Source organism: Limnobacter sp. UBA7229, from assembly GCF_002473065.1.
In the GTDB taxonomy this organism is placed as follows: Bacteria; Pseudomonadota; Gammaproteobacteria; order Burkholderiales; family Burkholderiaceae_B; genus Limnobacter; species Limnobacter profundi.
The window spans coordinates 344394-459736 of record NZ_DKTN01000022.1 but is presented as its reverse complement, the minus strand read 5'-3'; the positions used below and the strand labels follow the sequence as shown (position 1 = coordinate 459736).

92 protein-coding genes (2 of these 92 cut by a window edge) are annotated in these 115343 nt (G+C 52.1%); 54 read left to right on the top strand and 38 right to left on the bottom strand.

The features are described from left to right. Together B4C79_RS13895 and B4C79_RS13890 are read left to right on the top strand one after the other, a co-directional pair. A protein-coding gene (locus B4C79_RS13895; protein WP_291751557.1) for an RNA-directed DNA polymerase crosses the window boundary here: on the top strand, positions 1-877 show its final stretch. Its footprint begins 3095 nt before the window's first position; only the last 877 of its 3972 coding nucleotides appear in the window; the start codon falls outside the window, past its left edge; it ends in the stop codon at positions 875-877. Between the two features lie 2 nt (positions 878-879). Next, the gene (locus B4C79_RS13890; RefSeq protein WP_291751558.1) at positions 880-1242 is read left to right on the top strand and encodes a hypothetical protein; all 363 of its coding nucleotides are present in this window, start codon (positions 880-882) and stop codon (positions 1240-1242) included. A gap of 64 nt (positions 1243-1306) precedes the next feature. Here B4C79_RS13890 and B4C79_RS13885 read toward each other — a convergent pair whose 3' ends face one another. The 7 genes from B4C79_RS13885 to B4C79_RS13855 form a co-directional block, all read right to left on the bottom strand. Continuing rightward, positions 1307-1906: a hypothetical protein gene (locus B4C79_RS13885; RefSeq protein ID WP_291751560.1), complete on the bottom strand. Its 600-nt coding sequence runs from the start codon at positions 1904-1906 to the stop codon at positions 1307-1309. A 228-nt stretch (positions 1907-2134) separates the two neighbouring features. Continuing rightward, positions 2135-2377, bottom strand: a complete 243-nt coding sequence (locus B4C79_RS13880) for a helix-turn-helix transcriptional regulator (protein WP_291751561.1) — start codon at positions 2375-2377, stop codon at positions 2135-2137. Positions 2378-2573: 196 nt separating this feature from the next. Then, positions 2574-8048, bottom strand: coding sequence for a hypothetical protein (locus B4C79_RS13875; RefSeq protein WP_291751562.1), 5475 nt, complete (start codon positions 8046-8048; stop codon positions 2574-2576). A gap of 655 nt (positions 8049-8703) precedes the next feature. After that, entirely contained in the window at positions 8704-9144 is a 441-nt protein-coding gene (locus B4C79_RS13870) for a GFA family protein (protein ID WP_291740845.1), read from the bottom strand. Between the two features lie 18 nt (positions 9145-9162). Further along, positions 9163-11007: an adenylate/guanylate cyclase domain-containing protein gene (locus B4C79_RS13865; protein ID WP_291740843.1), complete on the bottom strand. Its 1845-nt coding sequence runs from the start codon at positions 11005-11007 to the stop codon at positions 9163-9165. Further along, complete coding sequence (locus B4C79_RS13860; protein ID WP_291751563.1) at positions 11004-13913, bottom strand: TIR domain-containing protein; 2910 nt, start codon at positions 13911-13913, stop codon at positions 11004-11006. Before B4C79_RS13860 ends, B4C79_RS13865 begins: the two co-directional genes overlap by 4 nt. A 126-nt stretch (positions 13914-14039) precedes the next feature. Then, the gene (locus B4C79_RS13855; RefSeq protein WP_291740839.1) at positions 14040-14945 is read right to left on the bottom strand and encodes a LysR family transcriptional regulator; all 906 of its coding nucleotides are present in this window, start codon (positions 14943-14945) and stop codon (positions 14040-14042) included. Between the two features lie 104 nt (positions 14946-15049). Between B4C79_RS13855 and B4C79_RS13850 the strand changes: the two genes are divergently transcribed. Next, entirely contained in the window at positions 15050-15928 is an 879-nt protein-coding gene (locus tag B4C79_RS13850) for a sterol desaturase family protein (protein WP_291740838.1), read from the top strand. On the opposite strand, the gene B4C79_RS13845 is transcribed toward B4C79_RS13850, so the two are convergent. The 5 genes from B4C79_RS13845 to B4C79_RS13825 form a co-directional block, all read right to left on the bottom strand. Then, positions 15909-16499, bottom strand: a complete 591-nt coding sequence (locus tag B4C79_RS13845; RefSeq protein WP_291740836.1) for a TetR/AcrR family transcriptional regulator — start codon at positions 16497-16499, stop codon at positions 15909-15911. The two genes, B4C79_RS13850 and B4C79_RS13845, sit on opposite strands and share 20 nt — an antisense overlap. Positions 16500-16505: 6 nt before the next feature. Next, complete coding sequence (locus B4C79_RS13840) at positions 16506-17336, bottom strand: SDR family oxidoreductase (protein ID WP_291713306.1); 831 nt, start codon at positions 17334-17336, stop codon at positions 16506-16508. 61 nt (positions 17337-17397) lie between these two features. Continuing rightward, positions 17398-18501 (bottom strand): oxygenase MpaB family protein, encoded by a 1104-nt coding sequence (locus B4C79_RS13835; RefSeq protein ID WP_291740834.1) that lies wholly within the window; start codon positions 18499-18501, stop codon positions 17398-17400. Between the two features lie 181 nt (positions 18502-18682). After that, a complete protein-coding gene (locus tag B4C79_RS13830; protein WP_291740831.1) occupies positions 18683-20764 on the bottom strand; it encodes an FkbM family methyltransferase in 2082 nt (693 codons plus the stop codon). Positions 20765-20868: 104 nt separating this feature from the next. Continuing rightward, positions 20869-21108 (bottom strand): DUF2798 domain-containing protein, encoded by a 240-nt coding sequence (locus B4C79_RS13825; protein ID WP_171098435.1) that lies wholly within the window; start codon positions 21106-21108, stop codon positions 20869-20871. A 120-nt stretch (positions 21109-21228) separates the two neighbouring features. Here B4C79_RS13825 and B4C79_RS13820 point away from each other — a divergent pair, with 120 nt between their 5' ends. Next, positions 21229-21699: a hypothetical protein gene (locus B4C79_RS13820; protein ID WP_291740828.1), complete on the top strand. Its 471-nt coding sequence runs from the start codon at positions 21229-21231 to the stop codon at positions 21697-21699. Here B4C79_RS13820 and B4C79_RS13815 read toward each other — a convergent pair. Then, on the bottom strand, positions 21624-23327 hold the full coding sequence (locus B4C79_RS13815; RefSeq protein WP_348676731.1) for an acyl-CoA dehydrogenase family protein: 1704 nt from the start codon (positions 23325-23327) through the stop codon (positions 21624-21626). The genes B4C79_RS13820 and B4C79_RS13815 overlap by 76 nt on opposite strands. Before the next feature lie 162 nt (positions 23328-23489). Here B4C79_RS13815 and B4C79_RS13810 point away from each other — a divergent pair, with 162 nt between their 5' ends. Both B4C79_RS13810 and B4C79_RS13805 read left to right on the top strand, forming a co-directional pair. Then, positions 23490-23813 (top strand): hypothetical protein, encoded by a 324-nt coding sequence (locus tag B4C79_RS13810; RefSeq protein ID WP_105028705.1) that lies wholly within the window; start codon positions 23490-23492, stop codon positions 23811-23813. Positions 23814-23887: 74 nt separating this feature from the next. Further along, the gene (locus B4C79_RS13805) at positions 23888-24091 is read left to right on the top strand and encodes a YjfB family protein (RefSeq protein ID WP_171098443.1); all 204 of its coding nucleotides are present in this window, start codon (positions 23888-23890) and stop codon (positions 24089-24091) included. 24 nt (positions 24092-24115) lie between these two features. Here the strand turns inward: B4C79_RS13805 and B4C79_RS13800 are convergent, their stop codons facing one another. Next, a complete protein-coding gene (locus B4C79_RS13800; RefSeq protein ID WP_171098445.1) occupies positions 24116-24721 on the bottom strand; it encodes a TetR/AcrR family transcriptional regulator in 606 nt (201 codons plus the stop codon). Between the two features lie 127 nt (positions 24722-24848). Here B4C79_RS13800 and B4C79_RS13795 point away from each other — a divergent pair, with 127 nt between their 5' ends. The 8 genes from B4C79_RS13795 to B4C79_RS13760 all read left to right on the top strand — a co-directional run bounded on the left by B4C79_RS13795 (position 24849) and on the right by B4C79_RS13760 (position 32950). Beyond that, positions 24849-25991 carry an acyl-CoA dehydrogenase family protein gene (locus tag B4C79_RS13795; RefSeq protein ID WP_291740825.1) on the top strand — a complete coding sequence of 381 codons (1143 nt, stop codon included), beginning with the start codon at positions 24849-24851 and terminating at the stop codon, positions 25989-25991. A gap of 314 nt (positions 25992-26305) precedes the next feature. Beyond that, entirely contained in the window at positions 26306-27937 is a 1632-nt protein-coding gene (locus tag B4C79_RS13790; protein WP_291740823.1) for a methyl-accepting chemotaxis protein, read from the top strand. A gap of 26 nt (positions 27938-27963) precedes the next feature. Further along, on the top strand, positions 27964-29031 hold the full coding sequence (locus B4C79_RS13785; protein ID WP_291740821.1) for a methyl-accepting chemotaxis protein: 1068 nt from the start codon (positions 27964-27966) through the stop codon (positions 29029-29031). 16 nt (positions 29032-29047) lie between these two features. After that, on the top strand, positions 29048-29413 hold the full coding sequence (locus tag B4C79_RS13780; RefSeq protein ID WP_291740819.1) for a response regulator: 366 nt from the start codon (positions 29048-29050) through the stop codon (positions 29411-29413). A 25-nt stretch (positions 29414-29438) separates the two neighbouring features. Further along, positions 29439-29747 (top strand): STAS domain-containing protein, encoded by a 309-nt coding sequence (locus B4C79_RS13775; protein WP_291740817.1) that lies wholly within the window; start codon positions 29439-29441, stop codon positions 29745-29747. Next, positions 29737-31716, top strand: a complete 1980-nt coding sequence (locus B4C79_RS13770; RefSeq protein ID WP_291751566.1) for a chemotaxis protein CheA — start codon at positions 29737-29739, stop codon at positions 31714-31716. Before B4C79_RS13775 ends, B4C79_RS13770 begins: the two co-directional genes overlap by 11 nt. A 16-nt stretch (positions 31717-31732) precedes the next feature. Then, entirely contained in the window at positions 31733-32236 is a 504-nt protein-coding gene (locus tag B4C79_RS13765) for a chemotaxis protein CheW (RefSeq protein WP_291739754.1), read from the top strand. A 21-nt stretch (positions 32237-32257) separates the two neighbouring features. Further along, positions 32258-32950, top strand: coding sequence for a TonB-dependent receptor (locus B4C79_RS13760; protein WP_291739752.1), 693 nt, complete (start codon positions 32258-32260; stop codon positions 32948-32950). A 5-nt stretch (positions 32951-32955) separates the two neighbouring features. Here B4C79_RS13760 and B4C79_RS13755 read toward each other — a convergent pair whose 3' ends face one another. Next, entirely contained in the window at positions 32956-33765 is an 810-nt protein-coding gene (locus B4C79_RS13755; RefSeq protein WP_291739750.1) for a sulfite exporter TauE/SafE family protein, read from the bottom strand. Positions 33766-34154: 389 nt separating this feature from the next. Between B4C79_RS13755 and B4C79_RS13750 the strand changes: the two genes are divergently transcribed. Then, positions 34155-34748, top strand: a complete 594-nt coding sequence (locus B4C79_RS13750) for an isochorismatase family protein (RefSeq protein WP_291739748.1) — start codon at positions 34155-34157, stop codon at positions 34746-34748. 79 nt (positions 34749-34827) lie between these two features. Next, positions 34828-35157, top strand: a complete 330-nt coding sequence (locus tag B4C79_RS13745) for an H-NS histone family protein (RefSeq protein WP_291739747.1) — start codon at positions 34828-34830, stop codon at positions 35155-35157. A 58-nt stretch (positions 35158-35215) separates the two neighbouring features. On the opposite strand, the gene B4C79_RS13740 is transcribed toward B4C79_RS13745, so the two are convergent. Further along, complete coding sequence (locus tag B4C79_RS13740; RefSeq protein WP_291751571.1) at positions 35216-36430, bottom strand: O-succinylhomoserine sulfhydrylase; 1215 nt, start codon at positions 36428-36430, stop codon at positions 35216-35218. Beyond that, positions 36427-37848, bottom strand: coding sequence for a glutamate--tRNA ligase (gltX, locus tag B4C79_RS13735; protein ID WP_291740299.1), 1422 nt, complete (start codon positions 37846-37848; stop codon positions 36427-36429). Before gltX ends, B4C79_RS13740 begins: the two co-directional genes overlap by 4 nt. A 77-nt stretch (positions 37849-37925) precedes the next feature. Between gltX and B4C79_RS13730 the strand changes: the two genes are divergently transcribed. The 5 genes from B4C79_RS13730 to B4C79_RS13710 are packed head-to-tail and all read left to right on the top strand — an operon-like array spanning position 37926 to position 45121. After that, positions 37926-38561: a YcbK family protein gene (locus B4C79_RS13730; protein WP_291751573.1), complete on the top strand. Its 636-nt coding sequence runs from the start codon at positions 37926-37928 to the stop codon at positions 38559-38561. A 40-nt stretch (positions 38562-38601) separates the two neighbouring features. Next, positions 38602-40884 (top strand): ABC transporter substrate-binding protein, encoded by a 2283-nt coding sequence (locus B4C79_RS13725; protein ID WP_291740295.1) that lies wholly within the window; start codon positions 38602-38604, stop codon positions 40882-40884. After that, the gene (locus B4C79_RS13720; protein ID WP_171098464.1) at positions 40884-41861 is read left to right on the top strand and encodes an ABC transporter permease; all 978 of its coding nucleotides are present in this window, start codon (positions 40884-40886) and stop codon (positions 41859-41861) included. Before B4C79_RS13725 ends, B4C79_RS13720 begins: the two co-directional genes overlap by 1 nt. A gap of 13 nt (positions 41862-41874) precedes the next feature. Continuing rightward, entirely contained in the window at positions 41875-43272 is a 1398-nt protein-coding gene (locus tag B4C79_RS13715; protein WP_171098465.1) for an ABC transporter permease, read from the top strand. Between the two features lie 4 nt (positions 43273-43276). Further along, the gene (locus B4C79_RS13710) at positions 43277-45121 is read left to right on the top strand and encodes a dipeptide ABC transporter ATP-binding protein (protein WP_171098468.1); all 1845 of its coding nucleotides are present in this window, start codon (positions 43277-43279) and stop codon (positions 45119-45121) included. Between the two features lie 5 nt (positions 45122-45126). Here the strand turns inward: B4C79_RS13710 and B4C79_RS13705 are convergent, their stop codons facing one another. Both B4C79_RS13705 and gloB read right to left on the bottom strand, forming a co-directional pair. Continuing rightward, positions 45127-46344 carry a transglycosylase SLT domain-containing protein gene (locus tag B4C79_RS13705; protein ID WP_291740291.1) on the bottom strand — a complete coding sequence of 406 codons (1218 nt, stop codon included), beginning with the start codon at positions 46342-46344 and terminating at the stop codon, positions 45127-45129. Between the two features lie 164 nt (positions 46345-46508). Then, positions 46509-47282 (bottom strand): hydroxyacylglutathione hydrolase, encoded by a 774-nt coding sequence (gene gloB, locus B4C79_RS13700; protein WP_291740289.1) that lies wholly within the window; start codon positions 47280-47282, stop codon positions 46509-46511. Here gloB and B4C79_RS13695 point away from each other — a divergent pair. The 10 genes from B4C79_RS13695 (at position 47273) to B4C79_RS13650 (ending at position 65061) form a co-directional block, all read left to right on the top strand. Then, positions 47273-48091: a class I SAM-dependent methyltransferase gene (locus B4C79_RS13695; protein WP_291740287.1), complete on the top strand. Its 819-nt coding sequence runs from the start codon at positions 47273-47275 to the stop codon at positions 48089-48091. The two genes, gloB and B4C79_RS13695, sit on opposite strands and share 10 nt — an antisense overlap. 33 nt (positions 48092-48124) lie before the next feature. Continuing rightward, positions 48125-48565 (top strand): ribonuclease HI, encoded by a 441-nt coding sequence (gene rnhA, locus B4C79_RS13690; protein ID WP_205882538.1) that lies wholly within the window; start codon positions 48125-48127, stop codon positions 48563-48565. Continuing rightward, on the top strand, positions 48562-49284 hold the full coding sequence (gene dnaQ, locus B4C79_RS13685; RefSeq protein WP_291740285.1) for a DNA polymerase III subunit epsilon: 723 nt from the start codon (positions 48562-48564) through the stop codon (positions 49282-49284). Before rnhA ends, dnaQ begins: the two co-directional genes overlap by 4 nt. 11 nt (positions 49285-49295) lie before the next feature. Then, positions 49296-51593, top strand: a complete 2298-nt coding sequence (locus tag B4C79_RS13680) for an AsmA family protein (RefSeq protein WP_291740283.1) — start codon at positions 49296-49298, stop codon at positions 51591-51593. Between the two features lie 104 nt (positions 51594-51697). Next, entirely contained in the window at positions 51698-53437 is a 1740-nt protein-coding gene (locus tag B4C79_RS13675) for a patatin-like phospholipase family protein (RefSeq protein WP_291740282.1), read from the top strand. A gap of 30 nt (positions 53438-53467) precedes the next feature. Then, entirely contained in the window at positions 53468-54247 is a 780-nt protein-coding gene (locus B4C79_RS13670; RefSeq protein ID WP_171098481.1) for a 3',5'-cyclic-nucleotide phosphodiesterase, read from the top strand. Positions 54248-54265: 18 nt separating this feature from the next. Beyond that, positions 54266-55906, top strand: coding sequence for a ShlB/FhaC/HecB family hemolysin secretion/activation protein (locus tag B4C79_RS13665; RefSeq protein WP_291740279.1), 1641 nt, complete (start codon positions 54266-54268; stop codon positions 55904-55906). A gap of 11 nt (positions 55907-55917) precedes the next feature. Further along, positions 55918-61314, top strand: a complete 5397-nt coding sequence (locus B4C79_RS13660; protein ID WP_291740277.1) for a filamentous hemagglutinin N-terminal domain-containing protein — start codon at positions 55918-55920, stop codon at positions 61312-61314. Between the two features lie 11 nt (positions 61315-61325). Next, a complete protein-coding gene (locus tag B4C79_RS13655) occupies positions 61326-62783 on the top strand; it encodes a FecR family protein (protein ID WP_291740275.1) in 1458 nt (485 codons plus the stop codon). A 13-nt stretch (positions 62784-62796) separates the two neighbouring features. Next, positions 62797-65061, top strand: coding sequence for a CHASE2 domain-containing protein (locus B4C79_RS13650; RefSeq protein WP_291740273.1), 2265 nt, complete (start codon positions 62797-62799; stop codon positions 65059-65061). Positions 65062-65091: 30 nt separating this feature from the next. Here the strand turns inward: B4C79_RS13650 and B4C79_RS13645 are convergent, their stop codons facing one another. The 7 genes from B4C79_RS13645 to B4C79_RS13615 all read right to left on the bottom strand — a co-directional run bounded on the left by B4C79_RS13645 (position 65092) and on the right by B4C79_RS13615 (position 79432). Beyond that, positions 65092-67554, bottom strand: coding sequence for a cyclic nucleotide-binding domain-containing protein (locus B4C79_RS13645; protein WP_291740271.1), 2463 nt, complete (start codon positions 67552-67554; stop codon positions 65092-65094). 3 nt (positions 67555-67557) lie between these two features. Then, positions 67558-68907, bottom strand: a complete 1350-nt coding sequence (locus B4C79_RS13640) for a multiheme c-type cytochrome (protein WP_291740269.1) — start codon at positions 68905-68907, stop codon at positions 67558-67560. A gap of 3 nt (positions 68908-68910) precedes the next feature. Beyond that, positions 68911-72810, bottom strand: a complete 3900-nt coding sequence (locus B4C79_RS13635; RefSeq protein ID WP_291751575.1) for a hypothetical protein — start codon at positions 72808-72810, stop codon at positions 68911-68913. A gap of 16 nt (positions 72811-72826) precedes the next feature. Continuing rightward, positions 72827-75088 (bottom strand): SH3 domain-containing protein, encoded by a 2262-nt coding sequence (locus B4C79_RS13630; RefSeq protein ID WP_291762658.1) that lies wholly within the window; start codon positions 75086-75088, stop codon positions 72827-72829. Further along, the gene (locus B4C79_RS13625) at positions 75073-77040 is read right to left on the bottom strand and encodes a GlcG/HbpS family heme-binding protein (RefSeq protein ID WP_291739317.1); all 1968 of its coding nucleotides are present in this window, start codon (positions 77038-77040) and stop codon (positions 75073-75075) included. Before B4C79_RS13625 ends, B4C79_RS13630 begins: the two co-directional genes overlap by 16 nt. Positions 77041-77143: 103 nt before the next feature. After that, on the bottom strand, positions 77144-78610 hold the full coding sequence (locus B4C79_RS13620; RefSeq protein ID WP_291739316.1) for a hypothetical protein: 1467 nt from the start codon (positions 78608-78610) through the stop codon (positions 77144-77146). Positions 78611-78616: 6 nt separating this feature from the next. Next, the gene (locus B4C79_RS13615; protein WP_291739315.1) at positions 78617-79432 is read right to left on the bottom strand and encodes a hypothetical protein; all 816 of its coding nucleotides are present in this window, start codon (positions 79430-79432) and stop codon (positions 78617-78619) included. Positions 79433-79714: 282 nt separating this feature from the next. On the opposite strand from B4C79_RS13615, the gene B4C79_RS13610 reads away from it, so the two are divergent. From B4C79_RS13610 to B4C79_RS13575, 8 genes are read left to right on the top strand one after another with little or no spacing between them, the layout of a single operon-like run. Beyond that, a complete protein-coding gene (locus tag B4C79_RS13610) occupies positions 79715-80806 on the top strand; it encodes a tetratricopeptide repeat protein (RefSeq protein WP_291739314.1) in 1092 nt (363 codons plus the stop codon). A gap of 2 nt (positions 80807-80808) precedes the next feature. Next, on the top strand, positions 80809-82143 hold the full coding sequence (locus tag B4C79_RS13605; RefSeq protein WP_291739313.1) for a heme exporter protein CcmB: 1335 nt from the start codon (positions 80809-80811) through the stop codon (positions 82141-82143). Between the two features lie 2 nt (positions 82144-82145). After that, on the top strand, positions 82146-82838 hold the full coding sequence (gene ccmC, locus B4C79_RS13600; protein ID WP_291739312.1) for a heme ABC transporter permease CcmC: 693 nt from the start codon (positions 82146-82148) through the stop codon (positions 82836-82838). A gap of 18 nt (positions 82839-82856) precedes the next feature. Then, positions 82857-83030 (top strand): hypothetical protein, encoded by a 174-nt coding sequence (locus B4C79_RS13595; protein WP_168426938.1) that lies wholly within the window; start codon positions 82857-82859, stop codon positions 83028-83030. Beyond that, on the top strand, positions 83023-83430 hold the full coding sequence (ccmE, locus tag B4C79_RS13590) for a cytochrome c maturation protein CcmE (protein WP_008251122.1): 408 nt from the start codon (positions 83023-83025) through the stop codon (positions 83428-83430). Before B4C79_RS13595 ends, ccmE begins: the two co-directional genes overlap by 8 nt. After that, the gene (locus B4C79_RS13585; protein ID WP_291751581.1) at positions 83427-85418 is read left to right on the top strand and encodes a heme lyase CcmF/NrfE family subunit; all 1992 of its coding nucleotides are present in this window, start codon (positions 83427-83429) and stop codon (positions 85416-85418) included. Before ccmE ends, B4C79_RS13585 begins: the two co-directional genes overlap by 4 nt. Beyond that, positions 85415-85984, top strand: coding sequence for a DsbE family thiol:disulfide interchange protein (locus tag B4C79_RS13580; RefSeq protein ID WP_291742348.1), 570 nt, complete (start codon positions 85415-85417; stop codon positions 85982-85984). Before B4C79_RS13585 ends, B4C79_RS13580 begins: the two co-directional genes overlap by 4 nt. Further along, positions 85981-86379, top strand: a complete 399-nt coding sequence (locus B4C79_RS13575; protein ID WP_105028738.1) for a cytochrome c-type biogenesis protein — start codon at positions 85981-85983, stop codon at positions 86377-86379. The genes B4C79_RS13580 and B4C79_RS13575 overlap by 4 nt, the downstream gene beginning before the upstream one ends. Before the next feature lie 12 nt (positions 86380-86391). Here B4C79_RS13575 and B4C79_RS13570 read toward each other — a convergent pair whose 3' ends face one another. Both B4C79_RS13570 and B4C79_RS13565 read right to left on the bottom strand, forming a co-directional pair. Next, on the bottom strand, positions 86392-87720 hold the full coding sequence (locus B4C79_RS13570; RefSeq protein WP_291742350.1) for a type II toxin-antitoxin system HipA family toxin: 1329 nt from the start codon (positions 87718-87720) through the stop codon (positions 86392-86394). Then, a complete protein-coding gene (locus B4C79_RS13565; RefSeq protein WP_291742352.1) occupies positions 87717-88019 on the bottom strand; it encodes a helix-turn-helix domain-containing protein in 303 nt (100 codons plus the stop codon). Before B4C79_RS13565 ends, B4C79_RS13570 begins: the two co-directional genes overlap by 4 nt. A 705-nt stretch (positions 88020-88724) precedes the next feature. Between B4C79_RS13565 and B4C79_RS13560 the strand changes: the two genes are divergently transcribed. The 5 genes from B4C79_RS13560 (at position 88725) to B4C79_RS13540 (ending at position 91338) form a co-directional block, all read left to right on the top strand. Further along, the gene (locus B4C79_RS13560; protein WP_291742355.1) at positions 88725-89654 is read left to right on the top strand and encodes a hypothetical protein; all 930 of its coding nucleotides are present in this window, start codon (positions 88725-88727) and stop codon (positions 89652-89654) included. 22 nt (positions 89655-89676) lie between these two features. Next, complete coding sequence (locus tag B4C79_RS13555) at positions 89677-90198, top strand: hypothetical protein (RefSeq protein WP_291742358.1); 522 nt, start codon at positions 89677-89679, stop codon at positions 90196-90198. A 161-nt stretch (positions 90199-90359) separates the two neighbouring features. Further along, positions 90360-90641, top strand: coding sequence for a type II toxin-antitoxin system RelE/ParE family toxin (locus B4C79_RS13550; RefSeq protein WP_291742361.1), 282 nt, complete (start codon positions 90360-90362; stop codon positions 90639-90641). Between the two features lie 10 nt (positions 90642-90651). Further along, the gene (locus tag B4C79_RS13545; RefSeq protein WP_291751583.1) at positions 90652-90948 is read left to right on the top strand and encodes a HigA family addiction module antitoxin; all 297 of its coding nucleotides are present in this window, start codon (positions 90652-90654) and stop codon (positions 90946-90948) included. A 75-nt stretch (positions 90949-91023) separates the two neighbouring features. Beyond that, the gene (locus B4C79_RS13540) at positions 91024-91338 is read left to right on the top strand and encodes a DUF6966 domain-containing protein (RefSeq protein WP_291751584.1); all 315 of its coding nucleotides are present in this window, start codon (positions 91024-91026) and stop codon (positions 91336-91338) included. A 164-nt stretch (positions 91339-91502) separates the two neighbouring features. Here B4C79_RS13540 and ettA read toward each other — a convergent pair whose 3' ends face one another. Together ettA and B4C79_RS13530 are read right to left on the bottom strand one after the other, a co-directional pair. Beyond that, positions 91503-93164 (bottom strand): energy-dependent translational throttle protein EttA, encoded by a 1662-nt coding sequence (ettA, locus tag B4C79_RS13535; protein WP_105028752.1) that lies wholly within the window; start codon positions 93162-93164, stop codon positions 91503-91505. Between the two features lie 38 nt (positions 93165-93202). After that, positions 93203-94345: an NAD(P)/FAD-dependent oxidoreductase gene (locus tag B4C79_RS13530; protein WP_291739337.1), complete on the bottom strand. Its 1143-nt coding sequence runs from the start codon at positions 94343-94345 to the stop codon at positions 93203-93205. Positions 94346-94606: 261 nt separating this feature from the next. Between B4C79_RS13530 and B4C79_RS13525 the strand changes: the two genes are divergently transcribed. Then, positions 94607-95446: an outer membrane protein assembly factor BamE gene (locus B4C79_RS13525; RefSeq protein ID WP_291739338.1), complete on the top strand. Its 840-nt coding sequence runs from the start codon at positions 94607-94609 to the stop codon at positions 95444-95446. Positions 95447-95518: 72 nt separating this feature from the next. Here the strand turns inward: B4C79_RS13525 and B4C79_RS13520 are convergent, their stop codons facing one another. Further along, positions 95519-96574, bottom strand: coding sequence for a saccharopine dehydrogenase family protein (locus B4C79_RS13520; RefSeq protein WP_168426939.1), 1056 nt, complete (start codon positions 96572-96574; stop codon positions 95519-95521). Between the two features lie 53 nt (positions 96575-96627). Then, complete coding sequence (locus B4C79_RS13515; RefSeq protein ID WP_291739339.1) at positions 96628-97092, bottom strand: SRPBCC family protein; 465 nt, start codon at positions 97090-97092, stop codon at positions 96628-96630. Between the two features lie 387 nt (positions 97093-97479). Here B4C79_RS13515 and B4C79_RS13510 point away from each other — a divergent pair, with 387 nt between their 5' ends. The 6 genes from B4C79_RS13510 to B4C79_RS13485 all read left to right on the top strand — a co-directional run bounded on the left by B4C79_RS13510 (position 97480) and on the right by B4C79_RS13485 (position 107783). After that, the gene (locus tag B4C79_RS13510; protein ID WP_291751585.1) at positions 97480-99975 is read left to right on the top strand and encodes an acyl-CoA dehydrogenase; all 2496 of its coding nucleotides are present in this window, start codon (positions 97480-97482) and stop codon (positions 99973-99975) included. A gap of 115 nt (positions 99976-100090) precedes the next feature. After that, on the top strand, positions 100091-101890 hold the full coding sequence (locus tag B4C79_RS13505; protein ID WP_171098536.1) for an MFS transporter: 1800 nt from the start codon (positions 100091-100093) through the stop codon (positions 101888-101890). Between the two features lie 199 nt (positions 101891-102089). Continuing rightward, positions 102090-104054 carry a PrkA family serine protein kinase gene (locus tag B4C79_RS13500; RefSeq protein ID WP_105029842.1) on the top strand — a complete coding sequence of 655 codons (1965 nt, stop codon included), beginning with the start codon at positions 102090-102092 and terminating at the stop codon, positions 104052-104054. Between the two features lie 27 nt (positions 104055-104081). Beyond that, entirely contained in the window at positions 104082-105338 is a 1257-nt protein-coding gene (locus tag B4C79_RS13495) for a YeaH/YhbH family protein (protein ID WP_105028760.1), read from the top strand. A gap of 11 nt (positions 105339-105349) precedes the next feature. Next, on the top strand, positions 105350-106816 hold the full coding sequence (locus B4C79_RS13490; RefSeq protein WP_171098538.1) for a SpoVR family protein: 1467 nt from the start codon (positions 105350-105352) through the stop codon (positions 106814-106816). Continuing rightward, positions 106806-107783 (top strand): aminotransferase class I/II-fold pyridoxal phosphate-dependent enzyme, encoded by a 978-nt coding sequence (locus B4C79_RS13485; RefSeq protein ID WP_291741093.1) that lies wholly within the window; start codon positions 106806-106808, stop codon positions 107781-107783. The genes B4C79_RS13490 and B4C79_RS13485 overlap by 11 nt, the downstream gene beginning before the upstream one ends. Here the strand turns inward: B4C79_RS13485 and B4C79_RS13480 are convergent. The 5 genes from B4C79_RS13480 to B4C79_RS13460 form a co-directional block, all read right to left on the bottom strand. Next, complete coding sequence (locus B4C79_RS13480; RefSeq protein WP_105028763.1) at positions 107780-108247, bottom strand: RDD family protein; 468 nt, start codon at positions 108245-108247, stop codon at positions 107780-107782. The two genes, B4C79_RS13485 and B4C79_RS13480, sit on opposite strands and share 4 nt — an antisense overlap. A gap of 44 nt (positions 108248-108291) precedes the next feature. After that, a complete protein-coding gene (locus B4C79_RS13475; RefSeq protein ID WP_291741089.1) occupies positions 108292-108714 on the bottom strand; it encodes a DUF3106 domain-containing protein in 423 nt (140 codons plus the stop codon). 19 nt (positions 108715-108733) lie between these two features. Continuing rightward, the gene (locus B4C79_RS13470; protein WP_291741087.1) at positions 108734-109222 is read right to left on the bottom strand and encodes a DUF3619 family protein; all 489 of its coding nucleotides are present in this window, start codon (positions 109220-109222) and stop codon (positions 108734-108736) included. Beyond that, the gene (locus B4C79_RS13465; RefSeq protein ID WP_171098545.1) at positions 109219-109779 is read right to left on the bottom strand and encodes an RNA polymerase sigma factor; all 561 of its coding nucleotides are present in this window, start codon (positions 109777-109779) and stop codon (positions 109219-109221) included. Before B4C79_RS13465 ends, B4C79_RS13470 begins: the two co-directional genes overlap by 4 nt. Positions 109780-109997: 218 nt before the next feature. Next, positions 109998-110129, bottom strand: coding sequence for a hypothetical protein (locus B4C79_RS13460; protein ID WP_008251157.1), 132 nt, complete (start codon positions 110127-110129; stop codon positions 109998-110000). 39 nt (positions 110130-110168) lie between these two features. Between B4C79_RS13460 and B4C79_RS13455 the strand changes: the two genes are divergently transcribed. The 3 genes from B4C79_RS13455 (at position 110169) to ilvC (ending at position 113489) form a co-directional block, all read left to right on the top strand. Then, positions 110169-111881, top strand: a complete 1713-nt coding sequence (locus B4C79_RS13455) for an acetolactate synthase 3 catalytic subunit (RefSeq protein ID WP_105028766.1) — start codon at positions 110169-110171, stop codon at positions 111879-111881. Positions 111882-111897: 16 nt separating this feature from the next. Then, positions 111898-112389, top strand: a complete 492-nt coding sequence (ilvN, locus tag B4C79_RS13450; RefSeq protein WP_105029844.1) for an acetolactate synthase small subunit — start codon at positions 111898-111900, stop codon at positions 112387-112389. Positions 112390-112472: 83 nt separating this feature from the next. Next, positions 112473-113489 carry a ketol-acid reductoisomerase gene (ilvC, locus tag B4C79_RS13445; protein WP_105028767.1) on the top strand — a complete coding sequence of 339 codons (1017 nt, stop codon included), beginning with the start codon at positions 112473-112475 and terminating at the stop codon, positions 113487-113489. Positions 113490-113555: 66 nt separating this feature from the next. Here the strand turns inward: ilvC and B4C79_RS13440 are convergent, their stop codons facing one another. Further along, positions 113556-115343, bottom strand: the 3' portion of a protein-coding gene (locus B4C79_RS13440; protein WP_291741084.1) for an inositol phosphate phosphatase SopB. The gene runs 99 nt beyond the window's last position; only the last 1788 of its 1887 coding nucleotides appear in the window; its start codon lies beyond the right edge, outside the window — the gene reads right to left on this strand; its stop codon occupies positions 113556-113558.

The window sequence follows — 115343 nt, the reverse complement described above, 5'->3', positions numbered from 1 at the left end:
TCCACTGAGGGTTGCTATAGTCCAGCCCATGAGGCCTACACGAGATGAATTTAATCCTAAGGACTTGACTCATTGGACCGCGGGCACCTTAGCTGAGCATCGTCGTCATCTTGCTGAAGTATGTCGGTTAACTCATCAGAAATTAAAAACTTGGGCTTCAGCAAAAAGTAGCGGTATGGCTGCCGAAAAGAATGAGCCTGTTGTTGACGTAATACTATTTCCCGAGTTAGCAGTACATTCTGAACATGTTTTTTTGTTGAGACGTTTATCAGATAAGTTACGAGCCAATATATTTGCCGGATTGACTTTTTTTCATTCGGAGAAGGCTGGTGGTGTCGTTAACCAAGGCCTTTGGCTTATTAGGACTGAATCTCCAGGTCACGGTCGCTCCTTCCAGTATGTCTGGCAAGGAAAGAAAAATCCGATGAAAGAGGAGTCCAAGCTCGGGGTTAAAGGCCACCGACCGAGCGTTACACTTGTGGAATTACCGATTGGTTCAAAGTCTAGAACTAGAATCGCAGCCGCGATTTGTTATGACGCCACAGATTTAGACTTGGTCTCTGACCTTCGCGACCGTTCAGATATGTTCCTTGTGGCCGCTTTAAATCAAGACGTTCAGACCTTTGACAATATGGTTGCCGCCTTGCATTTTCATATGTACCAACCTGTCATCCTTGCGAACTCGGGCGAGTTTGGTGGTTCAACAGCACAAATTCCGCTGCCAAAACACGAACGTCTGATTGCTCACGTTCATGGTAGTCAACAGGTGGCCGTCAGTGTTTTTGAAGTTGACCCATCACCCTTTAAGTCGTTAGCCACCCCAAAAGCTTCTAAAACTCTTAAGGCACATCCAGCTGGGTACAAGGGGAGGGATTAAAAATGGATTCATTCGTTGGTTTGGACATTCCTGTTAACGAAGGTCTTCTAGTCTCAGAGGCCGATATTTGTACTGCTTTGTCAATCTCACCGCAAACTTTGCGCGAGGAGGTTGAGGAGAATCGGATGTTTTCGGTTGCGTATCAGAATCGCGAACTTTACCCACTCTTTTTTTCAGACAAACAATTTCCTAGGGATGAGTTGGCTGAAGTGTGTAAAGCTTTGGAAAGGTTACCGAGCGTAGGAAAGTGGCTTTTTTTAACCAATCCCTCTTATTCGCTCGGTGGAATTTCTCCGCTGGAAGCTTTAAAGCAAAGAAAATTTAAGCAAGTTCTTGTTCTGGCATACGCTTTCGCAGATTTATAGGAGAGTAGCCCGAAGTTGAATCCGGAAGCTTTTCCAGTGTAGAAAGCTACCCTTAAAGTGCAGTCTAATGAAGCGTTCGACGGCTTTGGGTACAAATCAAATATGAATCCTCTGTATCAGTGCCTTTAAAGAATGGATTAACTGCGTGGGCAAGATACAACTCAACCTGTTTGTTTTCAGGAGAACCTGGTTCAATCTCGCTTATTTTGGTTGGCCAGTCTGGAAACAAATACAAAAGCGCAGAATCAAGTGTTGCATTGATTAAATAATCAAACACAATTGCATTTTGGAAAAACCCCTTTTTATTGTTTGGAAAGTATTCATCAGCCGCATCGATACGCATGAACTTCGCATTCCAGCTGTTTTCCGCATTGTCTCGATACCAGTCTGCATATTCATCGTTAGCAGCAAGCCCAAAAATAAATGCTTTGAGCTCTGGGTTCATGATGTGGACAAGCCCGAAATCATTCGTGGCTTGTTGATTCTCGAGCAGAGTCTCCTTAGCAGCTAATTTGAGCAGAAATGTAATCGATTCCTCTATGTCGTCAGCCTGGTAAATTTGAGGTTTCGACTTAAGTGCCTTAGCCAATGGTTCGAGGTCAATGGCGACTTTACGTAATGTTTTACTCAAGAGTTGCGTTGTTAAAGATTTGTGTTCAATCATGATTGTCCTCTTCATAGGTTACTGTTGAAACCTGTGTAGTGACTTCGTTCTCAAGTCTCCCTGATGAAGTACGGAAAGGAAATCTTGAATGTTATTTTCGTACCGGTGATAAGTGGCGTATTTAAAAACATGGCGCCACCCGATTGGTCTTACGTGCGAGCTAGCAATAAGACATCGCGCACCGAAAACCGAAGTGCGCGATGGGATTGATGAGGATGTGGTGGGGCCTTAGTGTCGATTAAGCCGACTCATAGAGCGTTTCGAGGACGTTTTAAAATCTAACTGTTTGACAAATTGCGCCTCAAGCCACATTTCAATCACCTCTCGAGACCAATAAAGTTTTTTCCCGATTTTTACGCCTGGGGGAAATTTTTGTTCCCGGACAATGTTTTCTAAGTTGCGCTCTGAAATCGCCAGCGTTTCAAGAACTGCTGCCTTGGTAATATATTTTGAACTGATTAAATTTTCCATTTCAATTTACTTGGTTGTTTGTGACGAGACCGTCTAGTCACCAATGAGTAAACTCCGGGTTATTCTTTCTTGTAATTTGTTTACCTGTGATAACTCAAATAATCCAAGATTTTTTTCGTGCCCATTTGTAGGCGCCAGTTGCACTCAGGCTCTTATGCTCAGTTGAGTTCATTTGCTCCGTTTAGATGTACGGTCCCTAGCCAACAATGCGAACGGAGCGGAAGACCTCACTAAGCTGCACAGCGGCCGCGCGCCTATCGCCCATGTCCACTAGCCGGTCGAGTGCTCTCAAGAGCTTCTGTGCCATATCGAGCGGCAAGGGTTGTTGGCGTTCGCTGTAGCGCTGAATTAACCCTGAAAGCTGCGCTGGTAAATATGTTCCGCGCCATCCAGGAGGTATTCCTTCTCCTACCAGGAGGTACCCAAGGTTGTCGACGAAGTGCTGAACTGGGTAGTACTCGAGGCTACTTTCGCAAAGGTCCATCCAGGCGCGAGCGACGAAGGTGACTGACCCGTGGGTACGCAATATTGGTTCGAAGACTGGAATTACAACTCCAACTTCGGACCAGTTGCGGTTCGCAAAGCGAACTGCCCCACCTGCGTACATAAAGTCTGAAAAGAACAGGTGCTTGACGATGTCGACGAAGTCTTGTTCTGAGTGACCGCCGTGACCAGCGTAGCGCCACTCCCTGTAAGCCAGAACGCGTTGTGTGATGACGGATAGCAGTTGCAACGCTGTTTGAGGTATTTCTTTGTTATCCGCAATTTGAGTAATCAGATGACTGGTAAATCTTTCACATAGACTGAAACAGGCTTCGTCATGCGTGGCCATGGCCGGTCGCAGGAAACGTCTCGTGCCGTCCTCTGCAGGCAGCATTAATGATAGGCGAGCCAAAAAGTGGTAGAGATGACGGCGCCACTCGAAGTAGTCTGGGCCGTAGTTGTCATCAAGGTCTCTTCGGCTTCTCGACCATGCAGGCGCTATTCGCTCTGCAGTCCATTTGGCCAAGCCTTCGCACCAGTCCAAGAAAAGTGCCTTGTGTGCTTCGTCCGCCAATGCGGCCTCCAAGGGAATAACATGCAGAACCTTCTCCAGAAGCGAGGTGTCGACGTGCATTGGATTGGTCCGCCACTGGGCATCTGCAGTGCGACCACGCCGCCTATGTGCTTGAACAACCTCGCCTTCAGTAATGGGCAGCCACGGTTCAGGCCAGGCTGGGAAATCGTTAGCTACAGGAGCGCCATCTTGAATACGTTGGAGTTCTTCATTGACTACGCTCTGTATTCGCGCGTAGCGCAACACACCAGTGTCTCCTTCTGGACCAAATTCAACCTCGTAGACTGAAATCGCCGTTGCCAGGCGCAACGCAGCCCATGCGGTATGTGGATATTTTGGCCAGGTACTCAGTAAGGAATCGAATGCAGCGGCTGCGATTTCCTCATAAGGATGGGCACACAGCTTTGTGAGTAAAGACTGCAGCGGCTTGATATCCTCGTCGTTTCCCGCAATAGCGAATAATGCGCGTAGCCCCTTGGTGGCATAGAGCACAGGATGGTGCATGAGACTCGCGTTACGACCGAAAAACTGTTGTGGTACCTCTGGAGTCCTGGCCGCACGAGCGCACACATCAGCAGCCCATTCGATGTGCGCTTCAGCGTTCTCCAGCAAAAGGATTGCAGCGACAGCAGCAACAGCCGATTGCCGTTGATGCGTCAATTCAACGTGGTCGTGTCCAGAGGCGAAAAGGTTTCCGGAGTCTAGGGCTTTAGCCGCAGTTGAAGCTGCTTCCAGTGTTAGTGACTCCTTGAGCTTACCGTCATCAAAGTAGGAGTGGGCCCAGTTCAAAAGAGTGAGATTGCGCCCCATCTCGCTGTGGTGTGCCTGTATCGCCTGTATGTCCTCTCCTGTCGCCTTGGGATTCTCGTGAGAGATTACTATCTGGGATTCATCCAAGCTGACCTCTGCCCGATAATTCTCTGGCTTGCCGATTTCAGCCCAAATCTCCGCAGTTCTTGCTAGGTCGGAACGCGCTCCAGTATTCGTTCGTTGCTCAGCGTAGTCAAAGGGAAGGTCTCCTGGGAAGTCTTGGATGGCTGCTGCTGCTTGCGCGCCAAGCGCTCCTCCCCGTAGCACCATGAGAGTACCGAGCGAGCGGATATCCGAGCGACGCACCGGCCGTTCGTTACCTTCTTTCACGGCCAGGCTGTGAGGTCTATCCTGCGGTTTGAAGAACCCGATGAGATTTGCCATCTGCGACATGTCCTCGACGTGGCGTCGAATGTCCCAGTGCCAAAGGCGCTGATTGGTTGCGATGGGCTGACTTACTGCAGAAGTGTGTTGGGCCTGTAACGCTACAGCAGCAGCAACGGCCAGTGCACCTACAGACTGCTGCCCTTCCAGAACCGCCTTGAGGATGTCGTCTACCGGAGTACCCTTATCAATTTCTCGAAAAGCCCATTCCTCAAGAGCCATCCAGCCCGAATTAACGGTTGAAGACCCGAAAAGACCACGCGCGCCCAGATAGAGACGGCTGTCTCCCCAGAACACTTGTCTCCCCCAAGGAAATTGCATAACGAGTGGGATGGGTGTTCCTTCCTTGTGGTGAGCTAGTCGATGCAACTGCCGCCACGACCGAATCGCGTGATTAGCAATTTCCCGAATCAATCTCCTACCTTGGTCTGGTGCTTGCATCAGTAGCGAGTGGAATGGCTCCCTGGTGGGAGCCGAAGGAGAGAAGGAAAAGTAGTCGTCGATAGAGAGATGGTCCCATTCGAAGTTGCTAAAGCTGTGTGAAATTAGATAGTCGCGACCTCGCATCTCCTTCTGCACAACAACAGGAAGTTTTTTACGTAATACAGAGAGGGAAAAGTCGACCAACTCCGCCGGACAAACACGCGATAGTAATTGGGCATGCGTGAAAACGGACTGAACGGCCTGCTGCGGCATCCGTTCCAGGTGGCGTAAATCGCGGAGGTATTGAGTGACCAATGAGCCCTGGGTGAGCGAAGAGTTCAATACCAACGTTCGCAGTGCGGACTCAAGTTCGTCCAAGCCATCTCGCCGGTCTTCGATTTCATCCCAAACTCCGCGGTTCACTGAAAACTCTCTTTTATGGAGCAGGTGCTCAATGTGATACAGCCACGCCAAGCAGGTCTGAACGATGCGGACCGAGACCCGGTTGCGGTAGTGGGAGAATGCGTTCTGCCAAACTTCGAACGCCGCAACCACCTCCGGAATTACACTGGTTGGAATATCTGATGCGTGGTCCAGAAGCCAGTCGCAAAAGTGAACCCAGGCAGTGACATCGGAAGGATGCCCCCACATATCTGCGTACAGCATGCGCTTAGCAAGGTCGAAGTCAGGAGCTTCCGAGCGCTCGAGAATGAGTGGATTCGGCTTGGTCTTTTCAGCTTGATACCAGACAACTACTTTGCGGACCCGTGCGCGGGTAGTGTCGAACATCGCTCGGTCAAACGCGGACGAGTGCTGCGGGAATGTCTCCAGAGAAAATGGTCCGGTCATCCACGCGCGCAGCCACTGGGAGCGAAGTCCCTGGTTCGCCTCCAAGGTGGCTAAGTGTTCGGCCCAGCTCTCGCTGTGGACAAGCTCCGTCTGAGAGAGTAGTTCGACAACCCGCCCAAGCGCTGGCGGTTCCCCAGCCTCACGAATAACGTTCGGCCAAGCGTCATCCGCCCGGACCAAATGCTGCAGGAAAGCCCACTCAAAGAAGATGTCGTGTGAGAACTGCACGGTGTGTCCGGGCCTAACGGGTCGCACAATTCCATCTGATTCGAGTTCGGTGAGCACTTGCGCATCGACATCTGCTACTGGAATTCGTCTCCCCAGTTGATGTGCGCCGGCTTTCGCCAATTGCACTAAAGCGTTTTGCCGGTAGCCCACGCGCGCGGGGTCGGCGCTATAGCCGCCGCGCTTCCACCATAGAGAGGCAAGGTCAACCTCGGAGGTGGCGGGGGCAATGGAGGCGTCAACCTCCTTTGCAAGGATTGCTGCAAAGAATGGTCTGCGAACGACCGCGCGAACAGAATCACTGCCGAAAAGTAGGGGCCGCAAAGCTGGTTTTGCTAGCGAGAGCGTCTCAGCTTCCTCATCGTTGAAAGAGTCGATGGTTAGCGTGCGCACTCCGCCGGAGAATAAGTGCGCAGGTAGCCAAGTGCGTAACGGCTCCATTCCCGTTTCCCGCACAGTGGCCAAAACACACCAGCCTGTCAGTAGCTGCGATGAATGGATGGTATTCAGTAGGTCAAGTAGGACGCCTCGATGTTCGACCTCTACACGGTCAATGCCATCGACAAACAGAACACTGGAGCTGGATGCTGACAGCTCCACCAGAAGCTCTTCCAAGTTGCTGTGCGTTATGCCAGAGGCGGCGGCGTACTGTGCCCACGTGCTCCCGCGCAGACGGTCGGACTTTAGGAAGAGGACAGTGCCAGAGGCGGCAAGTTGTTCAACCGCCGAGCGAAGAACAACAGACTTACCCGCACCGGGCATGCCACTAATCTGCACAAACCCAGGCGAGTTCGCAGCCTCGACCACCGCTTGAATGCAGGTGTCGCGCGGTACTCTCAAGCCAGAGATACTGTTCGTGATTTCAGCAGCGGCAAGTAGGCTTTCCTGCCGTATGGCTTGCAGCGCTCCTTGTGCGCTGGGAGCACCACCAAGCCGAAACGAACCGTTAAGGCGAGCAACCAAAGTTTTGCGGTCGTAGCCAGCGGCATGCCCTTGGGAAACGCGTACTAAGGCCAGCAACCGACGCCACAGGTCGTCAGCGCGAGGACGGTCCACTAGTGCCAAAGTATTGGCAAGGCTAGCAACTACCTGCGCCTCGGTGGGTGAGCCTTCGGTAAGCAAATCCAGGCGTATGAGGACAAAGTGGCTCAGTAGTTTGTAGGTGGCCGCATCAAGTTCGCCGGAAGCCACCTTGGGTGAGAGGATGTCGCGAACCGCCTCGAACTGCGAGAGCTTGTCTCCGGCGGCGCCGTCGGTTTGCAACTTACGGACAAACTGCTCCGAGGAGCTTTCTGCCCGCGCCCACTCACAAAGTGTCTCGAAGTTTCTCTTCGCTGCGTCCGAGATTTCGCCGACGATAATGCCCACCCTGTCCAACGAAACCTGAAAACCCGGGTCCAAGAGCGTTTCGTAAGCGTGCTCAATCGTCTCCCGAAAGTCGGTGTTCGTACTGGCTGAGCTAATTACTAGTTTGCGCTTGACCTGGGCGCTGAAGGTTATCGAGACTTGGTCAGCACCGGATGCACGGACGATAAGGTCGTCCAGGGGGTGGCCGTATGACCCTTGCTGCACCGATACGTGTCGGACGACTCGGCCCGGCAAGCCTGGCGCGGTGGTTTCGCAGAGCAGTGCGGCTGCGTACACAGAGGAAACAGCATCCTCGAAGCTAAAGCCTTGGCCGCCGGTTAGCTCGGGGGATACTCCTCGCGGAATGTCATGTGATTGGTTTGACTTCGTTTCAGTTTTGCTGGATTTCATTCGCAAGTTACAGGAGGAACCACGTTGGAACAAAGGCCTAATCTTTAGGAGGTGAACCGTCACGCCGATTATCACTCTGAGTAAACATTGCATCAAGGTCGGGTAAAAGCTGGACCGTTGCAGATAATCACTATTACTCTGGCTGACTGAGGCTAAAAGTTTCAAGGCTCAAAGTGCTTGATAGCACCCAGCGCCCGGTCACGCCACTGCGCCTAAGTTGAATTTGTGTCAGGTCGTGCAAGGGAAGTTGAAGTCCGCGTGCAAAACCCTCAGCTTATCTAATTGCTGTGATAAGGGTTAATTGCGAGAGTAGGTGCTCGAGTAACTCTGTTACTGGTTTTGTCGCATCAATCGAAGTGCTGATTGATAGACAAATATCTAGAAATTGGATGGAACCCAATTATCTCGCATCCAATTGGGTATGTCGCCATTCTTTTATTTGAATGGAGCTAATAAAAATGAATAAAAACAAATAGTTGCATTTGTCGCACATGTCGCCAAGGGATGGTTTTTTGATTGATAGCGCATAGTCCGCAGCATCTGCCTCAAAACTGTTACCCAGAGCCATTTGATAGCGCAAATGATAGCGATGGAGGTGCGTACCCCTGCGGTTCAGTGCGGTTGCTTGCTTTTCAGTGCGGTCTAAGTGTATGATTTTGTTGGAAATGCAGATTTTTGATTGGTTGGCTCAGCGCCTAAAAACGCGCTGTTAATCCGCAGGTCCCTGGTTCGAGTCCAGGTCGGGGAGCCAAATACAAAAAGGGCTTAGCAAACGCTAAGCCCTTTTTATTTTTTCAGCAAAATTCCGCATTCAAAATCTTTACTGTTTCCCCGGCCTGAATGGTGGTGCTTTGGGAAACTGAAATACGCCTGCAGGAATTTCCACCTCGGGCGCTTTCTCGCAGGTCCACACATGGGCCATGGGTTTGAATTCAAAGGGTGGCAACAGTTTGTCCGCAGCCACACCCAACAGGCCAGTCAGCGCATCTACCGTGGCATAAACAAAATCGTTGCACTGGCGGCATCGCCGGTATTGCTTGGGTTTGCCTGAGCCGCCTGTCAACTCAACCGCCAGGAATTCGCCTTGTGCGCATTGTTCTTCGGCTCTAAAAAAGGCGGCTTTTGCATAAGGCAAGCCGCTTACGATTTGGCAATCCCGACAATGGCACACCAGCTGTGCGACTGGCGCTTGGGTAAAGCTGACAACCAATTGGCCGCAGTTGCACTGTGCGCGGAAGGTATTGTTCACTAATTCATCCATAGGTTGGAAGCCTTGTGTTTATCTCTCAAAATTCAGCACCACAGTGGTCGCACTGCTGTTCCCGGTTCTTCTCAATAAAAACATGCGCATCAGGCCATAGTTTTTGGCTGCTTCGGTTTGCCCCACATAGTCGCAAGCAAATTCATTGTGGCTGCCAATGGCCAACACCGCGGCAAAGGTTTCGGTAACGTACACGCAGCCCTCCGGCGTAACCGGTTCAATTCGCGCAGCACGGCTAACATGTGCACCAATGGCGGTTTCGCGCAGGGTGATGGGGTCCAGGGTCAAATACACCGGGCCCAGGTGCAAACCAATTCGCAAGGCCAATTCTTCGGGTAATCCAAGAGCGGTTCGGTCAATTCCTGCCATGATTTCCTGCATGGCCAGGGCACATTCGGCTGCGGCAGCCACGTCGTTGAACACAGCGAATACGCCATCACCCCAAGTGTTGATGCTGTGCAGTTGATGATTGTGCTGGGCGGTTACTTTGGCCAAACGCCCCATGATGTGTTCTACAAATGCAGGCAGTGCGGCATCGCCCAGCTTGCTGAAACCTTTCACGTCGGCAAACAGCATGGCTTTGCTTTCGCGGCCGTGTTGTTTGGTGTTGCTGCGTATGGTGGACGCTTCGGCCGGGCTGGCTGGAAAGCTTTGGCTGAAAGAGGCATTTTGACTGTTCACAAGATACTGCGGCAGACCTGTGTGTTTCCATTGTTGCAGGTCGGCTTCGGTGCCCACATCGGTGTCGTGGGTGTGCCCGTCCCACACGCCAATTTGGGCCACTGTGGTGTTCAAATGCCGGGCGTTCAGTATGGCCAAGCCCATGGCAATTTGGCTGCAGTAGGTAAACAGTTGTTCGTCTTGCAAGTAGGCGTCGTCGGTGGCCATTCGAATGCTGCGAGCAGCACTCAAACAGCGCTCGAACCGCTCGGCCCAGTGTGGGCCACAACGCATTACTGACACGTTCAAGAAATCTTCTTGCTCAAAAGGCAGCACCACATGAAGATCGGCGCCGCGCTGGAGCAAACTTTCTGCAAACAGAATGTCTGCGCCACCGGCCAGTGAACCGTAGCCAACGCCCACATTGTGCAATTCGAGCAGTGCCTGGATTTGTGTGGCCACCCGTGCTTCTTGATGTGCTGGAAAGCGCCCGGTGGGGCTGAGCAAGTGCCCGGTGTAGTGAATGACAGTGGGAGGTGCAGCAAAACCAAGGCTTTTGAAATCATGCCCCAGGCAAGTGCACAGGCGTTGCAATTGGCGAAGTGTGGATGCCAGCGCGGTTCGGTCTGAACCGATGAGTGACAGTGTGTGTGGTACCAATGCACGCGCAGATGTCAATTGCCCCTGAATCAGCAAAGCTTCGATGTGTGTGGCGTTAACCCAATATTGTTCCACCCGGTCAGATGGCGTGGTGTGCTGGCTTTGAAGTTGATTCAATACAATGCCTGCCCAGTGTATGGCCTGGTCAGGGGCACCTGAAAACACTGCGCAGGCGGCTGCGTTGATGGCAGGGTAGTAGGCTAGCGGCGAAAGCCGGTGTGTGTGCCAGGCCTGCTCATACAGTTGAAATGCGGTTGAAAAACTGGCCTGAGCCGCCCTGCCTGTTTGCGCAAATCCCATGTCCTTGTGCAGGCGAGCCAACAGGCATTGCACATCGAGCTCGCGGCTACCATGCAGGCCCATGCTTTCGAATTGGGAAAGTGCCAGCTGATATGCTCCTGCATTGGCCAGCGCCAGCAATGCGCGGTGCTTCAGGACGGTGTTGTCGGGGTCGCTGTTCAGCGCTTGCAACGCGATGTCATAAGCCTTGAAGAACTCGCCTTTGCCGATCAGGCTTTTTACTTCTTGTGCCAAAGGGTTCATGATTGCGAGCCCATGGCCCACCATATGGCTTGCCCGCTGGCACAGCGTGCCAACAGGTGGCTGCCGGTGTTGTTCAGCGCAAGGTCGATGGCCTGGCATTGTGGTACATCCAGCGTTTTGATTCGGCGCAGCGTGCTGCTTTCCCACAGATTGATGGAACCTAGCTCGTCGCTGCTGATAAGCAAGTCTGCTTGTGGATGAGATCGAAGAGCCAGAACTCGCCCGCTGTGATTCGACAAAGCGCCCAATGTGTTGCCGGTTTGAAGGTCTCGAATTCTGTACTTGGCCCCGAAGCGGCGATCGGCGATCCATGGCGCACCGCCCAGTTCGGTTTGAATGCCAAAGCCAAAACCGGTTTCAAAACCATCGTTGTCCTGAAGTTCGGCTTGCATGGCAAAATGTTCGACGGGTGAACATTTCTCCACATCAAAGGCTTGAATTCGCCGATTCTCCCAACCCGTTCCATTGGTGAACAGCATGTCGATACTGATCAAGGTTTGCTCATTCAAAAAATAGGCCATGCCGTCATAAAACTGCTCAATGTGTTCCAGCTTGCAGCGGGTTTTACCTGTGTTGGCATCCAGAAGCAACAAGCCTTGTGTGCCGACCAAAACCAGGTTTTTACCACTCTGTGACACACTGATTGGGCGAAAGCGGTTTAGTTCTGCAAGCTCGTCCAAGTCAATGGTCTGTATGAAATTGAGCGTGGCCTTGTTCGCTTGAATGGTCCAAGCCAGCAATTCACCTTGTGTGTTGATTGCCCAAACGCGATCACCTGCAGTTGAAAGGGTGCCTGCGACCAGTGTTGTCTTGCTGGTTTCAACCCCCGGAAGCTCAAGGGCGGTGGGTGAGCCTATCCAGGCCTGTTGCACCAGTTGCCCACCGGGTTGCAATGCAAGAAAACCGGAATCGTCTGCTCGAAGGGCGGTGGCAATGGCACTGGTGCGACCTTGTTGCAAACGTGGTGGAATTGAAAAGCGGTGCAGGGTGACTGTGCCGTTGCCGCCATGATTCAGCGACAGGCCCAGAAGGTGTTGAGCACCATCACCCAGAAGAAGAATGTTGTCAGACAGGCCGCCTTCGGTGCCCAGTTCGGAGTCCATGCTGGCGATGAGTTGGGCGTTGATGGGTGACAGCGATCGATTGAACTCGCCGGGAGCAAACAGGCGGCTATCGTCCCGGTCAAAGACCGGGTGCAGTTCACCAATTTGTATTGCACCGTTGCGTAAGTCTTGCAGGTTTTCCTGAAGATCGTCCCTGAGTGCCGCCGGGTTTTGCCGAAGCGACTTGCCTTCACTCACCAACACATCTTCGAGCGAGAAATACAACACGCGTGCTTCATTATTGGGGTCGACCACAGCCAGGCTGTGCCCATGGTTGGACAAGGCCACACCCGATTCATCGGCTACCCACACTTTACCCAAGGGATCGAATTGCCCTTTGTCGGAAGTTAACTGAAAGCCATGAACTTCTCGCTTTACCCTCATGGCCAACACCTCATCCTGATTTTTCATCACCTGTCGCAGTTGCCCTTTAAACCGACCCAGCAACATGTCATCGCCCTGTCGGCTGATCCAAACCTCGTACTGTCCGTCGGTTTGTGGCGGTTTTCGATAAAGTAGATCGCCATTCGAGAAGGCGCGCAGAAGCTGTACATCCCTCATTGTCAACATGGCTTGCGGCAGGGCTGTCTGGCCTGGTGTCCAGGGATACACAGCAAAACCGTTGGCTTGCTGAAGCACCATTTTTCCGGCACGTTCAAGCAATGTGATGTGTTCAATGTTCCCATTGACTCCGATCGCCGGCGTTCCTTGATCAGGTTTTAAAGAGGACCGGATTGTGTATTGTGTCGATGTCCAGATTGCATGGTGATTTCCTGTATCCGATAGGCTGACCCTGTGAGTGTCGCCTTCAGAAAGATTGCCGGTGCTTTGCGGTTCATCCCACTTGTCAAGATTGAATAACTGTCCGCCTGATGAAAAACTGTGCAGCATTACCCAATCGCCTTTCACCTCCAGTGAATCCACCTCATAGGCTTTCATTTCGAGATTGGTTGACAGGGATTCCGCCTGAAACAGGCGAACTTGCAAGCTGGCAATAGGGTCTTCTGCGAGCCGCGCGGCATTGGCCTTGGCAGTGTCCAGCATGCCGGACAAATCGCCGGCCATGGCCAGTTGGTTCAATCGATTGCGTAGTGCCGATTTGGCCTCCCCTTCGGCCTGAACATGCTGCACATAAGCAAATGAGGCCGCTGTTATCACAGCCAACAGGCTGCCACCGAGCAAGCCTGTCAGAGTCATTCGACGTCGGGATTGCGTTTGATCTGACACAGCGATCATCTCGATCAAATCGCTGCCTAACAGTTTGTCTTTCTGATTGGATTGCGCAAGCATGGCTTGGGCCGATGCCAAATCTTTTCCTCGAAGCAACAGGCTGGGATCCTTGCTGTTGTTAACCCATTGTTGTGCACGGCTCGTCAGGTCGGTATGACGTTTAAGCCAGTCAGGATCCAGCTTCATGCTGCGTTCTATCCAACTCGCCACAGTGCTTGTACGGTCAGTGTCGCGGTCCAGCTTGAACCATTGATAGGCGTTTAAAGCCGCAGGAATCTGATGCTCTTCAACCCGGCTGTCTATAACGGGTAACAGACGTTTACGCAAACGCTCGGCACGTTCTACCTCAAACCGGCAAGCCACCGATTCCAGAAAATGAGGGGTGACCAACACAACCACAAGTTGAGCCCTGAGAATGGCATCTTCGATTTCCTCCTGCCACAAGCTGGCGTAGTCAAGTGCATTGGTGTCGACCCAGGCATGGATACTTTTTTCGGTCAGACTTGCGCTGATGGTTTGCACCCACTCGGAATCCTCTCGAGCATAGGAAATAAAAATGGGAGTGGATGTCATGTTGAGTTTGATCAATGAGATTTATCCACGCATCATCACCTAAAAATTGGCCTGCGTCACCCATGTACTGTGGTTGTCACTTCGCCTTACAGCAATTCAGCGCGAAAACGGATTCGACAATGCGTACTAATCAAATGACTGTTTGGCGGTTTGCCTGAACTGCTCAATCGCAAAATCGGCCACGGGCGACAAAGCCCGGTTACTCAAGTTCACAATTGAAATGTTCGAGAACAGTCTCGGAAAATCAGTGGTGTTGAGTTGTACCAACTGCTTTTGGCGTAGCCAGGGTTTTGCAGCGATGTCTGTGGATGCAACCACAGTGTCGGTATTCAGGGCCAGTTGGTGCAGCAGATGGACATCGTCGCACTCCAGCGCCAGTTGGGGCAGGTTACGCTTGCTTTGTTGCAACAATTGCCCCAAGCCTGCTTTGAGTGGATCGGGCAGTTTCACGGAGGCAATGCCATAGGTCCAGGCGTCTTCGAAGGTGTGGGCTTTGTGGGCCAAAGGGTGATCGTATCGCGCATAGAGGTGACCGTACTGGCGCATCAATGGCTCAATGTGCAGAAAGGGCAAGGTCACCATGTCGCCGGTGTCGGCGACAAAAAACTCAATTTCCTCTCGTGTCAGCATCGTCAGCAATTCGGCGGGGCTTGCTATTTCAGTTTGTAACGCCACCTTCGGATACTGAACACGAATTTTCTCGATGACACTTCGAGCCAGTGTGGCGCTGGGAAAAGGCCCTACACCGAATGACAATTCACCCACCTCGCCGCGTTGGTACAAGAGAATGTCACGCTGAACTGCGCGAGCCTCCAAGATCAACTGGCGGGCGCGATCAATCAGAAATTGCCCAGCCGGGGTGGGGCGTATGTCGCCGCCTTTGCGTTCAAACAGGACCAGGCCTGTTTGTTTCTCCAGCGCTTGAATACTTCGGCTGAATGCCGGTTGGCTTAGATGGACTTTGTCGGCGGCCTTTGCAAAATGCCTTGCCTCGTCCAGCGCCAGCAGGTGTTCCAGTTGATTCAGATTCATGGCAATTGATGCACCCAGTGCATTGAAAGTAAACTAATTATGCATTGGACGAATAGGTGTCACAAGGGTAAATTACAGGCGTACCGTTCATCACAGGGGCCCCAATGGATGCCGCACAATTTCAAAATGTTCTGATTGGCGTGGCCATTGCTGGTTTCGCATTGATGGAATTTGCGAGTCGTCGTTATCAGGCCACTGTGCATGCCACTGCAAATGACACCAAGCTTGACCTGTTGGTGTTTGTCAGTGTGGTGGCCATTTCCCAGCCACTTGCCATTTTGGCGACACAGAATGCAGGCCAAACCTGGTTTTCAGAATTTCAAGGTGCGTTGGCAGACTGGCCTTGGTGGGCCATGTTTGCCCTGCTGTTGTTGGGTGATGATTTGACCCAATACCTGTGGCATCGGGCTTCGCATTCGCCCTTCTTGTGGCCGTTGCACCGCGCGCACCATTCTGCGCAATACATGAGCGTGCGCATGACCTTTCGCAACAATTTCTTTTACTACCTGATGATGCCTGGCTTGTGGATATCAGGTGCCCTGCTGTTTTTGGGCATAGGGGTTTGGGTGTATGGGTTTTACCTGACCGCGAAGCTGACGATAATTCTGGGGGCGCACTGTGCCTGGCGCTGGGACGAGCCGCTTTACAAAATCAAGGCTTTGCACCCTGTGATGTGGGTTGTGGAGCGCACCATTTCGACGCCCGCAACCCACTGGGCACACCATGCCTTGACCAACAAAGACGGCATCGGCAACTACACAGGCAACTTTGGCAACATGCTGTTTTTGTGGGATGTAATTTTCGGCACAGCGCACATTACGCGCAAATACCCCGAGCACATTGGCCTGATGGACGATCGCATTCACGGCCAGGAACATTGGGTGCATCAAATGTTCTATCCGGTGGTTCATTCAAAACGCGCGGACTCTGCTTTGCGAATTGGCGGCACCATTTACGATGAAACTATGCATTCAGGAAGCTGACCACCATTTCCACCAACTCCAGTTCCAGTTCCTCGTCGGTGATGAAAGGGCTGGGTTCGCTGATGGCGCGGATCATGGTGAACACAATGGCATTCGCGATAATGAAACTTCGAATCTGAAGCCGTTCCGGGTTGCTGGCCAGTGGGTTTTTCAGCAGGTACATGCGCATGAAATCCAACAGCGTGTCTTGCAGCAGACGCACCACGTTTTGGGTCGGCAGGCGGTACCAGTTGCGAACCAGTTCAACAGCCAAACCGTCGTCAGCGCGCAAAAAACCCATGCCGAAGTGAACTGACTTCTCAACCATGTCCCGCAGGTCGGTGGTTTTCTCCAGCACCAGTTTGTTCAAGCCCTCGCGAAGATTCAGTGTGACCATATCGAGCATAGCCTCGATAAGGTCTTCTCGCGAATCAAAATATTGATATAGCGAGCCCACGCTGACACCGGCCAGCTCGGCCACGTGGTGCGTGGTGAACTTGTCCATGCCATTGATTCGGATCGATTGTGCAGTGGCATCCACCAAACGCGCCACCAGTTCCTTGGAGCGTTGCTGCTGGGGAATTTTTCGCATGGTCTGTCAGAACTTGCCGATGTAGAAGTCCCTTTGAATTTCATTCACGCGTGCGGGGTTGTTGGCGTAGTTCGTGAAGTCGGAAATGCCGGTTTCACGCAGCACTTCCTCGTCCAGCCAGCTTGTTTTGGCAGCGAATCGATCACGCTGTGTAATTAACTCAAAGGCTGCGTCGGCCATCACTTCAGGTTTGCGCGACACGTTCAAGCCTTCTTCGCCGCTGAACATGCCCACCGCAGCAGTGGCAATCAAGGTGGCAGGCCACAGGGTTTTGACTGCGATCCCTTTGGCTTTCACTTCTTGCTGAAACCCCATGCTAAGCAGTGTCATGGCGTACTTGGTGGTGGTGTAGGGAATGAACGCACCCAGCCAGCCCTCGTCCAGGTTGAGTGGTGGGCACAAATTCAGCACGCTGCCCTGGCTTGCCTGCAGGTAGGGCAGGCATTCTCGCATGGTGATCAAAGGGGCTCGGGTGTTGAGTGCGTGCATCAGGTCGAACTTTTTGGTTTCAGTAACACCCAGGGGCGTGATGCCCAAAAAGCCGGCGTTGTTCACCAACAAATCAATGCCGCCGAAGTGTTGTGCTGTGGCCTGTATGGCGCGTTTGATTTGCTCTTCGTCGCGCACATCGGTTGCGATGGGCAGGGCTTTGCCACCGGCTTCAATGACCTCTTGGGCCACCGAATGAATGGTGCCCGGCAATTTGGGATTGGGCGTGTCAGATTTTGCGGCAATGGTGATGTTGGCGCCTTCGCGGGCCAGTCGCAAAATGATTTCCCGACCAATGCCACGGCTGCCGCCGGTGATGAACACAGTTTTATTCGACCAGCTTCCCATAGTGCCCCGCAAATTGAATATTCAAACGAGCGTTCAGTTTAATACGACTTTTTGTTCGTGTTCAACTCGCATTGACAGAAACTGGGGGCACGGCCTGTTCGGTTTGTCGCTGTTGAAGTTCGGCGACTGCAATTTCTTGTGCCCTGCGACCATGCTGTGTGAATCGTTTTGAATACCCTGGCATACAACGTCCCAGTGTGTGAACCGCAGCACGTATCGGCACTTCCAGCAGGGCGATCAAGGGGCCGAAGGGTGCTCGAAGCCCGAGTTTGTGAAACATGCGTGGTCCCAACAGGTACCACGATGAGCTGAGGTGTTTTTGGTAGGCGAGCCGCCTTCGCAGTATTTGTAGATGCGTATAGTTGCGGCTGAGCGGTTCGCTGGCCAGTGCACTGGCCAGTCGATGGGAGGACTCGTCGGGTGGGGAGTGCGTGAATAAAAACTGACGCAGGCGAACCAGTGCTTGTGCCTCGGTGTCCACAAGCCATTGTTCTTTCACACCCATTTGCCAGCCAATCAGTTTCCACAGTTGCATCACGGCCCTGGAATTGCGCGGTGTAACCACAATACCCATTTTACGAAGACCCAGCAGCATGACTGCACTAAAGCCCAGATAGGTGGCTGCCATGTCCACCTGATTGATGGGCAGGCCCCATTGCCTGGAATCCCACTGGGGGCTGTTGCTCAACTGGTATCGAACCAGGGCGTGCATCCATCGCACACGCAGTGTGGCCAAGGCGCCATCGCCACCCGCGATATTGGCTTGTGGATTGACCACTTTCAGCCACCATTGCGCTGTGCTGGCCAGCCGGGGTGCAGCACCTTTTTCAAGTTCGCCTGTCAGTATCAAGGTCTTGTTAAAGGCCACCATCAGGTATCCGCCCATCAGGGCCATGTCGCGCAACACATCGGTGGCAGCCCGCCCGGTGCCGTGAATGAAACGCACACCTTCTTCTATTAATTTCCAATCAGCCCAGTCGGGATTGATGCATGTGGATTGAATCAATTGGTGAAGTGCGCCACTGCCCCGAAAAGCCAGTGGATTGTCTGAACTCAGGGCTTGATGAAATTCTCGCCAATCCGATTTGTGGCTGGATCCATCCAGGTGCGCCTTGATGTATTCATCCATGACCGGGTCGCCTTCAAAAAGGTCGTGATGCAACATTGCATATTCCTCTGGCGTTGGGGCGAATGGTCGACCCAGCAGCTTCCGGATGAGCCAGGGCGTCTTTGTTTGCGTGAACTGGAAAGTTCGAAGGCGTGCGGGTTGCGGATAGTGAATGGTGGTCATGGGGCATCAACATGCAGTGTGAATGCCCCAGACTAAAGCGAGTCTTTATTCGCATTCAAGTCGCATTTTGAAACCAGCGTTTGTCCATGGCGATCATGTCGAACTCGTAGCGATAAAACAAGTAGTCCTGAGCCATGAGATCGTGTTCCAAAGCCTGCAGTTCTTCTGCGTTCAGGTTCACGATTTCAAGGTTGATGATGGTGGGTCTGAATTTCGAGAAATCGAGTTGTTTGAATACCGTGTAGTCGTAGCCTTCGGTGTCGATCTGAAACACGTCGATGTGAGCCAAAGGGTTGCGCTCGATCAGTGCCATCAAGGGCATGCACTGCACCTCTTCCACAGTGACATATTGTTGATAGTCCTTCAGTTTGGTGTCACTGAAGGTGGACATGCCCTTGAGCCAGTCAGGCAGCTTGTGCTTCACTATCACGTCGGGTGCAATTCGATACAGATTCTTGGTTTCCACCTGTTCTGTAATTGCAACGTTTTCAAACACTAGGCCGGTACAGCCTTGGTAATTGTTGCGTGTGCGTTCCAGCATGTCGGGCAGGGGTTCAACCAACACACCGTGCCAGGCAAAGTTGCGAATGAAAGGGTGAATGGGGTCGTAGCTGACACCGTCCATGGCTCCCACTTGAAGAAACTGAACCGGTTTTTTTTGCTGGCTGATGGCCAGAAATGCATCGTTGGGCGTGGAATAGGGAAGTTGACCGTGGCGTTGTTGCAGTTCACGTTTGTAATCCGCGTAGGCCCCAGCAGCATGCTTCTGGTTGGTGACCACCCAGGTTAATGCGTGCTCGCCGTGATTCACATCCATTAACTGGTCGGGTGCTGTGCTTGCAAAGCGGATTCCCCATTGGTGTTTGTGCGCTTCGTGGTGGCAGGCTGACAGGGCAATCTGATCGAGAAACCAAAGTGATTTTCCCTTTCGCAAATTGTCTTCAATAAATGCCACCACTTGGGCAATGTAACGCTGCGCAGCCGGTGTGTTGTTCAAGTACACCATGCCAGCGGCCACATGCTCCCAGAACGGTGCAGCTTTGGGTTGGCAAACAATCACATCGCTGTTGCTGGCCAATTCACCCATGGTTTCTTTCCAGGGTTTGCGCCACAGTGCATCGGCATCCAGCAAAATGACAGGTGCGTTGAAGTGCGAAAGCAAAGCCTGGCTGGCTGCAAACCGCCGGGTGGCGAATTCCACCACCTTGGTCGGTGATTTCAAATCGATTGTTTCCTGCGCTGCAGTAATTTCAAGTTGAGGATACTTTGCAGCCAGGTCGCGTACGTATTTCACAACGCTGGCATTGGGGGTGTACAGATGAAAGTGAACAAGCACATTGTCGTGGTTGTGTTCAAGCACCGAGTACACCAAAGCCAGGGCATGTTCATAAAAATATTTGTCGTCACAGGCGATCAGCAGCGTGGGTTTGCTGCGGTGGTTTTCTGTGGGTTTGACCAACCAGTGGTAGGGAAATTCGGGTTTGTTTGAATTGGCGGCTTGCGCCAGGCTTGCGAAATCGACAGGCTCGTCGGGTAGCGCACCCAGCTTGTACATGCAGGCCATGCTCATCAGCTTGATCAGCGAATTGTTTTGATGTGCGCCAGAATCGACCAGCTTCAGCAGGTAGGGCAATGCCTCTTCATAGCGTTCCTCCATGGTGTACACCATGGCCACAATTTGCTGAAGATGTGGCGAAGTGTCGACCACTTTTTCATTTTTACGAACCAAGGCCATGGCTTCGTCAATTTCACCAATGCGATAAAGCACCTGAATGGCGTTGATCAGGTATTTCACACTGGGCACTTTTTGCAGCATGCGCATAAGCCCGTCGCGAATCCCTTTTTTGTAAGCCGCGGGCATTGGGGTTTGAATGCCGTTGCGGTGCTTGTCCATCGACAAGTGCGATTGCGCAATCAGCATGATCATTTGTTTGAGTGCCAGGTCTTTGGCAGGCGAAAGACCAGACTGGAGAACATGCAAGGTTTCGGCACACTGCACTGGGTCGCAGGAGTTGGTGTCGATCAGTGAGATCAGTGTGTCTTTTGGAATTTTCCCGAACTCATCAAAGAAATAGGTTTTTACCAGACTGTCGCGGTAGTACTGGTGCATTTCCTGGGTGCGCTTGAATTCCGTCACGTGCTGGGCTCCTGGCCTGTAACTTGGGTTTTGTTAACCGCAAGAATAAACTCAGCTTAAGCTCAGTCAAAACCGGAGGAAAGGGGGAATGCTGGTTCAGTGCATTAGTTCAGCAGTTGGGCCGTGATACGCCGTGCAATGGGGGCCAGCAAATAGATGGCGGGCACCGCAGCCAGGTAACCAATCAGGTATGTTTTTCCCCACGTGGCCAGAAAGTTACCGCCGAAGCCAAAATTGCTGGCGGTGGTGACGAAAGTAACGATACCCACCATGAGAAAGCCCATGATGAGTGCAAAGACTAGTTGGAACAATTTTCCGGGTTGGGCTTGGGGTAAGGCGTTCATGTTGTATTGTGGTGGTGCTCGAATTTGGGCATTTTAGCGACAATTGCTGGTGGTCACCCTCAGGGTAAACACCCTCACTTTTGTGGACAGATTGGTCTTTTTGAGAAGGGTGTGGTCTTCATGGTATTTCGGGTGGCCCCGGAAAATCGAACTGCGGCGGTGTTTTACGTCGGGCGGCATGTGTTGGTGGATGCCTCAGGTGCGGGGCAGGGGCGCTACTGCATGGCAGCGGTGTGCATGGAGAATGGCGAAGTGTTGCATTTGTACAGTGCACCCTGTGAAGCCTCCAGCTCGGTGTTGGCCGAGCAAGAGAGCATTGAATGGGCTGCTATGCTTTGGCCTAATGCCATGGTGTGGAACGATTGTATACCCGCGATTGAAGCATTGTTAAGCCAGCAACCCGCCTTGGCGGGTAGATTGTTTTGGCCCACACCCCGCATGCGAAAGCCCTTTCACGACATGGTGCATAGTCTGTCGGTCAGGGCTCGGAGTGTGGCCGCTCCAGTCCAATGGAATTACGCTTTCACAACGCCTGGGTCGGCTCGTTCAATGATCGATTTCACATTCACGCCTTTGGGCAAGGCGCCATAGTTGTGGTGGCCTTGCGCCGCCAGGCGACTGGCGCAAAATGCTTCGCTCACGGCTGCGGGTGCATGGCGAACCAACAGCGATGCTTCAAAGGCCAAAGCCATTTGGTCTACCATGGTTCTGGCGCTGTATTGCAGGCCATGCATATCGGTCGGGTTTAACTGCGTAAATTGTTGATTCAAGCCATCCAGGTATTGGTCAAGAATGGAATTGCCACCCCGTGCTTCGTTCAATTCTGCATTGAAGGCCATAAGCACCGCCGGGGTTTTGCCGATGGCGCGAAGTACATCCAGGCATTGCACGTTACCGCTGCCTTCCCAAATCGGGTTGATCACACTTTCGCGGAACAGGCGCGGGTAAATCGAATTCTCCATCACGCCACTGCCGCCAATGCATTCCATGATTTCATAGCTGTGTTGCGGAGCGCGTTTACAAATCCAGTATTTGCCCACAGCGGTGGCCAGGCGGGCAAGGTGTGCTTCATGTTCGTCGCTGTCTTTCTTGTCCAGCGCTCGGGCCATGCGCATGGAAAAGGCCATGGCACCTTCGTATTCAAGCTGCAAATCGGCCAGTACGTTCTGCATCAACGGTTGATCGATCAGCTTGGCGCCAAACGCCGCGCGTTGTTTGCAATGGTGAATGGCATTGGCCAGGCCCGCACGCATGAGGCCCGCCGATGCACCCATGCAATCAAAACGGGTCAGGCTCACCATTTCGATAATCGTGGGCACACCGCGACCTTCATCGCCAATTAGCCAACCCTGCGCACCGCGAAATTCCACTTCGCTGGAGGCATTGGATTTGTTGCCCATTTTATCTTTCAAGCGAATCACATTCAGTGCGTTTTTCGTGCCATCGGGCAACCAGCGCGGCACGGCAAAACACGATACGCCTGCGGTGGTTTGCGCCAGTATCAAAAATACGTCGCACATGGGGGCAGATAAAAACCATTTGTGCCCCACCAGTGAATACATTTGCCCGGCACCTGGCTGGTTCACAGGAGTGGCCATTGTGCTGTTGGCCCGCACATCCGAGCCGCCCTGTTTCTCGGTCATGCCCATGCCCACAGTAATGGACTGCTTTTCATCGATGGGCACATTGCGCGGGTCGTAGCCGCGAGTCAATATTTTCGATTCGAAAATTGCAGCCACTTCAGGCTGTAAGCGAAAGCTTGGAATGGAGGCAAAAGTCATGGTGACGGGGCAGCCGTGTCCGGCCTCCACCTGGCTTTGCATGAATGCCTTGGCACCGCGCACCACATGTGCGCCCTCGCGTGGGTGGGTCCAGGGCTGGCTGTGCAGTCCTTCCTCAAGGGCTGATTTCATGAGCTCATGGTAAGCACCGTGATAGCGCACGGAATCGACCCGGTTGCCAAAGCGGTCATGGGTGTCCAGCTCAGGGGTGTATTTGTTGGCCAGAAAACCCAGCTCCAGGTATTCTGGTTTGCCACACTTTTCGCCAAAAGCGGCAATTTCAGACACGCCCCAAGCGCCACCCTCGCGCTTCACACCTTCGAGCAGGGCGGCATCGGTGGTAAACAGGTTGTAGCTGTGCAATTCGTTGGCAACATTCTGTACCTGGTGGGTCTCGCCCACGATTGGGCTGGCTTGCAATTCTTTGGCGGTTTTCATGGCATTCATCCCTGTCATTCTTGGAGCATTTCTTAATAATTACTCAATTTAATCATAAATGCAAATACTTGTAATTAATGGAGTGAAATTACATCCATTCAGTGCTGGTTTTCTGTACAGCGCTATGGTAGAACGAAGGTGTGCTCACCACGGAGAAACACCATGGCAACAACGCATCAAGTTGAAATTGATCTGAACACCCTTGTGATGCTGGTCAATGAAGTTGCCAAAGAGGACCCGCTTGATTATGGGGACTTGGCCGTGGATGAAATGGCGCTGCGCCATTCCTGTTGCCTGGGTGCGCTGAATATTCTTCAAAATGCAGCCATGTTTAAGGCTGAAGACCTGATCTATGTGCTGCTCAGCTCCATGGCGAAACTCATTGAAGAAAACGTGTTGTTGCATGCGCAGAACGTAGAGCGTGGCGAGCAAATTCGAAGCGAATTGGTGGTTCAAATACTGGACCGTGCCAAGAAAGGGCACTGAAACCCAGGCCTGATAAAGCACTCAAGTTTCAGCCCAGGCTGCCGTTATCAAAGTGACAGATACGGAGAAAAACAATGGATGTTTCCCCAGCCGCCATGGTGAATGCCACGGTACAGATGCAGCAAGCGCAATCGATTCAACAGGGTCAAATTGCGGTGTTCAAGAAAACCATGGACATTGCCGAGTCGTCCGTGGCGCAGCTGATCCAGTCTATTCCTCAGCCACCCGCGCTGGCCACCAGTGGTAATTTGGGTACGAAATTGAACGTGTACGCCTGAACATCAGGCGCCACGTGACTTTGGTCACGCTTTGGTGGCCAGCATCAAGAAGCTTTGTTTTGCGGCCTGCTCAAGTTGTCTGCGACTAAGGCTTGGGTCGTTGTCCTGAGCCAATTGTGAAACCAGCCCATGTATTTGAACGACGATCATGGCAGCTCTCAACTTGTATTCTGCTTTGCTGATTTTTGGCTCCAGGCCGTAAATCAGTTTGAAAATCTCTTTTCTTTCCCGGGCGTACACAGCCTCGACCAAACGCGCTGCAAAAGGCAAGCGGTTTGACAAGGCATAGATTTCTGCCAGCACACCAAAGGTTTCAGGCCGACGAATTTCAATCAGAATCAAATCAATGATCGTTTTAAACCGCTCAAGCTGGCTTTTGTCGCTCATCGCATTCATCACTTGCGCAACCGCAGCCTGGTAGTTGTCCATCACATAGATCAGCAAGGCCTCAACCAGCGCTTCCTTGTTGGTGTAGTAGTGCTGCACGGTGCTTAGCGAAATACCCAATTGGGTAGCCACGCCGCGCATACTTAACCCTGCATAGCCCTCGCTGGCCAGTATGGCCTGTGCGGTGCGCAGTATTTCCTGCGAGCGAATGTGACCTTTGTCGGTGGTGGCGTGTGTATTCATGTGCGTACTTTAACTCAAAAATTACCCCCAATATTGACCTCATTGTTGACAAACAGGTCACGTGACCTATAATCGATTCACTGCAACCGGTCGGTTGACCTATAACTTTGAGAGTGTGAAGAGACAAATGAGATACCCCAAGCCCAGCTGGATGAATTCCGACCTCGAACTGTATCGTTCCAACGTTCGTCGTTTTGTGGAAACCGAGATCAAGCCCAATCAGCACAAATGGGCGAAACAACAACACGTTGACCGTGAACTTTGGACCAAGGCCGGAGAAATGGGCTTGTTGTCGGCAGATATTCCCGAGGAGTACGGCGGTGCCGGCGGCGATTTCACGCACATGGCCGTGTTGTTTGAAGAATTGGCCTACAGCGGCGACCGTTCGTTCGGTGTGCATGTGCATGCAATTGCAGCCCAGTACATTTTGAATCATGGCACTGAGGAACAGAAACAATACTTCCTGCCCAAGATGGCAAGCGGCGAAATGATTGGCGCGATTGCGATGAGCGAACCAGGTGCCGGTTCAGATTTGCAGGGCATTCGCACTAGCGCGGTGAAAGAGGGCAATCACTATGTAGTGAATGGTTCCAAAATTTTCATTTCCAATGGTTATCTGGCCGACGTGATTATTCTGGTTACCAAAACCGACCCAAGCGCAGGCGCCAAAGGCACCACGTTGATGTTGCTGGAGACCAAGAAAGCTGAAGGTTTCAAAGTAGGTCGAATTCTTGAAAAACTCGGCCAGAAAGGGCAAGACACCTGCGAGTTGTTCTTTGACAATGTGCGCATTCCAGCCCAAAACGTATTGGGTGCTGAGGGAATGGGCTTCATGCAGCTAATGGTTGAGTTGCCCTACGAGCGTTTGATGCTGGGTGTGGGCGCCATGGCTGCGATTGAAATGGCCATTGAAATTACCCTGGAATACACCAAAGAGCGTAAGGCCTTTGGTAAATCCATTTTCGAGTTCCAGAATACCCGCTTCAAAATGGCTGAACTGAAATCTCAGGCGGTTGTAGCTCGGGCTTTTATTGACAACTCGATTGAAAAGCTGGTGGCGGGCAAGCTGGACGCGGCAACTGCATCGATTGCCAAATTGCATTTGAGCGAGCTGGAATGCAAGGTTATTGATGAATGTCTTCAGTTCTTCGGTGGCTATGGTTACATGATGGAGTACCCGATTGCGCAAATGTACGCGGATGCCCGCGTTCAGCGCATCTATGGTGGTTCTAGTGAAATCATGAAAGAGATTATTGCCCGATCGCTGTAAGCTTGGGACGTGCATACCAAACCCGCCAGCCGGCGGGTTTTTTTTATGGCCTTCACTCCCCCACAAGTAAGGGGGGATCCCCCTTTTTCAGACACTAATTTTCGCGATTTCCTGCCGACAATCCTTCCATGGCATTGAGCCAACCCGATTGGGTGGTTCGATTCTCTCTTGGCCAGATCACACGGTATCTATTCGGTTCCCGGATCACGCAGTTGACCAACGGTTGCCTTCCTGACGCGCAAACGACCCTTTGTTTCGGGCGATTTGCAGCGCAAACGCCATTGCAAAGAACACTTCTATTTGTGGGAACTCAAATGAAATTGACGCTCAAAAAATTACTCCTGACCGCCTTCGTGGTCACTTCCATTCTTACGGCCGCAGTTGGCGGACTTGGTTTGTACAACATGAACCAGATCAATGACGCGTCACGCGCAATTTACGATCGCGAGTTGATGGGACTTTCTTATATCAAGGACGCAGGTATTCATCGCGCGGCGGCAGCGCGTGACTGGCGAACCATTCTGATCGCCAAGGACGAAGAAGCGCGCAAAAAGGCCCGTGCAGGTCTGGAAGGACGCTTTACCAAGCTGGAGGAAGTGATTGAAAAAGCGGATCCGCTTTTTGTTTCGCCTGAGGGACGTGAACTGATTAAACAGGTTCGCGAAAAGCACAAAAACTGGTTGAGCGCTACACGCGCATTGGCCGATGCCGCCGAGAAAGAGCCCTACTTGGTTTTGCCAGCTGAGTTTATGGCCACCTGGAAAGTTCAAGGTCAACATGCCAAGGAAACAGATGAGCTCTTTGACCAATTGACCGCCAACAAGGAAGAAAACGCCTTGAAGACCGTTGGATTCATTGAAAGCCTGTATGAATCATCCAAATGGACATTGACTGTGTTCGTGCTGTTTGCATTTGCAGCAGGAATTTCGCTGGGCTTCCTGATCACTCGCAATGTGATGCGACAGATTGGCGGAGAACCCTCCTATGCAGGTGATTTGGTCAAGCGAATTGCCGAGGGCGACATGACTGTCGATATTCAACTGGCCAAAGGTGACACCACCAGTTTGTTGTACGACATGAAAAAAATGACTGAGCGTTTGGCTGGTGTGGTTACCGAAGTCCGTGCAAGCTGCGACAGCCTGGCCACGGCCAGCGAGCAGGTCAGTGCAACCTCTGGAAACCTGTCCAATGCAACAAGTGAGCAGGCGGCCAGTGTGGAAGAAACTACAGCATCAATTGAACAGATCAGTTCATCGATTACCCAGAACTCCGACAACTCACGTGTCACATCCGACATTTCTACCAAGGCTGCTCGCGATGCAGAAGAGGGTGGCAAAGCCGTAGCAAGCACCGTGGAAGCCATGCGCAGCATCGCCGACAAGGTCATGATTATCGATGACATCGCTTATCAAACTAACTTGTTGGCCTTGAACGCCGCCATTGAAGCCGCCCGTGCAGGTGAGCACGGCAAGGGCTTTGCCGTAGTCGCCACTGAGGTACGCAAACTGGCTGAACGCAGTCAGGAAGCAGCGCAGGAAATTGGCAAGTTGGCCGAGTCGAGTGTGAATGTGGCCGAGAAGGCCGGCACCTTGTTGAATAAAATTGTACCGGACATCAAGCGTACCAGCGATTTGGTTCAGGAAATTACCGCGGCCAGCGACGAGCAAAAATCAGCGGGCCAGCAGATTAGCCTGTCAATGACCCAGCTGAGCCAGATTACTCAGCAGAACGCCAGTGCGAGCGAAGAATTGGCGGCCACGGCAGAGGAAATGAATGACCATGCAGCCCAATTGCAAAACCTGGTTGCATTTTTCAAAACCAGCAGTCAGCAAATGAACCGAATGAGCAAACCGGGCCATGGCAAAACGAGGCACGGTGGATCTTCGGTGCGGCCGAACACCAGCAACGCCGTAGCAAAAACCGATGACGAATTTGGTGAATTCTAATCCACGTTCACACATTGGAGTCGGTTATGAAATTCATGAAAAATTGGTTTGCAAACCTGGGTCAATCGAGTGATGCACAGCGCACAGAGGAAAAGCTCGCCGCCGTTGTTGAGGCGCATTCCAAAGCAGAGGTCTTGATTGAATCGAGTCACCTGAACCTGAAGGATCTGGCCGAGCGTTGGGCACCCACTTTGTGTTCGCAGTTGAATACAGCGAATGGGCAAATGGAACAGGGTGTGGTGAAACTGACTTCCGCTTTTTCATCCATTCACGAGCACCTGAACGAAACCATGAGCCTGGCTACAGAGGCCGCTGGCATTATTGGTCAGGCGGGTGGGGTAGATCAAAGCTTGATTAATCAGTCCCAGTCGAGCCTGGAGGTCATGCAGCAAAAGATTCGCCAGGCCTTCTTCGAAAAATCGCAGTTGATGGAAGAGGTAAAAGGGTTTATCGCCTCGACCGAGGAGCTTAGCAAAATGGCTTCTGCGGTGGAGGACTTGGCCGCAAAAACCAATTTGCTGGCCCTGAATGCCGCCATTGAAGCTGCGCGCGCCGGTGAAGAGGGGCGAGGCTTTTCAGTGGTGGCCGATGAGGTGAGAAAGCTTTCAAATCAGTCGGCGCAAACCGGGCAACAAATTCGCACCCGCATTCAGCAAATCGCAATTGCCGCGAGAAAAGCCAGTGAAGGTGCCATTCGCATGGAGACCTCGGATCAGGCCTTGCTTTCTGATTCAGACCACACCTTCAAACAGGTGATTCAGCAATTCGAGGCGGTAACTCGCCCCTTGCAAAGTGCAAGCGAAGGCATTGTCAAAAACACTGGCTATGTCAGCAACGAACTTAGTGCAGCCATTGTTCATTTTCAGTTTCAAGACCGCGTCAGTCAGATTATTGGCCATGTGGATCACAGCCTGAAACAGTTTGGCGAGCAATGCACAACCGGGCTTGAGGCAATCTCGGTTGGCGATTTGATGCACACGCTTGAAAGTGGCTACACCATGGCCGAAGAGCGCCAGAACCACGGCAGCGGCGCTGCGAGCAACAAACCCACACAGTCCGGAAAAACAGGCAGCGATGAGCTGACCTTTTTCTGAATCAGGAGAATTGAACATGAGTAAAACAGTATTGGTAGTTGATGATTCCACCTCCTTGCGACAAGTGGTGGGCATGACCTTGAAGTCTCAGGGATTTGAAGTAATTGAAGGTTGTGATGGCAAAGATGCCTTGACCAAGCTGGACGGGCGCAAAGTGCATTTGATTGTGAGCGACTTGAACATGCCAAACATGGATGGTTTGAGTTTTGTGCGGGAAGTGAAAAAGCTGCCCGACTACAAGTTCGTGCCCATCATCATGCTGACCACTGAAACCGACGATACGCTGAAAGCGCAAGGGCAGGCCGCAGGTTTGAAAGCATGGATGGTGAAACCATTCAAACCCGAGCAAATGCTGGCCGCTGTCAACAAGCTGGTGGCTTAACAGCCGCGCCACAGGAGGGCGAACCATGGAACAAACTATCACCGGGCAAGCACAGGTGTTGCACTTCAACACTTTGACGATTGCACAGGCCAGCAACAACCTGAACCAAATTTCTGTTGCACTTGAAGTGACTGACACTTTGTTGCTGGATCTTTCTGCCTGCGAAGACGTGGACACAGCGGGTCTTCAACTGCTTGCAGCAATTCGACTCGATCCGATGTTTCAAAACAGGGTGAACTGGACAGGTTGTACGGCTGAGTTTCTGGCCAAGGCCGAGCGTCTCGGTTTGAGTGATTTGTTGGCACCTGGCAAGCGAGGTTCTGATGAGCACTGAGATTGATCTGGATTCCATCAAGAGTGTATTTTTCACGGAGGCTTACCAGTTGTTGGCCGATGTTGAAAACCTGATTCTTCAGTTGGAAAAAAGCCCTGAAGACCTGGAGTTGCTCAATGCTGCATTTCGTGCAATACACACTATCAAAGGCAGTGCAGGTGTATTCGGTTTCGCAAACATCACTCACTTTGTTCACGATCTTGAAACCGTGCTGGACCGCGTACGCAATCAGGAGCTTCAATTTGATTCCGCACTGGGTAATTTGGTGCTGGCCTGTTGTGATCAGGTTCATACCTTGGTTGAAAGTTTGGAAAGTGGTGTGAATGCAATCGATCTGGATGAGGCAAGCGTCGCTGAGCAAACAAAGCTGACTGCGCAATTGAAGGCATATTTGCTGCATGAGCAGGAAAGCCTGGAGTCAGAAAGTTCAGGCGAGTGGCTAATTCAGGTTGAGCTTGGCCTGGATACATTCCGCGATGGTTTTGATCCCTATTCGATTTTTAGCTACCTTTCAAAATCAGGGCAGTTCAAGTCCATGGAACCTCAGTTCCAGCGTATTCCTAAACTCGGTGAGTTTGATCCGGAATCATGTTTTCTGGGTTTCAAGGCACTCTATGAAACTGCGCAATCGCAAGCCGAGATTCTAGACGCTTTTGAGTTTTTGCCAGAAGAGTGCAAGGTGGCGGTGACTTCTGCTGCCTTGGCTCATCCCGTGACTGAAGTGAAAGGTAGCGCATCATCGAGCTCACCGGGCAGTGTTGTTAAAGAGCCAGCACGCAAGGCGAAAACTGCAACCTCGACCATTCGGGTGCAGTCAGACAAACTGGATGCACTCATTAATCTGGTGGGTGAATTGGTGATCGCCAACGCCGGAACAGTTGAGCAAGCCAGAAAATCACAAAACTTTGCCTTGCTGGAAGCCACCTGCGCTGTTGGCGCCCTGATCGAAGAAATTCGCGATGGTGCCTTGGGTTTGCGCATGGTTGAAATTGGCGAGTGTTTTCAACGATTCCAGCGTGTGGTGCGTGATACCGCGCAAGCCTTGGGTAAAGAGGTTGACCTGATTATTCAGGGTGAGGAAACCGAGCTGGATAAATCAGTGGTTGAAAAAATTAGCGACCCATTGATGCACCTGGTTCGAAACGCCATGGACCATGGGCTTGAAACGCCTGATGAACGTTTGAAAGCGGGCAAAAAAGACAAAGCCAGGCTGACCCTGAATGCCTACCATGATGGTGGTCATATCGTGATTGAAGTTGGTGACAATGGCCGGGGTCTGGTACACGAAAAAATTCGCGCCAAGGCAATCGAGAAAGGCATTGTGTCGGCCACGCAGACGCTGAGTGAATCGGACATCAATATGTTGATTTTCGCCCCGGGCTTTTCAACTGCTGCAGCGGTCACCGACATTTCTGGCCGTGGTGTTGGCATGGATGTGGTCAAGCGGAATATTGAGGCTCTTCGCGGCACGGTGAATGTACGCTCCAAAGAGGGGGCAGGTACTACTTTTGAAATTCGTCTTCCGTTGACACTCGCAATTATTGATGGTTTTCAAATTGCGGTTGGCAATAGTGTTTACGTTATTCCTTTGGCCTATGTACGCGAATGCGTGGAACTGACTGGCTCAGGCAGCAACAGCGATGCTGTGGATTTGAGTTACGACCTTCGTGGGGAATACTTGCCCTGCATTCGCTTGCGAAAGGTATTTGGCGAAACAAGCGACAAGCCCAAGCGCGAAAACATCATTGTAGTAAGCCATGGCGGCATGAAAGTGGGCATTGTGGCTGACCGTTTGTTGGGTGAATCACAAACTGTAATCAAGCCCTTGGGCGGTTTGTTCGAAGGCAACCCCGCTGTGAGCGGTGGCACCATCATGGGCAACGGCGAGGTGGCATTGATTGTGGACATTCCAAAGCTGGTGGGTGAGGTGGGGCAGTCCATCACGCGCGGCTTTATGGCCAAACACTGAATTTAAAGGATGAGCAATGAACGCAGAAATCAATCAGTACCTAACTTTTCAGGTGAACCAACAGAAACTGGGCGTGGAAATTTTGCGCGTCAAGGAAATTATTGAACACGGCACTATCACCTTGGTACCCATGATGCAGGCATGCATCAGCGGTGTGATCAATTTGCGTGGTGCTGTGGTCCCGGTGATCGATTTGTCCTCGAGATTCGGGCAAGGGAAAACCTCGGTCAATCGCCGCACCTGTATAGTGATTCTCGAATCAAACGTGCAAGACGAATCACAAGTGATCGGTTTTATGGTGGATGCAGTCAACGCCGTGGTTGATGTGTCGAGCGACTCCGTGAATCCTCCACCGCAGTTCGGTGCAGGTGTGAATACCGATTTTCTGAAAGGTGTTGGTCGAGTGGGTGAAGAGTTTGTGCTACTTTTGAATGTGGAACGCCTGATGGACTTTAATATTGATCAGGATGCGTTAACGCAGGCCTCTGCTGGCATGGAAGAAGTGACCGCCGGTGCCTGAACCTAATTCGGAAACCTGTGGATGAAACGAGTTGCAACTTGTGCTTTGTTGATGCTTGCCAATATTCAATTGGCGCAAGCTGGTCGCCCCATTGAAACTGACGATGCGTCGGTAACCGCCCTTCGAACCTGCCAGCTTGATTTTTGGACAGAAACATCGTTGGAGGTTCGACAGGACAATTTCAATGGGGGCTGTAATTTTTTGGGCAATGGTGAGTTCAGCCTCGGGCTAGGCGCTGTGCACGGCAACAAGGAAGATCAAACCCTGAGTTCCCTCGGTTACAAACACATTTTTAAACACTTCACTCACAGCACTGCGGGTTATGGTCTGGCGGCCAGCAGAGAGTGGGGACGCCTGAAGTCCACCGATGAGTCTTCTCAAGAAACATTGCTGACCACAATTGCCTCTGTGCCTTTGAAGGGCGAGGATTTGCTGCTTCACTTGAATCTTGGCTACTTGCAATACAGTGACCAAATTCAAAGCGACAACAGCGTGTTCAAGGCAGCAGCACTGGATTACTCGTTTACTGAGCGAATCGGGTTTTCTGTCGAAACATTCTCAGGTGTTGAGGACAGCTTGAGCTGGCGCGTCGGCGCTCGCTACACCTTGATACCCGACTTTTTGCAAATCGACGCCAGTTATGGCAGTGACTACGGCACTTTCCAGGGTGCAAGAGCATTTACCGTGGGTTTTGGTATCACGCCCGGTTTTTGATATGTTCAAGTATTTTTGATCACCATCAAAATTGCGACCACAACGCACATTGCACCAAATGCTTTTTTCAGCTGGGCACTTGGCATTTTGTTTGAAATCAACCGGCCGCCCAACATGCCGCATAGCGCGGCGGCGGCAAAGGTAATGCCTATTTGGTAGTTGAATGCGCCGGCGCTTGCGCTGTTCAGTACACCGAATGTCGACACAATTGCGATTACTGCCAATGAAGTCACTGTGACCGATTGAACACTTAAATTGGTGAAGCGCTGCAGCGCAGGCACCAAGACAAAGCCGCCGCCTACGCCCAGTAGGCCTGACAAAAAGCCGGCCACTGCACCCGAGAAAACCAGTGCGCGCGCGCAGGGCCAAGTCCAGATGAAGCGCCCGGTTTCCGGGCTGCGAATACAGGGGCATTTGCTTCTTTCGGAATCAGGCGGTGCGTCAATTACATTCATTTCAGAATTGGCGGCACCCCGAAACGCATTAAATGCAACCCACAGCAGCACTACCGCGAAGGCCAGCCCCAATGCCTGTGTGTCGACTTGTTGGGCCACCCAAAAACCCGCAGGCGAGAGAAGCAGGCCCACAAAACCCATCAGGGCCGCTGCTTTGTAGCGAACCTCACCCGCACGTAAACCCAGCGCTGCACCCAGCGTGGCGGCAAGGCCCACGGCCAGCAGGCCAATCGGTGATACTTCTTGCACAGGCAGGCCCGTGGTAAAAACCAGCAAAGGCACGGCCAGTACACCACCGCCCGCGCCAGTCAGCGCCATAACCAATCCCACCAACAGCCCCAAGGCCAGGGTGCCGATCATAAAAATGCCTTTTTCAAGAATTCTCCCGAATTGTTCTGAAAGTAAATCATATTGCCTTATTGGGCTTATTCGCCGCATTGTGAGCCGCAAAAGCATAAAGGAAAAGTGATTCTGCTCGCTTGAAGATACCTTGATCGACCAGGGGCTTGATTATCAAAATCATGGGCAATTTGAATTTGCCTTATCCCAAATTTATTGATTATGCGGTGCCAGGCAATCGTCCATGTGGGGTTTGTCCCAGCCATTTGCCTGAAGAGCTTGAAAAATATTGTCAACAGATTACAGAAAGTAAACAGGGTTGATTCAATGATTGAGTTGTTCCGTGCCTGGTGTATTTGATGTGAATTACCTTGTATGCTCTTGCTTTGTACTCTGATTTTTCACATCGAATGTTATTGAACCACGAATCCAGTCAACTTGTTCTAATCGATTATCAAGAAAAACTGATGCCGGCCATTCACCAGGCCGATGATGTTTATAAAAATGCCTTGATATTGGCTACCTTGGCCAAAAAGCTGCGTGTACCAGTTTTTGGTACCGAGCACATGCCCGACAAAATTGGCCCTTTTGTACCCGCTCTGGGTGCCCTTTGCAAAGCCACCATGCGTAAAACCCACTTCAGCGCTTGCCCTGAGGGTTTGATTGATTTGTTGACCAGCAAAGCACCAGCTGGCAACGCACGCAGCTTGCCCAAACATTTGCAAAAGAACAACCAGGAATCAGAGCGACCCAGTATTGTGATTGCGGGGGTTGAGGCACATGTGTGTTTGCTTCAAACAGCGCTCGATTTACTGAACGAAGAAATGGAAGTGTGGGTAGTCACCGATGCTTGCGGCTCGAGAACCGATCGAAATCGTGATGCAGCCTTTGATCGTTTGGCTGGTAATGGCGCAGAATTGGTGACCACCGAAATGGTGGTATTTGAATGGTTGGAAAGTGCAGAAAACGAGCACTTTAAGTTTGCACTTGACCTTATTAAGTAATCAATTTAATTTCGCATTTGTGATTAATAATAATCTTAATTACAATTGGGCTTGTTAATAATTTTTTTAAAAAGTAAAAATGAAAAAACTAAACCTATCTGCTTTAAGTGCTTCTGAACTTCAACAATTGAAATCAGACATTGAAAAAGAATTGAATGACCGCAGTTCAAAATTGCAAGCCATTGAAGAAGTCAAGAAGCTGGCTGCTTCAAAAGGTTTGAAACTTGAGGAGTTGTTTGCCGAACTGGGTGGCGTAAAGCCCAAAGGCAAGCGTGAATTGGGCCCGGCGCCTGTGCGCTTCCGTCACCCCCAAGATTCTTCACTCACTTGGTCTGGCCGCGGCAAGCGCCCGAACTGGATGAAGGAAGCCATGGCGAAGGGTATGACTGAAGACCAAATGCGTGTCTGAAATAGTTTTGAATGATAAAAAAGCCGCTGGCGCTTACCAGCGGTTTTTTTTGATCACCTCACTGGCCCAAGCCGCGTACCAGGTCTTTTTTCAAGTCAGCCACATCCTCCAGGCCAATCGCCAGGCGAATCAACCCTTGCTTGATGCCGGCAGCCTCCCGTGCTTCAGCACTGAGGCGCCCATGTGTTGTCGTGCCGGGGTGGGTAATCGTGGTTCGGGTGTCGCCCAGGTTTGCGGTAATTGACATCAGCTGGCTGCTGTCAATCACATGCCAGGCTTTGGTGCGAGCGTCGTCTTCGTTGGCGGCTTTCACCTCAAACGACACAATTGCACCGCCAGTTTTCTGCTGCTTCATGGCCAGCGCATGCTGTGGGTGGCTTTCCAGGCCGGGGTAGTACACCTTGTTCACGGCAGGGTGTGCTTCCAGCCAGGCGGCAATGTCGAGAGCCGCCGCCGACTGCGCCAGCATGCGAATATTCAGTGTTTCAAGGCCTTTGAACAGCACCCAGGCGTTGAATGCAGACAGCGTGGGGCCTGCTGTGCGTAGCACGGGCAGAATTTTTTCCTTCAGCAACTCTTTCGGGCCGCAAATGGCACCCCCCAACACACGGCCCTGGCCATCCAGGTATTTGGTGGCGGAGTGAATGATGATTTCCGTGCCAAAGTCGACCGGCTTTTGCAGGGCGGGTGTGCAAAAGCAATTGTCCACCACGTTGTAAATGCCGTGTTTTTTGGCCAGGTCGCTTAACGCCCTCATGTCCAGAATTTCAGTCAGCGGGTTCGATGGCGTTTCGCTGTAAAACAGCTTGGTGTTCGGCTTGATGGCCTTTTCCCAGGCTTCCATGCTGGTGCCGTCTACGAATGTGGTTTCAATCCCGAAGCGGGAAAGGATATTCACAAACAACTGCACGGTTGCACCAAACAAAGCCTTGGAAGCAACAATATGATCACCCGCATTCAACAAGCCCATGCAGGCTGTGGTAATGGCGGCCATGCCGCTGGACGTGGCCAGGCAGTATTCCGTGTCTTCAAGCACCGCCAAGCGCTGTTCAAACATTTGCACGCTGGGGTTGGTGAAACGCGCGTACACATTGCCTTCTTCAGTACCCGCAAAGCGGGCTGCGGCTTGTGCTGCATTGTCGAATACAAAGCTGGACGTTAAAAACATCGCCTCGGAATGTTCGCCAAACTCAGTGCGGTGGGTGCCTGCCCGAATGGCCTGCGTGGCGGTGGCCCAGTCGGCCGGGTTTGCCTTGGGTTTGTTGTTGCTCATGATTGCAGTCCTTGCGCAATTCGAGTTTGTACAGTGTGCTTGCCCAACAAATTCATGACTTTGTCAATTGAAGGCGTTTGCGTAATACCAGTCAACATCAAGCGCAGCGGCATTGCAAGCTTAGGCATTTTCAGGCCATGGTTTTTAATCGTGGTTTTCACCAAACCGTTCAGTGCTTCCACATTCCAGTCCACGGTGTTTAAGCCTTCGTTGAATTCGACCAGTGCCGCGCGCACCCCTGCTTCTTCCAGCATGGGTTTCAATTCCTCGATATTTACATTGGGCACGTTGTAGAACAGTGCTGCTTCATCGCGCAATTGCACCAAGGTGGAAGCGCGCTCCAGCACCACATCCAGCACATCGACCAGTTTAGGGCCTTCAGCTGTATTCACACTGTCTTTCTCAAGGCGGGTTTGCAAATCCGACAGCAGCAGTTCTTTCGGGGCCTGTTTCATGTAGTGAGCATTCACCCACTTTAGCTTTTCCGGGTCAAATTGGGCGGCTGATTTTGACAGGTTGGTCGAATCAAACCACTCGACCAATTGCTCACGGCTGAACAGTTCATCGTCACCATGGCTCCAACCCAAACGGGCCAGATAATTGATCATGGCATCGGGCAAAAATCCTTCCTCGTGATACTGCACCACACTCACCGCACCGTGGCGTTTGGACAGTTTTTCACCATCTGGCCCCAAAATCATCGGAATGTGGCCGTACACCGGCTGCTCGCCGCCCAGCGCCTTCAAAATATTGATTTGGCGCGGGGTGTTGTTGATGTGGTCATCGCCGCGAATCACGTGGGTAATTTTCATTTCCCAGTCGTCAACTACCACGCAAAAGTTGTATGTGGGCGTGCCATCCTGACGGGCGATAATCAGGTCGTCCATTTCTTCGTTGTTGATTGAAATGGGGCCTTTCACCAAGTCGTCCCAGCTTACCGCGCCGGTCAAGGGGTTCTTGAAACGCACAACCGGTTTCACATCGGCTGGCGGGGCAGGCAACTCCTTGCCGGGCTCCGGGCGCCATGTGCCGTCATAACGAATGCGTTGTCCATTTTCCCGTTGCTTTTCACGCATTTGATTCAGTTCTTCTTGCGTACAGTAACAAAGGTAGGCATCGCCTTTTTCAAGCAGTTTGTCGATCATGGCCCGATATCGGTCCATGCGTTGCATTTGAAAAAACGGGCCTTTGTCGTAATCCAGATTCAACCAGGCCATGCCATCCATAATGGCCTGAACGGCTTCGGGCGTGGATCGTTCAACATCGGTGTCTTCCACACGAAGAATGAACTGCCCCTTGTGATGGCGGGCAAAAGCCCAGCTGTACAAGGCGGTTCTGGCGCCACCCAAATGCAAATAGCCTGTTGGGCTAGGGGCAAAACGGGTGCGAACTGTTTGATTTTGGCGATCTGTTGACATGGATTAGTGACTTTTTTTCAAAGAACTCATATTATAAGTTCAAGTAAATTCTTAGGTTGCGGCAATAGGTTATGGCAATGCACAATTTCGACCGGCGTTCATTCATCAAAGCAGTAAGTACTTTGGCTGTTATTGGCTCGGTAGAACCCTTCTTGAACCGGGGTGTATTGGCTGCAGGATCCGATCTGGTCCCACCCCCTGATCTGTTCGATCCGGGCTTGGTTGACCTGACATTCTGGCTGCAACCGCGCACCCTTGAAATGGTACGCCCACAATCGGGCGAACGCTTGAACATTACCTACTGGAAAGACGGACATCTTAACCCAATCGCCTATGAGCAGATTTGTGGTTTGCTTCGAGATGTGCAAGCAAATCAAGTTTTCCGCATGGACACGCAAATTATCGACACGCTGTGGGCCGCGCAGGCTTTTGTGCGTCGCTACGGCTTTGTGGCGCCAGTTGAAATTACCTCCGGTTATCGCAGCCCCAAAACAAACGCCCGTCTAATCGAGAAAGGTCTGCCTGCAGCCCGCAATTCCCTGCACCTGAAAGGCCAAGCTGTTGATTTCCGTTTGCCCGGCCTGCATCCCAGGGTGCTGGGCGAATTGGTAGAGGGTTTCCGCGCCGGTGGCGTGGGCTTCTACTTCCGTGTGGGCGCAAAAGGTGGCTGGATTCACGCTGACACTGGTCCGGAGCGTGTTTGGCGTGGTTAAATAAAGCCATCTAAAAAAACAACAGTGCGAGGGTGGTTTTTTGGCAGTTTTCGGTCGCATTACAGGCAGTTTCGCAGTGGGGGTAGCCTTGTGCCTGTCGCTTGCTGCATGTGGCAAAGCGCCCAACAATCCGTATGTTGAAACTGCGCAAGACAAAAAGCTAAACACCCTTTACACCGCCTTCACGGCTCGTCCCAAGCACCTGGACCCCGCACAGTCTTACACGTCTGATGAAGCGGAATTCACTTACCAAATTTACGAGCCACTGTTTCAGTACCACTACCTGAAACGGCCGTATCAGCTTGAGCCATTGGCTGCAGCCGAAATGCCCATGCCAGTGTACCTGGACGAGACGGGCAATGTTTTGCCTGACGATGCGCCGCTGAATGCAGTTAAAACCAGTGTGTACACGATTAAGCTAAAACGCGGTATTCAATATCAACCGCATCCCGCCTTTGCGAAAGATGCCCAGGGCAATTTTCTGTATCACCAGTTGGGCGATGAAGCCCGCAAGTACAGCAGCCCCTTGCAGTTTGAGCAGCAGGGCACGCGCGAGTTAACTGCGCACGATTATGTGTACGAGATCAAGCGCCTTGCCAGTTCCCGAATCGTGTCTCCAATTCTGGGGCACATGGGCGATTACGTGGAAGGCTTGGGGGAGTTGTCAAAAACCCTGCAAGAACACGACAAAGCGCTGAAAGAGAAAATCCAGAAAGAAACCGGCAGTGCCTTTCCACCCGCCACCGCTGATTTGCCCTGGCTTGATTTGCGCCAATTCGATTTGCCTGGTGCCAAGGCGCTGGATGACCACACGCTTGAAATACGCGTGAACGGCAAATACCCCCAGTTTATTTACTGGCTGGCCATGCCGTTTTTCGCACCCATTGCGTGGGAAGCAGATGCTTTTTACTGTCAAAAAGGATTCATAGAAAACAACCTGGTGCTGGATTGGTGGCCCGTGGGCACTGGCGCTTACATGTTGACTGAAAATGACCCGAATTCCCGCATGGTATTGTCGCGTAACCCGAACCACCGCGGTGAGCCGTATCCCTCAGAAGGTGAGCCTGGCGACGAGGCCAAAGGCTTGTTGGCCGATGCCGGTAAAACGATGCCTTTTATTGATCGTGTGGTGTTCACGCGCGAGAAAGAGGGCATACCGTATTGGAACAAGTTTTTGCAAGGCTACTACGACACCTCGGGTGTCAGTGCCGATACATTCGATCAGGCAATTCGCGCCAGTGCCGACGGCGATGCCGCCTTGACGCCGGAAATGGCCGAGAAAGGCATTCGGCTGGAAACTTCATTGGCCACCAGCATGTTCTATTTGGGTTTCAATTGGCTAGACCCGGTGGTGGGGCCAGGCAATTCTGCCGAAGAAGCGCGCCGTGCCAAGTTGCTGCGCCAAGCGATTGCAATTGCCATGGACTGGGAGGAATTCTCGCAAATTTTCACCAATGGTCGAGCAGTGCCAGCCCACGGCCCGGTGCCGCCTGGCTTGTTTGGTTACGAGGAAGGTGAGGCCGGCTACAACACGCAGGTGTACAACTTGGTGGATGGCAAGCCGGTACGCAAGCCAGTTGAAGACGCCTTGGCCTTGTTGAAACAAGCAGGTTATGACAATGGAATTGACCCAAAAACAGGGCAACCCTTAACCCTGGCGCTCGATACAACAGGCGGAGGCCCCGGTGACAAAGCCCGCTTCGATTGGTACCGCAAGCAGTTCGCCAAGCTGAACATTCAACTGGATATTCGTGCCACCGACTGGAACCGTTTTCAGGAAAAAATCCGAAAGGGCAATGCGCAAATTTTCTTCCTGGGCTGGAATGCAGATTACCCCGATCCGGAAAACTTTTTGTTCCTGCTCTACGGCCCCAACAGCCGCGCCAAAACTGCGGGGGAAAATGCCTCGAACTATTCCAATGCGCAATATGACGCCATGTTCGAGCGCATGAAAACCATGCCCAACAATGAAGAGCGTGCCGCGATTATTTCGCAGATGACGGACCTTGTTCAAGACGATGTGCCCTGGTTGTTTGCCTTTGTGCCCCAGCAGTTTGGGCTGATCCACGAGTGGTATGGCAACGTAAAGCCCAACGACCTGGCCCGCAACAGCATCAAATACAAAACCATCGATACCGCCAAACGTGATCAGGCCAGAAAGGAATGGAACCAGCCCGAATGGTGGCCTATTCCGGTGTTGTTGCTTGCACTGGCCCTGTTCATTTGGCCCGCCTGGGCCGCCTGGAAGCGCCGTGAACAAGCCATGGGTATTCGCGAAGACTTGGCTTCGACTGTGGCAAACCGCACAGGGGGCAAGCGCTGATGGGTAACTATTTGCTGCGCCGTGTGCTGTATGGCCTGCTGGTATTGTTGGGCGTGAACCTGATCACCTTTGTGCTGTTTTTTCAAGTGAACAGTCCCGATGACATGGCCCGTTTGGCCCTCGGTGGCAAACGGGTTGCGCAAGAATCGGTTGATCAATGGAAGCGTGAAAAAGGATACGACTTGCCCTTGCTGATCAACAGTGAAGCGCAAGGCACAGGCACGCTGACCGAGACCATTTTCTTCCAGAAGTCGGTGCCCATGTTTGTGGGTGAGTTTGGCAGTTCCGACGATGGCCGTAATATTGCCAATGAAATTGTGAAACGTGCGGGGCCCAGCCTCGCTTTGGCAGTTCCCGTGTTTGTATTGGGTTTGTTCCTGAATATTGTGCTGTCACTGTTGCTGACCTTTTTCCGGGGCACTTATCTGGATTTGACCGGTGTGGTGCTGTGCGTGTTGGCCATGTCGATTTCCGGTTTGTTTTACATCATTGGCGGGCAGTACCTGTTTTCCAAAACATTGGCGCTTGTTCCAATCTCAGGCTATGACTCGGGCGGGGATGCATGGCGCTTTTTGATATTGCCGGTCATCATTGGCGTGGTCAGTGGTTTGGGTGGCGGTACGCGCTGGTACCGCACCATTTTCCTTGAAGAGATCAACAAAGACTATGTTCGCACAGCGCGTGCCAAGGGTTTGTCTGAATTACAGGTGCTTGGGCGCCATGTGCTGCGCAATGGTCTTATTCCAATTCTGACCGGTTCAGTCACAGTCATTCCCCTGTTGTTCATGGGTTCGCTGATTTCTGAATCCTTCTTTGGTATCCCAGGCTTGGGCAGCTACACCATCGAGGCCATTCAGTCGCAAGATTTTGCAATTGTGCGGGCGATGGTGTTTATTGGTTCAGTGCTTTATTTGGTGGGTTTGATTTTGACTGACATTGCTTACACCATCGCGGACCCTCGGGTTCGATTGGCATAAGGGGAGCAGGTCGATGATGCCCACTCTACTACTCACTGATGCGCTCATCTGGCTGCTGGTATTTGGCGTGCTGGCTTATGCTCGCAGCGTTGTCAAAAACCCGCTTTCTCGCGCGTCATGGGGTTTGGTGTTTCAATCGAAAATTGCCAGTGCCAGTTTGGTGGTGCTGTTGTTGGCGGTGGTCATCACCCTGCTGGACAGTGTTCATCTTCGCCTGAATGCCGAGCAGCAAAGCCGTTACGCCAGCCCCATTATTTCTGTGCTCGACGTGGCCTTGGGTCCCCTGGCCTATCAGCGCGAGAAATCGTATTCAGCACCACTGGCCACCCGTTCCTTGAGCAAAGAAACCATGGAGGTAGACGGCAAACCCGTGCGTGATTACGCCCGTTTGCAGTTTGGCGGTGCGCATTTAATTGATGAAAGCATGAAGGGGCAGGACCTGCTCAAGCGTGCTTATCAAGGCGCCTTGGGTGGTGCAGTGCTGTGGGCGTTTTTCCTGGCAGCCTTGTGGATCATTCGCAGGGCCATGGCACAGGCGGATCATCAAAACAGCATTACCGTGTTCACGGGCAGTGGTGCTTACCAGGCAGTGGTGTGGACCTTGTTTGCACTTTGCGTTGTGGGCGGCGTAGTGTGGAAGTGGGCTGAGGCCTACCATGTGCTGGGTACCGACAAAGTGGGCGTGGACGTGTTTTACATTGCCTTGAAAGGGCTGCGCACTGCCATGCTGATTGGTTTGCTGACCACCTTGCTGACTCTGCCTGTGGGCATTGCCATGGGCTTGGCTGCGGGTTATTTCCGTGGTTGGGTCGATGATGTTATCCAATACATCTACACCACGCTGAATTCAATTCCATCGGTGTTGTTGATTGCTGCCACGGTGTTGATGTTGCAGGTGGCACTGGATGCCAACCCGGATGCCTTCGCGTCATCGATTGAGAAAGCCGACCTGCGCCTGTTTTTCCTGTGTGCCATTTTGGGTTTGACCAGCTGGACCGGCCTTGCCAGATTGATTCGTGGCGAAGTGTTGAAAATGCGCGAGCAAGATTACATTCTGGCCGCACGTGCCAGTGGCGTGTCCAGCGCAAAAATTCTGTTCTCGCATTTGCTGCCCAATTTAATGCACCTTATTTTGATTGCCATGGTGATGGATTTTTCAGGCCTGGTGTTGGCCGAGGCAGTGCTCAGTTATGTCGGCGTGGGTGTAGACCCCAGCACATTCAGTTACGGCACCATGATCAATGCAGCACGACTTGAGCTAAGCCGGGAACCGATTGTGTGGTGGAGCCTGGTGGCTGCATTTGTATTCATGTTGCTGCTGGTGCTGTCAGCCAACCTGTTTGCCGACGCAGTGCGCGATGCGTTTGATCCGCGCGCGCGCCAGTTGAAACAATCTTTAGTGAGGGTGTAAGCGTATGAGTTTGCTCAACATCCATGGACTTACCACCCGCTTGGCCAGTGAGGCTGGTTGGGTGCATGCGCTCGATGATATTTCATTGGCCATTGAAAAGGGCCAAACTTTTGCCTTGGTGGGTGAATCGGGTTGTGGCAAGTCCATGACCGCGCTCAGCATTGCCCGCCTGCTGCCAGACAGTGGCGCAATTGTTGCCGGGCAGGTGAGGTTAAACGAGAGTAGTGCAGGTGCAAATTCAAACAGCACCGATGTGTTGCGCATCAGCGAAACGGCCATGCGCACCCTGCGTGGCAAACGCATTGCCATGATTTTTCAGGAACCGGGCACAAGCTTGAACCCGGTGATGACCGTGGGCGACCAGTTGACCGAAATCATTTGTTTGCACACTGGGGTCAACAAGGCACAAGCATTGAAAGAGGCCGAAGCGTGGCTGGGCCGCGTGGGCATTCCCGAGCCCAAAAAGCGATTGCAGCAGTATCCCTTTGAAATGTCGGGCGGCCAAAAACAGCGTGTCATGATCGCCATGGCCTTGAGTGTCAAGCCTGACCTGCTGATTGCCGATGAACCGACCACGGCACTGGATGTGTCCATTCAGGCGCAAGTACTTGATTTATTGAAAACCCTGCAGCGCGAGCAGGGCATGGCCATGCTGCTGATTACGCATGACCTGGCAATTGTGAAGCAAATGGCAGATACAGTGGGGCTGATGTACGCTGGCCAACTGGTTGAGAAAGCCAGCACCGCAGAGTTTTTTGCTGCACCACGCCACCCTTATGCGCATGCACTGGTGAAGTCCTTGCCCAGCCAAGCCCAGCGTGGGCAAGCTTTGTATGCGCTTGAAGGGCGTGTTCCATCGTTGGTGAATCCCAAACCTGGTTGCCGGTTTGCGGCCCGTTGCCTGCACGCGCAAGAAAATTGCAGCCAAAGCACACCACAATTGCTTGCAGCCACACAAACCCATACCGTGCGTTGTTTTTACCATGCCGATTTGTCGTTCACAAAGCCTGGCGCAGGTGGTGTGAACTCGGTGGGCGGCAGTTTTTCAGGCGCAACTTCAAAGGTGGTGTTGCAAACGGTGTCTTTGTCGGTGGCTTATCCCGAAAAAGGTGGTTTGCTGCGTAAGCATTTCAAGCCAGTGCTGAACAAGCTCGACATCACTTTGTTGCAAGGCCGCACTGTGGCTTTGGTGGGCGAATCGGGTTCTGGTAAAACCACAGCGGCCCGCGCCTTGCTGGGTTTGTTGGGCAGCAATGCGAAAGTGGATGGCGATGTGCTGATGGACAGCAGGCCCCTTCGCCAATGGGCAGAGCGCGGCCCTGAGGGCTGGCGTTCAAAAATTCAGTTTGTATTCCAAGACCCTTTTGCTTCGCTGAATCCTCGCCATCGAATTGCTGAAATTCTGGAAGAGCCATTGCTTAGTTTGCGCCCCGATCTGGATGCGACTGCTCGCAAGGCTCGTGTGCTGAAAGTGATTGACCAAGTCAGCATGCCCGAAGAAGCCCTTGCTCGTTTTCCGCATGAATTTTCGGGTGGTCAGCGCCAGCGCATTGCGATTGCCCGTGCATTGGTTTCAGAGCCCAGAATTTTGATTTGCGATGAACCCACTTCAGCGCTGGATGTGTCAGTTCAGGCTCAAATATTGAATTTGCTGAAACGCCTGCAAACTGAAACCGGTGTGGCCATGCTGTTTATTACCCACAACCTGGCGGTGGTTCAGTACCTGGCCGATGAAGTGGTGGTGCTAAGGCATGGCGATGTGGTGGAGCGCGGTTCGGCTGAACAGTTGTTTGCCAACCCCCAGCATGCTTATACCCGTCAGTTGATTGATGCGGCGCCGGTGCTTTAACCGCTTCAGGATTCCCAACTGCCCAGCTTTGGTGTGTTTGGAATACTCAAGTTCATGCCAGGTTTGATCAGCTTCTTCTTGCCCAGTCCGTTGAGCCTTTGTATGGCTTTCACGCTCACATCAAAGCGTTGGGCTATTTCTCCCAAGGTGTCGCCTTTTTTTACCGTGTAGTTGCGCTGGGGGTTTGATGGTTTGTACTGTTTCAGGCTGGCCTGAATTTTTGCGCTGTATTCAACAGGCACCAGCAGGGTATTGCTGTGGGCAGCATACAAAACTGGTTGATTCAAACCAGGGTTCAGTTTGCGAATCAACTCCAGTTCAACGCCCGCCAGGCGGGCAATCTCCCGAAGGTCAACATCGGCGCTGCGTTTGATTTCGGCGAAGTAAGGTTTGTTTGGAAACTTGGGCAAAGTCAGGCCAAAACGTTCCGGGCTTTGAATCAGGTTTTTTAGCGCTTGTAGTTTTGGTATGTAATGTTTCGTTTCAAGGGGCAACTCAAGGTTGTCCAGTGTGGGTTCAAGCCCTGCTTCCTGTGCTTTTTTAACGGCCCTGAGTACCGAACCTTCGCCCCAGTTGTAAGAAAGCAAAGCCAGGTGCCAATCGCCATGCATGTCATAGAGATACGTAAGGTAGTCCAGTGCAGCGCGGGTAGAGGCGACCAGGTCCCGTCGTTCATCAACCCATTTGTTTTGTTTCAGGTCAAATTGACGTCCCGTGCTGGGAATAAACTGCCACAAACCCTCAGCGGCTGAAGGTGAGCGTGCATGCGGGTTGAACTGGCTTTCGATAAATGGCAGCAAGGCCAGCTCAGACGGCATGCCACGTTTTGCACATTCCTGGGCGATGAAGTAAATGTAGGGTTCGGAACGCTGCAACATGTTGTTCACCATGCGCTTGTTTTTCAGCAAGGCGCGTTCGCGAACTTGCACTGCCTGCGTTTCCAGGTCAGGCACCGAAAAACCCTTTCGTATATCAGCCCACACATCACCAGCTTCTTCGGCAAAGTCCAGCGTAATCAAGTCGTAGGGCCCGGACATTTTCAGCTCGAGGCCCGGGTTGGGTGCCACCAGGCCGAACAGCTGTACTTCTTCGTTTTCCGCGTTTAGTGCAATGTCGGCCTGTTGCGCATTCGCCCAAGTGGGGCCGGGTCCAACGGCGATGCCCGCCAAAATGGCCACTTTGGCAAATTGCTTGATTCCATTTTTGAACGAGTCGGGTTTCAAAGGGCTTGGTTGCCGGGCAGGGCAAAGAGCGAAACGAAAATGCATCCTATGTTGAAGTTTTGTGTAGGTCAATCGAGAGTTGACCCATGCCCCAGCCCGAGTGATACCACTTGAATTATTTTAAACAGGTGTATTTGTAAAAAAATGTTAACTGGTTATTGCAATTAGAAATTGTCTTTTGCTGTGCGTATTTGTTTGAATTCAATGGGATTTGTAGCATTGATGAACAAATTGCTGAGCCGCTCAACACCGAGCGTTGTCGGAATAGTGCTTAAGCCTTGCTCCCGAATTCTTCGGACTTCAATTTCTCGTGCTTCAATATTTTTGGAGTCGGGTGAATAGGCCCTGGCGAATCGCAGATTCGATTCGGTGTACTCATGCGCGCAGAAAACACGGGTGTTTGCCGGAAATTGATTGAGTTTTTGAAGGGATTCAAACATTTGTTCAGCGCTGCCTTCAAACAGGCGCCCACAACCGCCCGAGAACAAGGTGTCACCTGGAAACATCCACACCTCTTCACTGTTCATGGTGTCTTTCAACTCAATCACATACGCCAGGTGGTCTACCGTGTGGCCCGGAACTTCAAAAACCCGGGCAGTCAGGCAGTGTACATCCACGGCGTTACCTTCGCGCACAGGCCGATTTACCTGTGCAACCCTTCCACTGGCCGGACCGTACACTGGCAAGTCTTTTGCGGCTTTGCTCAGGAGCGCATCAATTCCCCCTATGTGGTCGATGTGGTGATGGGTGACCAAAATACCGCTAAGATGGTAACCACGAGAATCCAGAAAATCTTGAACTGACCTGCTGCAACCCGGGTCTACCACCATGCAGGCCTTGCTGGGTTCATGAACAATCGCCCACAGGTAGTTGTCCTGAAAGGCCGGGATGCCATAGACCGACCAATTCGACACTTGAGAAGACTTGAATGATTCCATCTGAACCCCTGAACGACTTGAGTACACAACAAGCCCAAATGTTAGCACTCGATGCCTGGTTGAACACGCCAGCGGGCCGGTACTTCACAAGTCGTGAACAGGCGTGGATTGATTCTGTGGTACCCGACCTGTTTGGTTTCCGGGCCGTGCAATTGGGTACTCGGCTAGTGGATGGTCTGAAAGAAAGCCGCATTCCCCACAAGGCCTATGTGCAGCAGGGCTTGGTGGCCAGCAAACCCGATGGGGTGGAAATGATCACGCCCGATTGCTTTGCCGAGTTTGAAGAGCTGCCTTTCGAGAGCCAGTCGTTGGACATGATTGTGCTGCCCCATGTGCTTGAATTCTCTGAGGATCCGCACCAGCTGTTGCGGGAAGTAGAGCGCGTGTTGATGCCGGAAGGGCGGGTGGTCATTACCGGTTTCAACCCGATGTCGCTGTGGGGCCTTCGCCATGCGGCCCTGAAGCGCTGGGCACCCGTGTGGCCGGAAGGTTGTGAGCCGATCCATTTAAGCCGCCTGAAGGACTGGTTGAAACTGTTGTCCTGTGAACCCGAGTTTGGCCGGTTTGGTTGCTACCGTTTTCCGGCATTCACTGAAAGTGGTTTAAGCCGGATGGGTTTCATGGAGCATGCGGGTGATCGCTGGTGGCCAGTGTGTGGCGCAGTCTATTTTGTATGTGCAGTCAAAAGAGTGCGCGGTATGCGCTTGATTGGCCCGGCTTTTAAAGACAAAAAAGTATCAGCACGCCAACTAAAACCTGTTGCCAATAAGGCGCTGAATAAAACACCTACAATAGGCGACCGTGGATAAGGCCAACAGGATTGAATTGTGACTGAACAAAGAATTGCCAGCGTCGTGATGTATGCCGACGGGGCTTGCAAGGGCAACCCGGGGCCAGGCGGTTGGGGTGTGTACTTGCAATCGGGTGAGCATGCCAAGGAATTGTGCGGCGGAGAGTTGAACACCACCAACAACCGCATGGAATTGACCGCTGTTATTGAAGGGTTGAATGCTTTAAAGAAGCGTTGCAGCATCGACGTGTACACCGATTCGCAGTACGTGCGTAAAGGTGTACTGGAGTGGATGCCAAAGTGGAAAATGAACGGGTGGAAAACCTCGGACAAAAAGCCGGTGAAAAACGCCGACTTGTGGCAAATACTCGATGAGGCCAGTGTTCGTCATTTGGTACGCTGGCACTGGGTGAAGGGCCATTCTGGCAACCCTGGCAACGAGAAGGCCGATGCCTTGGCAAACCTTGGTGTAGAAAAGGCGATGAAACAATGAGATATGTAGTACTGGATACAGAAACAACCGGCCTGGAAGTTAGGCAGGGTCACCGCATTATCGAAATTGGGTGTATTGAAGTGAATGGTCGGCAGGTGACTGACCACCATTTTCACCAATACATCAACCCCGAGCGTGAGGTCGATGAGGGTGCATTCCAGGTGCACGGTATTTCCGATGAAATGCTGGCAGACAAGCCGAAATTCAAGCAAATCGCCAAAGACTTTCTTGATTTTGTGCAGGGCAGCACGCTGATCATTCACAACGCATCATTCGATATCGGTTTTCTGGATGGTGAACTTGAACGCCTGGGCTTGGGCAAGATGGCCGACTATGTGGACGGCGTAATCGATTCCCTGGGCATGGCGCGTGAAATGTTTCCCGGCAAACGCAATAACCTGGATGCGCTGTGTGACCGCCTTGGGGTGAATAACGCACACCGTCAGCTGCACGGGGCGCTGCTGGACTCGCAAATTCTGGCGGAAGTTTATTTGGCGATGACCCGCGGGCAAGACAGCCTGGTGATTGATCTGAATGCGCATCATGAGGACGATGGTGTAGAGCGAATCAAACTCAGCGCGCTGAGTTTGCCAGAACCTGAGCCCACCGATGAGGAGTTGGTGCTGCACCAGGCCTATTTGGCGGATATTGAAAAAGCGGCCAAAGGGCCAAGCGTGTGGAGCAAAATTAGCCAGGCGACTGAAGAACCCGCAGTTTAAGGAGGTTTGCCATGAAAAAGGCAATTGCATGGGGCGTGGGCATTGTGATTGGTGTGCCGGTAGTATTGGCAGCCGCCGCAGCCATTTTGGTGAACACAATTGACCAGCAGGCTTTGCTGAACAAAGCCAGCGCAGTGGTCAAGGAAAAGCAGCAACGCGATTTGGCGTTCACTGGTCCCGTGCAGCTCAAGTGGTTCCCTTCCATTGGCGCCGATTTGAACGGCGTCACTCTTTCTGAATTCCAAAGCACCGATCAATTTTTGAAGGCTGACAAAGTCAGTATTTCACTGGCTTTGTTGCCGCTGCTAAGTTCAGAGGTGGTGGTAGACGCGGTACAAGCCAGTGGTGTCACCGTGAATGTGGTGAAAAATGCCGATGGCAAGTTCAACTTCGATGATTTGAGCAATCCTGAAACAACCGATCAGGTTGAGCAAGAAATGGAAGATGCCCCGGCAGAGGGTGGACAGGCCGTGAATTTTTCAGTGGACTCGATTGCGCTTGAAAATCTGAATGTGACATATGCTGACAAGCAGACCGGGTTAGAGGCCTCGTTGAACAACTTCGCCATGCAAAGCGGTCGCATTGAGCAGGGGGTGCCCACAGACATTGCATTGAAGGGCAATGTGAAGGCCAACAAGCCGCAGGCGGATTTGAACATCGACCTGAACACCCGTCTTGAGTTTGGACTGGGTGAAAATCTGTATGCGAATTTTGAGAACCTGAAGTTTGCCGTGTTGGGCCAACTGGATCAGCAGCAAGCCGATGTGAATGTGCAGGCCAGTACCCTGAATGTGAACCCGAATACCTTGGAGGTTAAAGCGCAGTCGCTGGATGCCAAGGCCAAAGGCCAACTTCCCAACGTGGGGGCATTCGACGTTAGTCTAAGCTCGCCTTCACTGGAACTCAGCGACACTGTGGCGCGTGGTGAGGCATTTAACTTCAAGGCTGACTTGAAGCAGCCCACGCGCAGTATCAATGCCACTCTCGATTTAACCGGTTTGCAGGGCAACTTGAAGCAGGCGGTGTCTGCAGCCTTGAACACCACCGTGAACATGGTGGAAGGCGAACGCACTTTGAATTTGAAGCTGGCCAGCCCCATGAGCCTGAACATGAAAAGCCAGTTGATTGAGTTGGCAGCCTTGACGGGTCAACTGGATGTGAAAGACCCGGCATTACCAAAAAAACAGGCCAGCATGCCTTTGGCAGGCCGTTTGGCGGTGAACAACACAGAAAAAACTGCCGAGCTGGATTTGAACTCGAAATTTGAGTCCACCAGTTTTGATTTGAAAGCAGCCGTGAAGAATTTCGCCAAACCGGCGATTACGGCTGTATTGAATGCGGACAAGCTGGACATTGATGCGTTGTTGCCACCCAAGAAAAACGCTAATACCGAGACCGCAGCAAGCTCGGGTGAAAAATCCAAAGACACACCTGTTGATTTGAGCCCGCTGCGTAATCTGAATCTGGACATTACCGCCAACATAGGTGAATTGAAAGTGTCGAATATTCAGGCCCAGCAATTGAAAACAAAGGCTGTGGCGCGAGGGGGCAAACTGACCATTTCGCCGCTGGATGCAAAGCTTTACGGTGGTTCAACCACGGGTGTAATTACCGCGGATGCGAATACTCAAACGGTGACCGTGAACCAGAACATGACTGGTGTTCAAGTTCAACCTGTAATCAAGGCGCTGCTTGACAAAGACATGGTCGAGGGCAAGGGCAATGTGGGCATCAACATTCGCACCACGGGCAACACGGTAAACCAGATGAAAGCTGCCCTGGATGGAAAGGTTTCGGTGAGTCTTCAGGATGGTGCGATCAAAGGCATTAATCTGGCCGAGAAATTCAGAAATGCAAAATCCTTGCTGACGACCGGCAGCAACGCCACCCAAAAAACCGACACCACTCAGAAAACGGATTTCAGTTCATTGGCAGTCAGTTTTGACATTGCCAATGGCGTGGCTACCTCGAATGACTTGAATGTGATGGCCCCCTTGTTTCGAATTGGTGGCGCAGGGCAGGTGAATTTGATCAGCAATTCCCTTGACTACCTGGCCAAGGCCTCGGTGGTGGCCACCAGCACAGGGCAGGGCGGTAAAACGCTTGATTCTGGTTTGAACGGGGTAACGGTGCCCGTTCGCCTGTATGGCCCATTCACTGGCGTTCAGTGGGAACTTCAGTTCAAAGAACTGGCAAAAGAAGCGGCCAAAGCCAAATTGCAGCCAAAAATTGATGAGAAAAAAGAAGAGTTGAAAGGCAAGGCCGAGGAAAAGGTGAGGGACGCCCTGAAAGGTTTCCTGAATCGCTGAGTTTCAACAAGTGGCAACAATCCCAGGGGCCCCATGGGGGTAGGTGCTTTGTGAGGCAATAGTTTGCTACCATCAAGGCAAATTATTCTTACAACGGTGTCCCTGTGTCCGAACCCGCTGGCTTGCCGGTTATTGAGCTGAGTTATGCCATTGAGCTTTTGTCCAAAAAGCTCGAAATTCAGTCCACTGAAGCTGAGCAGTTAATTCGACTTGCAAAACTGGTTCGTTTACCCCGTGGCGACACTTTGTTTGAGCAAGGTCAGCCCAGTCATCATTTTTATCTCTTGTTGCAAGGTCAGTTGAAAGGGCAGCGTTTTCGCCCAGACGGCTTTCAAGACCTGGCCCTTTCTTTTTTCCCCGGCGAAATGATAGGCGAGCTTGGTTTTTTCGACCAAGCGCCACGTACAGTCAGCATTTCTGCCCGCCGAGACAGTGTTCTGCTTGAAATTGATCAAACCGCCCTGGAGCAGTTCGGTGAGTTCAGTCGCTCGGTGTATCACCACCTGATCCGAATGCTTGTTTCCCGTTTCAAGCGTGAACTCGGCTACAGCGGCCCCTTGAAGCAACACCAGTTCATTTTGTTTCAGTCTTTTGTACGCCCCGAGGGTTTTGGCATGCAGGCCGTTGAAGGATTTCAGTCTGCCATGGCACGGCATTGTGAGTTGCGACGCTGGAAACAGCTTGGTGACGTAACCCCGCCGAGTTCTGTCAGTGCCAAAGACTGGGTGGTTGAAATGATTGAGACAGAACCCCTGGAGGTTTTGGACGATCGCCTGATTGAAGAGCTTGATTGCATGGTGGTGATGCTGTGTGCAAGCACCTTGAATGATTCGCGCAGTTGCGACTTGTTGAAAGCCCAGTTGAAAAGCGCCGACGACGACTTGCCGGTGTGGTTTGTACTGGTGCACGAAGCGGCCTGGGTTGAGCAGTCGGTTGTACAGCGCATACGCGCCAATTTTGGCAGCGGGTTCAAGCTGTTGCATGTTCGGCGTGGCCACCATTCCGACAACGCACGCGCTGCGCGGCACATTCTGGGGCTCACCTTGGGCCTGGTGCTGGGCGGTGGCGGTGCCCGCGGATTCGCCCATGCCGGTTTCTTTCAGGCACTTGAGGAGGCTGGTGTGGTCGTGGACTCGGTTGGGGGAACCTCAATGGGCGCGTTGGTGGGTGCGCTTATCTCCTCGGGGCGCTCGGCCGCCGATGTGAACAAGGCCCTTGCCATCAGTTTCAAGAAAGGTTTGCCATTCAAACTGACCGACTACTGGATACCCAAACATGGCTTTGTGAAAAGCAAGGCAGTTGACGAGGTGTATCAAAAAGCATTTGGTGATTCGTTAATTGAAGACCAGCCGATTCCGTTTTTCGCCATCAGTTGCAATTTGACCACGGGCAACCAGTTTTTGTTTGAACAAGGCCCGTTGTGGAAGGCAGTGCGCGCCAGTACTTCCATCCCGGTATTTTTTGAGCCATTCATGGCGGGCAGGCACGTGATGGTGGATGGCGCACTGGTCAACAATGTGCCTGTCGATTGCATGCGCACTCGCGGCGCACGAAAAATTCTCACCGTGGATGTGGGCCTTGAGGAAGACATCACCGCGCACATGGTAGACGACAGCAGTGTGCAAATGCCCACCATGATGAAGTCGCTGATGCGTGTCATTGAATTGGGCGGTATTGAGAAATCACGACAGGCCAAAGTCATCAGTGACCTGTATGTTCAGCCTTCCATTGAAAAAATCGGATTGATGGAGTTTGAGCGCAGAGAAGAGATCGTTGCCTTGGGTTACGAGGCTGGGCGTAAAGCAATTCCGGATATACTGGCTTTGCTTCACAAAACTACATAACAACGCAGTCGTCATTCTTACGAGGCTTTGATGCAAAAACACTCTACGGTAGAGGTGTTGGGTTGCAGCGGCAGTATCGGTATTCCCGGACAAGGAACAACAAGCTTCCTGATCGACAGTGATATTTTGATCGATGCGGGCACAGGCCTGTGCGAGCTCGATTTTGCCCGTCTCGAGCAAATTGAGCATGTATTCATTACCCATTCCCACCTGGACCACATTTGTGGTTTGCCTTTTTTAATCGACACGGTGGGCGTGGGCCGCAGAAGTCCCCTGCGTGTGTATGCCACCCTCCCCACAATCAGGGCCTTGCAGCAACATATTTTCAATGAGGAAATATGGCCTGATTTCTCGAAAATTCCCACAGCAGAGAACCCGGTTCTGGAGTATGTTGAGATACAGCCTGAAGAAGAACTGGTGTTTGGTGAGCGCAGAATTTCCACCGTAGAGGTGGATCATACGGTCCCGGCCGTGGGTGTTTTTTTGACTACTCCCACCGGGGGGTGGTGCTTCTCCGGAGATACGCACCAAACAGACCGGTTATTCACCCTTATCAACTACGCAAAAAAGGTAGATTATTTCTTTATTGAGGCTGCTTTTCCTGACAAGGAGAAATGGCTTGCAGATTTGGCCAAGCATTTGTGCCCAAGTTTGTTGTTTGGTGAGCTTCAAAAATTAAACGCAGCATGTGAAATCTGGATTAGCCATCTGAAACCCAGAGAGCACGACGAGATTCAAAAAGAGTTACAGCAGTATCCGGGAAGCCAGCCGCTGCGCATTCTATCGGCCGGAATGATTTTTAACATTTAACGGTTACACCACAATTCTATGAAATTCAAACTTTCCGCAGTCGCCTGTGCAGTGGTGCTGTTGGTTAATTCGCATTTGCAGTTTGCACATGCGCAAACCCCGCCTGAGAGCACACCGGGTTCCCAGTCCAGCAACGACGAATACCAGGAGCCCAGTTTCACAGTGTCGGGTTTTGAGGTGTTGGGCCCCGAACTGGTGCCTCGTGATCAGGTTATGGCTGTGCTTGGTGGCTTTTCAGGCCGTGAAATCACCTTTTCCGATTTGCGAACGGCCACAGCCGCTGTTGAGCAATTGCACGCCGAGGCGGGTTATGAAGTGGTTCGTGTGCTGATTCCTGAACAGGAAATCAAGCCTGGCGAACGGCTTAAGTTACAAATTGTTGATGCACGGCTGGATGTGATTACTGTGGCGGGTAACGACTATTTCACCGCGGAGTCGATTCAGGAAAGCCTTGTGGTGTTGCAACCCGGTGCCTTGATCAACACCGTTGACATGGACAAAAACCTGCGCCTGATCAATGACAACCCCGCGAAAATTGTACGCGTACGCCTGGAGCCCAGCGACAAGCCGGGTTTGGTGGACGCGAAAGTGCAAGTGTCCGATCAAAAGCCCTTGGCTGCATATTTGACCCTGGACAACTCGGGTACCAATGCCACGGGTGACTTCCGCATGGGTCTTGCCCTGCAACACAACAATGCTTTTAACAGAGGCCACATGGCCTCGTTTCAATACGTGACCTCGCCGGGGAGGTGGTCGGATGTTGAAGTATTCGGCCTGAACTACAAAGTGCCGTTTTACAGCCTCAGTTCCATGCTTGAACTGGCTTACAGCGATTCGAATGTGAATGCAGGCAACTTGAGCGTGGGGGCCAGTTCTGTATCGGTGGCTGGTGCCGGTACCACTGCCGCAATTCGTTGGGTGAAGTTGCTGGACCGCTTGGCCGGGTTCGACGCACGGCTTACCTTTTCTCACGAAATCAAAGAATTTGTGAGTCAGGTTCAACTGAATGGTTTTGGTCCCAGCCTGGTGCCAGAACTGGAAAGCAGGCCGGTGGGGGTGTCTTATTCACTCTCCGAGGCACTTGATTCGCGGCAGCGTGCTTTTCAAATTGGGTACTTCAAAAATTACGTCACGGGTGGCAACAATTCAACCGCCCAGTACCGCATGACCAACCCGGCCGCCGAAGCCAATTTCGACGTGATTCGGGCCAATGCCAGTTGGTCGGAACAAGTGATGCCCGGCTGGCGCTTGACTGCACAGCTGGATGCGCAACACACCGATTACTCACTGATTCCCGGCGAGCAATTTGGCGCAGGGGGTGTTTATTCGGTGCGTGGCTTTGAGGAACGGGTGATTTCTGCAGACCGTGGGACCCGACAATCACTCGAGCTGATGGGTCCGAATGTCAGCAAAAGTTTCGGCAACTTGTTTGAGCGTTTGCAGTTTGTTGGTTTTGTGGATGCTGCGCAGTTGAAGTTCAACAACCCCGTGTTCGGTTCGCCAGTTGAGCCGCATTTGATGTCTTACGGTGTGGGTGCGCGTTTTGCTTTTTCTCCCAAACACCAGTTTCGGGTTGACCTGGCCAAGGTTGTGTCAGGTGTGCCTATTCAACCGCATGGTGACGTGATGTTGCACGTCACATTTGCCACTTCCCTGTAAGGAAAGACACCATGAAATCCAATCGTCTTTCAACCCGTAGCTCAGTTCGCAGTTCAGGCACCCAGTTTCAGCGAAAAGCGGTGGCTTTGGGTGTGGCCATGGCCATTGCCAGTTCAGCTTACGCCAACCCCACCGGAATGTCGGTGGTCGCAGGACAGGCCACCGCGCAAACCATTGGTAACTTGATGCAAATTACCAATACGCCAGGTGCCATTTTGAATTGGCAACAGTTCAATATTGATGTTGGGCAAACCACGCAGTTTATTCAACAAAATGCGGCCAGCCAGGTGTTTAACCGCGTTACTGGTGGCGATGTGTCCCAAATTCTTGGCACCCTGCAAAGCAACGGGCAAGTGTTTTTGATCAACCCGGCGGGTGTGTTTTTTGGTCAGGGCGCTGTGGTGGATACTGCGGGCTTTTTGGCCAGTACCCTGGCTGCGTCGGATACGGATTTGCTGAACGGGCACTTGCGTTTCAACGATTCAACTGGCACAGCAGGCAACATCGTCAACCAGGGCTCACTGACCACGCACTCGGGTGGCTCTATTGTTCTGTTGGCACCCAGTATTGAAAACAGCGGCATTATTCATGCAGACGGAGAGGTGCTTTTGGCTGCTGGCCACAGTGTGACGATTGTGGACATGAGGCACCCTACTATTGGCCTGACCGTTGCCGCCAAAGAGGGCGACGAGGCTGTGAACCTGGGTCAAATTATCAGCAAAAATGCATCCCTGTTTTCGCATTTGGTGAAAAACAGTGGTGTGGTTGAGGCCACAGGCGCACGGCTGGGCGAGGGCGGTGTTATTCGGTTTATTGCGCAAGGTGATGTATTGGCAGGCGGGCAGGTTCTTGCCGAAAGTGCCCAGGGCCAAGGTGGTGAAATTGATATCACCGGCGAACGCGTGGCGGTGCTGAGTGGTGCCCGCATTTCTGCGGATGGAGCCACAGGCGGCGGTACAGTGAATGTGGGCGGTGGCTGGAAAGGGGAGGATGAAACCCTTGCGAATTCGCAGCAAACCGTGGTGCAGGCCAATACCCAAATTTCTGCGAATGCCACAGCCAACGGCAACGGTGGTGAGGTGGTGGTGTGGGCCGACGGGCACACGGCCGTTGATTCTGAAGTGCAAGCCAAGGGTGGCGCACTGGGCAGCAATGGTGGTCGCGTAGAAACCTCGGGCAAACAAAGCCTGGCTGTGAATGTGGCTGCGAACACCTCGGCTGCCAAGGGTGAGGCTGGGCAGTGGTTGATCGACCCGGCTAACCTGACGATTGTGGATCAAATTCCACAAGGTGGTTTCAACCTTGAAAACAGCTCACAGAGCCCGTTCTTTTCTACGGACGATATTTCTTCAACCTTCTCGCCGACTGAGTCATTTCTCTTGAACAGTACCGTGGTGGATGGTTTGGAGAATAACGGTTTCGTACAAATTTACACCACTGGCACGCAACCAGGCGACGGTAATTTGACCATTGCGGCTCCTGTCCTGATTGACCAGAACAATTCTCAATCGACCGGTATCAATCCAGAACTATTTCTGGAGGCCAAAGGTGAAATCAATATTGACGCCGCTGTGGGCTTGATGCCCGGGCAGCAAGTATTTGATGGGTTCGATTTGTTCCTGAGTTATGACATTGCCAAACCGGTGTATGTCGATGCCCCGCTGTACCTGGGCAACAGCGGCAATTTGATTTTGTCGCCATACGATACTGGTACGGCTTTGCCCACCAACACAATGGGCCAGTTGCCACTCGACGGCGTGAATTTGCTGTCGGGAATGAATACTGGCTCAAGTGGCCCGTTGGCACTTAATCGAATCACTGTCACCGGTGCGGTGGCCACAGATCCCGTGACCCAGCAAAGCTACATTGTCAGTCCCGAAAAAACAGTGAAACTCAACGTGCTGGGTGCAAACCTTCAGGTGAATCAATTAAGCCTGTTTGGAAGTGAAACAACCCCTGTCACCGATATTCGCGTTGGCGTAGACAATTTTGAGTTGCCAGCACCCATTCAAGGGAATTTGCAGTACAACTTTCTGGACGCGAATAGCTTGACCGTAGAGGCAGGCAGTACTGTGTCAACCGTCACGCTATTTGATCCGGAGTTGTCATTTGATCTGAATCCCAATACCAATTTGAACCGATTGATCTCTAGCGGTACGGTCAATTTCAACGGTGGCTTCAACGACATTGTCGAGATTGATACCAACGCCGGTACTTTGAATTTTTCAAACAGCGCCGGCAGCAGCAGTTCTCCTTTTGGCTTCTACCAAATTGGCGATATTGATGCAGGCACGGGTAGCACCATTAACCTGGTGGGCTCCAGTTTGTACTATCAGAAAGCGATCCTCAACGGCACATTCAACATGATGTCCAACGAGTTTGGCTCGTCCTCTTTCCTGAGTGCGATTGATACTGATTTAAACGGAAGTTTCAACATTGGCGCTGGCTTTAACAACGCCAGTTTCCAGGCCCTTGGTATGGGTGCCACTTCCCGAATTACCCTGTCGACTGGCTCTTTTCTTGAACTGGGACGTGCGTTTAACTCCTCCTCTTCAGAGGTGAGTGTTACCCCGATGGTTCCAGCCAAGCAACCTGGTGCGTATATCTCAACAACGCAAGGGCAATTCGTTGCTCAACAGGGTGCGCGCATTGTCATGAACGGGGCGGCCACCGACGACATTATTCACTCCATGCCACCTTTGGAAACTGCCAGTTTTTCAAGCTCTCCCTCGGGTGGGGCAATTGTTGACATCACCGGGCTGGATGGGCGTCTGGAGGCACCGGTGACCATTGAAGTCAATGGTTTCCTGAACTCCATACAAACCAGCACAGAGAACTTTGACCTCAACTCTGAAGTCAGCATGTCAACCCCCATCAACACCATGGTGATTCAGTCTGCAAACATTCAAGTCAATGCCGGAGGCGACGGACGCTCTCTCAGAATTGGTGAGGTTCAGTTCTCACAATCGTTGAACACCGATTTTGAACCTGTTGTTGATCTGGACTTCAACGGCTCGCTCACCGTGAACAGTGGCCGTGTGCGCCTTGAGGGCAAGAACGTGTCCACCGTAGACGGTACCCTGAATGTAAATGGTGCAAATTCCACTCTGGTTTTGTCTGGCAATTTCACTTCTGCAGATTTGTACGATGTAAACCGCAGCAATGGTGGTCGCCTTGCAGCCGAGGGCGTTTGGGATAACAGTCTGGTGAACGCCGGCAACGCTGCAACTTCAGCGCCGCTGAGCAAAGGGAATATTTTGGTTGGCGATGATTTGGTGGTAACCGGTGGTTTACTGACCAGTGCGGGCACAGCCAATTCAATCAATATTGCGCCAGACAGTTTTCTGGAGCTGCGCAACACCGAGGTAAGCACAACGATCAACGTATCGCCAACCGGTGTGGTGTTGCTGGCCAGTCAGGATGGAAATGGTGCCCCTGTAACGCCTGCTGTGTTGAATGGTGCCACTATCAATATGGGCGGTGATGCTTTCCTGATTGTGGAAACTGATGCTGCGGGTGTGGCCAATTTGAATGGCACAGCAACAATCAGTTCAGGTGCACAAGGCAACCTGATTATCGCGGGCCGACGAGCTTATGACCCAATGGCTGCAGGCTCCATTCCAGATTCAATGACCTTGAATGTGGACAGTGGTATTCGTTTGAACGTGACCGGCAATACCCCCAGTTTGCCCCCGGCTTTGCAGTTGTTTTATGGTGCTTCAACGCCGCCATCGCGCCCCGTGTTCCTTGTGGGCCAACTTACACCTGAAGCGGTGGCTTTGGCCGAATATGAAGATTTTGATGGATTCTCTACGCCAATCACTACCGTGTTGAGCGGGTTTGCGAACCCTTCCTTCGTGATTGATGGCACCCCCGATTCATCGGCGGTCAATGGCTTGACCTGTTCGGTGTCTGATTTCTGTGTGAAGTTTGACGTAACCCAAAACCTGACCTACTCCGGCATGGTCATGACAACTTTGGGCGCACCCAACCCCACCTTGGCCAACAGTGGTGTAGCGTTTGCAGCGGGCGCCGATTTAAGTGCATTGCGGTTTGCATTTCAAACACCCGACGAGATCACATTCATGCAAGGTTTGAACCTGGTGACTGTAGCCGACTTGGTTGGCGGCAGACGCTTGGTGAATGCCCCGGGTTCCACAGTGCGATTTGGTAACAACATGGCCAATGAAACCATTTCGAACAATCTGGAAAACAACGGTGTATTGGAGTTGCAGGGCAATTACACACTCAGTGGCCTGCTAACCGGTACGGGTATGTTGAACAACAGTGGTGTGCTGAACCTTGGTAACGCCAGTGGAAGTGTTGTTCAAAATTCGATCGTTAACAGTGGCACGATCAATAACACCGGTACTTACACTTTCTCTAATATGGTTTCAGGTACTGGTTTGTTCTCAAACGCGGGCACTTTGAACTTGACTGGTTCTGGCTTATTTGGAAATAACTTTGTGAATGGCGGCACCGGCACACTGAACTTCTCTGGTGGATCGGAACAGGATATTTATTTTGGTGGTTCCTTTCAAAATGCCGCGAATGTATTTTTTAATGGCGGATTATTCACTTTCGATACTGGTTACAGTCAATCCGCCGGTAACCTCACCGTTCAGCCAGGTACACAGTTGGTGGGTAACATCAACATCAACGGCGGGGCCTTGCGTGGATTTGCAAACATCAACGGTAATTTGAATGCCCAAGGTGGTCGAATCGTTCCAGGTGCATCTCCCGGCTTGATGACAGTGAGTGGTGACTTGAACCTGGATGCCAGCAGCATTATCGACATTGAAATTGCCAGCAACGGTGGGGTTCAGGGTACTGATTTCGATTGCATCGTGGTACAGGGCAACGCCAACCTGGCGGGTCAATTGAATTTAATTGATATTTCAGGTGGTACGCTGGTTGCGGGTAGTCAGTACGCCTTCTTGGAGGCCAACACCATCAACGGCACTTTCGGAAGTATTTCCACTTCACCTGCCAGTTCTGCGTACACATTCTCTTCACCCGTGATTGCGAACACCACGAATGGTCAGCAGTTGCCCATTCAGCAAATGAGCACCTCGACCGTGGCTGTAAGTTCACCGCCTCCGGTCTCGCCCCAGCCCACCTCGCCAACAAGTCCAACTTCGTTGACGCAAAGCACAGGCACGGATAGCACCTCGGTTGGTCAAAACTTGAATCAGGCTTTCACGCCAACTTCCACCTCAACTGGCACTACTGAGCCAAGCTCGGGTACTACATCGACAAGTAGCACGCAACAAACCCAACAGGAAGAGGAGGCCGTCGAGGTGGCCAATCAAAGCACTGCGGGTACAACTATTTCACAGCAGTCCAATGACATTGAGTTGAAGACCACACAAAGTGATCCTCAGCGGGCTTCGGCGGTGTGCAAATGAGGATCAATAACATGCAGAAACTATTGGCCTTGGGTTTTCTCGCTTTGAGCTTTGTTGGCACCAACACGGCGTTGGCTCAAAACATTCAACCGAAAGACCTTGCTGCGCCGGCAGGGGCACAATCGGCCAGTCAGCCTGCCAAAGCAGTGGTGGGTACTATCAAAGTAGTGACTGGCTTGGTTAATTTGCAAACTGCGGAAGGCAAAAACAAATTTGCCAGCGCTGGTACCAAGTTGAATGTGGGCGATGTCATTAATACACAGGCAAAAAGCACCACGGTGCTGGAGTTTGTGGACACCACGCAGGTGGCATTGCGCCCAAACACGCGCTTTGTGGTTGAAAACTATGAATATCAACCGGAGCAACCCATAGCCGACAAAGCCGAATTCAAACTCGTTAAAGGGGGGTTGCGCACACTCACTGGGTTGATTGGCAAACGTGGCAGTGCAGACGCTTTTTCAATGAAAAGCGAAACAGCCACCATTGGTATTCGGGGAACCGACTTCACTGCCCGAATTTGCAAAGGCAATGAGTGTACTCGCCTGGCCAAGGGCGAGTCTGACAAAGCCACAGCCACAAATACCTCCACGGCTGATGTGGCGGGGCGTATTTCCCAACTGACTGGCGAATTGTTCGCTGTGTCGGTCGAAGGCAAGCGACGCGCTTTGCAAAAAGGATCAGCCGTATTTGCGGGGGAAACCATCGATGTGTCGGAAGGTGGGTTTGCCGTGGTCAGCATGGCTGACTCCACACGCCTCACTCTGCCAGGTGGCAGCTCCATGCAAGTGGCGGCTTATCGATACGCACCAGCTTCACCACAAACCTCAGTGGCCTCGTTCAAGTTGCTCAAAGGGGCTGTGCGTGCGGTAACCGGCGCCATTGCCAAAGCCGAACCCAACAACGTGAAGTTTTTTACTGAAACTGCGACGGTGGGTATTCGAGGCACGGCAATTGATATCTCATGTACATCAGTGTCGGGTGGCTTGGTTGTGTGCTCGGGTGGAGCCAACCTGACGGTTGAGCTTCGTGATGGGCAAATTATTGTCACTTCAGGCAATTTGAATTCAGTGATCAATGCAGGGCAATCGGCGGTTATTCCTGCGGGCAATGTGAATATTCAAGTCATCAATTCATTGGCCAACGTGCTGGGCAATGTGCCCAATGCGGGTCCACTGCCTGAAACCACGCCTGCAAACTTTGAAACCCTGTCGTCTACGCCTGTGCAGTCTTTGACGCAGGGCAGTGGTTCTTCAGATGAGGGTTCGCAATTGTTTGTTGCTGTGAACGACGGCACCATCGTCATTACCAACTCCAATCAGGCTCCGCTCGAGGTGAACCGAGGTGAGGGTGCCTTTGTACAAACATTGAGTAACCTGCCTCCGCAATTGCTGACTGCACCGCCCGATGTAATTGTTCAAGACATCACCCTGTCTGCCCCGCCATTCTCGGCACCGCAGTGTGCGCCTTGATGGTAGTTGATACATGAGCAAATTGATCAAGTCTTGGCGAAAAATTGCGGGCAAAGCATTTCGCATTGGTGTGGGTTTTTCGTTCACGGCAGTGGCTTTGCTGCATGTGTTGGGGTTCGCACCCAGCGAAGTGGTGAAGCGTCTTGATTACCTGGTTTATGACGTGCGGCTGCGGGCAGAGGCACAATTGCCTGAGCTTGATCCGCGCATTGTGATTGTCGATATTGATGAACAAAGCCTGAGCGAACTAGGGCGTTGGCCATGGTCTCGCGATGTGGTGGCCAAGCTGATTGTTGAGTTGACCGACAGGTTGGGTGCTGCTTCCGTTGGCTTCGACATTGTGTTTGCCGAACCTCAGCAAAGTGATGCGCTTCTGGCATTGGACACCATTATCGAAAACAAGCCTGCACTGGGTAGCCAGCTTCAGGAATTACGAACCGGAATTCAAGCGCAGTTCGATCGAGATGCACAGTTGGCCCAGGTTCTGGCCGACCGGCCAGTGGTGTTGGGGTACTACCTGAATCAGGATCCAACAGCCTTGTCTGGCGCGCTTCCGCCAGCATTGTTCAAAAAAAGCCAGTTGGGCGAGTTGACCCTCGACAGTACAAGCTGGCAGGGCTATGGCGGCAATATACCCGTGCTGCAGAAAAATGCAGAGGGCGGCTATTTCAATCCGATTGTGGATGAGGACGGCACTGTTCGCTCCATTCCGCTGCTTGCTCAATTCAATGATGCTTATTACCAAAGTTTTGCTTTGGGCACACTGCGGCGGGCCTTGGGTAACCCACAGGTGATACCTGTGTTTCCAGAAGGCGTACCGGATGATTATGGTGCAGTGGAGCTGATTGCACTGAGGTCTCCTGAAGTTGAATTGGACATTCCAGTTGAACGTGGCTTGTTAACCCGTGTTCATTTCCGGGCCAAGGGTGGTCCGAATGCTGGCGGCTATCGCTATGTGTCTGCTGCCGATGTACTTGCCGGCACATTGAAGCCCGAAGACATTGAAGGTCGAATTGTATTGATCGGTACTACAGCACCTGGCTTGCTCGATTTGCGAAGCACACCCGTGAACCCGGCCTACCCGGGGGTAGAAGTGCATGCCAATGTGATCAGCGGCATGCTCGACAGCATTTATAAACTTCGGCCCGAGTATTCGCAGGGTTTGTTGTTCATTACAGTGTTGGCAGTGGGTTTCGTGCTGAGTGTGATGATGCCTATTCTCAGTGCCACCTGGTCGCTGTTGGTTGCACTGGCGGTGTTGGTGGCCAGCGTGGCGGTCAATTCCTTGCTGTATTTTCAGGCAGGCCTGGTATTGCCGGTGGCGGTGGTGTTGTTGCTGGTGCTTGCCATATTCATGTTCGATGTGGCCTATGGGTATTTGGCAGAATCGCGCAGCAAGCGGCAAATGGTGGATTTGTTCGGGGAGTATGTAGCGCCAGAATTGGTGTCTGAAATGGCGGCGGACCCCACACGCTATTCCATGGAAGGTGAAAGCCGCGAACTTACAGTGCTGTTTTCGGATGTTCGAGGTTTCACAACGATTTCAGAATCGCTCAAGCCCAATGAATTGCGCGAGTACATCAATGAATACCTCACGGTGATGTCCGAGATTATTCGCTCCCACCGTGGCACGCTGGACAAATACATTGGTGATGCCATCATGGCCTTTTGGGGGGCACCCATTGCCGATGCTGAACATGCTGAATTGGCCACCAAAGCGGCCATTGCCATGCAGGAAGAAGCTGTACGTTTGAATGAGCGGCTCCTGGCGCGCAATTGGCCCACCCTGGCCATTGGTGTGGGTGTGAACACCGGGCAAATGCGCGTGGGCGACATGGGCTCAAAAATTCGCCGCGCTTACACCGTGATGGGCGATGCGGTGAACCTGGGTTCGCGACTGGAAGGCATTACCAAAACTTATGGTGTGGGCGTAATTGTAGGACCACAAACCAAGGCGGCTGTGCCCGGCATGGTGTTTCAAGAACTGGATGCGGTGAAGGTGAAGGGCAAGAACGAGCCTGTTTCAATTTATGCACCTTTGGGTGAGCACGCCACTTTGCCTGAAGCAAGCTTGAGTCAGTTGGAACAATGGGATGAGTTTTTGGCCGCGTTTCGTGCCCAGAAATGGCAGTTGGCGCGAGAACGGTTGACTGGATTGCAGGGCAGTGTGGTGACGAATTCTACTTTGCATGCTCTCTACGAAAACCGTATTGAGTACTTTGAGTTGAATTCCCCACCTGAAAACTGGGATGGTGTAACCCAGTTCGACACGAAGTAAAACGAACCGATTTAACCCAACTTGGTTGGCTTAGATCAGTTCGTTTTGCTGGTTCAAATACACCTCGGGTGAAATACGGAATGCCGCGCCCGTTGGGCAGGCGCGGACACAGGCTGGCCCACCTTCTTTGCCGTGGCACAAGTCACACTTGTAGGCTTTTTTGATAGAGTTGGCGTCGTACTTCACCGGGCGTTCACCCAGAGGGCCGCCCGCGCCGAACAGCAGCCAAGACAGCAAACCGGTTTTTCTGGGAGGTGGTTTCACCCTCAATTCAATCGCATTGTAAGGGCAGTTTTTGGCACAGTTTCCACAACCAATGCAGGTGTCTGCAATCATGACTTCGCCTTTTTCGTTGCGGCGAATGGCATCGGGCGGGCAGTCTTTCATGCAATGCGGCTGTTCGCAATGTCGACAGGAATGCGCCAGATGAATATTCTGAAAGGTGGGTCCAGCGTCGCGATCCAGGCGGGGTATTCCATCGTGCGTTTCTGCGCAGGCACGTTCACAATTGTCACAGTGCACGCACAGGTTCTCATCAATAACCAGGGCGTTGGTGGCATCGCCCAAACCTTGTTTCATCAAAAAGTGAATCAAATCGCTTTCGCGTTTCGCAGTGCTTTCCCGAAAAATGGCGTCGTGAACGCGTTTGCCAATTTTGGCCTGAAGAGCCTTTTTCCAATTGCTGTTTTTGCTCAACACATCGATGACCGCATCGGCTTGAATCAATAACACTTCAGTCAATACTGTGGCTGTGCATGTGGTCTGTCGATCTGTTCCATCCACCAGGTCTATTTCCCCAACATAGCTGCCTGCGGACACATAGGAAAGCACCGAGTCTTGGTCATCAATCAACTTGGACACTGCAACAGATCCGCGCCGAATCAAATGCAAACCGTCGGTTTTATCGCCTTCACTGAACAGTTTTTCACCCCGCACGTAGCGGGTCACACTGATGCCTGACGCAATCAGTTGTTCAATTTCCTGAGGCTCCAGCTGCGGCGCAAGGTGCGTGGACAGGGCTCGACGCACGAACGTTTCATCAAGGGTTCGGCGCACCGCATCCACCGAGGCGATCAGCTTCAGCATGGCCTTGCGGGGCGTTTCGATTAATACGCAGTTATTGCCTGCGTAAACTGTGGCGGTGCGGCGTCGCCCGGAGATCAAACCCATCTCGCCAAAATAATTGCCTTTGTCGAGATTAAGAATGAATGGCTTGCCATCTTTGTTCACCAATTCAATGCCAACACCACCCTGCACGATGGCAAAGAAAGTGCTGGTGTAGTCACCTTTGTGGAAAATGACTGAACCTTTCTTGGGTTGGTGAAGCGTTGATTCCAGCATGAATTCGCGCAGTTGAAGGCGGGTCATCTGGTTGAACAGTGGAACATTTTCCAGAATCATGTCCAGCACGGCTGAGACAGAGACATCACCCAGGGGTTTGAATTTCTCGGCAAGCAACGGCTCGTCAGCGGGTACCACCGGCAAGCCCATGATGGAATCCACCACCTCATGGCCTTGGTTCATCGCTTGCTTGATTAGAGGGTATCCACCCAGCGCACCGACAATGAACAGGCCGGGCACGTTGGATTCATAAGTTTCGCTAAGCGCAGGCACTGCGTTGGGATCGCTGTTGGGGAATGTCACCCCAAAGCTCTCTACCAGGCCACGGGGCGGTGTCGCCCCCAAACGGGCAATAATTCGGTGCACAGGCATGGCCTGCTCACCCTCGGGGCCTTTGTAGCGGTAGTTGAGTGTGGGCTCTCCCTCTTTGGCCTCGGGTATCTCCTCGACTGCACTTGTGCTGGTGTTGTAGAAAATACGCAAATCTTCATTCCTGTCTGCCGCAAGAATCTGGTTCAGATTGCCTTCTTTACAGCGGGCAAATTCATCTTTGCGGTTGATCAGCACCACCTTGTTGTTCTTCATCAAGGCCAGGGCGTTTTCAATGGCGGCATCACCCGCACCGATCACAATGATGGTTTCATTGTTGAACTCATCGGGGTCAGCCAGGGTGTATTGAACATTGGGAAGGTCGTCACCAGCAGTTCCAATTTTTCGGATATTGCCTTGTAGACCAATACCCAAAATCACTGTGCGGGCGGTGGTTGTGGTTCCGTCCTCGCAGGTCAGCTCGAACGGTCCGGCACCATTATTGAGTTTGCTGATCTTGCTGACGGTTTTCTTGTATTGAATATTGATTTTTTGATTAAGCAGCTGCGAATCCCAGGTGCCAAGAATACTTTCCCGCTTTCCGGCTTCAAATGACATGCCACTGCGAAGGGGCAAAAAGCCTGGCTCAGCCATGACATGCTTGCCCTTTTGGTACTTGTAAATTGTGTCCGATGCATGGTTTTCTGATTCGAACAACACGTACTTGCAACCCAGTTGCTGCGCACGCGCCGCCGCAGACAAACCAGCCGGGCCTGAACCTACAATGGCGATATCCAGTTCAGCGGGTACATCGGCAAACATGGGTTTGAGATTGTCTTGCATGGTTTACGCTCCCACTGCGGCTTTCAGGGCCAGCAGTTCGGATTGAAATGCTTCGCGGTCGTAGGCCTCATCATTGCTGAGTAATTTCAGCAAACGATCCATTTTTGAATTCACGGTTTGCGCAATGCGCGAATTGCCTTTGCGGGCCAGGCCATTGGCCACGCTGCTGATCGACATGTAGGCTTGTTCCGCACCGGCGAAATCGGCGTATTGGTTATTGGCTGCCATATTCACCAGGTCTTTCAGGATTTTCTCCAACACTTGTTCATTGAATGGAACCGTGGCCACTACTTTTCGCACGGTGTTCAGTTGCGCATGAAGTACGTTTGCGGCGCGTTCAACTTCAGCGAAGTTGGCGGCCGGTGAGGTGCTTGCAATGTGCAACTGGTTCACCAGTTTGGCAATGTCGCTGCTGTGTTGCGGTGCGGCTGCGCGAACAATGGCCTGAACCATGATGAGGCTGGAGTTGTTGATGCGTGCTTGCCCTGGGCTGCGCGCCAGGTCTTTGGACCAGTCTTTCTTGCTCATGGGTGAGTGGCAGGCGTGGCAGTCGAACATCATAAGTTCGGGCATGATGCCTTGGCGATTTCTCTTGGTGTCTGCGATCAATTCCAGCAAATTGGCGCTGCTTGCAAATTGCCCCATCGCCCAAATTTTACCGGCATCGTAAGCGCCTTTGCGCTTGACCCAATCCTCATCGATTCTGTAATGCGGTGGTTCAAGGGCCATGAAAGTTTCCACTTCAATCGAAATACGCGGATGCCCCGCACCCATGATTTGATGGGTAATCGGGCGGCTTGAATCGCCCACATGGCAACTGGTGCACAGTTTGGCGGCAGCGTAGGGGTCGCTGGTGGGGTATAGGCCATTTTCAATATTCTTTGCATGGCTTGCCTTGGGTTCTACGTGGGTTTTAATCCACTTTTCGGCAGGGCCGTGACAGGCTTCGCAGTTCACGCCATCGCTTTTGTCAAAGCGCGGCCCCTGTTTACTGGCCGGCACATTGTGGCTGTGGCAATCCAGGCAAACTTTGGCTTCATGGGCTGGTTGGGCAAGCCCCAGGTTTTTGGCGATGCGTTGCGATTGTGCATTCTTTAACACGGCATAGGCCTGCGTGTGTGGGTCTTCCCGCAGCCAGGTGGTGTATTCATTTTGCAAAACAGGTGTCGCTGTGCGTTCAGCAATGCTGCCATGGCAGGTGCTGCTGGCACAGTTCACTGTGCCAACCGATTGATGGGGTGATTGGTGCGGCATGGTTTGGGCCATGCCGGCTGTGTGCGCAGCCAGCAACAAGCTTGTGCCTAGCGCAAGCAACAGGCGATTGAAGCATCGGTTCAAGGCATTTGCTTTCATGGCTTAATCCTTTCTGAAAGCCACTGAATTGACTTTGGGCTTGGGCAGGTAGTTTTCTTTTTCAACCTTGTCGGTCACGGTCCACAGGCGGCCATCGGGGCGAAGGTAAAACGCCTCCATTTCCTTGCGGGTGAATGGGCGTGAACCAATTCGGCCAAACACGGCAATTTGTCCGCCTGTCTCATCCACGGCGCGATCCCGGTCCAAACCTTTGGATACCGACAAAGCCGGGCTGGGTGTTTTTCGCCATGCAATCAGTTCAGGCACGGGCGCAGGCGAGAATCCATAGAATTTCGGCTGCGTGTCAGGCGATGTCAGTTGCAAAACCTTCAAACCATTGACACCGTCCGCCACATAGGCAAACAGGGATGCATTGGTGGAGCCCACCACCACATCATGCGCGTCATTCAGTTGCCCGTCTGCAGTAAATTGTTGGTACACCACGGGCTTGCGCGGGCGTTCAATGTCGACAATCACCAAGCCCTGTTTTTTTGCCGCCACATAGGCGTAGGTGCGTGCCAAATAAACTCGTTGTGCATCCGCCATGGGCACCACGGCACCGGTGTGTTCGGGCTTCTCAGGGTGGGTAATATCGATCACTTCCAGCCCTTTGGCTGTGGTGACGAACAGGTAGCGGAATTGCACCGCTGTGGCACGAGCATCCTGCAAGGGCAGGGTGGTGATGTGGCGCGGCTTCAAGGGGTTATTGATATCAACAAACACCAGCCCCTTGGGCGTGGTGATGTAAGCGTAGTGCCCGCCCAAGGTAATGTGGCTTGCACCGCTCAATACTCCGTTTTCGTTCCAGCTTACCGCGCGCTCGAAGAAGTTGTTGCGGGGCTCGCCGTCTGCCAGTGTGTTCACATTCACTGCAATCAGGCCTTCTTCGCTGTCGGTTATGAAGGCGTAGTTGTAGATCGGGTGGAATGGCTGTTCCATATTGGTAATGCGCATCAGGTCGCCCTGGTTTTTCTCGGGGTTGATGGGCTGGTTGGTGGGTAGGGCCATGCAAGTCGCATTTTTGGAGGCCACATGGGTGTCGTGGCCAAGCGGGCTGAACGGTGCGGTGATCACGCGTTGCCCATAGCCTTTGTTGGCCACACTGGCTGCGTCATAGGCGCGGAAACCGCCTTTTCCTTCTGCCACAAACACATACTCGCCGCGCAATTGAATGCAACTGGCCACGCCTTTGGTGGTGTGGTCCATCAACGCGGGCACCACGGTATCAGCCAGTTCTCGATTGCGATTCAAGTGGTTTTGATAATAGTCCGGGTAGGCGTATTTGTGCAGATAGCTGCCCAGCACGGCCTGGGGTTCATCCCATTCAGTCACGGTCACCGCCGCAATGTGCTCCGTGCCGCCCAGCCATGCATTGAACCCGATGAAGTTCACAAAGTTTGTGCCTTGTAACAACAGCTGCGCCATGATGGCGTTGTTGTCATCCTCGCGTGACAGATGGCAATCGCTACAGGTTTTTGTTTCTTCCTTGCGCTCGGTGTGTGGGTAGTGCGGTGCAAAGGCCTGCGATGAAAAACCACTGGATGCAATGGGTGGCTGCTGAATGTAAATGCGTTCGCGGTTGGCGTTCATCGATGAAAGAATCAAGGCCGAACTTGAGCGAATCGGTGCAATCCGATTGCCTTTTACCGGGCCATGCACGCCCAGCTGGAACATGTCGTCGCGCGCCACCTGCGGGTTGTAGGTGGCGTAGTTTCGGGTTTCCCCGCCTTCATAATGCAGGCGCTCGGTTTTCCAGTTGGCTTGAATGGGCAAGTGGCAACCCGCGCAGCTGGTGGTCCAGCTCAGGTGGCAGGTGAAGCAAGTCATCTTGTCGTTGTCGTGCGCCAGCTCTTTTACGCCTGGTCCCCATTTCCCGTCTTGGCCTTCTGCACCAGCACCCATCAGTTTGGCGCGTGCAGCTTTGGCGTTGTACTCAGGGTGTGCCGGGTTCATATTGTCTTTCACCAGGCTCATTTCCCATTCTTTGGTGGGGTCAAGCGCAGCGCGCTGATACAACTTTCCATCTCGCCACTCAAAGCGCTTGCGGCCGTCCTGGGTTCGCAATTGGGTTAAGTCGCTGCCGCCAGGTGGCGCAGCAGGCCCGCTGGTGCGCAAGGTGGGGTATTTGGTGGCGGTGCCATGGCAATCGGCACAATCCACTTCAACTGCGGCAGCCACTTCGCCATAAATGTGACCATTGCCGTGCATGTCTTGCGCAAAGTGACAATCAACGCAGTGCATGCCCACGTCCAGGTGAATGGAACTCAGGTGCACTGCCTTGTCGAATTTCTTGGGGTCGTCGTCGGCAACCACATTGCCCTGCGCATCCAGCAAAGCACCTTTGCGGTTGCGCTTGAAAACTGCACGGAAGTTCCAGCCGTGCCCGTGGTAATCGGCAAATTGCGTGTCTTTCAGTTTGCTGTTGAGCGTTGAAACGTTTTTGAGGAATTCGGGGTCGCTCCACTTGCCACGCACCGCGGCTTCTTCGGGGTTGCGATCCAGAATTTCACGCATTTCTGAATCGGTGGGGTAACGTTGCTTTTCCGGCCACATGTGCGGCGCGTCGCTTTCGTAGTCCCACATGATGTAGCCGTAATAGCTGTTCACAAACACGTTGGGCTGGTGCATGTGGCACACCATGCACTGCGAGCTCGGAATGGCGCGTGTGAATTCATGCTTCACCGGGTGACCACTTTCGTTTTTTGCAATGGTCGGGTCAATGGTTTGCGTGGTGCCATCATGACCAAACTTGGCGTAGGGCCCTGCATGCTTTGGGTCACGGTCGTTGGTGTAAATGGTGTGGCAGCCCGTACAACCCGATGAACGGTAGTCACCGGGTTGCTCATTGGTGCCCAGGAACCAAAGATGCGGATCGTTCAAGCGGGTCTTGGTCACGTTGATCAAGGGCACGGCAATACGCTGGCCGGTGCCAGGGCCCCGGTTGGATTGCTTGATGTCGGGCCGCCCCGGTTCGTCCAGTCGCTGAATTTGGCCCAACACGTTGGGCAGGCCCACTTCAGGAAAGATGCTGTTGATCACTTTGCCGCCACGTTCGAACACGCGGAATATGTCCCCAGGGGGCGTGGTTTCCCAAGCGGGCAAGGGCGCCAGTTCATTCAGAATACCCTTGTGAACAAACAGCTCATTGTTGGCCTCCACCGGGTTTTTCAGCAAACCGGGTTTTCCGTCTTGCGTGTAGGCCTCGCCCAGAATGTAGCGTTTGTAAGGCAAAATTCCATTGTTGTACGAGGCTCCACCCCACAGCATGGCCGATGTACTCATCAAGCTGCGTTCTTGGGCCTGAATGACTGGCAAGTGGCATGCACTGCAGGCTTCGCGTGCCACTCGCAAGTCACCGGGGTTGACGAAGCGGATGTAGGCGGGGTGCTCTTTGTTCAGCTTGGCGTACGAACGCTTTGGGTTGGCCGACGAAGGGTAGTTCCAGAACTTCTCGTTTCGTGGCGCAATGTGGGCTTTGTCCAGTGCGGCCCGATATTCAGGTGCAAAGCCCTTTTCACGCGCTGCGCGGGTGTGGTCATAGGCCAGCGTGCCTTGCTTTTGCTCTTTGCCATTCCATTTCACGGTGGCATCACCACCATGGCAATCGGTGCAGCCCAACACCACACCGGGGTTGGCGTGCATGGTGTGTTCATCTGTCTGTGTGTGGCAGCTCATGCAGCCTTCGGTTTTAGCAAAGGCTTCCCGTGCAGTTTGCCGTTCAGGCGCATGGGGTGCCATGGTGTAGCTTTTTTCAGGCAACTTTTCACTGGCGGCATGGGCCACTTGGTCGATCCCCAGAGTGGAAACAGTTGCCACCGCGAAACCCAATGCAAGCAGCCAGCCCTGCCAGCGATTGTTGCTGGCGGGCTTTGTGGGAGGAGCAATGGCGTTATTCAAATTCATCAACAAACAACCTGCCTTAAAAACTCAAAATCACGTTGAACAAAAACGAGTAAGGGTCTTTGTCTTCCGGGAACAATTCTTTGTAGCCCTTGCCCGGTAACAGTTTGGCAAACGACCCATTCACCACAATGTTTTGCGAGAAGAAGGGGCGGTACTGAAAACCCACCGACGCATCAATACCCAAATCCGTGGATGGTGGGCGTTGCTGGCGCAAGGTGCCCAGCACATTGGTGTTGTCGAATTCAAGCTTGTTGACGTTGGCCACCAAACGAAGCTCGGGCAATACATCAATATCGGCACCAATACCCAGCAGCAACAGGCCTGGGTTGATGAAATTCGATTGCCCCTGTTCTTTGCTTGAACGCAGGGAAGGCAACACGCCGTTTCGGCCCGACAAAGCCACACCACCGCCGCCAATCAAAGGAATATTCTGACGGATGAAAAAGCTGGTGTCGGCACCTGCAAACTGGGGGTTCTCGAATATGGCATCGAAGCCCTCGGCTTTTCCATCAAAAGGATCTTCGTCGCCCGACGCATACAGGAAGCTGCCACGCAAACGGAACCAGTCAAAGTCGCGCGACAATTCTGTGGCGTGAAAGAATGCATCAATGTCTTGCTCGCGCTGGGCAAGCGGGTGCCTGTCTGTTTTACCCGTGGCGTAGTAGGTTGAAGTGGTAATGTTCATGCGGCCGTAGTGGCCATCACCGCTGAACCCAAAATAATCCACATGGTAGCCAAACGGCTTTTGATCGCCCAGCGAGGAGGGCCGAGCGAGAAATCCGTTCGCGTCGAAGTAACGTTCACCGTCTTCATCGTTGCGGTTGTGGATGTAAGAAACCTGACTGGTGAAACCCAAAAACGGGAAGTCTTGCCGGTACAGGTTGGCCACGAAAAAATCATCGTCGCGCAGGTCTTGCCGAATATCATTCAGACCACTGTTGGTGTCTTTTTCAACCCGCTTGAAATAGCCGATGTTGTACTGGTAAATGTTGTTGTTGCGGTTGCCAAACAGGCGAATGCCCATGGGCAGGTCTTGGAACAGAAAGCCCCGGAAGTCGCTGATGAATGGCTGAATACCTACACGCAAGCTGTCGAAATCGTAGCGATCTGACACGTTGCGAAGGTGCACGTCGACAAATGCTTCCTGAATACCCACAAACCCTTCACGGCGAACATCGCCGGAAGAAGAGGCAATTTTCAGCAAGCGGTCTTCATTGACGCGCACATCGGTGTAGTTGAACACCGGTGTTAAACGGAACTCATAGTCGGGTGGTTTGAAAGTAGTGTTGCCTTTGGTCAACGACAAACTCACGATCAAGTTGTGGGCAAAAATCGATTGCTCACCATCACCGAAAATATTGGCCTGCCCACCAGTGCTGGATGTGGCTGGCGGTACAGGCACCGGGAAGTTGCGTTGCTCGTACAGCGTGTCGGCAATAATACCCAAGTTAAAAAACCAGTCGGGGCCCAGTGTGTTCTGCAACACGGGCAGGTCGCCCTTGATCACGTTCTGGTTGTAGGGGTCGAACAGGGGAAACTTGAAACCCAGCGATTGCATAATTCGCCAGCGATCAGGCACTGCCACTGTTTCGCGTGGCAGGTTGGGCAAAGGTGGGGGCACCTGGCTCGGGTCGATCACGGGTATGGCAATGTCACGCGGTACAATGGGTGTGTCGCGGCCAGGAATGGCGCGCTGTACCTGCGGTGTTTGTGGAATTGTGTTGGGGACTATGCCCGGTGTGGCAGTGCTTGAAGGGCGTATGCCAGTGCCTGCTTTGTCTTGCAGCACATCGGCTGAAAATGCGCGGGGCGCAAATACGCCCAGCGATTGTTCACCGTACTGGCCGGTACCTTGTTGCACCCAGCCGTCGGTGCTGCCCAGGAAGCCACCCAAGAGGCTGTCCTGAATACGAACCCGGTACCAGCCGTCTTTCTCTTCATAGGCATCGACCAACTGACCTTTGAAAAACTCGCCAATCGCGCGAGATTCCTTGTTGGGTTTTGTGTACACCACGCTTCGGTTGTCAAACACTTGCAGCAACACCAGCGGGCGTTCGGCGTTTTCAAGTTCCGCAACTTCCGGAATGCCCGCCACTTTCCGGGTAACTTTCTCAACGGTTTCTGTCACCTGGGCAACAAGGTTAGGTTTTGTTTCGCTGCGAATATCCGCCCGAATTTGCGCAATTGCGGGCACGGGCAGCAAGCCAGCCAAAATTAGCCCGATGGCCAGTGGTTTCAAACGCATGATGTTGTTGTTTTTCTTCATGGTGCTGGGCATACGTTTTGTTCACTGCTGTTGTTGAACGGAGTTTGCGGGCACTGCACATACTTCAAAAATTCGCCTGAATTGGACAATTCATTGGCAGTCAGCAAGGTGGAGGGGAATGGGCGCATGGTACTGCCCACAGCGGTTGCACCGTTGATCACGCCCAGGTAGCCAATCATGTCGTCCTGGTCCACGCCGTCACCGGACACACCAATTGCACCTACCAATGTGTCGCCTTTGTAAATCGGGAAACCTCCCGGGAAAATCTGCATACCATTGGCGAAACGGCCTTGTCGACCTGCGGGAATATTCACGTCGTCAACACAGGTGAGTGCGGCAGGGGGTGAGAACTGATTTGCTGCGCGCGTGGTCGCTGTCAGCGTACCCAATACCTTGTTGGTCACAATGTTCAATTGAAAGCCAACGTTGAAGGGGCTCCATTGAGAGATTGGTGATGAAAGTGGGCCTGTTGGCGTACCCACTTCACCGTCTGGAAAGTAAGGGCGGTGCACGTTGCCGATTGCGCGCGCTGAAAATGCCTTGCTGCCATTTAGGGAACTGGCCTGCCCGGTAAAAAACGTGTCCATTGCATTGGCAAATGCGGCATGGTTACCCGCATCAATTGCAGTAAAGTCAGTCAATGCCTCTGCTGAACTGAATGAAAGTGCCGAGCGCGCTTTTTGTACCGATACATCGGTGCCAAATATCGGTGCATCTGACGAGCGAACCAGGCCTAGAATATCTCCGTCAAGATCAATCACAGACACCGTGACTTCCGCTGGAGAACCCAAAGGATTTCTGATTTGCGCACGAGCGCGGTTCGCAATCTTCATTCCCTCGACCAAAATATTCTGCACCTCGGCTTGCGTCAGGTTCGCTCCGGCAGTCGGCGGAAAACGCACCGAGGTGTTGTCAGCGGGGTTGGTAATCAGGGTAAATGTGTTCAGGCCATTGAAGGCTGGGGCGGTGGTCGCTACGTAACCGGATTGACTGGTGCCATAAGATGTTCCAGCAATGACGCCTGCTGCTGTTTTGTAGCCTGTAACTGCCACGAAGTTTCCATTCCCAGCCAGCGCCGCGGCGCCAGCCACTGCGGGTGTGGTGTTGGAAAACTGAAAAGTTTGGCCGTTTGCAGTAATACGATTTGCACGAATTTGAGCGGGCGCACGGAAAGCCTCTGGCAGGGCGGCAAATGCGATTTCTTCCTCAAGATCAACTTCATTGGTGAGGATGTCACGGTCCAGCCCGTACACGCCTTGTGTACCCGCATCGGTTGATGCAATCACGCCGATACCACCCACCACCCGGCCTTCCTGATAGATCGGAAAGCCACCAGGATCTGCTGACAAACCAAGCGGTGAGCGTTTTGGTCCAATGGTCGCATTTTGTGAAAGCCACACATTCAGATCAGAGCAGGGAAGTTGGCTGAACTGCACGCCGTACAGTGGGCCGCTGGGCTGGCCTGTTTCCCCTGGTTGAAAAAATTCCTGAACAATTTGGCTGGCTGTGCGGGTGCTGAATGCGTTCCCGGTTGAAGACAGGTAGGCTCCGGTAATTGCTTTGGCAATAGCAGCCAATTCACTGGGTACTGGGGTGAATCCGTCCAGGCCCCTGCCATTGGCACCACTCAGTCCACTTGTGATAATTGCAGATGGGCTGGAGTTGGTCATTCGATAAACCGCCAGCACATTGCCCACCCGGTCGGTGATGGCAATGGTTGATTGCACGCCGCGAGAAATGGATGCCTGCACCGCGCGGGCCACAATGTCGTTGACCTCCGGGATGGACAGGCTTTGCGTGCCCAAAGGCTCAACATTGAAATTGGGTTCAGACGAGCTTCCACCGCCGCCCCCGCCACCACATGACACCAAGATGAATGGCGTTGCAAGGCAAACTGCCACTCCCATGGCAATCCGTTTCAATTTTGCTGCTGTGCCAGTAACGGCAACTTTGCGTGTACGCATCGACTTCTAACTCGCTCATCTTTGTTTTTCAATGGACTTGCTTGCCTGCAAGTCCCCAGTTCACTGCTGGTCTGTCTACTCAAGTTACTGCGTCGAATGGCGATTACTTCACTGCCACTTCTTTTTTATGTATATGGTATTCGTGGCAAACGCCACAGTCTGACTGAACTTTGTTGAGCACGGGTTTACTGCCCGCATGACAAGTTTGACAACCGTCAATGGCTGGCATCAGTACGTCACTTGCTTCCTCGGATTTGCTTGCTTTATGGCAACTTTCACAACTTTCAAATTCGTGTGCTTTGTGGTCGAACTTGGCCATGGGCATCCACGGGTGGGCGGGATTGATCTCGGCAATCTCGTACTGCGGCATTCTGGAGCCAGAAGTCTTGGTGTTGCCCAATCCATCTACAGCTTTTACTTCATGGCACACTGCGCAAGCCGTGTTTTCAAACAGCTCCACTGTTGCAAATGCTGCTTGTGCACGGGGGTTGCCGCTCAAGTTTCGCAAGTTGGAGCGATTCGGGTTTTTCTCACCTGGGCGCGCGCGCAACACCGCACGCTGTGCATTCACTTTGTTGCGTTCTTCGGGGTGCAAAGCCAAATAACTGTAGAACTCTTCGACCGTGCTGAGCACCGCATCGACAGGGCCGTGGGGAACTTGCCGATCGGGCAGGGCAGGCTCAAAACTCAGCTTGTGGCATTCCTGGCAGTGGCTTTCCATGTTGAGCGTTTTAAACCCGGTGGCAGTGTCTGCTGGCTCGTGGCAGTTGGCACATTCCATCACCACTTTCTTGCTTGGGCTGTCGATGCCTTTTGGGTCAAGGTGAACGTCGTGCGGAAACTTCAGGTTGGTTTTTTCAACAATCGGTGTGTTGGCCGCCATGCGGATACGCCGCAAATCACTGGGCTCAGGGCCGGTGGCCACTGTAATTCGAAATGCCGGGTGTTTGTCGCCTGCGAAGTCACTGACAGCAAGGGTTTCAGTTTTTGGTGCCACAGTTTTAATGTCGGTATGGCAAGCCGCACAGTCGGCACCTACAAAATGTTTGTTCTGTTCTGCGAGGCTTTCGCGCCCTTTGTGATCGCGGTGACAGCTTGCGCAACGGCCTTCTTCGAATGACGTGTCGGGCAGTGTTTGCTCGGTTACATGTAAGCCCATATTGCCGTGGCATACCAGGCAGCTTTCATCTTTGACACGCGAGAAGTTGCCGGCGTGGCAAGCCTGGCAATCGCCTTCAAGATTGGCGTGGGCAGAGGCCAATGGTCCCGGGTTCCAGATTGAATCCAGGGCCAGTGCTGTCGTATTGCGCGTGTTTGAAACCGGGGTACTTTGAAGGCTGGGGTGTGCATTCACCGGCAGTTTTTCGGCACGCACTGTTTGTGGTTTTTCATCCGGGCTCGTGTGCTCAACACCAAAAAGCCCGGGTACCTGCATGGCCAGCAAAGGCAACACAAGAAACGCGAAAAGAATGGGTACAAAAAGCAACCACGAAAGTGGGCGTTTCAGCCCCAGGGGCTTTTGCAAGGCCTGTTGCTCACGTTGAAGCGGGCTTTTTTCTTGTTCGGCCATGTTCGCTTACCAGTAAATAAAAACAGACAACACATGCGCAATCAACGCAGCCAGCAAACCAAACGACAAAGGCACATGGATGGATAGCCACAGCTCAAGCCAATATCGCAAGTGGTAATAACGGCGCAATTGTTTCAAGGCGCGCAGTCGCTGCACCTGGTTTCTGTATATGTCGGAGAGACTGTCAACTCGTGTCATTTCCTGTTGCAGGTCATTAACTGCTTTCTCGGTGGCGCAGTCTTTCACTACACCTTTGCGCTGGCTTTTGCGATTGGGATAAATATTTTGTTTGTGTGAGGCAGCGATGACTCGCCCAATCAAGCCACTTGCATTTTTAATCTGCTTTTGTGCTTCGCGGTCGAGTGCTTGAATTTGTTCCACAATTTGTTCAGGACTTTGGCGATTCAGTGCGTTTGACATTTCTGCGGGATACCGCAAATAAAAGCTGAGCCCCCACACGCCGGTGCCAATGGTCGCCATCGTTAGCACATAGGCCAATGAATGCACATTCCAGCCAATCTGGAAACCTGTGTGCAATGTGGCAACTATCGACAAGGCCAGTCCCAAATAAATATGCGCAGATACCCAACCCCGCAAGTTGCCTGCTTCGTTGGCATACTGGCGCTTGCGTACACCAAACCACATCAGCCAAAGAATGAGCAGGGCACCAATCGTTCCCAAGGTATAGCCCAACCAGGTTCCGCCATTGGCATTGATTCTGGGTTGGTCGAAAAGGTAGGCAAACGATGAAATGAGCGTCAGCAGCAAGGCCCATTTCAGGAAAACAAATCGTTTGTAGTTGAACAGGTTGTCCTGAATCATGTGTTCAGCGCCTAGGCGAATAGTCAGAGGTAATGCTGCTCAGGGTTTACGCTAATTTCTGTATAGCCGTTAATGTTACGTGATCATTGGTGATGTTAGTATCCCTACTTCATGTCTGGGGGTTAACAATTGAGTCTTGGTGTGGCCTTTGTGGGATTTATCTTCCTGTTTTTTCTAGTATTTTGCCTATATTTTGCGTGGAATGGATTTTTTTTCTCCGATGATCAAAAAACCACGAATGGGGTAGGGTCTCTGGAGGATAGCCCTGAGTGGCGTGCTTTTTTGAACCGACGCCAGGAAATTGAAACCGACCCAACACTCGACTCTGCGAGCAAACAGGTTTTGATTGACAACTGGCTGACCATGGCCAGCGAGAGCAAGCCACACATGGCCACGGCTGGCGTTTCCCCAATGCGTCTGAGCTGGGCCAGGCCCGCGGCCATGCCTTGGCTGATTGCAGGCAGCCTGGGATTCGCGGTTCTGTTCACCTATTTGATTGGTGCGATGCACCCCGGCGCATTGAAATGGCCTGAAGCGAATTCTGTAGATGCGCTTGCACCAAGTGTAGATCAAGCCGTTGCCGCTTCAGCAGGGCATCCCGGTGACGGTGCCAATTTGCAGGACAGGCTGGCGGGCTTGCAGGCAAGGCTTGCAGCGCAGCCGGACGATTTGCGCGGGTGGGTGCTGCTGGCGCGCACGCACGCCTCCATGTCCAATTACCTTGAAAGTGCCAATGCCTTGAAAAAGGCGCTGGAACTCACGCCAGGGCATCCAGATATTCTCGCAGATTTGGCCGACATGACCGCCATGGCACAGGGCCGCCAACTGGCTGGTGAACCAGAAACTTACATCGCAGCTGCACTACAAAGTGATCCTCGCCATGAAAAGGCCCTTGCACTGGCAGCCAGTGCTGCCGAGCAAGCGGGTGATCAAGACAAAGCGCAGGTGTACTGGCAACTGCTTAGCCAGGTTCAGCAAGCGAGCTTGAAACAATCGAATCCGGCACCCGAGGACATTCTCACCATAGTTAACGTAACTGTTCCTGAAGCAGCATTAAAAAGCCTGAAGGAATCATCGGCACTGTTTGTATTCTTAAAGGCGCAGCCCGGCCCTGGCATGCCACTGGCCGTGGTTCGCGTGCCTGCCTCGCAGTTAAGCGCAAGTAAGCTCGCGGTGCGCATCGGCCCGGGCGACTTTATTCAGGAAGGTGGTGTTGGCAATTTGCCCGATACCGTGCACATTCAAGCGCGCTTGTCGATTCAAGGCATGGCCCAAACAGGTGCAGGAGATATCGAGTCAGCGTGGCAAACGCTTCCTCGCAATCGGCTCGCTTCGGGTGTTGATTTAAGTTTGCCGGAGGCCCCGGCGAATTGACGATGCATATTTCACTCTCGGCCACTTGCCTGCGAGTTAAAACGCCGTCTCTGGAAGCAGCGGGTGTGGTGTTGTCAGGCCCAATCGGATTTGAATTAAAACCGGGCGAAATCAATGTCATTCGGGGTGGAAATGGTGTTGGAAAATCAACCCTGTTGAGATTGATGAGCAATTCATTGCCGGGCCAGTGTGTTTTATTCAAACCTGAGTTTGGCCTGCGTGATGAATTGTTGGTCGACACACACCTGCAAATTGTATTGAGTCACCTTGGTACCAATGCCCATAGCGTTGAATCTTTGCTTGAAAGGGTAGGGCTTGCGAACTGGCAATACGAGCGCATCGGCACCCTTTCGTCTGGGCAGCGTGCACGTTTGGGTTTGTGCAGCTTGTTGGCGGGGCAATTCAAAGTGTGGTTGCTCGATGAGCCCTTGAATGCGCTGGATCATGAGGGTATTGCAACATTGGCCGGGGCGGTGGCCACGCATTTTGATCAGGGTGGCATTGTGTTCATGGCCACCCACGTGGACGCATCGGTGTTAACGCAGCACCTGGCTGGTGTACCCGTGAAAGAGGGCAGGCTGGAACAGGGCAAGTTGCTTGGCGGTTTTGTAGCAGATGCCCACCTGGATGATTCCCGCGTAGATGATTCCCCTGCACAGGAGACCGGGCGTGCTGCAAAGGTGGATTTTTCCGCCTTGCTTCAACGCGACTGGGCGGTGACTTTGGGCAATCCACAAGCACTGCTGTGGAGCGCTTTGTTTCACTGGATGGTGCTGAGTTTTTTTGGAATCGGACTCGGAAAGCCAAGTGCCGAATTTGCACAAGTGGCCGTATGGGTTAGTTTGTTACTCGCTTTGATGCTGGGGGCCAAAGACTGGTTTGCAGAGGATTACCGCACTGGGTGGCTTGGCTTTGTGGCGGGCCTTAATCCGGACAACATTGCTTTGTATTGGTTGGTCAGGGTTGTATTTTTGGTGCTGTGCCAAGTGGTGGTACTGGTACCTGTCACAGGTCTGGTGGCGTTACAACTGGGTCTTCACGCCACGCAAACCATTGACCTGGCTTTCGCGTTGAGCGTGGGCATTTGGGCTGTGGCGCCGCTGTTGGGCTTGATCGCGCTGTTGGTGATGCTGACTCGTGGTGGTGCGGTTCTGGTTTATTTGCTGGCCTTGCCGCTGTTGGTCCCCGTTCTAATTTTCGGGCTTGAGGCCAGTCAGGCCAGTGGTTTGGGCCGCAGTGCAATTGCACCGCTTGCTGTGCTTGCGAGTTTGGGAATGTTGGGTTGTTTGCTGGGGCCATTCGTGGCCAAGCGCCTTGTTGGTTTAATACAGGAATAACGATGTTTGCTCAGTTGGCTTCACCCCCCAAATTTCACGCCCTGGCCAGTTGGCTGTGGGTATGGCTGCTTGCTGCCGGTGTGCTGTTGCTGGGTTTTGGTTTGTACACTGGCTTGTTTTTGGCACCTGTTGATGTTCAGCAAGGCGAAGTGTATAGAGCCATTTATGTGCATGTGCCCGCCGCGTGGATGTCAATGTTTCTTTACCTGGTAGCCTGTGTGTATGCTGGCTTGAATTGGGTGTACCGCAGCGATGTGTCCGCCGTCATGATGCGTGCGCTACTGCCCACCGGTGCATGGATGACTGTGTTGGCATTGATCACCGGCGCACTGTGGGGCAAGCCCACCTGGGGTACCTACTGGGTGTGGGATGCAAGAATGACCTCGGAGCTTTTACTGCTGTTTATCTACTTGGGCCTCATTGCCTTGGGCCAACTGACCACCAACCCGGCCAAGGCCGATCGTGTTTTGGCTGTTGGGCTGTTGATTGGCGCAGTGAATATTCCCTTGATTTACCTCTCGGTGGTTTTCTGGAATACGCTTCATCAGGGCTACAGCGTGTCGATGAGTGGCAGCCGAATTCACCCCGACATTGCAATGGGCATGTGGCTCAGCGTGTTGGGGTTCTGGTTGATTTGTGCCAGCACGGTGTTGAACCGTGCGCGGCGTTTGTTGGTACAAAGGCGTTGGTTGTAAAGGGCAGAAGGCAAAACAATGATTCTTGATGCATGGCAAACAATTTGGGCTTGCGTGGGTTTAAGCCTCTTGATTCTGGTTGTGGATGGTCTGCTGGCTGGCCGTGCGGGCCCCAGCAAAACCGATTTGGTTCGTCAAAAAAAGCGAGACAATCGAATGGTCGGGCTTGGGAAAGGAGCAAACAATGAGTAATGCGCGCGCGCATCGCGCGGCTTGGCTGGCAGCCATTGTTGTCGTGGCTTTGGGTTTTGGTATTGCCTTGGTTAAAGTGTTTAACGAGAACCTGGTTTTTTTCTACACCCCCACTCAAATACTGGGTGGCGAAGTGCCCACAGGTGAAAAAACCTATCGCCTGGGTGGCATGGTCGAGGTGGGCAGCGTTCAACGCGAGGCCGACTCATTAAAAGTTCGTTTCGTGGTCAGTGACCTGAACAACAAAGTGCCGGTCGAGTTCAATGGCATAGTTCCCGATTTATTCAAGGAAGGCACAGGCGTTGTCGCAGATGGCCAATGGGACGGCACCACATTCAAAGCCTCTGAGGTTTTGGCCAAACACGATGAAGACTACATGCCGCCCGGAGTTGAGCAGTGATCGCCTTGATATCCCAGTTCAGTTTAGCCTTGGCCACCGTGTTGGCCTTGTTTGGCGCAGTCGCTGGTTTTGCCGCAGTGCGAGGGGTATATAACCATGCGCCAGCAGTCACTTTGTTGAACTCGATTCAACGCAATGTGCTGCTGGTCTCTGGGCTCGTCAGTATTGCCTTTGTTGGTTTGGTCTATTCCTTTGTGATCAGCGATTTTTCAGTTCGCAACGTGGCTGAAAACTCCAACCTGGCTCTGCCTGTTTTTTACAAGGTGGCCGCAAGTTGGGGTTCTCATGAAGGCTCCTTTTTACTTTGGGTGCTCATGTTTGCAGGCTGGACCCAAGCTGTGGCCTGGGCCAAATTCGAGGTGTCGGCTTGTTTCAAAGTGCGCGTACTGGCCACCTTGCAATTGGTGCTGGTGGGTTTTCTGCTTTATTTGTTAATTGCCAGCAACCCATTTGAATACCTGTACCCCACACCCGTCGACGGGCGAGACCTGAACCCGCTGCTGCAAGACATCGGCATGATCATTCATCCCCCCCTGTTGTACATGGGCTATGTGGGCTTCGCAGTGACCTTTGCCTTCGCAGTGGCTGGTTTGCTGGAGGGCCGATTCGACATGACCTGGGCGCGCTGGAGTCGCCCCTGGACCAATGTGGCGTGGGCGTTTCTGACCATGGGCATCGCCTTGGGAAGCTGGTGGGCTTACCGGGAACTGGGTTGGGGTGGTTGGTGGTTTTGGGACCCGGTCGAAAATGCATCTTTAATGCCCTGGTTGGCAGGTACCGCGCTCATTCATTCACTGGCCGTGTCTGAAAAACGCGGTGCCCTGAAAAGCTGGACCTTGCTTCTGGCACTCACCACCTTTGCCTTGTCCCTGCTGGGTACATTCCTGGTTCGCTCGGGTGTGCTTACCTCGGTGCATGCTTTCGCAACAGACCCTGAACGTGGCGTGTTCATTCTCGCCTTGTTGTTTATTGTGGTGGGCGCTTCCTACATTCTGTATGCGCTTAAAACAGGTGAGGTGGGGCAGGGTGGCAATTTCAAGGCCACTGGTCGTGAGTCGCTGTTGCTGTCCAACAATGTGCTCATGAGCGCTGCCCTGGTGGCCGTGATGTTGGGTACTCTTTACCCCTTGGTGGTCGAGGTAATTGGCGGGCGGAAAATGTCAGTGGGGCAGCCTTATTTTGAAGCCATGTTTGCACCCATTCTATTGCCCGCGGTGTTGCTCATGGCCTTGGGTCCCGATTCTCGCTGGCGCGAAACGCGTCTGGCGCAATACATCAAGCCCGGGGCAGTAGCGCTCGCTGTTGCCGCGCTGGTGTTGTTGGGAGCAGCCTTGTTCAATGGTTATTTCAGCCTGTTGTGGGCTGTGGGTGTGGTGTGTGCAGTGTTCATGGCGGTGGCCACGCTGGCCCATGCTGCGGTGGCCACGCGCAAAGCCGGGGCAAGCATTCCTGAAAGTGGTTTGCTGTATCGCATTCGCCGTTTGTCTCTTTCGTATTGGGGCATGGTGCTTGCGCATTTGGGAGTGGCTGTGTTTGTGGTGGGCGTCAGTTGGGTAAAAACTTTTGAGACTGAAACCGATGCCGTGCTCAAGCCAGGAGAAACTTCTGAAATTGGCCTATGGCGAGTCACATTCATTGGAGTTGATTCGGTGCAAAGGCAAAACCATGTGGCTGCTCTGGGCGTGTTCGAATTAACGCGTGGCGACGGCACGGTGATCCACTTGCTGGAACCTGAGAAACGTCGCTATCAAAGTTCAGAGCAAATCATGACTGAGGCAGCCATTCACAGTGATTGGTTCTCCGACGTGTACATCGGCCTTGGCGATGCAGTTCAAAGCAGCGCAAACTCCGGGGCGTGGGGCGTGCGCCTGTATTACAAGCCATTGATCAACCTGATTTGGTGGGGTTGTGCCTTGATGGCACTGGGTGGTTTGCTTACCGTGTTTGATCGCCGTTACCGGCCCAGAAAGAATGCGGTGGCGGCATGATCAAGAAACGCTTGCGCCTGTATTTGCCAATTTTGGTCTTGTTGTTTTTGGGTGTGTTTTTGCTCCGTGGTTTGTGGCTTGACCCCAAGAAATTACCCTCCGCATTGATTGGTAAGCCCGCGCCTGCGGTAGTGCTTCCCGTGCTCAGCTTTAACGGGCCAGAGGCTGATGCAGTGCAAATTGCCGACATTCAAACACTGCAAAGTATTGATGCACTGAAAGGTCAGCCTTGGGTACTGAATGTGTTCGCATCGTGGTGCCAAGCGTGTTTGGTGGAGCACCCGCATTTCATTGCTTTGGCAAAACAGAACAAAATCAAGCTGGTGGGCTTGGCTTACAAAGACGACCTGGCCAATACCCGCCGTTGGCTGGCGCAATATGGCAATCCTTATGATTTGATCCTGATAGACCAGCAAGGCCAGTATGGAATTGAGTTGGGTGTGTATGGCGTGCCCGAAACTTTTTTAATGAGCGCCAACAACACCATTATTCACAAACAAGTGGGGCCAATTCCCGTTGATTATTTCGACAGCATGGCACTGCCCGCAATAGAGGCTTCCCGATGAATGTGAATGACCTGAATGCAGCAGAGAAAGAACAGTACAAAGAAGTGGCCAGCGAGTTGCGTTGCTTGGTGTGCCAGAACCAGTCGCTGGCTGATTCTCATGCTTCCTTGGCAGTCGATTTGAAAGACAAAATTGCCGAGCAAATTCGTGCTGGCAAAACCAACGAGGAAATTAAAAGCTACATGCAAGATCGCTATGGCGAGTTTGTGATCTACAAGCCCGCTTACAGCATGGAAAATGCGGTGTTGTGGTTGGGGCCATTTGTGGTGTTGCTTATTGCCGTGGTGCTGGCGCGCAAGGTGGGGAAGAGCAAAGCCAGCGCACCTACCGCTGAAGCAAGCGCACAATGGGCAGAAAACTTGTACACCAAAACTAAAAACAAAAAAGACAGCTGATTGATGCTGCGGTTACAGAACCAGCAGCTGCTCGTTAATTTTTTTTGCCTGCTCAGGCGGTACCCCCGCCAGCGATGCGAATTCAGGCCAACGTTTAATGGCTTGGCGAACTTCTCGAATAACTTTGGGTGCGGAACCTATTGCAAAGCGCTCCGCCTCTTCCAGCAAATCAAGCTCAGCGAAATTCTTGAATTTTCCATGCACCGACATCAAATGTTGGTGAGTCCATTCACCCTCAGGGTTGTGTGCAAAGGTGATGTCGTAGGCTGGTGCCAGTTCCCAGCTTGATCCTTCCTTTAGCAAAAACGAAAAGTTCTTGGTGTGATCGTCGCAGTTTCTTCCCATCACATTGAATACCATGCGTCGAAACGCTTCTTCTTTTTGTTCATAAGGAAGTTGCAGTTTCACAATGCAGTCGAATAATTGAGCATAAGCATTCGTGCCTTTCTTTTTATAGTCCAGGTGGTTGAATGCGCACAGCGTTTGTATGTGATGGCGCACATTGTTTGCAGCCCGGTCAAAACGGCGTGTCATAAAGTGCGCACGGCCGTTTTCCTCTAGTAGTCGACATTCTGACATGGAAATTTTCGCCGCCCTGGCCATCAAATAATAGGCGTATTCAATTCGACCATAGCCTCCTGATGCGCCCAGTTCGTTGTCTTTGCCAATGCCGTCGAATTTTAGTAGCCAGTGTTCGAACCCTGGCGGTGTATCCACTTGTCCGGAACGAATTTCTTGCGTCTCGCGGTTCCATGCAACAACCGCTTTGGCACGGGCCCCACCAGCGGAGGTACCCACATCAATAATGCTGCGCAAGGCTGCATTTGTGTATTCATCTTCATCGTCGTCAAACTGACCAGTCACCGCTTTTCTGGCCTGTTCTACCAAGCTACCCAATTCAATTGAGGTGGCCACTCGCTTCGAAGGCCCGCGGCTTGGTTTGAATGTGAGAGCACCCATGGCGCGGTTACTCATGTAGGCCAGGCGATCGAGTGCAGTAATGTCACTTTTAGACAAACCCCGCTCGGCCATGTAACGGTCAATCAATGCATTGCCAAAATCATCGGGCAGGGCATCGGCCAGCATGGCCGGTAACCGTTTGTAAGTTTCAACTGGCAGATCTGTGAACAAATATGGGTCGCCGTTGTTCAAAGGCATTTGTAGTGGGGCAGGTTCAATGCCGGTTTTTAGAAAGGCGGGTGCGTAGGCGAAGGCGTAATAGCCGTACACAGGGTCTCGCGCTACCGCACCCACTTGTTTTCCCCAAAGAAAGACTTCAACACGGTCCACGGGTTGATAGGCCGTGCTTTTTGTTCGTGCGATTTTCTTTTTGTTATTCATGACTTGCTCGGTTTGCGCCTTGCGCGCTGACGGGGTGCTGCTTTGGCCACCATGGTCATGGGGTTGATGGTTGCAACTGGTGCAATTGTGTCGAACCAGCTTTCCCTCCCCAAGGCGCGGACAACTTTTACCAGTGTTTGCAATGATGAACCTTCCCCGTTTTCCAAGCTTTGCAGCGCACGGGTACTTACACCGGCTTGTTCAGCCAGTGTGTGTTGGTCGGTGTTTCGGCTCAGGCGAAGCTGTTTCAGGTTTGCGCCCAAAGTGGTTTCCAGTTCCGCAAGCGTTTTTTGAGGCAATTTATGTCGTTCCTAAAATGTGTTTTTGTACGTTTTGATTATTTTTTTGTATTTTATGCGCGTTATTAAGCGTATTGCAATAATTTAAATATTTCAAGTAAAGTTATGTTTTAAATCGCGTATAAACGCGTATTAGGGTGATTTTTTATTTTTAAACGCGTATTTCTGCGCAATAAAATTATTAAATTTTACCGGGCTTGCCTGGTGCAGTTTTGCATGGTTACCCCGCAAATGCAGGGTGGCGCATGTTGCCTTGTTGCGCACAACAAGGCTGGGCGGCCCTTTGGCAATTGCTTACTTCCCAAGCAATAGGGTGCACGGATCAACTTGCTTGCTGTTGCATACTGATCCATTTACATTTTGAACCTGTTGAAATTGCATTTCGAGCACGTTTCTTGGCTTTGGTACCGGCCTGCGGTAGCCATGGTGGATTAGAACGATGAGTGCAAAACAAAACCCGGTACACGTATGCTTCTTCGGTTGTAAAGGAAAAGTGTTTAGAGCGAATCACCGTACGCAATTCGTTAAGCAAACGTGGCGGGTTTTGGGTTTTAGTTATACTGTTCATAAGAACAGTATATTTGTCAGTCGCTAAGTTGTACAAAGGACTCACTCAGTTGAGGGGTTCTCAGGGGTGATGTTCGGATAAATGGATATCGCCGTTATTGTTCGATAAAACTAGTTAAATGAAAGGGAGTATCGAGCTTGCTCGCAGAGTTTGAAGAGAAGCAGTACGAGCAACACTTAAATATCGAGTTGCTTCAAGGGAGTAATCTGATCTTCCCGCCTGGTCAGTATTTAGAGAATATTTTGGGATTTGACGCAGCATTGTTTACTCGCAATAAAGCGTTCTGGCGCCATTTTTTGGGTGGATATCCATGGTACAGGAGGTTTTTCAGAAGTTATTTGAGTGGCTTATATTTTCCTAAGGATGCTTTTGAGTTGGAAGAAGCGTTTGATAGTGATCTGCCGCAGTTTAAATTCAATGCCTTCATTCAGCATAAACGGCCAGAGCGAATGGTCAAAGAGACCGCATCTGAATGGCAGTCCTGGCAGCGAGATTACTATCGATATAAAGTTTTAGAGCATCAACAACAGACGCTTGAAAATTTGGAATCGAGTGTGGGAGATCGGGGTATCGTGACATATGCTAGTCCAGCATTCCATACAAAAGAAGAATTTTGGCATGCTCATAAAAACAGAGCATTCATCCAAAGATCTAATTTCTGTCAACCTAACAAGCTTAGTGGCCACAACGCTTATACATACGTAGACGCTGGGACTACCGGTATTGCACACTCCGAACCACAAAAGGTCGAGAGCAAGCATTTATTGCAGGAGTTACAGCGACTTTCTCAATCAGAAAGTGGGAATGAAATTTCAAACTCGAATTTCGTGGCTAAAAGCTGCGATCTCGCTGAAACTAGCTTAAAAAGCCAAGGTGAACTTATGAGCCTTTACAACGAGATAGTGGGGGATCTTGACCAGAATCAAACCGAGGTACCGAAGTTACTCCGAGACTTATACCGTTTGTCTGTGTTTAAGTTTGTTACTGGTATCAACCTATATTTCGGTGTTCAGGAAGGTGCATTTAACAAGCAAATCCAGCGGACTCGCCAAAGTCTTCGCCGCTGATTTGAGCGTTAGGCCGCACAATATGCAGCAATACCATGTTGCCATCTCAGCCGAGGCATTTGCCGCAGCGCTCTTCGCACAAGCGGGCTGCGAGGTTTCTGTGCAGTACGGCGCCAATCAGCCCGGCTACGACCTCGTGGTCGCCCGCGGCGATAGTCACGCGTTGGTTTCAGTCAAGGGGAGCAAAGATGGTGGCTGGGGGTTGATTCAGAGCTTTAAGAACAAGGGCAACTCGTACTTTGAAGCGATCGATCTCTGGCTCAAAAAGCACTCACGCGCCAATCTGATCTTCTGCCTGGTGCAGTTCAAGGACACTCAGTTTGGTGATATGCCCAGGATCTACCTCGCGAAGCCTGAGGAGATGGCGGACTACCTGAAGGCCAGCCGTGGCAAGCATGGATACACGTCACTTCGAGAGCGATACATCTGGCAAGGTGGCATTGCCAAAGGCAGCGTCGACACGATTCCTGAGGCTTGGTGCTTCACAATCGCTCGTCTGGAAAAGCTCATGCCAATTGATCCAACAACGACCAGTGCGGCCTAACATGTCGTTCAACCGGACCCGCTACGGCAGCCGGCCATGCCCGCGCGAAGCGTGCTGGTGGGCTTACGCCTTGTGGCGCAATGCCGCGTCATGCCGCTCACCTCCAGTGTTAGCCATCAAGAATACTTGCACAACGTAAACATTATGTTTATGATTGGCGCATGATTCAAACATTTGCCAACACTGAAACCGAGGGCTTTTTCGTCACAGGTAAATCTCGTCGTTTACCTTCGGAAATTCTCAAACGTGCAGCTATGCGTCTTAATCAATTGCATGCCGCTACAGAGTTAAAAGATTTACGTTTGCCGCCATCCAATCAACTGGAGGCTCTTTCAGGTAATCGCATTGGTCAATGGAGCATACGTATAAACCAACAGTGGCGTGTCTGTTTTACATTTGAAAACGGTGACGCATTTAATGTCGAAATAGTGGATTACCACTAGGAGGAATAACATGATCCGCAATGGTTTAACATCCATCCATCCTGGCGAGTATCTCGCTGAAATCCTTGAGGAGCTTCATATTTCTCAAGCATTGTTTGCTCGCACCATTGGTGTGTCGCCCATGCGCATTTCCCATGTCGTTAAAGGCAAGCGCCCAGTTACGGCTGAATTGGCATTGCTGTTTGCAAAAGCTTTTGATCAAACTCCACAGTATTGGCTCAATTTGCAAGCTAGCTATGATTTAAAAACCGCTGAGAAAAGTATCGCCAATCGTCTTTTCTCCATTCATAGTTTGGCGCATGTGTAATGGCTAACCCCTCATTCCATCCGACTGGCCGAAAAGCGCGGCCAGTCGCTGAATTCAAACGTTAGGTGTTTCAAATTGGGCCCAAAAACTGAAGAGCTAATCGGTGTGTTGGATGAACTCGCCGCAGTTCTTGAAGAAGACGGAAATGTCCACTGGGGCGGATGGATGCGAAAAGCGAGAGCGCGCCTACTCAACTCAGATTACTCGGGCATAGAGTATTTTCTTTCTGCGTATGGTGGCATGGGTTCGATGAATGACGTTATTGTCGGTCAACGTTATAAGAATGGTGTTCTTGAATGGAGGTCTGGGCATATTGAACTCAATCAGAAGTTCAACGCTCTTAGTGCCAAAGCATTGAAGTTGGCTGATGCCATTAAGCGTTCACAGTAACTGCGGTGCACTAACAATTTGGAGTTGACCCCGTTTAACGGACACGCCGGGTCGAGCCTCTCATGTCCAACGGTTTCCTCAACACTAAGCACAACCCCCCACCAATAAAAAAACCGAACCCGGTTCACCCAAAGTTCGGTTTTTTTACATCAACCCAAAAACAATTACTTCAAAGGCTTGTAACGCACTCGCTTCGGTCGCGCACCTTCTTCACCCAGTCGCTTGATTTTGTCAGCTTCGTATTCCTGGAAGTTGCCGTCAAAAAACACCCATTGCGAATCACCTTCACAGGAAAGAATGTGTGTAGCAATACGGTCCAGGAACCAACGGTCGTGAGATGTCACCAGCACAGTGCCCGCAAATTCCAGCAGCGCGTCTTCCAGCGAGCGCAGTGTTTCCACGTCCAGATCGTTTGATGGTTCGTCCAGCAGCAACACGTTGCCGCCGGAGATCAGGGTTTTGGCCAAATGCAAACGACCACGCTCACCACCGGACAAATTGCCAATCAGCTTTTGCTGGTCGCCACCCTTGAAGTTGAAGCGTCCCAGGTAAGCGCGTGAAGGCATTTCGAACTTGCCCACGGTCAGAATGTCCGCACCATCGGCCACGCCATCGAACACTGTTTTGTCGTTGGGCAGTGAATCGCGGGCCTGGTCAACCACGGCCATGCGCACAGTTGAGCCAACTTTGATTGAACCACTGGTGGGCTCTTCCTTGCCTGCAATCATTTTGAACAAAGTCGATTTACCCGCACCGTTGGGGCCAATTACACCCACAATTGCGCCGGGTGGAATCTTGAAGCTGAGGTTGTCAATCAGCAAGCGGTCACCAAAGGCTTTGCTTACATTTTCAAACTCGATCACCTCATTGCCCAAACGCTCGGCCACGGGAATAAAAATTTCCTGTGTCTCGTTGCGCTTCTGGTACTCATGGCTAGACAATTCTTCAAAGCGTGCAATACGCGCTTTGGATTTCGCCTGGCGTCCTTTCGGGTTTTGGCGAACCCATTCCAGTTCTTTTTTCAAGGCTTTCTGGCGTGCGCTTTCGCTGCTTTCTTCTTGCTTAAGGCGGTCCTGCTTTTGGTCCAGCCAGGAACTGTAGTTGCCTTTCCACGGAATGCCAGATCCTCGGTCCAGTTCCAGAATCCATTCGGCGGCATTGTCCAAAAAGTAGCGGTCGTGGGTAACAGCCACCACAGTACCTGGGAACTTGTGCAGGAACTGCTCAAGCCAGTGCACCGATTCAGCATCCAGGTGGTTGGTGGGTTCGTCCAGCAGCAACATGTCCGGTTTGCTCATCAACAGGCGGCACAATGCCACACGGCGTTTCTCACCACCGGAAAGCGTGGCCACGCTGGCTTCCCAAGGGGGCAGGCGCAGTGAATCGGCTGCAATTTCCATCAGGTGTTCAGCATCGTTGCCCGCAGCGGCAATCACAGCTTCCCACTTGGCTTGTTCCTCAGCCAGTTTGTCAAAGTCTGCTTCAGGGTCGGCGTAGGCGGCGTAAATTTCCTCCAGCTTTTGCTGGGCCATGCCCAGTTCACCCAAACCTTCTTCAACGGCCTGGCGCACCGTGTGCTCGGGGTTCAGTTCTGGTTCCTGGCTCAAATACCCAATATTCAAATTGGGCATGGGCACTGCTTCGCCTTCAATGTCTTTGTCCACACCAGCCATAATTTTCAGCAGGGTGGATTTGCCAGAGCCGTTCAAGCCCAGCACACCAATTTTCGCGCCGGGGAAAAAGCTCAGCGAAATATTTTTCAAAATCTGGCGCTTGGGGGGAACAATTTTCCCCACGCGGTTCATGCTGTAGACGTACTGGGCCATTCGGTTTCCAATTCAATAGGTTTAACGTTGCCGCAATTTTAAATCATCGCAGGCAGTTGGGGGGTTAAAGCTTGGCGTTCTTTGCTGGCCTCACCCAACAATGCCATGCCCAGCAGCGCGCCATCTGCGCCTTTAAACAAGGCTTTCACACCGTTGTCATCGGCTGTTATTTCCCATTCACCCTCATGCTCGGGCAGGGGTGGGTTCACCACCGCAGGGCAATCGGGCGTTTTAATGCTCACCGGCATTGCAGGGAATTTGATTTCAGTGGGTTTGCCAGCCAGTGTTTGCGCCATGGCGCGCGCAGCTTGCATCACCGGCATAATGTACGGCAACACAAACTTGCCCAGGTATTCGGCGCAATCACCCAAGGCATAAATGTTGTTGTTGCTGGTCTGTCCAAGGTTGTTCACCACGATGCCGCGCGCCACTGTAATGCCCGCATTTTCGGCCAATGCAGTGCGTGGCTTCAAACCGACTGCAGACAACACCAAATCAGCTTGGGTTGTTTCGCCAGTGGAATCCGTCAGTGTGTAGCCAGCCCCGTTCTTCGATATGCTGTTTACGGTACGCCCCAGTTTCCAGCTCACGCCTTTCTCGGCCAGTTTGTTTTGCATGAAGGTACTGGCTTGTTCAGGCAGTAGGCGGGCCAGGGGACGGTCAGCCAAGTCAAACACAGTGGTGTGAATGTCCGCTTTCAACAAATCGTTGGCAAACTCGCAACCGATCAAGCCTGCACCCAACACGGCCACTTCTTTCTTGCCATCCAGCAGTTTTCGAAATTCTGCATAATCATTCAAGTCATTCACGCTAATCACGTCGCCTGCGCCATCGCCTTCAATCGGCAGTTTGATGGTGTCGGCACCCAGAGCCAATACCAAGTTGTCGTAGCTGAACTCGCCTGCGCTGCTTGTCAGTCTGCGCGATTCAGCATCCACCGCGCTCACGGTGGCGTTGGGCACCAGTTCAACTTTCTGTTGTTCGGCAAATTTTGCAGCAGGCGTCATCACCAGGCTCTCGGCTGTTTTGCCACTGGCCAGCGCATTGCTCAACATGGGCTTGGAGTAAAAGTCACCGCTGTCTGCCGTGATCAGGCGAATCTCCGCCTCGGGGTCGGCTTTGCGAAGTTCTCTAACCAAAGTCCATGCGGCCACGCCGCTGCCAATGATGGTGGTGTTCATAGTGTTAATCCTGTGTGTTGCACGTGAGTTTCAATAGTCAATTTCTATAATTGAAGCTTATTAATCACGAATTGCTATCGTAAACGTTGAGTATTGGCATTGTAAGCGGAATCCAAATGTATACGGGTGTTTACCAAACAGAGTGGCATTGGTTAAGATGCGCGTAGACATTCGATTTTCAAGCCATATTCTCAGGTAGGCTTGCTACATTCCTTTTTTATCAAACGACTTCTACACAATACACATCAAAGGGAGACAACTTTGAGTACATTTGATCGCATCGGCACTTCTCGTTTTATCAAAACCGCGGCCTTGGCTTTGTCAGTGACTGTTTTGGCCGCTTGCGGATCAATGACAGGCATCAAAGACATTCCCGAGTACCTCGATTCTGATTTCGAGCATGTGGGTCCGCGTGATTTCATCACCAACATTGATTTGGCCCGAATCAAGCTGGGCATGTCGCCGCTTCAGGTTCAAAACCGATTGGGCATGCCCATGTTGAGCGCGAAAGATCAAGACGATCGTTGGGACTATGTGTTGAAGAAAGGCCAGGGAGCCAGCGAAGAATTTGTGCCCTATGCCGTTTACTTCAAAGATCAAAAAGTGGTGCGTTTGGCGCCATTGACGCCGCCGCCCGCACCTTTGGCTGACGCACCTGCAGAGGCACCGGTAGTTGATGCGTCTGCTGTTGCTGCACCTGAAGCCAGCGCTGGCGAAGTTATGGCCCCAGAACCCAGTTTGGCTGTGGGCGCCGATGTGGGCGATGCTGCTGCCATTAACGACATGTTGAGCAACTGGGCTGCCGCCTGGTCGTCTAAAGATGCAAACGGGTATCTCGGTTTTTATGCAGACACCTTTGAGCATGGAAAGAAATCTCGCGCCGCCTGGGAAGGGCAACGTCGCGCACGTTTGTCTGACAAAGAAACAATTTCTGTCAGCGTGTCCGATGTGCAAATTGACGTGCAGTCCGAGGCCTTGGCCACTGTCAAGTTCAAGCAAGATTATTCATCAAATCGCTACAACGACTCTGGCACAAAAGTGCTGACCCTGTCCAAGGCCAGCGGCACCTGGAAAATTCAAAGCGAAGAATTCCAGAAGTAATTTGTGGATCAAAGAAAAACCCCTTGCTGCATCAAACAGCAAGGGGTTTTTTATTGAATCGGCAATAAGAAGTTACTGTTCGAAAATCTGGATTTTTCCGCAACCATCCAAACGTTCAACCAAATCGCTGCCCATCAGCTTCGATGGTGTGTAAGCACCGCCAGCAACATTCTTTTCCATCAAGATAAAGCTGGCTACAGCCAGTGATCCCATCACGGTCAAAGAATATCCATTGGCAGTTTTTACCCGGGCAACCACCTTTTTACCTTCGGCATTCGTGGCCTCGCCCCACACATACGCAGGCATTTTGGCGCGTTGTTCTTCGTTGGGACCTTCTACTTTCGCGGCCTGTTTTTTCAGAATTCCCTGAACCAGAGACATGCCCAGAATAGGGCGGGCCAGGTTTGCAGCTCGCATCATCCGTACCGATTTCGGTGAGGAAGGAATGTACACCTCAATATTGCGAATGCCGGTGCTGTGGAATGCAGTGGACACATCGCCCCAAGGAATGGTGACCGCAAACTTGGTACCGTTGCCAAAATTGATTTCGCGAGTGCTGTAGCCCAAGCCCACTGCCTTGATTTCACCCTCTTCACGAATGCGGCCGCCCAACTTCATGGCCTCGACGGTGGTTTTCGCAGTGCCTGCTGACAAGCCACTGCGGGAATCAAAACCCAGGGCCAGGTGGGTGGCATCTGGCAACAACTCGTGCAAGCGGGCGGCCACGCAATCGGTTGGAATCACATCGAAGCCAACACCTGGACACAGCACAATTTTTTGTTTGCGTGCCTTGCCGCTCAGTGACTGGGCCAGCTCGAACACCGAAATTTCACCGGTGATGTCCAGGTAGTGTGTTTTGGTTTGCAGGCAAGCCATCATCATCGGCTCGGCTGTTTCTGAAAAGGGGCCTGCGCAATGCAAAACCAGGTCAACTTCATTCAATCCTTCAAGCACTGCGGCTTCATCACTCAACGAGAAGACACGACTTGGCAAGCTTAGTTTGTTGGCCAAGGCGGTCACTGCCGCTTCATTGCGGCCAGCCAGAATGGGGCGCATGCCGCGTTTGGCCGCTTCACGCGCAATCATTTCACCGGTGTAACCATTGGCACCGTAAATCATCCAGGGCATTGCGTCTCCTAAAGCGCTTTGGAGCCCTTAATCGGGCTCCCTTGTTGTTTTGTTCAAGATTCCAGTTTGGCTTTCACGCGGTCGAGAAACGTACCGACCTGCGCGTCGAACTCAGATTTCACGATACCTTCCGCAATCCCCTTCATCAGGCGGGGCACCGGCATTTCGAACTCGCCAGTTGAGCGGAACGAGATTGTACATGCCTTGGGGCTGTCTTCCTTAATCACCCAACCGCCAGCCACAGTGGCATTGCCTTCGCCCGCAACCGGGTTCCAGTCAATCTTCGATTTGCCATCGTTGCTGTACTTCACCGCGTACTTCACCTGATGGGAAATACCTGCCGCGCCAATCTTGGCCATTTCCCAACGCCACACTGCATCGCCCAGGTCAACAATTTTGTCCAGCTTGGGAAACAGGGCCACGGTGTCGGCAACATCAGCCAACTGGTCAAATGCTTTCTTGGCACTGCAGGCCACTTTGAACGACTTTTCGATTTTCACATTCACGTTAACTGCCATATGTCCCTCGCTTTTTATTGTGGATGTTGTACTGCATGGGGTGAAGTGTATCGGTTAATTGGCGCGCTTGTTAGCCCGATGAGGCAACTGGGTGGCGCTTGATTGGGGGCTTGTGAAATCTCGTGAAATACCGGGTTCAACTAAAAACAGCCGTGTTGCGCCGCACTTAATCATTGCTGCCTTTAAATCGTTGTGTGCATTGCTTCTTGCCTGTTTTGCTGTGAATACATGTTGCGGTGCAAGGTAAATCATTGATTTTTTTCGAACTGAGGCTCTAGAAAAGTCGCTGTTTTTTTGGTGCAATGAGGTTGACAGTTGTTCACTGAAAGCGCATGTTACGCCTAAGTAACTTAGAAGTAACTTTGATGACATTCAAGGGGTATAAACATGTCAAATTCACTTTTTGCCGTTTTCTCAGCAGTTGTGCTGATCGGCCTCGTCTACAGCGGTGCAAACCTGCTGACCTTCACCGCTGCCATTGGCGCATCCGCTTTGGGCTTCTATGCTCTGGGTGGCTTGGGTGAGTTGGGTCTCATTGTGTTTGCCGCAATTTACCTGCCGATCGCCGTAGTTCTCAACGTGCCAGGCCTGCGCCGTGGTGTGTTGACAGCGCAAATTTTCAAGGCCTTCAGCAAGGCCCTGCCAGCCATGAGCCCGACGGAAAAGGACGCCCTCGAGGCTGGCGACACCTGGTGGGAAGCCGAAATGTTCGGTGGCAAGCCAGACTGGTCCAAGCTGATGAACGTGAAGTACACCGAGCTCACAGCAGATGAGAAGTCTTATCTTGAGAACGAGACTGAAGAGCTTTGCAAAATGCTCGACGACTGGAAAATCACGTTCGAGCTGAAAGACCTGCCACAGGAAGTGTGGGATTTCATGGGCAAGAAGAAATTCTTCGCCATGTTGATCGCCAAAGAACACGGCGGTTTGGGTTTCTCTCCCTACGCACAAAGCTGCGTGGTCGCGAAAATTGCAACCCGTTCATTGACTGCATCCGTCACCGTGATGGTTCCCAACTCATTGGGCCCAGGCGAGCTGATCATGCACTACGGCACGCAAGAACAGAAAGACTACTGGCTGCCACGCTTGGTAGACGGTCGCGAAATTCCATGTTTTGGCCTGACCGGCCCTGAAGTGGGTTCGGATGCCTCTGCTATTCCTGACACCGGCGTGGTTGTGAAGCGCGTTGTGAATGGCAAAGAAGAATTGGGCATCGTACTGAATTTCAGCAAACGTTATATCACCTTGGCCCCAGTGGCCACTGTGGTTGGTTTGGCATTCAAACTGAAAGACCCCGATGGTTTGCTGGGCGACAAAAACAAGGTCGACTACGGCATTACCTGCGCCTTGCTGCCAGCCGACACTCCCAATGTACAAATTGGTCGTCGCCACTTCCCTGGCGCGGTGTTCATGAACGGCCCCATCATCGGTAACGATGTTTACATTCCGCTGACTTCCATCATTGGTGGTCGTGAAATGGCCGGCAAGGGTTGGAGAATGCTGGTTGAATGTTTGTCAGCAGGCCGTGGCATTTCCTTGCCAGCTTTGTCCGCAGCCTCTGGTTGGGGCATGTACCTGGCCACTGGCGCCTACGCCCGAATTCGTCGCCAGTTCAAAATGCCAATTGGTCGTTTTGAAGGCGTTCAGGAAGCAACCGGTAAAATCGGTGGTCTCACTTACAAACTGGAAGCCTCACGCGTGTTGACTGCAACAGCTTGTGCCGAATGTGCACCATCTGTGGTCACCGCCATGATGAAGTACCACATGACCGAAATGATGCGTGAAATTATTCTGCGCTCTATGGACGTTCATGGTGGTCGTACGGTAATTCTTGGCCCACGCAACTACCTGGGTCAGGCTTACCAAGCCATGCCGGTTGCCATTACCGTTGAGGGCGCGAACATCATGACGCGTAACCTGATCGTATTTGGTCAGGGTGCAATCCGTTGTCATCCTTGGGTGCTGAAAGAAATGCAAGCAGCCCAAAACCCCAACAAAGAAGAGGGTCTGCGTGATTTCGACACCGCTTTCTTTGGTCACTTGGGTCACATTTTCAACCGTGCCATGCGTGCCCTGGTGTTGGGCCTGACCGGCAACCGTTTGGCGAAAAGCCCCGTGAGCGGCCCAATGGCTGATTATGCAAAAGCCATTGAGCGTCGTTCTGCCGCCCTGGCATTCACAGCCGACGTGGCCATGGGTGTTTTGGGTGGTGAACTGAAGCGTCGCGAGCGTTTGTCGGCCCGTTTGGGTGACGTGCTTAGCCACCTATACATGGCCACAGCCGTGCTGAAGTACTTTGAAACCAATGGTCGTTTGGCGGATGAACTGCCCCACGCTCAATGGGCGATTGAAGATTCATTGTTCGAAATCGACAAGGCTTTCACCGAGTTCAACCGCAACTTCCCGAACAAGGCAGTTGGCAAATTGTTGAACTTCGTGGCCTATCCCTTGGGTATGGGCAAAACCAAAGGCCCAAGCGACAAGGTGAACGCCGAAGTGGCAGAACTCCTGATGACTCGCAATGCTTTCGCAAACCGCTTGCTCGATAAAGTGTTTGTGGGTGAAGGTTTGTCCGACCCCACTGGCCGCATTCTGGAAGCAGCCGACAAACTGTTGTCGATTGAACCTGGTTACAGCAACTTCCTGAAAGCAGTGTCGTCAGGCAAGGTTGTCGGAGAAGGTCTGGAAGCCCAGTTGAAAGACGCTGTGGCCAAAAACCTGATCAGCCCCGATCTGGCCCAGGGCATTCGCGAGTACGAACCAATTCGTTTCGATGCGATCCTGACCGACGACTTCAGCAAAGACTACTTGCGCACCAATGGTCAAATTCCCGACGAGATCATTGAAGCCAAGCCAGTCACGGAGTACAAGGCAGCTGCTTGATTTTAAAGGGCAAGTTTTTCGGCAACATTTTGTTGTAGCGAAAACATCGAAAGGCCTCGCGAAAGCGGGGCCTTTTTTGTTACTCGTTCAGAATTTTTTGCGCTATGCTGAATGCATGGCAATTGAATTGATTCGTGACAATCGTTTTGGTGCATTCTTCTGGACGCAGTTTCTCGGCGCGTTCAACGACAACCTTTTGAAATTTGCGGTTACGCTTGCAGTCACCTACAACGATGCGCTTCGCGGCAGCTTTTCCCCTGGTTTGCTCATCAATCTGATTGCGGCACTGTTCATCCTCCCCTTCGTTATTTTCTCCGCCACCAGCGGGCAGCTTGCCGACAAATTCGACAAAACCAAAGTCATGCGATTGGCCAAATGGCTTGAGCCCCCGATTGTATTGATCACCGCCGCTGGCTTTTTGTTGAATTCCGTTGAACTGCTCATACTTGGCGTATTTTTGCTGGGCACGCAATCCGCATTTTTTGGCCCTGCAAAATATGCCTATTTACCTGAACAACTCAAATCGAGCGAACTGGTCATGGGCAATGCTTTGGTCGAGTCTGCAACCTTCATGGCCATTTTGCTGGGCACAATTGCCGCCGGTAGTTTGATGAGTCAGGAGGCCGGTGATGTCGCAGTCTACATCGTGTGCGGGTTTGGTTTTCTGGTGGCCCTGTTGGGCGTATACCAAGCGCAGCGCATGCCTTTGACGCCATCGCATTCACCTGATTTGAAGGTGAATTGGAACTTGTTCACGGAAACGTGGCGCAATGTCAGTTTCGCAACCAATTTGCCCAAAGTATGGCCCGCCTTGTTGGGAATTTCCTGGCTGTGGTTTGTGGGGGCAACCTATTTAACCCAGTTCCCGCTCTTGTCGAAAACCCTGCTCAATGCCAGCCCGGGTGTGGCCACTGTTCTGCTTTTCGCGTTTACCGTTGGGTTGGGTATTGGCGCATTTTTGTGCGAAAAATGGTCGCGAAAGCGTATCGAAATGGGTTTGGTATTGTGGGGCTTGGTCGTGATGATTCTGGCCGGGGTATTGCTGCATGGTGTTTTGGTGGCCTATCAAACCAATCCGGATCAACAAACCGTGGTCGAATTTTTTAGCCAACTGAACAACCTGGCCGTGCTCGGACTTTTTGTACTGATTAGTGTTGGCGTGGGTTTGTACAGCGTTCCCCTGTACGCCACCATGCAAGCTTTTGCGCCCAAGGAAAGCCGCTCGAGGGTGGTGTCGGCCAACAACATCATCAATTCTTTTTTCATGGTGGTTTCCGCCGGGTTCGCTATCGCTATTTTGCTGGCCATGAAAGGCGAGGTGCTCTGGGTGTTCACAGCAGTCACTGCCATCAATGTGGTGGTTTTGGGCCTGTGGTTGTTCAAGCAGCCTTATGTGGCGCTGCGCGCCCAACTGCTGTTGAAGGTGCCAGGCAAACAGTTGCCACGTATTGAAAACATGGATCATCTGGGCGATTCGGGTGGCAACCTTATTGTGTTCCCAACTTTGCTTCATGAGAATTATTTGCAGCGTATGGCGGGTTTGCCCATCGAAATGACAGTGGTGCTTTCCGGGCGTTTAAAACAATCCAGGTTTGTGAATCGTTTGCGCAAACACGGCTTCGTACTCGAGTTCAGCAAACTCTCTGAGATTGATACTCAAAAGGAATTAATCAAGGCGATCGCGTCACATATTCAACAGGGCAGGTCGATCGCCATCGACAAACCCATGTTTGAACTGCTGCGCAAACAGTACCGCCTTGATGACATGCCCGGCGTGTTGGCCAAAAAGGGCGTGGTCATGAATGTGCTGGAGTTTATGGAAGAGCAGGTACAACAAAAAGTTCAAAAAAGTGCAATTTCTCAAACAGTCTGGCGTCTAAACAAAAGAGAGGCTCTAACCGCTTCAGGGGTTTGATACCCCACTAGATAGGGAGATAGTGGTAACAGCAAAGTTAACTAGAAAGTGTTGCAAGCACCAAAACAGCACAAAAATGTAAACAAACAAGCTGGCCTGTTTTTTGCAACTTTTTCGAGAGATGAAAGTGAATGCTTTGGGCGCGAAATAGGTTCACGGCCGAAGCAAAAGGCAAAGAAGCGTTGTGCAGGAGGACATCATGAACACAGAGCTTGAACCGCGTGATTTGAATTCCAGCGATTCTGACATTTTCGGTCAGTTTCAGTCTCGTTTTGCAGCTTTGCAGCAAACCGAGATGAGCCTCGAAGAATACCTCGACCTGTGCAAAGCCGACCCCCTCACATACGCCAGCGCGGCTGAGCGCATGCTTCATGCCATTGGCGAACCCGAAGTCATCAACACCCGGCACGATCCCCGTTTGTCTCGTATTTTCGCCAACCGGGTGGTGCGCCGTTATCCGTCGTTCAAAGAGTTCTACGGCATGGAGGAGGTGATTGAAAACATCGTCGCCTATTTCCGCCATGCCGCCCAGGGTCTTGAAGAGCGCAAGCAGGTGCTTTACCTGCTGGGCCCTGTAGGCAGTGCCAAGTCTTCACTGGCCGAACGTTTGAAAGCCTTGATGGAGCAGCAACCCATCTACGCCTTGAAAGGCTCGCCAATTAACGAATCCCCATTGGGTTTGTTCGACCCGACCCAGTTTGGTGCCTCGCTTGAAGACAAATACGGCATTCCTCGCCGTTACTTGACCGGCATTGCCAGCCCTTGGGCCACCAAGCGCCTGGCTGAATTTGGCGGTGATCTGCGCAAATTCCGGGTGGTTCGTTTAATGCCTTCCACCTTGAATCAAATTGCGATCGCCAAAACTGAACCTGGCGACGAAAACAATCAGGATATTTCAGCACTGGTGGGCAAGGTCGACATTCGCATGCTGAACCAGTTCAGCCAGGACGATCCCGATGCCTACAGCTTCAGTGGTGGCCTGTGCCTGGCCAACCAGGGTTTGCTTGAATTCGTGGAAATGTTCAAGGCACCTATCAAAATGCTGCACCCCTTGCTTACAGCCACGCAAGAACGCAACTTCAAGGGCACGGAAGGTTTCGGTTCGATTCCTTTTGACGGCATTATTTTGGCCCACAGCAACGAGTCGGAATGGCAACAGTTCCGCAACAACAAAACCAATGAAGCGTTTCTGGACCGGGTATACATCGTAAAGGTGCCCTACTGCCTGCGCGTGTCCGAGGAGGTGAAAATCTACGAGAAGCTGCTCGAGCATTCTTCGCTGAACAAAGCACCATGCGCGCCCGGAACCCTGAACATGATGGCGCAGTTCAGCGTGCTGACGCGCTTGAAAGAACCTGCAAACAGCAATCTGTTCAGCAAAATGCGCGTGTATGACGGTGAAAACCTGAAAGACGTTGACCCGCATGCCAAGCCTATTCAGGAGTACCGCGACCAATCCGGGCCCGACGAAGGCATGAACGGTTCTTCCACCCGCTGGGCTTACAAAGTGTTGTCCAAAGTGTTCAACTTCGACCACCATGAAGTGGCAGCCAACCCAGTGCATTTGTTGTACGTGCTTGAGCAACAGGTGATTAAAGACAACTTGCCCGAGGAGCAAACCCGCAAGTACCTTGATTTCATCAAGAGCTACCTCACGCCCAAGTATGCTGAATTCGTGGCCAAGGAAATCCAGACGGCTTACCTGGAAAGCTACAGCGAGTATGGACAAAACCTGTTCGAGCGTTACATACAGTTTGCTGACAAGTGGATTCAGAACGAGGAGTTTCGCGACCCGGCCACTGGGCAAATTTTTGATCGCGACTCACTGAACGACGAATTGGTTCGCATTGAAAAGCCTGCGGGTATTGCCAATCCCAAAGACTTCCGGAACGAGGTTGTGAATTTTGTGTTGCGTGCACAGGCCAGCAATTCCGGCACCATGCCCGCGTGGACCAGCTACGAAAAGTTGCGTGAGGTGATCGAGCGCAGCATGTTCTCGAAAACTGAAGACCTGCTGCCGGTTATTTCTTTCGACCACAAAGGCTCGAAAGAAAGCCAGGAAAAGCACGAGAACTTTGTGGATCGCATGGTGGCCAAGGGCTACACCGAAAAACAGGTTCGTTTGTTGGTGGAATGGCATTTGCGCGTGAAAAAGGCGTCCTGATCACGCAAAACGCATAGGGAGTTTGCCATGGGCGATTCAACCATTATTGATCGCAGGCTCAACGGCAAAAACAGAAGCTTGCCCAACCGCGAGCGCTTTATTCGGCGTTACAAAACGCAATTGAAAAAAGCGGTCGCGGATGTGGCTGGTGAGTCGTCAATTTCTGATGTCAGCGGCGATGGGCGCGTGAAAGTGCGAATTCCCACCCGCGAAGTATCCGAGCCGACCTTCATTTTTGGCCAGGGTGGCGATGTAGAGCATGTGGTTCCTGGTAACCGCGATTTCGTACCTGGCGACCGAATTCCACGACCCAGCGGCGGTGGCGAAGGGCAGGGTGGCGGCAAACCAGGCAAAGGCGAGGGAGAGGACGGATTCACCTTTGTGTTGTCGCGCGAAGAGTTCCTGAACCTGTATTTTGACGATCTTGAGTTGCCAGAACTCCTGAAGCGGGAAATTTCATCGGTTAAGCGCATGAAAAGCCGAAATGCGGGTTACTCCCGCACGGGTGCACCCACCTCGCTTTCCGTACTTCGGACCATGAAGGCCTCGCTTATGCGTCGCGTCGCGCTCGAGCCCAGGGGCGATGATGAGGACGATGACGAAGACGAGAAAGGCCAGCTTGATCTTCTCGAGGATGTGAAGAAGAAGCCCTATGTGCCTTTTCTTGACGAGGTCGACCTGCGCTATCGCAATCGCGTAACCTACCCCGAGCCCTCCACCAACGCAGTGATTTTCTGCCTGATGGACGTTTCTGCTTCAATGGATGAGGCCAAGAAAGACCTGGCCAAACGGTTTTACACACTGCTTTACCTGTTCCTCACTCGCAAGTACGAGGAAGTGAAGCTGGTTTTTATTCGTCACACCGATGAAGCGGAGGAGGTCAGCGAGGAAGACTTCTTCTATGGCAAAAAAAGTGGTGGCACGGAAATCATGCCCGCCATGGAATTGATGCACCACATCATCGAGACCCGCTATCCAGGCAGCGCTTGGAATGTTTACGTGGCGCAAGCCTCGGATGGCGATGCAACCTCGCGTGATGCGCGGGCCAGCGCGGAGTATCTCTCTTCCAAAATCATGCCGCATGTGCGCTACTACGCTTACGTGGAAACCATGCCCACACCCATGTTCGGCATGGCTCGCGCGTCTGATTTGTGGGAAAGTTTTGAACGGCTGGAAGACAGTTTTGCAGGGCACTTTGCCATGCGCAAGCTGTTCAACCGCCGCGACATTTACCCCGTTTTTCGTGGCTTGTTTGAAAAGAAAGAAGTCGCCTTTGGGCGTTAGGAGTAGCAACAATGGCCCAGCAACTTGACCTGGCCGGCAATGAGTGGACATTTGATCTGCTGCGTGACATTGACACGCAGCTTCACGACATTGCAGCCAACAAATACAAACTCGACACCTTCCCCAATCAAATTGAAGTGATCAGTGCCGAGCAAATGCTGGATGCGTATTCCAGCGGTGCCATGCCCGTGATGTATCCACACTGGAGCTACGGCAAATCCTTTTCGGTTAACGAGCATTTGTACGAAACCGGGCAGCAAAACCTTGCCTACGAGGTGGTGATCAATTCCAACCCCTGCATTTCTTACCTCATGGAAGAGAACACCATGACCATGCAGACGCTGGTGATTGCTCACGCCTGTTACGGACACAATTCCTTTTTCAAGGGCAACTACCTGTTTCGGCAGTGGACCCAGGCCGATGCAATCATCGATTACCTGGTGTTCGCCAAGAAGTACGTCATGGAGTGCGAAGAAAAATATGGTATCGATGCAGTTGAAGAAGTGCTTGACGCTGCGCATGCCATACAGCATTTTGGGGTCGATCGTTACAAACGACGTTTTGAATCCGAAGCATCACTGAAAGTGAAGCGCGATGACCTGGCCGAGGAAAAGCGCCGTCAGTACGATGAAATCATGGCCAAGGTGTCGCCAGTCGAGGCGGCTCAAATTGAGCGCCGGCAAGACAACTACCCCCGTGAGCCCGTCGAAAACATTTTGTACTTTGTCGAGAAAGAAGCGCCCAAACTGCGCGACTGGGAACGCGAACTGGTACGCATTGTTCGCAAAATGTCCCAGTACTTTTATCCGCAGGGTCAAACCAAGGTGATGAACGAAGGTTGGGCCAGCTTTTGGCATTACACCTTGCTCAATACCCTGTACGACGAGAAACTTGTGTCCGATGGATTCATGCTCGAATTCCTGACGTCTCACACCAATGTGGTTTTTCAGCCCGATTCGCGCGACGGACGCTTCAGGGCCTTGAACCCCTACGCCCTCGGTTTTGCCATTTTCAGCGATATTCGTCGCATGTGTGAAAAGCCCACAGAAGAGGACAAACGCTGGTTTCCTGAAATTGCGGGTAGCGGCAATTGGTTGAAAGCTGTTGATTTTGCCATGCGCAATTTCAAGGATGAATCATTCATCCGCCAGTTTCTGTCCCCCAAGGTCATTCGAGACTTCCGTTTGTTTGCAATCGCAGATCACAAAACTGAAAGCGAACTGTTTATCGATGCCATTCACAACGACGAGGGTTACAAGCGAATCCGCACCCTGTTGGCAAATCAGTACTCCCGGGAAAGCATGGTGCCCGATATTCAAGTGACTTCCTATGCCCGCATGACAGATCGATCCCTCACGCTTACTCACATGAGCCGTCGTGGAAGGCCACTGAATACGGATGAAGCCGAGAAAACCCTTGCTCAAGTGGAGCGTTTGTGGGGTTTCCCGGTGCACCTGGAAACATCGGATGCGCATTGAAACTCACGTCCGGCAGCAGGCCAAACTAGACCTGTCCGGCTCGGTTGCCCCTTTTGAGTTGAAATTGCCTGACATGCCAGCTTCGGTGTGGGCCAGCCCCGACTTGTTGCGCTCTCGTTTCCATCTTGAAGCCGCCCGTTTTTTCGAGTGCGAATCTGTGTTGGCGGTAACCGGCATAGAAAGCGGTATCTCGGCGCTGGCACGTTTGTTTCAAACCTGGTACGGGTCAATGCGGGTGGTGCTGGCTGAGCCCAGCTTTGATCAATGGGACAAACGCTTTCGCCGGGCCAACCATGTTGTACTCGATTGGCCTGTGGATCTTGTGCTTGAAGGGGATATTCCCGAGTGCGATGTGGTGGTGCTGGGGCGCCCGGTCAACCCCACCTGCCAAATGATTAGCATCCAGCAAATCAAGCCCCTGGCCCGAAAACTTCGGGAGCAGGGCGGCTGGCTTATTCTTGATGAGGCTTATCTGGACTGGACTGGTGAGGAGTCCTATGCGTCCTTCATCGAAGCCGAGCCGGCCATTGTGCTTCGCTCAGTGGCGCCTTTCTCAGGCTTGGCTGGGGCAAACCTGGCATTTGTTTGCGGCCCCAAGGCTGTGTGTACAGCATTGCTCAACGAGGTGGGTACACAAGCCGTTTCTTCGCCGCAATGGTGGCTGGCATTGCAATATTTTGCAGCAGAAGACTGGAGGGCCCAGCAGCTGATTCGCCTGGATGCGGTGTGTACAAGGCTCGAGTCGGTCTGGCGAGTTCGATTGGGCGAGCACATTCAAATTCACAAAGGCGGTTACTTCATCAGTTTTGCCCATCCTAACAATGAGCAATGGGCTGCCGACCTGGAACATGTGGGAATTCTGGTGCGTGCCTATCCGACTGAAGACAGCATTTTGCGATGCGGTGCACCGAAATCCGAGGCAGATTGGACCCGCCTTGAAAATGCGGTGAAGTCGCTTAGCGATTAGTCGTGACGCATCACTTCTTCAATGCCTCGTTCCCGTGGTTTGGTTGAAACCAGCAGGGTTTTCGCCAGGCGGTCTTGAGGAAACTGCCCGTTTTTGTCAAAAAACGAATAAACGAAGGCAATGCCTGTCAAATTGAAAAACCAGCACAGCACGTATCTCAGTATGGCTTGTGCCAGCCCAACACGCTCTCCGTTTTCCTTCACCAGTCGAATGTGCCAGGTTTTCATGGCAAGGGTTTGGCCACCATGGCGCCAAAACCACACAAAATACAGCCCCAGTACGGCGAAAAACCACCACTGGCGTGCCTCTCGAAGGTATAAGGCATGTCTGCTTTGAGTGAGTGTGTCGAAAAAGTAGCCGGCAATGAATAAAACGCCGAAAAGCAGCATGCTTTCGTACAACATGCTTGCAAACCGGCGTTTTCTGCTGGGGCTGATAAGCCCGTTGTCGAGTAGTCGTTCCATTTCGCTATTTTATCGCTGACGCGCTAGCCAAATGGATGCGGGTTTTAATTCAGTGAAGGTTTGTTGCTTTTTCCCTTGAATTCATCGCGCTGTTTCGGATCCAGGCTTTGATAGCTGTTCCAGCTTGAATTTCGCTCGCCCTGGCGCTTCTCTTTCAGGGCCTTGTAGTTTTCACGGGCCGCCGCTTTTTCCCGCGGGCTTAGTTCGCTCCAGGTACTCACCCGTTCACGCATGATTGCCTGGCGCTCAGCAGGCTCACTTTCATACTTCCTGCCAACCTTTAACCAGCGTTCCTGTTGGGCATTGGTCATGGAATTCCAGTCATTTTTCAGTGGTGCAAGCAGCTCCTGCTGTTTGGCAGACAGCTCAGACCAGTCAGTTGCAGCCAGCGCATCCGTGCTCGGAACGCAAAGCACCAGAACCAAGCCCAAGGTCATCAATCCGGAATAGAGTCTAGTCATCATCATGCCCCTGAATCCTTAAATGCTAGATCGACGTGGTGAAGTCGGCGGGTAATGAATCCATCCATTGTTCAATTCCGTCTTCCGCTGGAATTGCATTGTTCTTTTGCAACTCAGTGGCGTAATTGATAAAGCCTGGATCCAGATAAGCATCGGGTGGCAGGTCGTCCGACAAAATCGCGGCGTCGAGATCTGCAGTTTCAGAAATGCGGGCGTCGTAGTTCTCCAGACCAAATTGAGCCACCCCGAAAACCGCACCTGCAATAAACAAGGCACTCACCGCCATGGACAAGGCGGGGCGATTGAACCATTCTGAGAACTGTTGGAATAAATCTGCAATCTTGCCAGCATTGGCCTGTCTGGATTTGGCATGCTGCCCATGTTTCTCGGCATGAAGTTGCACCGATTTGGAGATAGCCAGGTTAAGGCGATCCTGAATGTGGGGCGGAACTTGACCTGCCGACTCATCAAGTAGCCTTTTTACTACATTTGCGGTTAGCCGATCTTCATTCATTCCCGAAACCCCTGTTGCCTCAATACCTGTGCCAATGCCTTTGTCGCTCTGGAGCAGTGCGTTTTCACACTGCCCTCAGAACACCCCATGATCTCTGCCGTTTCTGCCAAGTCCATCTCTTCCCAATAACGCAAGATGAATGCCTGGCGTTGACGCTCTGGCAAATTTGCGATGGCTTCTTCGATGGCCGCCATATTCTGTGATTGTTCAATCTCGTCCTGGGCACTCGCATTCTGGGATTCATCCTGTGCGAGAAGGTTCTCGAGCACATCGTAATCTTCTTCATCTTTCTTCTGAAAGCTTGAAAACAGCGTTGTCCAGGTGTTTCTGACCTTCTGGCGGCGATGATGGTCCAGAATCGTGTTCTGCAAAATGCGGGTAAACAGCATTGGCAGTTCTTCTTTGGGTTTGTCGCCGTATTTGTCAGAAAGCTTCATCATGCTTTCCTGCACCAGGTCCATGGCGCTTTCTTCATTCTTTACGGCAAAAAATGCCTGGCGATAAGCCCGGTGCGACACCTCTTTCAAAAAATCCTCTAATTCTCGCGTGCTGGCCATAAATGTGTGTGTCGAGGTGGTGTCAGAGGGTTTGGGGGTCGAGGCGAGAATGATTCGCAATATTTAACAATACGGCATGATATCAAAGCCACAAGCTTTTTTCTTGACCCACAGCGGGCTTCGCACTAAGATCTCGTTCTACCCTGTTTTTGTCTCTAGTTAATCAGCATACCCTTGTTGTTTTAGCGAAAGACGCGCTAGGGCGCTGAACTTGTGGTTCAGAAGCCCATGGCCAACCTGCCCGACATAATCGGGTTGTGATCGCCAGCGCTTTGCGACATGTCCACACCCACAAGGTTGTTCATTTTCAAAAAGCCTGTGCCCCACGGCAATGCGATCCAGGACGGCATCCGACCAATGTCCCGTGGATTTTGTCAGGATTTTTTAAAATGGAATATACCGGCGCGGAAATCGTTGTCAAATGTCTGGAAGAAGAAGGCGTCAAGCACGTTTTCGGTTACCCAGGCGGAGCAGTACTCTACATCTACGATGCCATCTTCAAACAAGACGGTTTCGAACACATTCTGGTACGTCATGAACAAGCTGCTGTGCATGCAGCCGATGCCTACTCGCGTTCAAGCGACAAGGTGGGTGTTTGTCTCGTGACCTCAGGCCCAGGCCTGACCAATGCTGTTACAGGCATTGCAACTGCCTACATGGATTCAATTCCCATGGTGATTTTGTCTGGTCAGGTGCCCACGCACGCGATCGGTCAAGATGCATTCCAGGAATGCGATACCGTGGGTATTACACGCCCCTGCGTCAAGCACAACTTCCTTGTAAAGGATGTGAAAGACCTGGCACGTGTCATGAAAGAAGCGTTTTACATTGCCCGCACAGGCCGTCCAGGCCCTGTGCTGGTTGATATCCCCAAAGACATCACCATTCACAAAACCACGTTTGATTACTCCGAGCCAGTCAAAATGCGCTCGTACAACCCGGTGGTCAAGGGTCACCAAGGGCAAATCAAAAAAGCCGTGCAAATGATTCTGGAAGCCGAGCGCCCCATGATCTATTCCGGCGGTGGTGTTATTTTGGGTGATGCCTCTGCTGAACTGACTCGTTTGGTAGAGTGGGTTGGTGCGCCAACAACCAATACCTTGATGGGTTTGGGCGCATTCAAGGCCAGCGACAAAAAGTTTGTAGGTATGCCCGGCATGCACGGCACCTATGAGGCCAACCTGGCCATGCAAAATTGCGACGTACTGATCGCCGTTGGCGCCCGTTTTGACGATCGCGTGATCGGTAATCCCAAAGATTTTGCCTCCATTCCACGCAAAATCATTCACATTGATATCGACCCGTCTTCCATTTCCAAGCGCGTGAAAGTGGATGTGCCCATTGTTGGCAACATCAAAGACGTGCTGGTTGATTTGATTCAGTTGCTGGAAGAAAGCGGCAAGCGAGTAGACCAGGGCAAACTGCAAGGCTGGTGGGAACAGGTTGAGAAATGGCGTGGCCGCAAGTGTCTGGACTACGCCAAATCCGATGAACTCATCAAACCCCAGTTTGTGGTTGAAAAGTTGTGGGAAGTGACCAACGGCGATGCCTTTGTTACATCCGACGTTGGCCAGCATCAAATGTGGGCTGCCCAGTACTATCGTTTCGACAAACCGCGTCGCTGGATCAACTCCGGTGGTTTGGGCACCATGGGTGTGGGCTTGCCCTACGCCATGGGTGTTCAAATGGCCAACCCCGATGCGCAGGTGGCTTGTATTACAGGTGAAGCATCCATCCAGATGAATATTCAGGAATTGTCCACCTGCTTTCAGTACCATTTCACGCCGAAAATCGTGAACCTGAACAACCGCTATCTGGGCATGGTTCGCCAGTGGCAACAGCTGGATTATGGCTCACGCTATTCTGAAAGCTACATGGATGCACTGCCAGATTTCGTCAAGTTGGTTGAAGCGTATGGCCACATTGGCATGCAAATCACCAAGCCGTCAGATGTAGAACCGGCATTGCGCGAGGCCTTTGGCAAGTACAAAGACCGTTTGGTGTTCATGGACTTCATCACTGACCGCACTGAAAACGTGTGGCCCATGGTCAAGGCTGGCAAGGGCTTGTCCGAAATGCTGCTGGGTTCGGAAGAACTGTAAAAAGGAGATGGCAAATATGAGACACATTATTTCCGTTCTCCTCGAGAACGAACCGGGTGCGTTGTCCCGCGTGGTGGGCTTGTTTTCTGCCCGTGGCTACAACATTGAAACATTGACTGTGGCCCCCACCGAAGACGAAACACTGTCGCGTATGACCATTGTGACAGTGGGATCCGATGACATTATCGAACAGATCACCAAACACCTTAACCGCTTGATTGAAGTGGTGAAAGTGGTTGATCTAAGTGATGGTGCGCATATTGAACGCGAGCTGATGCTGGTAAAATTGCGCGCAGTGGGCAAAGAGCGTGAAGAGCTGAAGCGTACTGCGGATATCTTCCGTGGCCGCATCATTGATGTCACCGAGAAAAGCTACACCATCGAGTTGACCGGTAACAAATCCAAGCTGGATGCCTTCCTGGAATCGATCGATCGCACTGCCATTCTCGAAACTGTCCGCACGGGCAGCTCCGGTATTGGCCGCGGCGAACGCATTCTTCGCGTCTGAACGGTGGGCCCAGCCCAGGCAAACGAATCTGGTAACTGGGTCTTGAAGATGAATTTAAATACCTGAATCAAAAGGAAAATGACATGAAAGTTTATTACGACAAAGACGCGGATCTGTCCCTGATCCAGAAGAAGAAAGTATCCATTATTGGTTACGGTTCACAAGGCCATGCTCACGCGCAAAACCTGCGCGATTCAGGCGTTGAAGTGGTTGTTGGCCTGCGCAAGGGCGGTGCCTCCTGGTCCAAAGCCGAAGGCGCGGGCTTGAAAGTGAAAGAAGTGGCCGACGCCGTGAAAGAAGCGGATGTGGTCATGATTCTGCTGCCTGACGAGAACATTCCTGATGTCTACAACAAAGAAGTAGCCCCCAACATCAAGGCTGGTGCTGCTTTGGCATTTGCCCACGGTTTCAACGTGCATTACAACCAGGTTGTACCACGTGCAGATATCGACGTCATCATGATTGCCCCCAAAGGCCCAGGTCACACAGTACGTTCTGAGTACCTGAAAGGTGGTGGTGTACCCTCACTGATCGCAATTTACCAAGACACAACCGGCAACGCGCATGACATCGCTTTGGCCTATGCTGCAGCGAATGGCGGTACAAAAGGTGGCGTGATCGAGACCAACTTCCGCGAAGAAACAGAAACCGATTTGTTCGGTGAACAAGCCGTGTTGTGCGGCGGTGCGGTTGAGTTGGTAAAAGCTGGTTTCGAAACTTTGGTTGAAGCAGGTTATGCGCCTGAAATGGCTTACTTCGAATGCCTGCACGAGCTGAAGCTGATTGTTGACCTGATGTACGAAGGCGGCATCGCCAACATGAACTATTCCATTTCCAACAACGCGGAATATGGTGAGTATGTAACAGGCCAACGTGTAATCGCAGACCAGGCTCGCGCAGCCATGAAGGAATGTCTGGCCAATATCCAGAACGGTGAATATGCCAAGCGTTTCATTCTGGAAGGCAAAACCAACTATCCAGAAATGACAGCGCGTCGCCGTTTGAACGCACAGCACCCCATTGAAATCGTGGGTGCCCAGCTGCGCGCAATGATGCCTTGGATCAGCAAGAACAAGTTGGTTGATCAGTCCAAGAACTAATCGACCGATTGATTGCTGTGCCAGAAACCCGCGGTGCGAAAGTGTCGCGGGTTTTTTTGTTATTCATCAAGTGCCCACCCATTTCGACAAGCCTTTGATTTCATCAATAGTTTGTGGCGTCACACCCATTAGTTTGTTGTAGTAGGGCAGTTGGGATTTGCTGCCAGCCACACCAGTATTGAGTGCCTGTATTTCACGATCACCACCCGCAAAAAACAGTTTCTGAAAATTTTCCTGGGCGATTCCCTGGCGCTTTGCATTGATTTCACGCAATAGTCCACCAGTTGCGTTCAAATGCGCGTACAAGTCGCGAATTTCAACGTGAAGTTGCCCCGTCCTGTCTTTGCCGCTTTTGCAATTGAAGGCTGGGGTAGCGCCAATTTCATTGCTCAGCGCCAAAAGACGTGTGGGCAATTTATAAGGTTCATTGCCAACCTCGTGGTGCAAGTCTTTGAGCATAATTTCCCGCACCTGGTTTACCAATTCTTTGATCAGGCTTATTTTTTCAGTCAGTACCTTGCGTTTGCTGATTTGTGCAGGGCTCGCTCCGTCCGTGTTGGCCAGTTCGGTATTCAACTTTCGCAGTTGGTCTCCCGCAAGGCCACCGATTGGTTTGTTTTTTTCAATGGAGCCAATCAGGTGTTTGACTGATTTTTTGTTGATTGAGTCTGCTGTTCGCCAAATACCGATCAATCTTCCCATTTTGCTCAGCGACAAATGATTCACTGGTGTGCAAAAAGTGAAGATACTTGGTTTAACTTTCAGCTCTTTCTCGTGGCCTCGTCCATCGGCAATTCGGATCCGCATTTCTTGCCCATTGGCTCTGGCAAATGCACGCTGTTGCTGCTCAATCATCTCTTTTTCTTTGCCAGCGGCAGTCAACAGATTCACTGAAACAATCTGGATTTCAATGGCTTCTTCTGTGTTCATATTGCGGGCGTCCAATTCATTCCGCTTCAAGTGATCCAGCAAGCTTGCGTGAATAAATTCTTGGACGCGTGCATCATTCGCAGCATTTCGCTGATCAGGCATTTTGATGCCATACGCATCATGCACGGCATGCCTTAGCCCGGAGAACACATAGCCAGTGTCAGTGTCTGAAATTGGATATGGTCTGAATTTGGTTCTCCACAAGTTCACTGCATGGCGTGCTTCTTGAATTGCGTAGCTGCAAACCCCGTTGATGCCATCCCGTCGATAACTCTCCGTCAGCGCGCTGTCCAGGTTTTTTGCGGGAGTCATGGTTGTCAAAAATTTCAAATTCTTGAATTTGCTCTGCGGCTCAGTAAAACGCAGATCATGCAACACAGAAATGTTGTTCCAGTCTTTCGACTGAAGTACATCGATGTATCGCTCAAAAATCTGTTTGTCCAAGGCATCAATACTCATGTTTTTTGTTCGAAATCCAAGGCTGCGGAACCTTCCGTGGATTACTGAGGCCAAGGCCGTACGTACGTGAACATGCCGGGTCGACTCAGGGATGCCACTGCCCCAAGTGCCCGCGCGAACCAGCGCCGTTTGCTCTCGTTTGAATTGCCGGAAAACATCAGTTATTTTGCTCCGCTTGTGTTTTCCGCCAATGTCTTGCTTGATGCTGGTGTTGTCAAAGCTGATATTCTGCGATTGCTTCTCGCGAAGGGCGCTGGCCGCCCTGTCAATTAGCGAGGAGAATTCTTCAAGCGAAATGTTGGCATCAGGTTTTGAATTTTGTTTGAGTATTTCGTTGACCACTTCAAGCGCGGCTTGGTAGTGAAGTAGTTTGAAACCTATCGCATCGGCAGTGGATACCGATTCGCCGGATGAGCTTCGCTCGAGCTCCTCTATGTAGCTGGTGTCGCTACAGGCGCTAAAATA

Bases quoted from the DNA above. Each gene is read 5' to 3' on its own strand.
- B4C79_RS13890 (WP_291751558.1), top strand. From the start codon at position 880: ATGGATTCATTCGTTGGTTTGGACATTCCTGTTAACGAAGGTCTTCTA.
- B4C79_RS13885 (WP_291751560.1), bottom strand. From the start codon at position 1,906: ATGATTGAACACAAATCTTTAACAACGCAACTCTTGAGTAAAACATTA.
- B4C79_RS13880 (WP_291751561.1), bottom strand. From the start codon at position 2,377: ATGGAAAATTTAATCAGTTCAAAATATATTACCAAGGCAGCAGTTCTT.
- B4C79_RS13870 (WP_291740845.1), bottom strand. From the start codon at position 9,144: ATGGATGAATTAGTGAACAATACCTTCCGCGCACAGTGCAACTGCGGC.
- B4C79_RS13865 (WP_291740843.1), bottom strand. From the start codon at position 11,007: ATGAACCCTTTGGCACAAGAAGTAAAAAGCCTGATCGGCAAAGGCGAG.
- B4C79_RS13860 (WP_291751563.1), bottom strand. From the start codon at position 13,913: ATGACATCCACTCCCATTTTTATTTCCTATGCTCGAGAGGATTCCGAG.
- B4C79_RS13855 (WP_291740839.1), bottom strand. From the start codon at position 14,945: ATGAATCTGAATCAACTGGAACACCTGCTGGCGCTGGACGAGGCAAGG.
- B4C79_RS13850 (WP_291740838.1), top strand. From the start codon at position 15,050: ATGGATGCCGCACAATTTCAAAATGTTCTGATTGGCGTGGCCATTGCT.
- B4C79_RS13845 (WP_291740836.1), bottom strand. From the start codon at position 16,499: ATGCGAAAAATTCCCCAGCAGCAACGCTCCAAGGAACTGGTGGCGCGT.
- B4C79_RS13840 (WP_291713306.1), bottom strand. From the start codon at position 17,336: ATGGGAAGCTGGTCGAATAAAACTGTGTTCATCACCGGCGGCAGCCGT.
- B4C79_RS13835 (WP_291740834.1), bottom strand. From the start codon at position 18,501: ATGTTGCATCACGACCTTTTTGAAGGCGACCCGGTCATGGATGAATAC.
- B4C79_RS13825 (WP_171098435.1), bottom strand. From the start codon at position 21,108: ATGAACGCCTTACCCCAAGCCCAACCCGGAAAATTGTTCCAACTAGTC.
- B4C79_RS13820 (WP_291740828.1), top strand. From the start codon at position 21,229: ATGGTATTTCGGGTGGCCCCGGAAAATCGAACTGCGGCGGTGTTTTAC.
- B4C79_RS13815 (WP_348676731.1), bottom strand. From the start codon at position 23,327: ATGAAAACCGCCAAAGAATTGCAAGCCAGCCCAATCGTGGGCGAGACC.
- B4C79_RS13810 (WP_105028705.1), top strand. From the start codon at position 23,490: ATGGCAACAACGCATCAAGTTGAAATTGATCTGAACACCCTTGTGATG.
- B4C79_RS13805 (WP_171098443.1), top strand. From the start codon at position 23,888: ATGGATGTTTCCCCAGCCGCCATGGTGAATGCCACGGTACAGATGCAG.
- B4C79_RS13800 (WP_171098445.1), bottom strand. From the start codon at position 24,721: ATGAATACACACGCCACCACCGACAAAGGTCACATTCGCTCGCAGGAA.
- B4C79_RS13795 (WP_291740825.1), top strand. From the start codon at position 24,849: ATGAGATACCCCAAGCCCAGCTGGATGAATTCCGACCTCGAACTGTAT.
- B4C79_RS13790 (WP_291740823.1), top strand. From the start codon at position 26,306: ATGAAATTGACGCTCAAAAAATTACTCCTGACCGCCTTCGTGGTCACT.
- B4C79_RS13785 (WP_291740821.1), top strand. From the start codon at position 27,964: ATGAAATTCATGAAAAATTGGTTTGCAAACCTGGGTCAATCGAGTGAT.
- B4C79_RS13780 (WP_291740819.1), top strand. From the start codon at position 29,048: ATGAGTAAAACAGTATTGGTAGTTGATGATTCCACCTCCTTGCGACAA.
- B4C79_RS13775 (WP_291740817.1), top strand. From the start codon at position 29,439: ATGGAACAAACTATCACCGGGCAAGCACAGGTGTTGCACTTCAACACT.
- B4C79_RS13770 (WP_291751566.1), top strand. From the start codon at position 29,737: ATGAGCACTGAGATTGATCTGGATTCCATCAAGAGTGTATTTTTCACG.
- B4C79_RS13765 (WP_291739754.1), top strand. From the start codon at position 31,733: ATGAACGCAGAAATCAATCAGTACCTAACTTTTCAGGTGAACCAACAG.
- B4C79_RS13760 (WP_291739752.1), top strand. From the start codon at position 32,258: ATGAAACGAGTTGCAACTTGTGCTTTGTTGATGCTTGCCAATATTCAA.
- B4C79_RS13755 (WP_291739750.1), bottom strand. From the start codon at position 33,765: ATGATCGGCACCCTGGCCTTGGGGCTGTTGGTGGGATTGGTTATGGCG.
- B4C79_RS13750 (WP_291739748.1), top strand. From the start codon at position 34,155: ATGTTATTGAACCACGAATCCAGTCAACTTGTTCTAATCGATTATCAA.
- B4C79_RS13745 (WP_291739747.1), top strand. From the start codon at position 34,828: ATGAAAAAACTAAACCTATCTGCTTTAAGTGCTTCTGAACTTCAACAA.
- B4C79_RS13740 (WP_291751571.1), bottom strand. From the start codon at position 36,430: ATGAGCAACAACAAACCCAAGGCAAACCCGGCCGACTGGGCCACCGCC.
- gltX (WP_291740299.1), bottom strand. From the start codon at position 37,848: ATGTCAACAGATCGCCAAAATCAAACAGTTCGCACCCGTTTTGCCCCT.
- B4C79_RS13730 (WP_291751573.1), top strand. From the start codon at position 37,926: ATGCACAATTTCGACCGGCGTTCATTCATCAAAGCAGTAAGTACTTTG.
- B4C79_RS13720 (WP_171098464.1), top strand. From the start codon at position 40,884: ATGGGTAACTATTTGCTGCGCCGTGTGCTGTATGGCCTGCTGGTATTG.
- B4C79_RS13715 (WP_171098465.1), top strand. From the start codon at position 41,875: ATGATGCCCACTCTACTACTCACTGATGCGCTCATCTGGCTGCTGGTA.
- B4C79_RS13710 (WP_171098468.1), top strand. From the start codon at position 43,277: ATGAGTTTGCTCAACATCCATGGACTTACCACCCGCTTGGCCAGTGAG.
- B4C79_RS13695 (WP_291740287.1), top strand. From the start codon at position 47,273: ATGATTCCATCTGAACCCCTGAACGACTTGAGTACACAACAAGCCCAA.
- gloB (WP_291740289.1), bottom strand. From the start codon at position 47,282: ATGGAATCATTCAAGTCTTCTCAAGTGTCGAATTGGTCGGTCTATGGC.
- dnaQ (WP_291740285.1), top strand. From the start codon at position 48,562: ATGAGATATGTAGTACTGGATACAGAAACAACCGGCCTGGAAGTTAGG.
- B4C79_RS13680 (WP_291740283.1), top strand. From the start codon at position 49,296: ATGAAAAAGGCAATTGCATGGGGCGTGGGCATTGTGATTGGTGTGCCG.
- B4C79_RS13670 (WP_171098481.1), top strand. From the start codon at position 53,468: ATGCAAAAACACTCTACGGTAGAGGTGTTGGGTTGCAGCGGCAGTATC.
- B4C79_RS13665 (WP_291740279.1), top strand. From the start codon at position 54,266: ATGAAATTCAAACTTTCCGCAGTCGCCTGTGCAGTGGTGCTGTTGGTT.
- B4C79_RS13660 (WP_291740277.1), top strand. From the start codon at position 55,918: ATGAAATCCAATCGTCTTTCAACCCGTAGCTCAGTTCGCAGTTCAGGC.
- B4C79_RS13655 (WP_291740275.1), top strand. From the start codon at position 61,326: ATGCAGAAACTATTGGCCTTGGGTTTTCTCGCTTTGAGCTTTGTTGGC.
- B4C79_RS13650 (WP_291740273.1), top strand. From the start codon at position 62,797: ATGAGCAAATTGATCAAGTCTTGGCGAAAAATTGCGGGCAAAGCATTT.
- B4C79_RS13645 (WP_291740271.1), bottom strand. From the start codon at position 67,554: ATGCAAGACAATCTCAAACCCATGTTTGCCGATGTACCCGCTGAACTG.
- B4C79_RS13640 (WP_291740269.1), bottom strand. From the start codon at position 68,907: ATGAAAGCAAATGCCTTGAACCGATGCTTCAATCGCCTGTTGCTTGCG.
- B4C79_RS13635 (WP_291751575.1), bottom strand. From the start codon at position 72,810: ATGAATTTGAATAACGCCATTGCTCCTCCCACAAAGCCCGCCAGCAAC.
- B4C79_RS13630 (WP_291762658.1), bottom strand. From the start codon at position 75,088: ATGCCCAGCACCATGAAGAAAAACAACAACATCATGCGTTTGAAACCA.
- B4C79_RS13625 (WP_291739317.1), bottom strand. From the start codon at position 77,040: ATGCGTACACGCAAAGTTGCCGTTACTGGCACAGCAGCAAAATTGAAA.
- B4C79_RS13620 (WP_291739316.1), bottom strand. From the start codon at position 78,610: ATGGCCGAACAAGAAAAAAGCCCGCTTCAACGTGAGCAACAGGCCTTG.
- B4C79_RS13615 (WP_291739315.1), bottom strand. From the start codon at position 79,432: ATGATTCAGGACAACCTGTTCAACTACAAACGATTTGTTTTCCTGAAA.
- B4C79_RS13605 (WP_291739313.1), top strand. From the start codon at position 80,809: ATGCATATTTCACTCTCGGCCACTTGCCTGCGAGTTAAAACGCCGTCT.
- ccmC (WP_291739312.1), top strand. From the start codon at position 82,146: ATGTTTGCTCAGTTGGCTTCACCCCCCAAATTTCACGCCCTGGCCAGT.
- B4C79_RS13595 (WP_168426938.1), top strand. From the start codon at position 82,857: ATGATTCTTGATGCATGGCAAACAATTTGGGCTTGCGTGGGTTTAAGC.
- ccmE (WP_008251122.1), top strand. From the start codon at position 83,023: ATGAGTAATGCGCGCGCGCATCGCGCGGCTTGGCTGGCAGCCATTGTT.
- B4C79_RS13580 (WP_291742348.1), top strand. From the start codon at position 85,415: ATGATCAAGAAACGCTTGCGCCTGTATTTGCCAATTTTGGTCTTGTTG.
- B4C79_RS13575 (WP_105028738.1), top strand. From the start codon at position 85,981: ATGAATGTGAATGACCTGAATGCAGCAGAGAAAGAACAGTACAAAGAA.
- B4C79_RS13570 (WP_291742350.1), bottom strand. From the start codon at position 87,720: ATGAATAACAAAAAGAAAATCGCACGAACAAAAAGCACGGCCTATCAA.
- B4C79_RS13555 (WP_291742358.1), top strand. From the start codon at position 89,677: ATGCAGCAATACCATGTTGCCATCTCAGCCGAGGCATTTGCCGCAGCG.
- B4C79_RS13550 (WP_291742361.1), top strand. From the start codon at position 90,360: ATGATTCAAACATTTGCCAACACTGAAACCGAGGGCTTTTTCGTCACA.
- B4C79_RS13545 (WP_291751583.1), top strand. From the start codon at position 90,652: ATGATCCGCAATGGTTTAACATCCATCCATCCTGGCGAGTATCTCGCT.
- ettA (WP_105028752.1), bottom strand. From the start codon at position 93,164: ATGGCCCAGTACGTCTACAGCATGAACCGCGTGGGGAAAATTGTTCCC.
- B4C79_RS13530 (WP_291739337.1), bottom strand. From the start codon at position 94,345: ATGAACACCACCATCATTGGCAGCGGCGTGGCCGCATGGACTTTGGTT.
- B4C79_RS13520 (WP_168426939.1), bottom strand. From the start codon at position 96,574: ATGCCCTGGATGATTTACGGTGCCAATGGTTACACCGGTGAAATGATT.
- B4C79_RS13515 (WP_291739339.1), bottom strand. From the start codon at position 97,092: ATGGCAGTTAACGTGAATGTGAAAATCGAAAAGTCGTTCAAAGTGGCC.
- B4C79_RS13510 (WP_291751585.1), top strand. From the start codon at position 97,480: ATGTCAAATTCACTTTTTGCCGTTTTCTCAGCAGTTGTGCTGATCGGC.
- B4C79_RS13505 (WP_171098536.1), top strand. From the start codon at position 100,091: ATGGCAATTGAATTGATTCGTGACAATCGTTTTGGTGCATTCTTCTGG.
- B4C79_RS13500 (WP_105029842.1), top strand. From the start codon at position 102,090: ATGAACACAGAGCTTGAACCGCGTGATTTGAATTCCAGCGATTCTGAC.
- B4C79_RS13495 (WP_105028760.1), top strand. From the start codon at position 104,082: ATGGGCGATTCAACCATTATTGATCGCAGGCTCAACGGCAAAAACAGA.
- B4C79_RS13490 (WP_171098538.1), top strand. From the start codon at position 105,350: ATGGCCCAGCAACTTGACCTGGCCGGCAATGAGTGGACATTTGATCTG.
- B4C79_RS13485 (WP_291741093.1), top strand. From the start codon at position 106,806: ATGCGCATTGAAACTCACGTCCGGCAGCAGGCCAAACTAGACCTGTCC.
- B4C79_RS13480 (WP_105028763.1), bottom strand. From the start codon at position 108,247: ATGGAACGACTACTCGACAACGGGCTTATCAGCCCCAGCAGAAAACGC.
- B4C79_RS13475 (WP_291741089.1), bottom strand. From the start codon at position 108,714: ATGATGATGACTAGACTCTATTCCGGATTGATGACCTTGGGCTTGGTT.
- B4C79_RS13470 (WP_291741087.1), bottom strand. From the start codon at position 109,222: ATGAATGAAGATCGGCTAACCGCAAATGTAGTAAAAAGGCTACTTGAT.
- B4C79_RS13465 (WP_171098545.1), bottom strand. From the start codon at position 109,779: ATGGCCAGCACGCGAGAATTAGAGGATTTTTTGAAAGAGGTGTCGCAC.
- B4C79_RS13460 (WP_008251157.1), bottom strand. From the start codon at position 110,129: ATGCCGTCCTGGATCGCATTGCCGTGGGGCACAGGCTTTTTGAAAATG.
- B4C79_RS13455 (WP_105028766.1), top strand. From the start codon at position 110,169: ATGGAATATACCGGCGCGGAAATCGTTGTCAAATGTCTGGAAGAAGAA.
- ilvN (WP_105029844.1), top strand. From the start codon at position 111,898: ATGAGACACATTATTTCCGTTCTCCTCGAGAACGAACCGGGTGCGTTG.
- ilvC (WP_105028767.1), top strand. From the start codon at position 112,473: ATGAAAGTTTATTACGACAAAGACGCGGATCTGTCCCTGATCCAGAAG.